Below are 90,662 nucleotides of genomic sequence, written 5' to 3' on the forward strand. Positions count from 1 at the left end.
GCACAACGCTGTTGTCGGCGAAATAGCGCTCCAGCCGCTGCACATGCGGGGTGTAACGCTTATTCCATAGCTGTTCCAGCAGCTCACGCAGTATCTCGTTGCCGCTCATCTCGCCAATCAACAGATGGAAGCGCTTGTCCTGCGCCAGAAAGGCGGCGTCGTTGGTCCGGTAGTGTTGCAGTTCAGCGGTCAGCGCCAGCAGTGCCGCGCGCTGATCGGCGGTGCCGTTGCGTGCCGCGAAACCGGCCAGCATCCCTTCAAACGCCTCCCTGGCCTGTAACAGTTCCAGCAGGCTACAGGTTTCGCCCTCCTGCGGGGCAGCGGACTGCGGCAGCGGCTGCGCCACATAGACGCCGTTGCCGGTGCGAATATCGACCCAGCCGGTCATCTCCAGCGCAATCAGCGCTTCACGCACCGATGAACGGCTGACACCCAGCTGCTTCGCCAGCTCGCGTTCCGGTGGCAGTAACCCGCCTGAGACGAAATCGCCGCGGCTAATGCCCGCCATGATGGCGTTGGCGATCTGGCGGTAGAGGCGTTCAGTTTTTACCACGGGCAGCGTCATGACTCTCTCCTGTTAATCCGCGTCAGCCAGCGCGGCCTCCACGCAGTTTGCCGGGCTGCGATCGGGATCACGGCTCGCTTTTTGTCATTATCATACTCTTGGTCCAGCGGCCTGACCACTGGGCCACATCACAGTTGAGGAGTAAAAATGGAACATACATGGCGATGGTACGGCCCCAGCGATCCGGTCTCACTGGATGATGCGCGACAGGCGGGCGCGACCGGCATCGTGACAGCGTTGCACCATATCCCGAACGGCGAAGTCTGGCCGGTAGAGGAGATCAAAGCGCGTCAGGCGCTGCTGGCGGAAAAAGGGCTGGTCTGGTCGGTGGTGGAGAGTATTCCGGTGCATGAGGCGATCAAGACCCAGCGGGGGGACTACCTGCGCTACATCGCCAGTTATCAGCAGTCGATTCGCAATCTGGCCGCCTGCGGCATCGATACCGTCTGCTACAACTTTATGCCGGTGCTCGACTGGACCCGTACCGATCTCGCCTGGACGCTGCCGGATGGCGCAAAAGCGCTGCGTTTTGACGCCGACGCCTTCGCCGCCTTCGACCTCTTTCTGTTGCAGCGTCCGGGAGCGGAGCAGGATTACAGTGCTGACCAGCAGCAGGTCGCCGCTCAGCGGTTTGCCGCGATGAGCGAGGAAGACAAAGCGACGCTGGTTCGTAATATCATCGCTGGCTTGCCGGGGGCGGAAGAGGGCTACACGCTGGAGCAGTTTCAGGCGCAGCTGGCGCAGTATGACGGCATCGATAAGGCGAAACTGCGCGAGCATATGGCGACGTTTTTGCGCGCTATCGTGCCGGTGGCGGAGGAAGTGGGCGTTAAACTGGCGGTGCACCCGGACGATCCACCGCGCCCGATCCTCGGCCTGCCGCGCATTATCTCCACCCAGCAGGATATGCAGTGGCTGAAGGAAACCGTGGACAGCCTGCATAACGGTTTCTGCTTCTGTACCGGCTCCTATGGCGTGCGCGCCGACAACGCGCTGGTGGCGATGGCGGAAGCCTATGCCGACCGCATTAACTTCGTCCATCTGCGCGCCACTCAGCGCGAAGCGAACCCCGACAGCTTCCACGAGGCGGCGCATCTGGCGGGAGATGTCGATATGGTTGGGGTGATCAAAGTGATTCTGGCTGAAGAGCAGCGCCGTCGTCAGGCGGGTAATCACCGGGCGATCCCGATGCGTCCCGATCACGGCCATCAGATGCTGGATGACCTGCATAAACGCACCAATCCCGGCTATTCGGCGATTGGCCGTCTGAAAGGACTGGCTGAGCTGCGCGGTGTCGAAGTGGCGCTGAAGCAGATCTGTTTCGCTGACTGAGTCGCTCCTCTGCCCTGCGCCCGCCTCCTGACGGGCGCAGGCTGCTGTGACCTCTCCCCCCGCGCCTGCGCAACCGTGCTCCCCCCTGCTGAAGCGTCATGCTGAGCAAAACAGTGTCAATAAACGCAATCTCTGGACGATAATTGACTTTAATCAGTTCGGTTCGTCGTCAAACCGCTAACCTGCTCCGCCCGGAGAAATGCTATGCTACGCGCCTGATTAGCACCTCCTCATTATGCCAATAACACTCAGAGGATTTTGCGGTGCCGCTATTGCAACGAAAACGCGACTACGCCAGGCTGCTGATTATCGTTTCCGGCCTGTTGCCCCTGATCCTTGGCGTATTTTTTACTGCCCTTGATGCCCGTCACACGGTGCATCAGCAGCAGGTGAGCGCCGCAAAGACGCTGCTCTCTCAGGCGGAACGCATGAGCGACAGCGCCTGGGATATGATCACCCAGCTGCGTCAGTTTCAGCATCAGCCCTGTCACCAGATTGAAAGCCAGCTGCAACGCCTCGGCTCCCTGACCCCCTATTTCCGCGCCGTCGGCAAGCTGGAGCAGGATCGCATCGTCTGCTCATCCGCTTATGGCTCCCAGCCCGGTCAGCTCAAAGAGATGATGATGCGCGACGTGCCGGTGACCGGCAAAGCCTGGTGGAGCCTGTCGATTGTCGGCACCTCTGGCGTGCCGGATCGCCCGGCGGTGATTTTCATTCGGGAACTGCCCGATGGCGAAGGGTTCTGGGCGGTGATTGACGGTCAGTATCTGATCGACTTTATGCGCGCCATCAGCAGCTCCCATCGCTACTATTTCACGATGCAGTTCAACGGTGGCGCACCCATTTCGTTCGGCAATGCACAAATCGCCACGTCCCGCTGGCTGGCACCGCCGACCTATCAGGCGGCCTCCAGCCGCTATCCCTTCTCCGTTACCCTGGTGGCTTCACCCGGCGAACTGATCGCCGCCTGGCGTCAGGTGCTGTTTATCATCATGCCGATGGCGGCCATCTTCTCCATTCTGCTGATGATCCTGATGGCCAACTGGTTGCAGCGCCGCATCTCCTGGCGCGACGAGATCCGCCGCGCTATCAGCAGCGGCCAGTTCAGGGCGCACTACCAGCCGGTGTATGACAACCGCCTGCACCGCTGCGTCGGGGTGGAAGCGCTGTTGCGCTGGACCACGCCCGACGGCAACGGCGTCCGGCCCGATATTTTTATCAGCGCGGCGGAAGCCGAAGGGATGATTGTGCCGCTGACCCGCCATCTGCTCGATCTGATTGTGGAGGATGTGCAGAGCTGGCAGGTGCAGCCCGGTTTTCAGCTGGCGATTAACGTGGCGGCTGACCATCTGCAACACCCCGATTTTGTCAGCGATATGCTCTGTTTCGCCGGGCGGGTCAAAGAGAAGCAGCTGCGGATTACCCTGGAGCTGACCGAGCGCAGCCTGATCCAGGATGGCGAAGCGGTGGCGTGCAAGCTGCAACAGCTGCGGGCGGGCGGGATGAAAGTCGCGATTGATGATTTCGGCACCGGCCACTGCTCGCTGAGCTACTTACAGACCTTCACGCTGGATCACCTGAAAATCGACCGCGGCTTTATCAACGCCATCGAGTCGCTGGAGGGGGAGACGCCGGTGCTGGACGCGATCATCAGCCTCAGTCATAAGCTGCAACTTGAGGTGCTGGGCGAAGGGGTGGAGACCGAATTACAGTATCGCTACCTGCAACAGCGCGGCGTGGTATTTATTCAGGGCTTCTACTACGCCCGGCCCATGAGTAACAGCACGCTGCTCGCCTGGCTCGATCGTCAGGAAAAGCGGCCATTCCAGGCTGAAAACAGCGCGATTGCAGCGCCGCAGCGAAACGGCGAGTAAGCCATACCAGGTTTGGCAACGCGGCGGCGAGCGCCCCCCTTTTTTTGCCCCGCCTGCCGCAAAGGGAACACCCGGTTAACCCGGCCGCCCGCCGTTTCCGCTGCCCCCGCCCGAAATCTCTCCTTTACCATCGCCGATCTGCTGAAAAAAACGGCGGTCGTCACGCAGTGTGATAATTTTTTTGCGGTGATAAATAGCCGAAACAGATAGCTCTGTGGGTCAGTTTTAGCTCAAAAATGACAGATCTCACCCAAAAACGGTATACTCTGCCGCCTGGCACAATAATCGCGACAGTAATTGTTGTGTCAGCCGGGCCGTAAAGCGCACCTTTTTACGGCTATGCTTAAATTTCCTCAACGCAGCGGTCTGACTGCTTCACCCGGCTCGCGCCGTTGAGGACTTTCGTGTTCCATTACAGGGTAATTCTATGAAATTGCGTAGGAAGCGTGTAAAACCAATTGGGATCGATGATGTCACTATCATCGATGATGCCCGTTTACGTAAAGCCATCACCGCAGCCTCTCTGGGTAATGCGATGGAGTGGTTCGACTTCGGCGTTTATGGCTTTGTCGCCTATGCGCTGGGTAAAGTGTTCTTCCCGGATGCGTCACCCGGCATTCAGATGATTGCGGCGCTGGCCACCTTCTCCGTTCCCTTCCTGATCCGTCCGCTGGGTGGTCTGTTCTTCGGGATGCTGGGCGACAAATATGGTCGTCAGAAAATCCTCTCCATCACCATTATCATCATGTCGGTCAGTACCTTCTGTATCGGTCTGATACCCTCCTACGCCTCTATCGGCATCTGGGCCCCTATTCTGCTGCTGCTGGCGAAGATGGCTCAGGGCTTCTCGGTGGGCGGGGAATATACCGGTGCCTCGATCTTTGTCGCCGAATATTCGCCTGACCGCAAACGTGGCTTTATGGGCAGCTGGCTCGACTTCGGCTCGATTGCCGGCTTCGTGCTCGGCGCGGGCCTGGTGGTGCTGATCTCCACCATTATTGGCGAAGAGAGCTTCCTTGAGTGGGGCTGGCGTCTGCCGTTCTTTGTCGCCCTGCCGCTGGGCATTATCGGCCTCTACCTGCGTCATGCGCTGGAAGAGACCCCGGCCTTCCAGCAGCATGTGGATAAGCTGGAACAGGGCGACCGCGAAGGTTTGCGGGATGGCCCGAAAGTCTCGTTTAAAGAGATTGCCACCAAACACTGGCGCAGTCTGCTGGCCTGTGTCGGTCTGGTTATCGCCACCAACGTCACCTACTACATGCTGCTGACGTACATGCCGAGCTACCTGTCGCACAACCTGCACTACTCCGAAGATCATGGGGTGCTGATTATTATCGCCATCATGATCGGGATGCTGTTTGTTCAGCCGATGATGGGCATGATGAGTGACCGCTTTGGCCGTCGTCCGTTCGTGATTATCGGCAGTATCGCCCTGATGATCTTTGCTATCCCGGCGTTCATGATGATTAACAGCGGGGTGCTGGGACTGATTTTTGCCGGTCTGCTGCTGCTGGCGGTGATCCTCAACGCCTTTACCGGCGTGATGGCGTCGTCGCTGCCAGCGATGTTCCCGACCCACATCCGCTACAGCGCGCTGGCCAGTGCCTTTAACATTTCGGTACTGATTGCCGGTCTGACGCCGACGCTGGCCGCCTGGCTGGTGGAATCCACCAATAACCTCTACATGCCAGCCTACTATCTGATGGTGGTGGCGGTGATTGGTCTGATTACCGGCCTCTATATGAAAGAGACCGCCAACAAGCCGCTGAAAGGCGCAACGCCAGCCGCGTCGGATATGGAAGAGGCACGCGAAATCCTCCAGGAGCATCACGATAATATCGAGCATAAAATCGAAGATATTGACGCGGAGATCGCCCGCCTGGAAGCGAAACGCAAAAACCTGGTGCAGCAGCACCCGGACATCAACGAGTAACGGTTCCACTCTCCCGCCGCCCGGCGGGAGAGACTTTTCCCCCGCGCGTTACCGCACACAAACCTTCATGCCTGGCAGTCAAAGAGAGTAAACTGTCGTCACTTTTTTCACCTGCGTAAGAATGAAAATGTCTGATTATTCCCTTATCCAGCGCCCAAGAAGATTGCGCGCCAGCGCCTCGATGCGCGAAATGTTCCAGGAGTCCACCCTGAGCCTGAACGACCTGGCTCTGCCCATCTTCGTTGAAGAGGAAGTGGACGATTACAAACCGATTCAGGCGATGCCTGGCGTGATGCGCATCCCGGAAAAGCGTCTTGCCTACGAGATTGAACGCATTGCCAAAGCGGGTATCCGCTCGGTGATGACCTTTGGTATTTCCCACCACACCGACGCCACCGGCAGCGACGCCTGGAATGAGAACGGTCTGGTGGCGCGTATGTCGCGCATCTGCAAAGAGACGGTGCCGGAAATGATCGTGATGTCCGACACCTGCTTCTGCGAATACACCAGCCACGGCCACTGCGGCGTGCTGTGTGACCACGGCGTCGACAACGATGCCACCCTGGCCAACCTCGGCAAACAGGCAGTGGTAGCCGCGGCGGCCGGTGCCGATTTCATCGCCCCGTCGGCGGCGATGGATGGCCAGGTGGCGGCAATCCGCCAGGCGCTGGATGCGGCAGGCTTTACCCAGACCGCCATCATGTCCTACTCCACCAAGTTCGCCTCCTCGTTCTACGGTCCGTTCCGTGAAGCGGCGGGCACCGCGCTGAAAGGCGACCGCAAAACGTATCAGATGAACCCGATGAACCGCCGTGAAGCGATTCGTGAGTCGCTGCTCGACGCGGCCCAGGGCGCGGATTCACTGATGGTGAAACCGGCCGGTGCCTATCTGGATATTCTGCGCGACATCCGCGAACGCACCGAGCTGCCGCTGGCGGCTTACCAGGTCAGCGGTGAATACGCGATGATTAAATTTGCCGCGCAGGCGGGTGCGATTGATGAGCGCAATGTGGTGCTGGAAAGCCTCGGTGCGATTAAACGCGCCGGTGCCGACCTGATTTTCAGCTATTTCGCCCTTGATCTCGCCGAACAAAAAGTGCTCTGATCCCCTCCTCATTAAGAGCGTGATGGCGACGTCACGCTCTTCTCCCTCGCCGTATGGCCAACACCAGAACCTGGCTTAAGCTACGACCATAAAGGGCTCTGTGATGAAAGCACCTGAAATCGCTGCCGACGAGGCACAACGCTTAGCGCAGTTGCGTGCGCTGAACATCATGAACACCCCGGCCGAAGAACGTTTTGATCGTTTAACCCGCCTGGCACGTCGCCTGTTTGACGTTCCCATCGCCCTGGTCAGCCTGCTGGAAGCCGAGCATCAGTGGTTTAAATCGACCCAGGGCTTCGACGCGGTGGGCTCGTCACGCGATATCTCGCTATGCGCGCACACCATCCTTCAGGAGGAGATCATGATTGTTGAAGATGCGGCGCAGGATGCGCGTTTTTATGACAATCCGCTGGTCACTGGCGAACCGCACATCCGCTTCTATGCCGGCTGTCCGCTGCGCGCCCCCGGTGGTGCCAAAGTTGGCACGCTCTGCATTATCGGGCAGACGCCGCGTCAGTTTGATGCAGAGGATCAGGCGACGCTGCGCGACCTGGCGGCGATGGCCGAAGCGGAGCTGGTCGCCTTTCAGGCCGCCACCTGTGACGAGCTGACGCAGATTACCAATCGCCGTGGCTTTATGACGCTGGGCCAGATGGTGCTGAATGAGTGCCGGATGAAAAAGCGCCCCGCCAGCCTGACCTTTCTCGATCTCGACAGGTTTAAGCAGATTAACGACACGCTGGGCCACCGCGAAGGCGACCGGGCGCTGATGGACTTTGCCGATGCGATGAAAGTGGTGTTTAAGCACTCCGATCTCTTTGCCCGGCTGGGCGGCGATGAATTTGTGGTGCTGTTCAATGGCCTGCAACAACAGCAGAGCGAAGCGCTGTTAGCGCAGTTCGCCCGCTACCTGCAACAGCAGGCGATAAGCCTGAATCGTCGCTACCATCTGCAATTCTCCGCCGGTGTGGTGGAGTTTGACGCGGCGCACCCGCAGTCGCTGGAGCAGCTGCTGCACGCCAGCGACCAGCGGATGTACCTCAGTAAAAAGCAGAAACGTGCGGTGGTCTGAGGTCAGGCACCGCCGGTTCAGGGACGCGCCAGATCGTCGAGCAGCGTCTGATTAAATTTCACCGGCGCCTCCATCTGTGGCGCATGCCCCATGCCGGGAAACTCGATTAAGCGCGCGCCCGGAATGCGTTTTGCGGCCTCTTTCCCCAGCACCGCGTAATCACCGAGCCGCGCTTTCACCGCCGCTGAAGCGATGTCGCTGCCGATGGCGGTGGTGTCCGCGGTGCCGATCATCAGCGTGGTGGGCACCCGAAGATCGCCGAACTCATAGAACACCGGCTGGGTGAAGATCATGTCGTAGATTAAGGCGGAGTTCCACGCCACCTTCTGGTGGCCTGGCCCGCGGTTAAGTCCGGCCAGCATATCGACCCACTGGTCATACTCTGGTTTCCAGCGCCCGGCATAGTAGGTCTGTTGCTCATACTTTTTAATGCCTGCCGCGCTGAGTTTGAGCTCACGCTGATACCACTGATCCACCGAACGCCACGGCGCGCCTTTGGCTTTCCAGTCCTCCAGCCCAATCGGGTTAACCAGCACCAGCTTCTGCGTCTGTTGCGGGTACATCAGCGCATAGCGGGTTGCCAGCATACCGCCGGTCGAGTGGCCGATGATCACCGCCTGCTCCACCCCCAGCCGGGCGAGCAGCTGATGGGTATTCTGCGCCAGCTGCTGGAAGCTGTACTGATAACTGGCGGGCTTGGTCGAACTACAGAAGCCAATCTGATCGGGCACAACCACCCGATAGCCCTGCTGGCTCAGCGCCCGGATGGTCGCCTGCCAGGTCGCCCCACAGAAGTTCTTGCCGTGCAGCAGCACCAAGGTTTTCCCGTTGGCCTGCTGTGGCGGTCTGACATCCATATAGCCCATGCTCAGCGACTGCTGCTGGGATTGAAAGTCAAAATGCTGCAAAGGATGGGGATAGTGAAACCCTTCCAGCTGTTCGCCATAAACCGGGGCGGCATGGGCAGCCAGGTTCGCGCCTGAAGCCAGCGCGGCGAGCAAGGCGGCGAGCGCACTTTTCAACACAAATCTCATCCGGGGTTCTCCAGAGTCAGGGTGGAGAGTAAGCCTGGCATCTCATCAGCAAAAGTCTATTGATGCGCGGTGCGAATTTAATACTGTCGGACAGCCGTTTTATCGGTCGGGGAATTAAGCCGGGCGACATTTCTGTCAGAGTGATTATTTCACCCGGCCATTATTATCCGCCGCCCCGATAAACAACAAATAAATCACAACTCCTTCTTTTTAGTAATACACGTTAGTCAAATGACTATGGCGAGGAAATATCGATTCAAAACCTGAAAAATCTTTACGCAAAGGCTCAACACCGCAGGGGAAATTAAATTAGAATATTCTGAAGAAAACAGGGGGAAGGGTTTTATGAATGAAAATAAATATAACGAAAGTGTTATCATTTCTGTCACCGAGTGGATTAATTGCCACCTGGATCAACGGTTAAGCATCGATGACATTGCCTGTAAAGCGGGTTATTCGAAATGGTATTTGCAGAAACTTTTTGCCCGTTATCACGACGAAACGCTGGCACGCTATATTCGTAAGCAGAAACTCATTGCCAGCATCTATGAGCTGAAAAATAGCCGCACACCCATTATCACCCTGGCGCTGAAATACCATTTTGAAAGCCAGCAATCCTTCACCCGCGCCTTTAAGCAGGTGATGGGCTGCACGCCGAGCGCCTGTCGCAAACGCCCGTTTAATGCGGGTGCGCCGCCGCTCTCATCGGGGGCGGATCCCTGCGGACAGTGCAGTTATGCCCGGCCCGCAGCCGAGCCAGAGCGTTGTGACGCCCCCGTCCGGGCTGTTAAGGTTTCCTGCTGCGGCTTTGTGATCCTTGCCCCTGTTCCACAGCGGTTTTAATCAGGACTCATCCGGCTGGTAATATTGCACACCAATCTGAATCCGTTCGCGCCCCTGGGCAACGCGATGACGATTGGTGTCGCGCAGCGAATAGATGCAGCCACAATATTCCTGCTGATAAAAATTCTCGCGCTTGCTGATTTCAATCATGCGCGCCGAGCCGCCGCCTTTACGCCAGTTAAATTCCCAGTAGAGCAGGTCGGGATAACGGGCCGCCGCCCGGACACCGCAGTCATTAATCTGCTTCATATCTTTCCAGCGTGAAATCCCCAGGCAGCTGGTGATAACCGGAAAGCCATTTTCATGGGCATAGAGCGCGGTGCGCTCAAACCGCATATCAAAGCACATGGTGCAGCGTTCACCCCGCTCCGGGGACCACTCCAACCCGCGCGCCCGTTCAAACCAGTTGTCCCGGTCATAGTCGGCATCGACAAAGGGCACGCCAAATTTTTCGGCAAAGCGAATATTCTCCTCTTTACGCAGCTCATACTCTTTGAGCGGATGAATATTCGGGTTGTAGAAATAGATGGTGTATTCAATGCCGGAAGCCAGCATCGCTTCCATCACTTCACCCGAGCAGGGGGCGCAGCAGGAGTGCAGCAGGACTTTATTATGGCCGCCCGGTAAGGGCAGCGGCTGGCGCTGAAAAGGCTGAGACATAAGCACCTTCAATCAATGGCTGAAAAGCGGCAGTGTAATGCCGCAGCCAGGCAGTTGCAAAAATTGAGTCGTGGCGGGCGGTTTTGCCTAATCGTGCGCCGGCGCGGCTCCCCGCCTCTCTGTCACCCCGCTGATCTCTAATGGTTTCTCCGCCCACGACCACAGGGATGGGCAGAAGTGTGACCTGTCCCTCATTGGCATCAGCTATGTTTACATAACATTAACAATATTGACATTGGATCACCACAAGGAGAGCCGCATGGGTGCAGCTTCAAAATCGGGAAATCATCACAACCGCTTTACCTGGTTCGTCTGCTTTATGGCCGCCCTCTCCGGGCTGCTGTTTGGCCTGGATATTGGCGTGATTGCCGGTGCCTTACCCTTCCTGGCGAAAGAGTTGCAGATCACCAGCCATCAGCAGGAGTGGGTGGTCAGCTCGATGATGTTCGGCGCGGCGCTGGGCGCGCTGGCGGCTGGCTGGATGTCATCAAAACTGGGGCGCAAGAAAAGTATGCTGGCGGGTGCGACGCTGTTTGTAATTGGCTCGCTCTGGTCGGCGTTTTCACCCGACGTCGAATCGCTGGTCTGCGCCAGGGTGATGCTCGGTCTGGCGGTGGGGATCGCCTCTTACACCGCGCCGCTCTATCTGGCGGAAATTGCGCCGGAGCGGGTGCGTGGCTCGATGATTTCGATGTATCAGCTGATGCTGACCACCGGCATCGTGGTGGCTTATCTCTCTGACACCGCGTTCAGCTACAGCGGCAACTGGCGCGGCATGCTCGGAGTGATCGCCATTCCGGCGGTGATCCTGTTTGTCGGCGTGCTGTTTCTGCCTAACAGCCCGCGCTGGCTGGCGGCACATGGGCGCTTCAACGAAGCGCAGCGGGTGCTGGACCGGCTGCGCAGCAGCAACGATCAGGCGCGGCAAGAGCTGGAGGAGATCCGCGAAAGCCTCCAGGTGAAGCAGCGCGGCTGGTCACTGTTTCGCCTGAATAGCAACTTCCGCCGCGCGGTCTGGCTGGGGATGCTGTTGCAGATCATGCAGCAGTTCACCGGGATGAACGTGGTGATGTACTACGCGCCTAAAATCTTCAATATTGCCGGTTTCTCCAGCACCAGTGAGCAGATGTGGGGCACGGTGATTGTCGGGCTGGTCAACATGCTGGCGACGCTGATTGCGATCTTCTTCGTGGACCGCTGGGGCCGTAAACCGATGCTGACCACCAGTTTTCTGGTGATGGCGGTGGGGATGGGGGTGCTGGGAACGCTGTTGCACATCGGCGTTGAAACAGATTTCCGCAAATATTTCGCGGTGGCGATGCTGCTGATGTTTATTGTCGGCTTTGCGATGGCGGCCGGACCGGTGATCTGGCTGCTCTGTTCAGAGATTCAGCCGCTGAAAGGGCGTGATTTCGGCATTACCGTCTCCACCACCACCAACTGGGTCGGCAACATGATTGTGGGTGCCACCTTCCTGACGCTGCTCGATCAGCTGGGCAATGCCAACACCTTCTGGCTGTATGGTGCGCTCAACCTGGTGTTTATCGTGCTGACGATGATGCTGGTGCCTGAGACCAAGCATGTCACGCTGGAGCATATCGAAAGCAATCTGATGAAAGGCAAAGCGCTGCGGGACATCGGGGCGTAACCGCCCCGCGTGCGTTTACCAGTGCAGCGACTGACCGGCGTAGTCGACGTAGTGATGACCGCCCCGGCCCTGCCAGCCGGTCAGTTGCCGGACAATCCCGGCAGCGCTCTCTTCCGCCGTTAAGGGCGCGCTCTCGCCGCCCATATCGGTTTTCACCCAGCCGGGATGCAGCGTCAGCAGCGTCCCGTCCTGCGCCTCCACCGCCGCGACCAGCGTCCGGCTCAGCATGTTGAGGGCCGCTTTACTGGCGGCGTAGATCGGCATCGTGGCCTGCGGATTCTCATTCAGGCTGCCGAGCTGCGATGAGGTCAGCGCCAGCACGCCGTTCTGCTTCAGCAGCGGCAGCAGGATCTCTGCGCTGCGTACCGGTGCCACTGCGTTGGTCAGGAACAGCTGCGCCAGCTCCTGGTCACTGCTTTGCGCCAGCTGCTGATGCGCCGGTCCTGAGATACCGGCGTTGATCAGCATCGCGTCAAACTGCGCGCCGCTGAACTGGCGGGCAAACTGCTGCACCGCCGCTGCCTGCGTCATATCCAGCGCATGCCAGTGGATTTCAGGCTGGTTGCCCGCCGCCGGGACGCCGCTGCGGTGCGTCGCGCTGACCTGCCAGCCCTGCCCGGCAAAAGCCTGCGCCACCGCCAGGCCGATACCACGTGAAGCGCCAATAATTAACACCTTACCCTGCTGAGTCATATTCACTCCCGTTGATCTGCTCATCTTAATCTTAACGATAAATTTGCGCGGCAGGCGGCTGGCTGTGCTTTTATCCGCGCGATCGCCTGAGCGACAGAGAGGTGAGAAAAACGGCTCGGCTTAATCCGGTGCGCCGCGGCGTTCATCATCCGGGCTGTCGTCCTCATCGCTGCCCTGACTCTTCTCCACTTCCTGCGGATGCCCCATCGAGAGTGCGGTGGCGCTGGCGGGATCGAACAGCGACAGGCTTTCGATCTGGTCAACCATAATCACTTTACGGAACGACATCGCATCTTTGGGTTTCGAGTCGAGCGTAATGTCATGCTCGGCGTACCATTTGCTGTAGTTATGCTCCACCGCCAGCTTCAGGGTTTTGCTGTCGCGGTAGCCGCTCAGCATCGGGATCAGCACGATGTTTTTAGTGCTCTCATATTCAAAGGTCGAGGCATGAATCATGCCGATATAGATGCGGCGCGACTTCAGGGTAATCCACGCCAGTTCCCCCTCTTCCATGCACTGAAACAGCAACTGTTCCACCCCATTGGAGCGCGACAGTTGCTGATAGAGATCTTTACGACCTGAGACGTTGAGTCGGGCGCTGCCGGCCCAGTTGGAGCGATAGAGGCAGAAGAGGATGGCGAAAATCAGCATCACCACGACCGGAGCCTGAATCCCCAGAAAGCTCCAGTTCATAAACTCCATCTGCCACTTCAGATGGACGCCGGGGATCATCTGCACGCCGTTGGCCAGCGCGGAGATCGCCAGCAGGATTAACCAGATGATGCCGGTAGCAAACACGCCCTGCAAAACGAAAATACAGCCATAGAGCGCCACCAGGAAATAGACGTCCCAGCCGGATGAGCGTCGGATTTTAAAGCGGCTGTTTAAATCGCGGCTGGTATACCAGTAACCACTGACCATCAATACCATGAATATTGCGGTACCCACCTCAGACTCCCTTTAGCGTATTTACATGGCGGGCAAAATCTTCGTGTACTTCTTCGCTTAGCGTATTGACCGAGATATTGCCGTTCTCATCAATAATGATGCGCTCTCCCTCAGCGATAGAGTCGTTAATATCCTCACGGGACATGATTTGCAGGAATTTGTCGGGACTGGCAAAGAGCGACTTGATAAAGGTAAACATGGCGATCCACTTCCTGACCTGAAAAACCAAGTATGTGACCGAATCCACACTCTCGCCTGATTAATTTCGGGTGAAATTTCTTAAAATCAATTAATTAGCGAAGCGGCAGCGGCCTGTTTTCGGCGCTCTGGCGCGGAAATCCTGAGCATAACCATGAGATTGGCCATCGCGCCCGGTGCGGCTTCCATGGCATAGCCGCGAAAGCGATCCCCTTTTTTTCTGCCGGTTAGGGCTAAGCTCAAACTGACTGTCATTCCTGTCTGAAATGAACTGAGGAAAGTGTAGATGAAACAACGCACGTTAGGTCGTACCGGTCAGCGCGTCTCTGAAATCGGCTTCGGCGCATGGGCCATTGGCGGGACCTGGGGCGAAGTGAGCCTGGAAGATGCGAAAGCCGCGCTGAACGCCGCACTGGATGCGGGCGTCACCTTTATTGATACCGCCGATGTCTATGGCGATGGCCGCTCGGAAAAAATTATCGCTGAGGTGCTGAATCAGCGCGGCGGCGAGCGCCCTTTTGTGGCAACCAAGCTGGGGCGGCGTCTTTCTCCGCATGTGGCTGACGGCTACAACGCCAAAAATCTCAATGACTTTATCGATCGCTCCAGGGAAAACCTGCAAACCGGGACGCTGGATCTGGTACAGCTGCACTGCCCGCCGACCGAGGTCTACTACAACCCGGAGGTGTTCGCGGTGATGGATGAGATGGTGGCCGCCGGGAAAATCCGCCATTACGGCGTGTCGGTGGAGAAAGTGGAAGAGGGTCTGAAGGCGCTGGAGTTTCCCAACGTCTCGTCGATTCAGCTGATTTACAACCTCTTCCGTCAGCGTCCGGCTGAGCGGCTACTGCATGAGGCGAAGCAGCGCGATGTGGCGATTATCGCCCGTGTGCCGCTCGCCTCCGGCCTGCTGACCGGCAAAATGCGCGCCGACAGCGTGTTTGCCGCTGACGATCACCGCCACTTTAACCGCAATGGTGAAGAGTTCGACAAGGGTGAAACTTTTTCCGGCGTACCCTATGAGGTGGCGCTGGAGGCGGTGGAAGAGATTCGCCGCTACGTGCCGGGCGACATCACGATGGCGATGTTCGCGCTGCGCTGGATCCTGATGAACGAGGAGGTCAGCGTGGTGATCCCTGGCGCGAAAAACCGCGAACAGGCTGAAGCCAACGCCCGCGCCAGCGACGTCGCGGCGATCTCCGCCGAGACCATGGCGGCATTGAAGCAGATCTATCAGCAGAAGATCGCGCCTCACGTGCATCAGCGTTGGTAGTCTACAACGCCTGGGCGCAGGCCCAGGCGGAACTCCAGGCCCACTGGAAGTTATAGCCACCCAGCCAGCCGGTCACATCCACCACTTCGCCGATAAAATAGAGCCCCGGCACTGCGCGGGCCTCCATGGTTTTCGAGGAGAGCTGAGTGGTATCCACCCCGCCCAGCGTCACTTCCGCCGTGCGATAGCCTTCGGTGCCGTTGGGCTGTACGCGCCAGGCGTGCAGCGTCTGCACCAGCTCCGCCTGCTGCCGACTGTTGAGCTGCTTCAGGGTGATGTCCGGCACCACCTTCAGCGCCTGCAACACCTCAACCAGCCGTTTCGGCACGATTTTCGCCAGGCTGTTTTTCAGGCTGAGATTGGGGTGGGCCTCACGCTGCGCCGTCAGAAAGGCGTCGAGCGGCGTGGCGGGTGAGAGATCGATAGTGACGAACTCGCCGGGCTGCCAGTAGCTGGAGATCTGCAACACCGCCGGACCCGACAGGCCGCGATGGGTAAACAGCATCGCCTCTTTAAAGCGGGTGCCATCCTGAGCGTCGATGGTGGTCTCCAGCGCCACGCCGGAGAGAGTCTGCAACTGCTCCAGCAGCGGCTTGTGCAGGGTAAAGGGCACCAGCGCGGCACGGGTCGGAAAAACGCTTAACCCGAACTGCTCAGCGATTTTATAGCCAAACGGCGACGCGCCGAGGCCCGGCATCGACAGGCCGCCACTGGCAATCACCAGCTTTTCCGCCTGCACCGTGCTGCCGTTGAGTTGCAGGGTGTAGCCGTTCTCATCGCGCGCCACACTGAGCACCTCACTGCGCAGCCGCAGGGTGACGTTGCCCTTGTCACATTCGGCCAGCAGCAGATCGACAATCTGCTGCGCGGAGTCGTCACAGAACAGCTGACCCAGGGTTTTCTCATGCCAGGCGATAGCGTGACGATTGACAAGATCGATAAAATCCCACTGGGTATAACGCGCCAGCGCCGATTTACAGAAGTGGGGATTGTGCGACAGATAGGCCGCCGGTTCGGTATAGAGGTTGGTGAAGTTGCAGCGGCCGCCGCCCGACATCAGAATCTTACGGCCCGCTTTTTTGCCGTTATCCAGCAGCAATACGCGGCGACCGCGCTGTCCGGCCTGGGCGGCACAGAACAGGCCGGCGGCACCGGCACCAATGATGATAACGTCAAACTGTTCCACGGCGGCTCACTCACTTAACGGGAAAGGCGCAGATTGTAGTGATCTGCTTACACAGACGCCAGCGTCAAAAATTTGCCGTAAATGTGTCATATTGTAACCGACTAATATATAGACCTTTTTCACCGGCTTAGTCCCAAACCGGGCGGTGAAAGATAAAATTAGCGCTATATTTTACTTTCCCATACCGCACGTTGTCGCGGATAATGCGCCGCGTTCATGTCCTCCAAAAATGGCGTAACGTTTATGCTACATCTGTTTGCTGGTCTAGACCTCAGTACTGGCCTGTTATTGGTTCTTGCCCTGCTGTTTGTATTGTTTTATGAAGCAATCAACGGCTTCCACGACACGGCCAACGCAGTTGCGACGGTCATCTATACCCGTGCCATGCGTGCCCAGCTTGCTGTGGTTATGGCGGGTGTCTTCAACTTCTTTGGCGTGCTGCTCGGTGGATTGAGTGTCGCCTACGCTATTGTTCATATGCTTCCCACCGATCTGCTGCTGAATGTCGGATCGGCCCACGGTCTCGCCATGGTGTTTTCTATGCTGCTGGCGGCGATCATCTGGAACCTCGGCACCTGGTATCTCGGTCTGCCGGCCTCCAGCTCCCATACCCTGATCGGTGCCATTATCGGTATCGGCCTGACCAACGCCCTGATGAACGGCACCTCGGTGGTGGATGCGCTTAACATCCCCAAAGTGCTGAATATCTTCCTTTCACTGATCCTGTCGCCGATTGTTGGTCTGGTGATCGCGGGCAGCTTAATCTTTATGCTGCGTCGCTACTGGAGCAGCACCAAAAAGCGTGCACGCATCCATATGACGCCCGCTGACCGCGAGAAGATCGACGGCAAGAAAAAGCCGCCGTTCTGGACCCGTATCGCCCTGATTGTCTCCGCCATCGGCGTGAGCTACTCACATGGCGCGAACGACGGCCAGAAAGGGATTGGCCTGATCATGCTGGTGCTGATTGGCGTGGCCCCGGCCGGTTTCGTGGTGAATATGAATGCCTCCGGTTACGACATCACCCGCACCCGCGACGCGGTTAATCATCTGGAGCAGTATTATCAGCAGCACAACGCCTCGCTGACCCACATTATCCAGATGGCACCGCCGAAGCTGCCTACCCCGGAAGAAGTGCCAGCAGCCAGCCCGCAGGAGTTCCACTGTGACAGCGCCCGCGCATTACAGGCGGTACAGCGCGCACAGCTGCTGCTGAATAACCTGCAAAGCTACGATCAGCTGACGGTGGAACAGCGCGGCCAGATGCGTCGTCTGCTGCTCTGTATCTCTGACACCGCCGACAAAGCGGCCAAGCTGCCGGAAACCACCCCGGATGACCAGCGCTTCCTCAATAAGCTGAAGAGCGATCTGCTGGGTACTATCGAGTATGCGCCGGTCTGGATTATTGTGGCGGTTGCCCTGGCGCTGGGCGTGGGCACCATGATTGGCTGGCGTCGTGTCGCTACCACCATCGGTGAGAAGATCGGTAAAAAAGGCATGACCTATGCGCAGGGGATGTCAGCTCAGGTAACGGCTGCGCTGTCGATTGGCGTCGCCAGCTATACCGGGATGCCGGTCTCCACCACCCACATCCTCTCCTCGTCCGTTGCCGGTACCATGCTGGTTGATGGCGGAGGATTGCAGAGCCGGACCATCAAGAACATCGCCATGGCGTGGATCTTCACACTGCCGGTCTGTATCGTGCTGTCAGGCTCGCTCTACTGGATAGCGTTAAAACTGGTGTAACGCCAGCTGAAAAGGGCGACTCCGGTCGCCCTTTTTTAATGCCAGATCGCCATCGCCACCAGGCTTATCACCACCAGTCCACACAGCGCGCTGGTCAGGATAAACTGCCCCCGTACCCGCTCGCAGCGCCGGATAAACTCATCGTCATGGTGGTCCAGATAGCGTTTCGCCCAGATGTAGGTCACCAGCCGCACCTGCTTACTCGGCTGACCGTGCGAGGTGAAAAAGCCCGCGCCATCAACATACTGATAGAGCAGCGGATCGCAGCCCCGTAACACCGCCAGCAGCGCGCGCAGAGAAGAAAAATAGCGCGCCATATTCACGATACACACCACACAAAGAGCCCAAAAAAGCGCAATAGTGCTGATCATATTCTCCCCTCCCGACCGGAACCGCAGCAGCAGACCCAGCGGAAAAGCGCTGAGCAGACCTGCGGAAGTAGCCCGCCACTGAATTATCGGACTGCGATAGTTTTCGACCCCCTGAGCGGCTGTGAACCGGACCGCCTTTTTTCAGTGTAGGAGAAATCTTTACATTTTTTCCAACGATGATTTTCGTTCAGCGCGAGCAAATCTGGCACAGCTTTGATCTTATTCACAAGCCAGGCGGCAACGGCAGCATTTAGCGACGGAGAAGGCTATACTCAGAGTATAAGAAGATAACCACCTGCAACCCAGGTATACATTTTGGTGACGCTCATCGCCCGCTCGCGCAAAGGACTTCGCTAAGCAGTGACGGGCAGGAAGACCGGATGCCATTCTTAATCTCGTGAAAGGAGTTTTATCATGGCTTACAAACATATCCTGATTGCAGTAGACCTTTCCCCTGAAAGTCAGTTACTGGTGGATAAAGCCGTTTCACTGGCCCGCCCGTACGATGCCAGAATTTCCCTGATCCATGTCGATGTGAACTACTCAGATCTCTATACCGGCCTGATTGATGTCAACTTAGGGGATATGCAGAAGCGCATCTCTGAAGAGACGCACGCGGCGCTGAAAGGTCTGTCAGATTCCGCAGGCTATCCGATCAGCGAAACCCTGAGCGGCAGTGGCGATCTGGGCCAGGTGCTGGTGGATGCGATTAAAAAGTATGACGTCGATCTGGTGGTCTGTGGTCACCATCAGGACTTCTGGAGCAAGCTGATGTCCTCGGCGCGTCAGCTGATCAACACCGTGCATATCGACATGCTGATTGTGCCACTGCGCGATGAAGAAGAGGCGTAAGGGAAGCTCCCCGATGATAAAAGCCGGCGCAATGCCGGCTTTTTTTACAGTGGAGAGTCGCCACAACGCGGCTGATAAATCTTTCGCAAAAACCACGCAATCAACCTGTTAAAAAATTAACAAGGCAAAATAAAAATCTCTCTTCCGGAAATAAGCAGCCTTTTAACCGATAACGCTTTACTGCGTTATTTATTTTCCAGGGCAACTTTCGATACTTTTCTATAGACGGCTTTCCGGGCCTTCAATACCTTATCCTGTTCTCCCTGCTGCATCCGCAACAGAGAGGGAAGAGTAATGTAACCGACCATTTAATAAGGATATTGATTATGCGAGAAATTAACCAGACTGAAACCGTAGCAGTCAGCGGCGCTGGCCTGAGCGGATTGACTGGCGGCGTTAACAACGCACTGACGAATGCTTCTGATTTATTCGGTACCACAGTCGCATCCATTGGTGACACCACCGGTGCCGCTCTGCTGTCCGGCAAGAACTTTAAAACATTAGAGCTGGCGCTGGATAAAGAGACGATAAGCGCCTTTTTCCGCTTCCTGTCTGAAGCCGGCACTGATTTTACTTCAATCTCACGCTATTAATGCGGTTGCGTTATCAGTAAGGGCTAAAAAAATGCCTGATAACTATCAGGCATTTTTTATATCTCTATCCAGGCAGAATTAAAACCTCTCTTTCCGCTGATTTCCCGATAGCGTTACCTTCGTCGCCGTCTCAAATAATGATCGCCTGAAACCGATTCAGCGCATACCGGTTACTGAAACCTTCCGTTAGTCTCTATAACGTCGTGACCAGGGGCGGATAAATATCGAAGCGGTGGCTTTTGGTGACAACCGCCGACTGCGTCACTACCCCCGCCAGCGGCGGTGCGTAATCGGGCCGTTTAACCACGATGCGTTTCTTCGCCAGCCGCCGGGCAGGCTCCAGCAGCGCGTCGGCGTCGTCATCCGCGCCAACCAGCGACTGAAATACCCGCATCTCCTTTTTCACCAGCGCGCTTTTCTGCCGGTGGGGATACATCGGGTCGAGATAGACCACATCCGGTGGCGGAGTGATCTCCCCCAGCGCCTGGGCACTGGGCGCATGAATCAGCGTCAGGCGCTCACGCAGCCAGCCGCCAATCTCCGCGTCCTGATACCCGCGCTGTAATCCATCCTCCAGCAGCGCCGCAACCACCGGGTGACGCTCCAGCATCCGCACCCGGCAGCCCAGCGCCGCCAGCACAAACGCATCCCGTCCCAGCCCGGCGGTGGCGTCCACCACATCCGGCAGATAACCGCCCTTAACGCCGACCGCCTTGGCGACCGCTTCCCCGCGTCCGCCGCCAAAGCGACGGCGATGCGCCATCGCCCCGCTGACAAAGTCGACGAAGATGCCGCCCAGCTTCGGCTCATCACGCTTACGCAGTTCAAGATGGGTCGGGGTCTGGACCAGCGCCAGCGGTGCGTTGTCATCGTGCGTCAGCTGCCAGCGCTGCGCTAAAAGTGATAAGGCGCCGTCTCCGGCGCCTGATTCATCAAGTAAACAGATGTTCACGAAACGACTTATCCCTGAATGCCGTAATGTTCCAGCATCGCGTCGAGCTGCGGCTCACGCCCACGGAAGCGTTTGAACAGCTCCATCGGCTCTTCAGAACCGCCGCGCGTCAGGATGTTATCGAGGAACGACTGACCGGTTTCACGGTTGAAGATGCCCTCTTCTTCGAAGCGGGAGTAAGCATCTGCGGCCAGCACATCGGCCCACAGGTAGCTGTAGTAACCGGCGGCATAACCGCCCGCGAAGATGTGGCTGAAGGCGTGCGGGAAACGCCCCCATTCCGGGCTCGGCACCACCGCCACGCGGCTTTTCACTTCGCGCAGTGTTTCCAGGATCTGCGCGCCTTTCTCCGGGTTGAATTCGGTGTGCAGACGGAAATCGAACAGGCCGAACTCCAGCTGACGCAGGATAAACAGCGCCGCCTGATAGTTTTTGGCCGCCAGCATTTTATCCAGCAATTCTTTCGGCAGCGGTTCGCCGGTCTCATAGTGACCGGAGATAAAAGCCAGCGCGTCCGGCTCCCAGCACCAGTTCTCCATAAACTGGCTCGGCAGTTCGACCGCATCCCACGGCACCCCGCTGATGCCGGAGACGCCCGGCGCTTCAATGCGGGTCAGCATATGGTGCAGGCCGTGACCGAACTCATGGAACAGGGTAATCACTTCGTCATGGGTGAACAGCGCAGGTTTGCCTTTCACCGGACGGTTGAAGTTACAGGTCAGGTAAGCGACCGGCTTTTGCAGCGTGCCATCCGCTTTACGCATCTGACCGACGCAGTCATCCATCCAGGCTCCGCCGCGTTTATGTTCGCGGGCGTAGAGGTCGAGGTAGAAGCTGCCGCGCAGTTCGCCGGTTTCGTCGAACAGATCGAAGAACTTCACGTCAGGATGGTAGACCTCCACATCGGTACGCTGTTTCGCGCTGATGCCGTAGATGCGTTTCACTACTTCGAACAGACCGGCGACCGCACGCTCTTCCGGGAAGTAAGGGCGCAGCTGCTCATCGCTGATGGTGTAGAGATGCTGCTTCTGCTTTTCACCGTAATAGGTGAGATCCCACGGATTCAGCTCGGTGACGCCATGCTCTTTTTGCGCGAAGGCGCGCAGCTGCTCCAGCTCTTTTTCACCCTGCGGACGGGCGCGCTCCGCCAGGTCGTTGAGGAAGTCGATCACCTGCGACGGGCTTTGCGCCATTTTGGTCGCCAGTGACTTATCAGCGTAGGAGTCGAAGCCCAGCAGCTGAGCCAGTTCGTGGCGCAGCGCCAGCTCTTCCGCCATGATCGGGCCATTATCCCACTTACCGGCGTTCGGACCCTGATCGGAGGCGCGCGTCGCATAGGCGCGATACATCTCTTCACGCAGCGCCGCGTTGTCGCAGTAGGTCATGACCGGCAGGTAACTTGGAATATCGAGCGTCAGCAGCCAGCCTTCCTGCTCTTTGGCTTCAGCCTGGGCTTTGGCGGCGGCCAGCGCGCTTTCCGGCATACCGGCCAGATCGTTTTCATCGGTGATCAGCTTGCTCCAGCCCATGGTCGCGTCCAGCACGTTGTTGCTGTAGGCCGAACCCAGCTCGGAGAGGCGCGCGGCGATTTCGCCATAGCGCTGCTGCTTCTCTTTTGGCAGACCGATACCGGAGAGTTCAAAGTCACGCAGGGCGTTATCCACCGCCTTCTTCTGCGCCAGATCCAGCGCGGCGTAATGCTCGCCCTCTTTGAGGTTGCGATAAGCCTGATAGAGTCCCTCATGCTGACCGACCCAGGTGCTGTACTCCGAGAGCAGCGGCAGGGTCTGCTCATAGGCTTCGCGCAGCTCCGGGCTGTTTTTCACCGCGTTAAGGTGGCTGACCGGTGAGAAAATCCGGCTCAGGCGATCGTCGGTTTCCGCCAGCGGCTGAACCAGATTATCCCAGGTGTAGGGTGCGCCCTGCGCCACCACCTTTTCGACCTCCGCGCGACACTGGCTGAGCACTTCGGTCACGGCGGGCACCACATGTTCAGGCTGAATGGCGGAGAAAGGGGGAAGCGTAAAAGATGTCAGTAGCGGATTGGTCATAGCGCAGTCCTTTATTGGTGTATGGAGGCGCGGCGGGTCACGCAACGCAATCTAAGTAACATGCGGCTTAGTGTAGCGAAAATCAATGGGGGGCGGGGTCGGCTGGGGAAGAATCGCTCGCGTTCCTGTGCGGGAACGGAAGAAGCGCAGACGTCGATTGTGCCGGGCGCCTTATCAGCAGGGCGCGGCGGGATTTGTTGTCACGCTTTCAGCCCACTGACAGGGCATCCCTGATATAATCGCGAATTCTCATGCTTTTCCTGCGTCGGTTGCTGTGCGTCGTTCTGTGGGTAATACGTGAGGTAATAATTGGTATAAATTGATTTTCCATCAGTTAAAACCTTATACATTCAACAGGATAAACAATGCTGAGTTATCGCCATAGCTTCCATGCTGGCAACCACGCTGACGTGCTGAAGCACACCGTACAGAGCCTGATCATCACGGCGCTGAAAGAGAAAGAGAAACCGTTTTTTTATCTCGACACCCACGCAGGCGCGGGCCGCTACCAGCTGAGCGGCGAGCACGCCGAGCGCACCGGTGAATATCTGGAAGGTATCTCCCGTATCTGGCAGCAGCCCGATGCGCCGGAACTACTGCAACCCTATTTTGACGCCATCAGCGCCCTGAACCGTGGCCCCGCGCTGCGCTACTATCCCGGCTCGCCGCTGATTGCCCGTCATCTGCTGCGTGAAGATGACCGTCTGCAACTCACTGAACTGCACTCCAGCGACTACCCGCTGCTGCGTAACGAATTCAGCAAAGACAACCGCGCGCGCGTCGATCGGGCCGACGGTTATCAGCAGTTGAAATCGAAACTGCCGCCGCCGTCGCGTCGTGGCCTGATTCTGATCGATCCGCCCTATGAGATGAAAAGCGATTATCAGGCCGTGGTCAAAGGGATTCAGGAAGGACATAAACGCTTTAGTACCGGCATCTTCGCCCTGTGGTATCCGGTGGTGTTACGTCAGCAGATCAAACATATGCTGCGTGACCTGGAAGCGACCGGCATCCGCAATATTCTGCAAATCGAGCTGGCGGCCCGTCCTGACAGCGATCAGCGCGGCATGACCGCCTCCGGCATGATCGTCATCAACCCGCCGTGGAAGCTGGCCGATCAGATGAACAGCCTGCTGCCGTGGCTGCATAAAAAACTGGTTCCGGCCGGTACCGGCCATTTTGTGGTTAACCAGATCGTACCTGAATAACTCTCTCTCACTTTTACGCCGCGCACGCCTGGTGTGGCGGCGAAACAGGACAGGGCTGTCACCATGTGGATCTTACTGGCCGGCGCGCTGACCGCGCTGCAACCCGCCCGGCGGCTGGCACTTTTATTACTGGCGCTCGCCACGCTACTCGGTTTTTATCAGGATGTGTTAGCCTGGCCCGCGCTGCTGCTGTTCGGCGGTAGCGCCGCCGTAGTGGCGCTGCGTATTTATGACCGCGCGCATCATCAGCGGCAGATCGTGACCGAAGCGCTGCTGCTGCTGATCGCCATCGGCTTATTACTTCATCTTTTCCCCGGTTTTAACAACCCACTCCAGCGTGATCATGTACAGATCGGGCCGCGCAGCGTGCCGTTCAGCTTCGGGTTTAACTTTGATAAAGCGCTGATTCCGTTTGTGCTGCTGGCCGCTCTGCCGACGCTGTTTCGCGCTCCGGCGGCCCTGACCCGCTACCGGCTGCCTGCCGCGCTGGCGTTGATCGCCGCCGTGCCGCTGCTGCTCTATAGCGCGGTGTTGCTGGGCGGGTTAGCCGTTGAGCGTCACTTTCCGGCGTGGCTGGGGACCTTTATGCTGGCGAATCTGTTCTTTGTGTCGCTGGCGGAAGAGGCGCTGTTCCGGGGCTATCTGCAACAGCGACTCAGGCAGGCGCTGGGCGGGCTGCCCGCGCTGCTGATCAGTTCGCTGCTGTTCGGGCTGGTTCATGCGCCCGGCGGCGTGCTGCTGGTGATCTTCGCGACGCTGGCCGGGCTGATCTACGGGCTGGCGTGGCACTGGAGCGGCCGGTTATGGCTGGCGACCGCCCTGCACTTCGCCCTGAATCTGACGCACCTGCTGTTTTTCACCTACCCCGCGCTACACCATTAAAGGGTAAAGACCGCCAGATCATAGGCCAGCTCGGTGCAGGGGAAAATGGTCTGGCACTCCGCCAGCAGGCGGCTCATATCTTTGGCCAGATAGCGGGAGCTGAAGTGGGTGGCGATAAGCCGTTTTGCTCCGGCACGCCTGGCCACCTCTGCCGCCTGCAAAGTGGTGGAGTGGCCGCGCCCGTTGGCTTTTTCCACCATCGCCGCCTCCAGCGTGGTTTCATGCACCATCAGGTCCACCTCCGCCGCCAGCTGCAACGCCACCTCGGTTGGGGCGGTGTCACCAAAAATCGCCAGCGTTTTACCTCTGGTGGCCGGCCCCAGATAGTCGGCACCGTTGATCACCCGCCCATCCTCCAGCGTGACGCTTTCGCCCTGCTTCAGCTGCTGATACCACGGGCCGCGCGGCACCCCTTCCGCTTTCAGGCGGGGCGCATCCAGCAGGCCCGGTTTATCGTGCTGTTCAATGCGATAGCCCAGACATTCCAGCGTATGATTCAGCGGCCAGGCGCTGATGCGAAACTCGCCATCATCCAGCGTCCAGCCCGCCTCAATCTCTACAATGGTCAGTGGGTAGTCGGTGTAGGAGCCGCTGATCGCCAGCGCGGTCTCGACAAAGGTTTTTAATCCCTTCGGGCCATAGACCGTCATCGGCGTGCTCAGCCCGGCCATGGAGCGGCTGGTGAGCAATCCCGGCAGACCGAAGATATGATCGCCATGCAGATGGGTGATAAAAATTTTATCCAGCTTGCCCGGTTTCAGGCGGGAACGCATAAACTGTAACTGCGTGCCTTCTCCGCAGTCGAACAGCCAGGTTTCGCCACTCAGCGCGCGGGTAAAGGCGATGGCGGTGACGTTACGTTGCAGGCTGGGCGCACCGCCGCCGGTGCCGAGAAAAGTAAGGTGCATGGTATGCTTCCCTGTCAGCAGTAGAAAAAACAGAACCCTATTACAATCATAGGCGCAAACTTTGCGTCATTTCGAGCCACAGCGTTACACTCTACGCCAATTTTTTTATGCAACCGGATGGATACTTCAATGACCCGACATTTCGACTATCTCGCCATCGGCGGCGGCAGTGGCGGCATCGCCTCGATCAACCGTGCGGCCATGTATGGCCAGAAATGCGCCCTGATTGAAGCGAAAGAGCTGGGCGGCACCTGCGTCAACGTGGGCTGCGTACCGAAAAAAATCATGTGGCATGCCGCGCAAATCGCCGAAGCTATCCATCTGTATGGGCCGGACTACGGCTTCGACACCACGGTGAATCGCTTCGACTGGGCGACGCTGGTGAAAAACCGCAGCGCCTATATCGATCGTATCCACAGCTCCTATGACAACGTGCTGGGGAAAAATAAGGTTGAGGTGATCAAAGGCTTCGCCCGTTTTGTCGATGCGCATAGCGTTGAAGTCAACGGCGAGATCATTACCGCCAACCATATTCTGATCGCCACCGGCGGTCGCCCGGTCCATCCTGCGATTCCTGGCGCCGAGTATGGCATTGATTCCGATGGCTTCTTTGAGCTGGACGCGCTGCCAAAACGCACCGCGGTCGTTGGCGCGGGCTATATCGCGGTCGAGCTGGCGGGCGTGGTTAACGCGCTGGGCTCCGAAACCCACCTGTTTGTGCGTAAGCATGCGCCGCTGCGCAGCTTTGATCCGCTGCTGACTGAGACGCTGGTAGAGGTGATGAACAGTGAAGGCCCGGCGCTGCACACCGAAGCGGTGCCGAAAGCGGTGGTGAAGAACGCCGATGGCAGCCTGACGCTGCAACTGGAAAACGGCAGTGAATACACCGTTGATTGCCTGGTCTGGGCGATTGGCCGCGAACCTGAAACTGACAATCTCAACATTCAGGCCGCTGGCGTGGCGCTCGACGAGAAAGGCTATATCAGCGTCGATAAGTTCCAGAATACCAATGTCTCAGGCATCTACGCGGTGGGCGACAACACCGGTGCGGTTGAGCTGACGCCCGTGGCGGTCGCCGCAGGCCGTCGTCTCTCTGAGCGTCTGTTTAACAACAAGCCGGACGAACATCTGGACTACAGCAATGTGCCGACCGTGGTGTTCAGCCATCCGCCGATTGGCACCGTGGGACTGACTGAGCCGCAGGCGCGCGAACAGTATGGCGACGACCAGGTGAAGATTTACAAATCGTCGTTCACCGCCATGTACACCGCCGTCACTCAACATCGCCAGCCGTGCCGCATGAAGCTGGTCTGCGTCGGTGCCGATGAGAAGATTGTCGGGATTCACGGTATCGGATTTGGTATGGATGAGATGCTCCAGGGCTTCGCCGTGGCGCTGAAGATGGGCGCAACCAAAAAGGACTTTGATAACACGGTCGCGATTCACCCGACCGCAGCGGAAGAGTTTGTGACCATGCGCTAAGGTCAGAAAGCGCTTCTCCCCACCAAAAACTGGTCATGATGGCCAGTTTTTTTTATTTGTGCGGTGGCGGAGAGGGCCGGAAGCGATAAACGCCTGAAAACAGCAGGTCCGTATCAGCTTAAAAGGCGGGGTTTTCAGGCGGCAACCTGATCCGCATGGCTGAAAAACGCATCGTTAAGCCGATACGCTCATGTCGGGCCGTTTAATTATTGTCGATTCGGTTCAACGATCCCGTCTCTAACCGGATATGGTTATAACCGGAAAACTTATCACCCGGCTGAGACTTATTACCTGAATGTCCGTTACGGCTAAATAAAATCTCAACGCTGTCATTTTTAAGCAGATAACCTCTCTTTGATACCCGCAGAATAAAATCGTCGCTGATGCCCAGAAAAGATAACTTCGATTTAAAATTGGACATCACCTGCCAGACCCGCTGGGTAGAGGAACTTAGCCCATGTCTGTCCCATACGTGCTCCATTAGCTCAGCATCGGTAACCAGTTCAACCGTGGCGTTTTCAAAAAGATACTCCAGCACCCGCGCCATGGTTTTCCTGAGGATAATATCGCTGCCCGAACCGTTCAGAGAGATTAGCCGCTTTGTCTTGGTTAAATAGATGACTTTACCTTCAATAAGGTATCCGATAAAATTTAATTCATCATATAGCCGCATGATTACCTCTGAAGAGTGATGAAAACAAAATAATAAGTTTTCTTTTATCGTTACGAAAAAAGCATCACGTCATTATATTGACATCGTTTTAAATTAAACAGCATCACTCCTTTTTGTTGATTTGACGTTTCCGGGAAACGTATTCCGGTCAGGATGCAACCCGTCGCCAGCGCATCTGATAATCCAGCACCGTTTCATCCCTGCGCCAACACCAGAATGGCCCGCTATTCTGCCAGGATCTCAGGACATTAACCTGTCAAATATTTTCATCTTTTTCTCGGTGAAAAATATCAGCGGATCTGAAAGGTTCCTTTCGCTTTTTGCTGCTCTCCTTTTCAACAGAAGTTCAGGCAACTCAGCTTTTGCCGCGCGAGGCTGGCGATCTCAGCCGGGCTCAGCGCTGGAGAAGAGGTTTTCGCTTTTTATCGCCTCATTTTTTCGGTTTAAAGCCGCCCTGGCCTGCCAGCTGACCCGCACCATCTATCCTTACTGTGGTCGCCGGGCTGGAAGCGCTCCACTATAGTGAAAATGTCGCGGTTTCGCATACGTAAATAATCTGGCTATTTATTTATAAGTAAAATAATTACTTATTAAAATTATATAAGCCGGGCTTCTGGTTTCTCTCCTGAACGCTTTAAAAAAGCGCCTGAATTAAAAAAGGCGACGCCGTTGTGCTGCGAAGCGCCCCGCCTGAGGGTAAACAGGCGCGGTTAAGCGGGCAATCTCATTTAATAAGGGGCCGTTATCGGCCGGTTTTTTTCTGGCGGCTATCAGATAACGGCGATCAGATAATCAGGATAGAATCCGGTCCGGCCTGATTTATCTTATGCATGGCTCTTATGAAATCACCTAAACTTAACTAAAACAATGAGGTTAGATTTTTATTTTTACGTCAAAACTTCTCACCTGCACAACGCGACCTTGCAGTATATATCACCATAAAAGCATCTAAAAATATGCTCTGCTTTGGTTTTATGGATTATCTGGTCATTATCGCCGCGGCGAATAAACGCTTTTGTTGTTTTTTTATAATCCACAAATGCTAATCTTTCAGCCTGGATTTTGATCTGTATCAACTGGAAATATCCCGGTAAAAAAAGAAATGCCACCTTTAAAAATAATCTAAAAGTAAGAGATTAACTCAGCACCTTTCTCTTTCGCCAATTAGCTACATCCATAATAATATAGATATGGTTGTTAAAGAAACGGTTTCAGAATGTTTTTACTTATCGCAGTGGCGGCCGCTTTTCTGCGCCATGCTGGCAGTGTAAAAAGCGGCTGCCGCTATAATTCCGTAAGAAATCCGGCAACAGATAAAATAAAACCCGGCGCTTAGCTTTAAATCAGGCTGTTCGGGTGAGGCGCTATTTAGCGCGAGGTGTTATCCCGGCCAGCAGTGCCACCGATCCCGTGCCAGACGCTGGCTGTCGGGAGCGGTTTTATCGTCACGGTTATCGGCTTTAGCGACGGTTGCGGCTTCAGAAGGGAGAGGCAATCCCGCGCGCCCTGTTGCGCCGAGGGTGCAACGGCGCACCCTGGCTGAGCATCTCAGCTGACGCGGTCAAGCCAGCGCACATAAGCCTGATCCCACAAGGCGGCGGGGGTGCCCGCTTTGCCCAGACCAAAGCCATGTCCGCCCTTGCTGATCTGAATCAGCTCAACCGGCACCCGATTACGACGACAGGTGTCGCGCATCAGCTCGGTATTGAACGGATTGGAGGTGTGGTCGTCCTCGGCCTGGGCCAGAAACGTCGGCGGATAGTGCCGGGTGACGTAGTTCTGCACCGACCAGTTCGCTTCATCCTGCGGGGTGGCATTTTTGCCGACCATCATCAGATGGGTGTTGGTGTGCTGATAAGGCGCTTCCAGGGTGATGACCGGATAGATGAGCCCAACGCTGTCGACTTTTGGCACCACCTCATCCAGCGGATCGATAGCCGGATAAGATGCAAAGTCCGGGCGCGCCGCCGCCAGGCCGAGCAGATGTCCACCCGCCGAGAAGCCGAGCACATGCACTTTGCGCTCGAAGGAGCGCACCAGGCGAATAGCGCGCTGGGCATCCTGAAGCGGGGCGAGCCGGCCCGCCTGCCACTTCTCATGCGGCAGCCGGTAGCTGAGCACATAGGCGGTATAGCCACTGGCATTGAGCCAGCGCGCCACCGGCCAGGCTTCGCGCCCCATGCCGATCCAGCGATAGCCTCCACCTGCGGCGATCAGCACCGCTTCGCCATTGGGATTTTCCGGTTTAAAACGCTGAATCGCCGGGCTGACGATATTGGACCAGGAGCCGCTGCTGTTAATCCGCAGCTCCCCGGATGGGCCACCGCCGCCGGGCGGATCGTCCGGCCAGAGGGGAATAATGTCATTACGGGCAAATAATTTGCCGGTGGTCATGGAGAGCCCAAGCGCTCCCGTGCCGAGAATAAAGCGTCGACGCGTAATCATAATGCCTGTTAAGTGATGCCCGAAAAGTCAGCCAACCGTTGCGGCACGCTGAAGCAGAAGTAACTGATGCAAGTCTGGTGCCATGGCTGGCGATTATGTACGCAATCGTTCCAAAAAAGCCATAAAAAAACGCGCCCGAAAGGCGCGTTTTTAAACCGATTGGCGCGGTTAATCTTCCTGCTGGAACTGCGCCATAACTGACTGCTCACACTGCTGTTCATTGGCACGCAGTTTGGCGCGCTCATCGTCGCCCAGTTGCAGCCAGGCGCTGGCGACTTCACGGGCAGACTCTTCATCAAATTCGGGCTGATTCATCGCTGAGGGCGACTGACTGCGCGCCACGGTGGATTTCATCTGCTCAACATATTGATCCGCACTCGCGACCTTTTTTTCGCCGCTGACAATGTGGCACAACTGACTGGCATAGACATTCTGCTCAGTATCACTATCATCGGCCGCCAGCGCGCTGCCGGAGGCGAGCACGCTCAGCAGCGCTAGCTGAATCACTTTCATTGTTAACTCCTGTTGGTTCGGGTTAAACCTTGCGCTGAAGGGCTTCAAGGCGCTTCTGACGCCAGTTCAGCAGCGGCGATACGGTGGTGCCGTGGATAACCACACTACAGACCACCAGCGTTAACGCCATATTAGTCATTATTTCCATCTGCGGACCTTCCATGCCGTGCGTCCAGGCATAGGCGATATAGTTCAGACTGCCAATACCGCGAATGCCGAGCCAGCCAATCAGCAGACGTTGTCCCAGCGGCAGCCCGGCGCGCAGCGTCACCAGCCAGACCGCCAGCGGGCGCACCACCACAAACAGCACCAGACCGAGCAGCACGCCGTAGATATTCCAGTGCTGCGCCAGCGTCACGCCCAGCACCACCATCATGCCAGCCGCCAGTAAACGTTCAATAGTATCGCCAAAAGAGAGGGCGTCGCCTACTACAAACCCAATCGACTTCACCATGTTGTTGTTGCCCTGATGCGCCAGCCGCTTGTTGGGGTTGACCAGCGCCTCGGAGGGCAACACGCGCTCATCGTCAGAGAGATCGTCCGGCTGATGGCGACGGAACACCCCCAGCTCGGCGCGGCGTAATCCCAGCCCGGCGGCAAACGCTGCCAGGAAGCCAGACGCTCCCAGCCACTGCACCAGCGAATAACTGAGTGCGATCAGCGCCAGCGCCAGAAAATCGTTGGGGGCGACATCGCCGTTGGCGTTACGCAGCCGGGTCGCCAGCAGGCCAATCAGCCGTCCCAGCGCAAAACCGATGGTCAGCCCGCCGCCAATCGCCCAGAGCACTTCCACCGCCCCCCAGTGCGCCAGCATCCCGCCGCTCAGGCTTTCGCCATTAAACAGCAGCAGCGCCAGTATCAGCAGCGGCAGCGCGGAGCCATCATTCATCCCCGCTTCGCTGGAGATCGCCACGCGCAGTGAGTCATCATCCTGGGCATCGTTTACCGAGATTAAGCTCGCCAGCACCGGATCGGTCGGCGCGACTATCGCTCCAAACGCCAGCGCGATCGGCCAGTCGAGTCCCACCAGGTAGTGGGTCAGCAGGGTCATCGCCGCCACGGTCAGCAGCATCGCGGGGAACGCCAGTTTCAGCCCGGTACGCCAGCAGTTGTTCTGCAAGGGCATACGCAGCTTGAGGCCGGTAATAAACAGGGAGGCCGCCATGGTGATTTCGGTAATGTGGGCCACGGCTTCGGAATGGGTGACGATGTCGATGTGGATCACATCGAATCCCCACGGGCCGCACAATATGCCCGCGATAAGGAACAGACCAAATGAGGTGACCGGCCCCCGGTGGATCCAACCGGAAGCCAGCGACATCAGCAGCAGAAGGCCGCCCGTCGCTGCTGTCCAGGCTAAAAAGTTCATAACGCTCCAGAATATTTCGGGTTTATGAATAAGCCTGGCACATTTTTTGACGGGCGGGACGATCAGTTTTTCAGGTGACGACTGGCGAGGCGCACCGCCAGAGCGGCGCCACCGGCGAGGGTCGAGAGCGCCACCACGCCATTCCAGCCCCAGTGTGCCAGCGCCAGACTCCCCAGCGCCGCACCGCTGGCCATGCCGATAAACACCACGGTAAACAGCAGCGCGTTCAGGCGACTGCGTGCTTCCGGTGCCAGACCGTAGACCAGCGTCTGATGCGCCACCAGCGTCGCCTGTACCCCTAAATCGAAACCGATGGTACAGAGCACAATCAGCGCCAGCTGCGCTGGCATGGGCAGCCACGGCAGCAGAAACATCAGCGCAAAGGAAATCGTGACCAGCGCCGCCCCCGCCTGGGTGACTCGCGCCGGGCCGATACGGTCAGCGAAACTGCCGGCCAGCGGCGCGGCCATCGCGCCTGCGGCCCCGGCCAGACCAAACGCGCCCGCCACCGCGCTGTCCAGCTGGAAGCGGTCGCTGAGCATCAGCGCCAGCGTCGACCAGAAGGCGCTGAAGCCTACCGACAGCAGACCCTGCGCCAGTGCGGCCCGGCGCAGCGTCTGATGATGACGCCACAGGTGCGCCAGCGACAGCAGCAGGCGCGGATAGCTCACCGAGGTGCCAGGCGTGAAGCGCGGCAATACCCGCCACAGCGTCAGGGTAATCAGCAGCACCGCCAGCGCGGCGATCATATACATGGTGCGCCAGCCGAAATATTCCGCCACCACCCCGCTGACCACCCGCGACAGCAGGATGCCGACCAGCAGCCCGGTCATCACCGTGCCGACCGTTTTTCCCCGGCTGCGCTCCGGGGCCAGCGCCGCCGACGCGGGCACAATGTCCTGCGCCACCGTGGCGGTGAGTCCGGTGATAAAACTGGCGACCAGCAGCGCGCTGAGTCCGCCAGAGAAGCCACACAGCAGCAGCGCCGCGACCAGCATTAATCCTTTGATAAAGATAATGGTGCGGCGGTCATGGCGATCGCCCAGCGGAGCCAGCAGCAGAATGCCCAGCGCATAGCCCGCCTGAGTCAGCATCGGCACCATGCCCACCGCGCCGATACCGGCGTTAAACTGCTTACTGATAATATCCAGCATCGGCTGGCTGTAATAAATCGACGCCACGCTGAGTCCGGCCCCGGCGGCCAGGGTAAACACCAGCGGCGTGGGGAGCGTTTCGGTCTGGGTAGGGGTCTGTATCGCTGACATGCTGTGATCCTCATTAATTCGAGTGGCTATTAGAGCGCATCGCAGTCATACGCGGTAGACTGATTTCAGGCAAAACCATTATGCGTGGTACGTATGAATCACTCCGGCTCCGGCGATCGCATCGAACTGATGCAGACTTTTATCCGTATTGTGGAGAGCGGCAGCCTGTCGGCGGCGGCGGCGCAGCTCGGCACCACCCAGCCCACCGTCAGCCGTCGGCTGCAAACCCTGGAGCAGCGGCTCGGCCTGAAGCTGATCCTGCGCACCACCCATGCGCTGAAGCTCACCGACGACGGCGAGCGCTGCTACGCCCAGGCGCGGCAGCTGCTGGCGACCTGGCACGCGCTGGAAGATGAGCTGACCGGGGCCAGCGCCGATCCGGTCGGTACGCTGCGGGTGCGTGCGCCGCACGCCTTTGGTCAGGATCAGCTGATCGCCCCACTGGTGGACTATCTGCAACGCTATCCCCGGCTCAATATTGAGTGGATGCTCAATGACCGCACCCCCGATTTTGTCGCGGAGAATGTCGACTGCGCCATTCAGGTCGGAGCACCGACCGACCCCTCGGTGGTGGCGATTCTGCTGGCGGAAGTGCCGCGTATCGTGGTCGCCGCCCCCGCCCTGCTGGCGCAACAGCCGCCGATTGAACAGGTGGAGCAGCTGCGCGATCTGCCGTGGCTGGCGCTGACCAGTTTTTACCGTAACGAAGTGGCGTTGCAGAAGATTGACGACGGCCAGCCGGTGAACCTGGCGATTGCGCCGCGGCTGAGCAGCGACAGTTTATACGCGGTGCGCAAAGCGGCACTGGCGGGGATGGGGGCGGCGATTGTCTCGTCGTGGGTGGTACAGGAGGATTTGGCCGATGGCCGGTTGATTCAGCTGATGCCCGCGTGGCAGGCCCCGCCGCTGCCGGTCTGGCTGACCTATCCCTGGGCCAGTTACTACCCGGCCCGGCTGCAACATTTTTTTGCCATGATCAAAGCGGTGCTGCCGCAGCTGGCGGGCGCCCGGCCCGCCTCGCCGTCAGGCAACGCGGCGGAGAGCACGCAGGGGCGTTAATGCCCCTTTTTCTCGTTACGCGACATCTGATCCAGCCAGCCCATCACAAAAGCGGAGAGCACAAAGGTCAGGTGGATAATCACGTACCACATCAGTTTGTCGTTGGCGACGTTGCGCGCTTCCATAAACACCCGCAGCAGGTGAATCGAGGAGATCGCCACGATGGAGGCCGCCACTTTGTTCTTCAGCGAACCGGAGTCCATCTTGCCCAGCCAGCTGAGTTTCTCTTTGCTTTCGTCAATATCGAGCTTAGAGACAAAGTTTTCATAGCCCGACAGCATCACCATCACCAGCAGGCCACCCACCAGCGTCATGTCCACCAGCGACAGCAGCAGCAGGATCAGGTCGTTTTCCGCAATGCTGAAGATGTTGGGCAGCAGATGGAAAATTTCCTGGAAAAATTTAATCGTCAGCGCCAGCAAACCCAGCGAAAGTCCAATGTAAACCGGGGCCAGCAACCAGCGCGATGCATACATCAGGTTTTCGGTAAAACGTTCCATAGAATCCCACAAGTCATTAAAAAGGTGCAGGAGTATAACCGATCCACTGTGAAGTTATTTCAGCCCTTCGTCAGAAATTTCAGGAACCGGCGGCAGCGGCAGCGAGAGACGAAACTCCGCTCCGCCCGCAGCCCGGTTCTCCGCCCAGATCTGGCCGCCATGGCTCTCGATAATGGTTTTACAGATCGCCAGACCCAGCCCGACACCCGGCACCGCCGACTCCTTATCGCCGCGCGAGAACTTATCGAATATCCGGCTGAGATCTCCCCCGGCGATGCCTGGCCCGCCATCCCAGACCGCGATCTCCAGCCGTGACGCCGCCCGCCAGGCGCGGATGCCGCGCGGCGCGTCGTGACCGGCATACTTCAGGCTGTTCTCGATGAGGTTCGTGAAAACCCGCTCCAGCAGCGTGCTGTCACCTTTGATCAGCACAATGTCATCCGGCAGGTCGAGCTGGACCTGATGCCCTTTCAGCGACGGCGCCATGCTGCTCAGCGCCCCGCCGATCACCTCCTCCAGCGCCAGCCACTCTTCGCGCAGGTTCAGGCCGCCCGACTGAATGCGGGCCATATCGAGCATATTGCTCACCAGCCGGATAGTGCTCAGCGTCTGCTCGCGGATCTGGCTGGCCTGCGGCACATATTTTGAGTTGTCGCTGGCGAGGTCGAGCATCAGCATCTCCGCCTGACCAAACAACACGGTCAGCGGGGTGCGCAGGTCGTGGGACAGCGCCGACAGCAGCGCGTTGCGCAGCTGCTCGCGCTCGGCCGAGAGCCGGGACGCGGCTTCACTCTGCGACAGCGCCATCCGCTCCAGCGCGTTGGCTATCAGCACGGTAAAGGTCTCCACCAGCCGCTGCTGCTCGGGGATCATCAGCTGACGCAGGTTTTGCGGCTCCACCACCAGCAGGCCACGGCAGTGCGCGCCGCTTTTCAGCGGCAGGATCTGGTACGGCACCGCGGGCAGGGTATCGGTGCCCGCCCCGGCTGGCTGGCCTTTGCTGTAACTCCATTTCGCAATCGCGCGGTCCGGTTCATTGCCGGGCAAGGCATCGCCCACCGGGTGCAGCTCGCCCTGCTCATCCGGCAACAGCAGCAGGCAGCGCGCCTGCAAGGTGGCGTCCACCACCCGCTGGCTGGTGGTGGCAATATCCTGCGGCGTCAGGGCGCTGCCCAGCGACTTCGCCATCTCATAGAGCTGACGCGCCCGCTGCTCGCGGTAGCGCGCCACCCGCGCCTGATAGCGTACGCCCGCCGTGAGATTGCCGACAATCACCCCCACCGCCAGCATCACGCCAAAGGTCACCAGATATTGCAGATCCGAGACCGCCACCGTGCCGGTCGGCGCGACAAAGAAGAGGTCGAAAGCGAGGATATTCATCACCGTGGCGATCACCGACGGCCAGCGACCATAGCGCAGCGCCACGATCACCACCGCCAGCAGGTAGATCATCACGCAGTTGGCGGGATCGAAGCCGATCAGCAGCGACTGCCCGGCAGCGGTGACAACGATGCAGAGCACCAGCGCCATCAGCACGCCGCGCAGCTGGATGCGCCACTTGTCGCTGCTGACGCGGCCATCGGGCAGCGGGTGCGGCGCATCCTTCAGCGGCTCATCCAGCGCCACCACCAGCAGATCGAGATCCGGCCCCAGCTGGCCGAGCCGTTCGGCAAAGCTGTCGCGCCGCCAGCGCCGCTGCGGGCGACGGCCGGTGACGATCTTGCCCAGATTGTGTTCGCGCGCGTAGCGCAGCACCGCTTCCGCCTCATCGGGATCGGAGAGGGTGGCGGTCTCCGCGCCCAGCTCCTGTGCCAGTTGCAGGGTACGCAGCACCGCCCGCCGCCGCGCTTCCGGCAGCCGGTTGAGCCGGGGCGTTTCGACATAGACCGCGTGCCATTCACTGCCGAGCCGGGCCGCCAGCCGCGCCGCGGTGCGCACCAGTTTTTCACTGCCGCTGTCGTCGCCGATGCAGAGCAGAATGGCGTCGCGGGTGTGCCAGACGCGATCCCGCCCCTGCTGATCGCGCCAGGCGCGCATCTGGTCATCGACCCGGTCGGCGGTGCGGCGCAGCGCCAGCTCCCGCAGGGCGAACAGGTTGCCTTTGCGGAAAAAGTTTTCGATGGCGCGCTCCGCGCGGTCGCCGATATAGACCTTGCCCTCTTTCAGCCGCTGCCGCAGATCGTCAGGCGGCAGATCGACCAGCACCACCTCATCGGCGCTGTCGAAAAAGGGATCGGGCACGGTTTCGCGCACCTGAATGCCGGTGACGCCGCCCACCACGTCGTTGAGGCTCTCCAGATGCTGCACGTTGACGGTGGTCAGCACGTCGATGCCCGCCTCCAGCAGCTCCTCAATATCCTGCCAGCGTTTGGGGTGGCGTGAGCCCTGCACGTTGGTGTGCGCCAGCTCATCCATCAGGATCACCGCCGGATGGCGGGCCAGCGCCGCATCGAGGTCAAACTCGGCATGACGTGAGCGGCCGGTCGCCCGGCGCGGCAGCAGCGCTAAGCCGGTCAGCAGCTGCGCGGTTTCCGGTCGCTCATGGGTTTCCACCACGCCGATCAACACGTCCAGCCCCTGGGCACGCAGCCGCTGTGCCTCCTGCAACATGGCGTAGGTTTTCCCCACCCCGGCACAGGCACCAAAGTAGATTTTCAGGCGGCCGCGATGGCTGTCGCGGTTCGCCTGCAACAGGGCATCGGGATCGGGCCGGGTCGGTTCGTGGTTCATCGCGTCCTTAACACCATTACAGATCGTTGAGCGCCATATTCAGTTGCAACACGTTGACGGTCGGCGTGCCGAGGAACGGCATCAGCGGCCGGTGCGTCAGTTTATCAATCAGCGTCTCTACCTGCGATAACGGCAGCTGACGGCTGGCGGCGACGCGCGGCGCCTGCCACAGGGCAGCCTGGGGTGAAATATCCGGGTCGAGTCCGCTGGCGGAGGCGGTCACCAGTTCAACCGGCACCGCGGCCGCGGCCTGCGGGTTGGCGGCCCGCAGCGCGGCGACCCGTTCCGCCACCGCTTTGTCCAGCGCCGGGTTGCTGGCGGCCAGATTGCTGCCGCCGGAGGAGAGCGGGTTATAGGGTTTATCACTGGTGGCGGAAGGACGACCCCAGAAATAGTCGGGCCGGGTAAAGTTCTGGCCAATCAGCGCCGACCCGCGCGCCACGCCATCCTCCTCCAGCAGCGAGCCGCTCGCCTGGTCAGGAAACAGCGTCCGGGCCAGGCCGGTGGTGAGCAAAGGATAAACCACGCCGCAGACCAGGGTAAGCAGCAACAACAGTAAAATTGCCGGACGTAACTGACTCATCTTTTTCTCCTCAGGCCATGCCTGACAGCACTAATAACAGATCGATGGCTTTGATGCCGACAAAGGGCACCAGCAGGCCGCCCAGACCGTAGATCAGCAGATTGCGGCGCAGCAGCGCGGCGGCGCTCAGCGGCCGGTAGCTGACGCCTTTCAGGGCCAGCGGGATCAGAAAGATAATCACCAGCGCATTGAAGATCACCGCCGACAGGATCGCCGTGGCAGGCGAGTGCAGCTGCATGACGTTGAGCATGTTGAGCTGCGGATAGGTCGCCGCAAACGCCGCCGGAATAATGGCGAAATATTTCGCCACGTCGTTGGCGATACTGAAGGTGGTCAGCGAGCCGCGCGTCATCAGCATCTGTTTGCCGATGTGCACCACCTCCAGCAGCTTGGTCGGGTTGGAGTCGAGATCGACCATGTTGCCCGCCTCTTTCGCCGCCTGGGTGCCGGAGTTCATCGCCACCGCTACATCCGCCTGGGCCAGCGCCGGCGCGTCGTTGGTGCCGTCGCCGGTCATCGCCACCAGCCGTCCCTCCGCCTGATACTGGCGGATCAGCGCCAGTTTCGCTTCCGGTGTCGCCTCGGAGAGAAAATCATCCACGCCCGCTTCCGCCGCAATCGCCGCGGCGGTCAGCGGGTTATCGCCGGTGATCATCACGGTTTTGATGCCCATTTTGCGCAGCTCGGCAAAGCGCTCTTTGATACCGCCTTTGACAATATCCTTCAGCGCCACCACCCCCAGCACCTTCGCGCCCTCCGCCACCACCAGCGGCGTGCCGCCGGTGCGCGCCACCTCTTCCACTTGGGCGTTGACCTCGGCGGGAAAACGGCCATGATTCGCTTCGATATGGCGACGCACCGCATCCACCGCCCCTTTGCGAATTAATCGATCCTGCACGTTGACGCCGCTCATCCGGGTCTGGGCGGAGAACGGAATAAAGCTGGCCCCCATGCTGCTGAGATCGCGTTCACGCAGGTTGAACCGCTGCTTGGCCAGCACCACGATGCTGCGCCCTTCCGGCGTCTCATCGGCCAGCGAGGCGAGCTGCGCCGCATCCGCCAGCTGCTCTTCGCTGACGCCCGGCGCAGGCAGAAACTGGGTCGCCTGACGGTTGCCGAGGGTGATGGTGCCGGTTTTATCCAGCATCAGCACATCGACATCGCCCGCCGCCTCCACCGCGCGACCGCTGGTGGCGATGACGTTGGCACCCAGCATCCGGCTCATCCCGGCGACGCCAATCGCCGACAGCAGGCCGCCGATGGTGGTCGGGATCAGACAGACCAGCAGCGCCACCAGCACCGTGACGCTGACCGGGGTGCCGCCCCAGGCCGAGAACGGCCAGAGGGTGACGGTCGCCAGCAGAAACACAATGGTCAGTGAGACCAGCAGAATGGTCAGGGCGATCTCATTCGGGGTTTTGCGGCGCTTCGCGCCCTCCACCATGGCGATCATCCGGTCGAGAAAGGTTTCGCCGGGGTTGGCGCTACAGCTGATCACCAGCCAGTCAGAGAGAATGCGCGTCCCGCCGGTGACAGAGGCGAAGTCCCCGCCCGACTCACGGATCACCGGCGCGGATTCGCCGGTAATCGCGCTCTCATCCACCGAGGCACCGCCCTCCAGCACTTCGCCGTCGCAGGGGATGATGTCGCCCGCTTCCACCAGCACCGCGTCGCCTTTGCGCAGCGCGTCGGCGGCCACCTGCTGCCATTCCGCGCCGTAGCGCGCCGCAGACAGCTTTTTGGCAAAGCTGGTCTTTTTCACCCCTTTCAGGCTGCTGGCCTGCGCTTTGCTGCGCCCCTCGGCCAGCGCTTCCGCCAGGTTGGCGAACAGCACGGTGAACCAGAGCCAGAGCGCAATCGCCCCGGTAAAGCTGGCGCTGCCGCTGATGCGGCCAGCCAGCATCGCCAGCGCCAGCAGCGTGGTCAGTACGCTGCCGAGCCAGACCACAAACATCACCGGGTTGCGGAACTGCACCCGGGGATCGAGCTTTTTCAGCGCGTCCCAGGCCGAGGTGCGCAGCAGCGCCGCGTCAAATAACGCCTGTTGTTGACGACTCATGAGGATTGTCCCTGAACAAGTTGCAGATGCTCAGCCACCGGGCCCAGCGCCAGAGCAGGAATAAAGGTCAGTGCGCCCACCAGCAGCACCGTGCCGATCAGCAGCGCAATAAACAGCGGACCGTGGGTAGGCAGCGTGCCGTTGCCCACCGGCTGCACTTTTTTCAGCGCCATCGCACCGGCAATCGCCAGCACCGGAATGATGATGCCAAAGCGGCCCAGCAGCATGCAGATGGCCAGCAGCAGGTTCCAGAACGGGGTGTTGGCACTGAGTCCGGCAAAGGCGCTGCCGTTGTTGTTGGCCGCCGAGGAGACGGCGTAGAGCACTTCGCTGAAGCCGTGGATGCCGGGGTTGGCCATCGCGCCGCGTCCGGCGTCGGTCATCATCGCCAGCGCGGTGCCGATCAGCACCAGCGCCGGAGTCACCAGAATCGCCAGCGCGGTCATTTTCATCTCCCACACATCGATTTTTTTGCCGAGGAACTCCGGGGTGCGACCAATCATCAGTCCGGCGATAAACACCGCCAGCAGTACAAACAGCAGCATGCCGTAGAGACCGGCTCCGACGCCGCCAAACACCACTTCACCCAGCTGCATCAGCCACATCGGCACCATGCCGCCCAGCGCGGTAAAGGAGTCGTGCATCGCGTTGACCGCGCCGCAGGAGGCGGCAGTGGTGATCACCGCGAACAGGCTGCTGTTGAGAATGCCAAAGCGGGTCTCTTTGCCCTCCATGTTGATGGCGCTGTCGGCCCCCAGCTGAAGGAAGTGCGGATTGCCGCGCAGTTCGGCCCACATCACCACCGCCACCGCCGCGACAAACATCAGCGTCATCGCCCAGAGCAGCATGTGCCCCTGACGCCGGTCACGCACGCTTTCGCCAAAGGCGAAGCAGAGCGCCGCCGGGATCAGAAAGATGGCGAGCATCTGCACCAGGTTAGTCAGCACCGTCGGGTTTTCAAACGGATGAGAGGAGTTGGCGTTAAAGAAGCCGCCACCGTTGGTGCCGAGCATTTTGATCGCCTCCTGCGACGCCACCGGCCCCATCGCCAGCGTCTGCTGCGTCCCTTCCAGCGTGGTGAGACTGTGATAAGGCGCGAAGTTCTGAATGCTGCCCTGGCTGACAAAGAACAGTGCCATCAGCAGGCTGATCGGCAGCAGGACGTAGAGCGTGATGCGCGTCAGGTCGCGCCAGGCGTTGCCCAGCGTGCCGGTGCCGCGCTGCGCGAAGCCACGGATTAGTGCAAAGGCCACCGCTATCCCGGTCGCCGCCGAGAGGAAATTCTGCACCGTCAGTCCCACCATCTGGCTGAAATAGCTCAGCGTGCTTTCGCCGCTGTAGGCCTGCCAGTTGGTGTTGGTGACGAAGCTGACCGCGGTATTCAGCGCCAGATGCCAGCTCAGACCAGGCAGCTGCTGCGGATTGAGCGGCAGCGCCCCCTGTAACAGCAGAATCGCCAGCAGCACGCCGAAACCCAGCGCGTTGAACAGCAGAATCGCCAGCAGATAGTGCGGCCAGCGCATGTCGGCGCGATCCGCGCCCATCAGCCGCCACAGCGGCGCTTCCAGCCGGGCAAATACTGGCTTGTCAGCCACTAACGAGGCCAGACCCCGGCCAAGCGGCTGCGCCAGTACCATCAGCAGCACCAGATAAAATGCGATGAGTAAAAAAGCATTGGCCGCCATCAGAAGGCCTCCGCGTTTAACAGGGCATAGATCAGATAGCCCAGTAACACCACCACCAGCACCATGCCGGTTATTACGCCCACGCTCACAGGAACCTCCAGAGGTTTGGATTTATGGCTTAGCTTGCGCGGAGGCGTATAAAGAAGGGGTTAAAATGCGGCGGGCGGGCGTAAAAATAGTGTAAAAATGGTGAAATATCAGGCGATTTCCAGCGCCCAGATGCGGTTGAGATCCACATTGCTCCACAGCGTGCTGTCTTCCGCGCCCACAATGCTGTCGGTACAGAAGCTGTCGCCGAGGTCCAGCTCTTCCGGTTTGATCTCGCGCTGCGCGTGCAGCGACCAGAAGACATGCACACAGGGGCGCATCAGCGATTTTTCGCCCGCTTTGACCACCAGCGCCACCCGGCCTGACGCGAGACGCACCAGCGATCCCACCGGGTAAATGCCGATAGTCCGTACGAAAGAGTGCAGCAGGCCGAGATCGAAATGGCCGCGCCAGCTCAGCATATGGTGCATCGCCTCCGCCGGGGTCCAGCCGGTGCGGTAGGAGCGGGTCGACGTGACCGCATCATAGACATCGCACACCGCCGCCATCCGGGCGTAGAGGGTAATATCCTCCCCTTTCAGGCGGTGCGGATAGCCGCTGCCATCAAATTTTTCATGGTGATGCAGGGCAATATCGATCAGATCGGCCCCCGCCCTGGCCTCGATCAGCATCTGCGCGCCGACAATCGGATGCTCACGCATCACCCTGAACTCCTCGTCGGTGAGTTTGTCCGCCTTGTTCAGGATCGTCAGCGGCACCGCCGCCTTGCCCACATCGTGCAGTAAACCGCCCATGCCGACCCGGCGCAGCTGCATCTCATCCAGCCCGAGCTTTTTACCCAGCGCGATCATCAGCCCGCAGACCGCCATCGAGTGCAGATAGGTGTAGTCATCGTGGCTTTTCAGCCGGGCCACGCTCAGCAGGGCGGAGGGTTCACGCTTAATCGACCCGGAGATCTCATCCACCAGGTTCATCATATAATCCAGGTTAAGGCTGTTACCCAGCCGTGCCTCATTGAACATCGCCAGCACTTTCGGCTTGCCCTGCTGAAAGATCAGCTCGGCCTGATCCAGCTCCTGAAAAAAGGGCGTCCGGCTGATGGCGGGTTTCGCCACCGCTGGCGCGAGAGGCGCCTGGATCGAACGACTTAGATCGATCCAGAGTTGCCGGATCCCTTCCTGGCGTAGCAGCTCGATTTGTCGTGGATCGGTGATCAGCATCTGGTTGTGAATGCGCTGATCCTTTATCCACCAGACCTCCAGTTTGTGGATAAACATGCCGGGGCGCAATTCATCAACGGTAATCAGCTTTATCACGATATCACTCCTTAATATCCGTGGGGGGTACTCTGTAATATCGGCCGCTGAACAAATTTTCTTCAGGCTCTTTTGTGCGGAGTGGTGGGGGTCGGAAAAGGCGGGAGAGTGGCGCTGACCGCGGCCTGCTCTGCCGCGGTCAGCCTGAGGGAGTGTGTCAGAGCACCCGGGTCAGCACCGCGTTGCCCTGCGCAAAGGCCAGCATATTTTCAAATACCAGATCGGCCATCGCCGCCATAGTCTCATGGGTGCTGCTGGCGATGTGCGGGGTGATCACCACATTGTCGCGCTGCCGCAGGGCCGCGGGCACCTGCGGCTCATGTTCAAACACATCCAGCCCGGCTCCGGCGATAATCCCACCCTCCAGCGCCGCTATCAGCGCCTGCTGATCCACCACGCTGCCGCGCGCGATGTTGATCAGATAGCCCTGCGGCCCCAGCGCCGCCAGTACCTCAGCGTTGATGATCTGACGGGTTGCGGGGCCGCCGGGCAGGGTCAGCACCAGAAAATCCGCCTGCTGCGCCAGCGACAGCAGCGTGTCGTGGCGGATATAGGGCACATCCGGGCGAGAACGCGGGTTGTAGTAGTGAATCGCCATATCAAACGCCTGCGCCCGCCGTGCCACCGCCTGGCCGATGCTGCCCAGCCCGACGATGCCACACACCTTGCCGCCGATTTTACTGCTCAGCGGAAAGCGGCCCTGCTGCCAGTGACCGGCGCGGGTAAAGCGATCGGCCTCACTGAGACGGCGCGCCACATCCAGCAGCAGCGCCATTCCCAGATCGGCCACACATGCGTTGAGCACCTCTGGCGTGTTAGTGACCACAATCTGGCGCGCCCGCGCGGCTTCCATATCGATGCTGTCATAGCCCACGCCGTTGCTGCATATCGCTTTCAGGTTGGGCAGCGCGGCGATCAGCGCCGCCGATGCGCCCATCACCGCGTTGCCGCTGGTGACCAGTATCTCGATCTTTGCGCCGTTTTCAGCCAGAAACGCCGCCTCATCTTCCGCCTCCCACAGCCGGAAAGCGGTGAAGGTGTTTTCGATGTTAGCGATCAGCTGCGGTGGCAGAAATTTCCCTCTGATCAGCACATTACACTGCTTTAATGCCATTCTGCGCCTCCTGGTTTTCATAAGATGCCGGACGTTCGCCCGGTTCACCGACCCGTTCAATCGGCCCCATTACCAGCAGGAACAGCAGCGCCGCGACCACGCAGTGCGCCGCCACAAAGGCCAGCCCGATGCTGTAGCTGCCGGTCAGCCCGACGATGATGCCGAACAGCAGCGGCGTAGTGAAACCGGCGATGTTGCCGATGCCGTTGAAGATGGAACCGGCCAGCCCCACTGCTTCTTTTGGCGCGGTATCGCTGATCACCGTCCAGGTGCCCGCGCCCGCCGCCACGCCTTTGCCGAAAAAGGCAAACGACATAATGGCGATGATGCCGGTATTACCGGGAATGATCGCCGCCAGCACCAGGCTGGAGGCCATCAGCATCCCGACGATGTAGGGGGTTTTGCGCGCCCAGGAGACGCTCCAGCCACGGGCGATCAGCTTATCTGACAGGTAGCCGCCACTGATCCCGCCCAGAAAACCAAACAGCGCCGGCGCCACGGTAGCGAAGCCCGCTTCCATGATGTTCATGCCGCGCGCCTGCACCAGATAGATGGGAAACCAGGTAATAAAGAAGTAGCTGAGCGCGATAATGCAGTACTGGCCAAGGTAGGCGCACCACAGCATGCGGTTGGTGAGCAGCTTTCTGAACATCGCTTTGCTGACCGGTGGCCGCGCTTTCAGCGTCTGGGCCGCGTCAATATCGACCAGTCCGCCGCCCTCGACGATATGACGCAGTTCCGTTTCAGAGACGCCGGGATGGTTGCGCGGCTCCCGCATGTAAGCGGCCCAGACAAACACCGCCAGCACGCCGATGCCGCCCAGCACAAAGAAGGGCCACTCCCAGCCGAAGCGTGATACCAGCCAGCCCGAAAGCGGCGAGAAGATCGCCACGGCGAAATATTGCGCCGAGCTGAACAGTGACGACGCCCGCCCCCGCTCCGCTCCGGGGAACCACATGATCACCACCCGCGCGTTGGCGGGAAAACTGGGTGCTTCAATCAATCCCAGCAGGAAGCGCAGGCCAAACATCAGCATCAGCGCGCCGGTCATACCGCTGGAGAACTCGCCGACAAATCCCATCGCCAGCGTCGAGAGCGACCAGAGCGCCAGCGTGACGCCATAGACTTTTTTCGCCCCGAAACGGTCGAGAAACAACCCGCCGGGGATCTGACCGATCACATAGGCCCAGCTGAACGCCGAGAGGATCAATCCCAGCTGGATCGCCGACAGGCCGAACTCCTCTTTGATCGCCGACCCGGAGATCGAGAGGATCGAGCGATCGGCGTAGGCGACCACCGAGAGAAACAGGATCAGGCAGAGGATCCAGATACGGACATGGGTGGTCCGGGGAGTCATCGGGTCTTTAGGCATAAGCGGAATTCCTTAAAAAAGCGGTGGGCTGAGCCACGAGGTGTTTTCAGGAACAGTGCTGAGATTTCCCTGTTGAGAAAATATAGGTAGGAGGCTAACGATGGGTCATTGTGCGGATGTTGAGATCGTAGCGGCCGATTGCGCGCTTTTCTGGCAACCGCCACAAACGCCAGTGCGGTGCTGCACAAAAGCGCTAAAAGCCGCCGCGCTTCGCGGCAGAGTGTGCGCCAGATCGAGGATTTCAGCGGCGCGGGCGACTATGCACGGGGGGTTTGTGCGGCAAAGTGTGGCGGCGCCAGCAAGTGTGACAAGGCCGGGTTGTCAAACCCGCGGGCAGTTCATAAGCTGCAAATGGCCAAATTCATTCATTTCCAATAAGAATGAAAAATAAATTCCATCCAGTTAACTCCGGGAGTCCGCAATGAAAATACGTGCATGGGCAATGCTCTGTCTGCTCTCTCTTTCTGCCTCTGCGCTGGCAGAGAAGATCGGCGTTTCTATGGCCTACTTTGACCAGAATTTCCTGACCATTATTCGCCAGGCGATCGACAAAGAGGCCAAAGCGCGTCAGCTGGATGCGCAGTTTGAAGATGCTCGCGGAGATGTGGGGCGGCAGACCGACCAGGTGCAGAGCTTTATCAGCGCCGGGGTCGACGCGATTATTGTCGATCCGGTCGACTCCGCCAGTACCCCCGCACTAACAAAGCTGGCACAGCAGGCGCATATTCCGCTGGTCTACGTTAACCGCACACCGGGCGATAAAACCCTGCCGCCGGGCGTAGTGTTTGTCGGCTCAGATGAACGCGAATCGGGCACGTTACAGATGGAGGCGCTGGCGAAGCAGGCGGACTATCGCGGTAATGTCGCCATTATGATTGGCAACCTGAGCGACGCCGGTGCCCTGCAACGCACCAAAGATGTGGAGCAGGTGGTGGCAAAATATCCCAACATGAAAGTGGTGCTGAAGCAGACCGCCAATTACGCCCGTAACGAGGGGATGGATCTGATGCTTAACTGGCTGTCGAACGGTGAGGATATTGATATTGTCGCCGCCAACAACGACGAAATGGCGATTGGCGCGACGATGGCCATTGCCCAGACAAAGCCAAAAAAACGCATTCTGGTGGGCGGCATTGATGCCACCCCGGATGGCCTGAAGGCGCTGGCGAGTGGCAGACTGGCGGTAACGGTGTTCCAGGACGCGATTGGTCAGGGTAAAAAATCGATGGAGGTGGCGCAACGGATGATCAAAGGCGAAAAGGTCGACAGCCACCAGTGGATCCCGTTTGAGCTGGTGACGCAGCAGAACATGGCACGCTACAGCAGTAAAAATCCGTAAAAATTATCGGAGCGGCAGCGCTGCCGCTCCCGCGATCACGCCTCGCGCAGCAGTTTTGCCATCATCACCACATCGCGCAGCTGGCCGTCACGCAGCGCCGCCTGACGCTTGACGCCTTCCCGTTCAAAGCCGAGCCGCTGATAGAGCCGCAGCGCCCGCTCATTGTCGTGAAACACCTCCAGCTCCATACGCGTGATCCCCAGCCAGTTGCGGGCGTAGTCGAGCGCGGTGCGGATCAGCCGTTCACCGACGCCGCGCCCGGCTGAATCGGGATGCACCCCCAGCCCAAAGCTGACGCAGTGCCGGGTGCGCGGTTTATTATCCACAAACAGCGTCAGCTCACCGACCAGCACGCCATCCATTTCCGCGACAAAAGCGATAAACCCTTCGGCATCCATTCTGGCAAATTTCTTCTCCCAGGTGGCGACGCTGGGAAAGGGCAGCTGTAGCGTCCAGGGATAGACATCAGGATGACTGTAGAGTCGCTGATAGGCGGCGGCATCCTGCGGTTCGCGTGCCCGGATAGTGATTTCCATATTTTCTCCTGTTAGCCGATTAGGGTAGATGCACTAAGCTGTAGCTCTTCACCGGATGGAAAGAGTATCGCTATGTTGTATCGCCGTTTTGAACGCTTTATCAATATTTTTCACGACGCGCCCACGGATTCGCCCCCTTCGACGGTCTGGTCCTTTTACCTCTACTACCTGCGCCAGGTCTGGCCAAGTTTTGCGGCGCTGCTGGTGGTGGGACTGGCGTCGGCCCTGATTGAGGTGTCGCTGTTCAGCTATCTGAGCCGCATTATCGATATGGTCAACCACTCCACCCCCGCCACCCTGTTCCGGGATAACTGGCCGCTGCTGCTGTGGATGGGCGCGGTAGCGCTGATTCTGCGGCCGGTTTTTATCGCCCTGCACGACATGCTGGTTCATCAGAGCATCAGCCCGAGCATGACCAGCATGATCCGCTGGCAGAATCACAACTACGTGCTGCGCCAGAGCCTCAACTTCTTTCAGAATGATTTCGCCGGACGTATCGCCCAGCGCATCATGCTGACCGGCAGTTCACTGCGTGATTCCGCGGTGCAGCTGGTGGACGCCATCTGGCATGTGCTGATCTACGCCGTGACCTCGCTGGTGCTGTTTGCCGGTGCCGACTGGCGGCTGATGATCCCGCTGATTCTGTGGATGGTGGCCTACAGCGCCTCGCTGCGTTTCTTTGTGCCGCGCGTCAAAGCCCGTTCGGTGGTCTCCTCGGAATCGCGCTCAAAGCTGATGGGCACTATTGTTGACGGCTACACCAACATCGCCACCATCAAGCTGTTCGCTCACAGCGATCTGGAACGTCAGTATGCGCGCGAGGCGATTCAGGAGCAGACTGAAAAAACCCAGCGCGCTGGCCGCATGGTCACCAGCATGGATCTGACGCTGTCGGCGCTGAACGGTCTGCTGATTGTCTCGACCTCCGGGCTGGCGCTGTGGTTATGGAGCCAGTCGCTGATTAGCGTCGGGGCAATTGCGCTGTCGACCGGGCTGGTGATCCGGCTGGTGAACATGTCTGGCTGGATCATGTGGGTGGTTAACGGCATCTTCGAAAATATTGGCACGGTGCAGGATGGCCTGAAAACCATTGCGCAGCCGCTGAGCGTGCAGGATGCGCCTGACGCGAAGCAGCTGAAGGTGACGCGCGGTAGCATCCGCTATGAAGATGTGCGCTTCGACTATGGCGGCGGGCGTCAGGTGATCAACCAGCTTAACCTCGACATCAAACCGGGCGAGAAGATTGGGCTGATTGGCCCCTCCGGCGCGGGTAAATCGACGCTGGTGAACCTGCTGCTGCGCCTCTATGACCTGAACGGGGGCCGGATTGTGATCGACGATCAGGATATTGCCAGCGTGACCCAGGAGAGCCTGCGCAGTCAGATTGGCATGATTACCCAGGACACCTCGCTGCTGCACCGCTCCATCCGCGAGAACCTGCTGTATGGCCGTCCCGGTGCCAGCGAAGAGGAGCTCCAGAAGGCGATTCGCCGCGCCCGCGCCGATGAGTTTATTCCGCTGCTCTCCGACTCGCTGGGCCGCACCGGGCTGGATGCGCACGTGGGCGAGCGCGGCGTGAAGCTCTCCGGCGGTCAGCGTCAGCGGGTGGCGATTGCCCGCGTGCTGCTGAAGGATGCGCCGATTCTGATCATGGATGAGGCCACCTCCGCGCTCGACTCGGAAGTGGAAGCGGCGATTCAGGAGAGCCTGGAGTCGCTGATGCAGGGAAAAACCGTGATTGCCATCGCCCACCGCCTGTCGACCATCGCGAAGATGGATCGGCTGGTGGTGCTGGATAACGGCGGCATTGCCGAGATGGGCAATCACCAGCAGCTGCTGGCGCAGAATGGTCTCTATGCCCGGCTGTGGCAGCATCAGACCGGCGGTTTTGTCGGCGTCGATTAATCGCCGCGCCGGTAAGGTAAGGCGTCGCGCGCCTCTTCTGCCCAGCCGCGCACGCCCTCCCGCTCCTGCACCAGAAAATCAGCCACGGCGTCACGCAGGCCGGGATGCAGCAGATAGTGCCAGGAGTGGGTGATCTGCGGCTCAAAGCCGCGCACCAGCTTGTGCTCACCCTGCGCACCGGCGTCGAAGCGCGTCAGCCCCTCCTCAATGGCGACATCCATCCCCTGATAGAAACAGGTTTCGAAGTGCAGCCGGTCAAACTCCGCCAGACAGCCCCAGTAGCGGCCATAGAGCGTGTTGCTGTCGCGCAGATAAAAGGCCATCGCCGCCGGCTGCTGCTGTAAGCGGGCGATCACCACCAGAATATTCTGCGGCATGCGCTCCGCCAGCAGGCTGAAGAAGCTGCGCGTCAGATAGGGGCGCTGACCGCGCACCGCATAGGTGTTGGCGTAGCAGGTGTAGACGAAATCCCACTGATCTTCGCGCAGCTGACAGCCCAGATAGCGGTCAAATTCAAAACCGCTCTGCGCCACCTGTTCCCGCTCTTTGCGCAGCTGTTTGCGCTTGCGTGACATCAGCGTATCGAGGAAATCCTGAAAATCGCGGTAGCCCCGGTTATGCCAGTGATACTGACAACCGAGCCGGGAAAGCCAGTCGGGCTGTTCGGCCAGCAGCTGGTTAGCCTGCGCGTCGGTAAAATTGATGTGCGCGCCGCTTAAGCCGTGCTGTAACAGGCTGTCGGGCAGCGCCGCCAGCAGCTGAGCGGCGGCAGTGGGCTCGCCCAGCAGGCGCGCGCCGGTGACCGGGCTGAAGGGTATCGCCCCCAGCCATTTCGGGTAGTAGCGGATCCCGGCGCGCTGGCTGGCATCCGCCCAGGCGTGGTCAAAGACATATTCGCCCTGAGAGTGACGCTTGCGATAGCCTGGCAGCGCGGCGCGGGTCACGCCCTGCTCCTGCCACAGCAGGTGGTCCGGCTGCCAGCCCGATTCGGGGCACACGCTGCCGCTCTGTTCTAACGTGAGCAGAAAGGCGTGGCGTAAAAAGGGCTGGTCATCCGGTAACAGGGCGTCCCACTCAGCGGCGGCGATCTCCGCCAGAGAGGTCAGGTGAAGCAGCGACATGAAAAACTCCAGACAGCAACGGGCGAAGGTTCAGTCAAGCAGGTTTTACGCACCAGCGAAAGGGTAACGGCACGCAAAGTGAAGGCTGCGCCCGCCCTGCGCGAAAGCGCCACTCCACACCCTGCCTCATCGGATCGCTAGCCCGGCGCGGGAAATCGCCGCTTTTTCTGCGGCGGAGGCGCGACTATCCGTGGCGGAGTCGCTATCTTAACCGCATGTTGCCGGTCGCGGGCTGGCGTAAGACGGTCATAAAGAATCAGGTTTAAAGGAGTAATGATGGCAAAAGCACTGGTGGTTTTTCTGCATGGCGTTGGCAGCAACGGCGACGACCTGGCACCGATTGGCCGTCACTGGGCGACGCTGTTGCCGGATGTGGTTTTTGCCTCTCCCGACGCGCCCGAACGTTTTGAGGCGGGTTTTGGCTGGCAGTGGTTCAGCCTGACGGGCGTGACGCCGGAGAATCGTCCGGGTCGGGTGCGGGCGGCGCGTGACGCTTTTGACGCCACCCTGCGCGCCGTGATGGCGCAGCACGGCTTTGCCGATCGCTGGCAGGATCTGGTGCTGGTCGGCTTCTCTCAGGGGTCGATTATGGCGCTGGATGCGCTGGCATCCGGTCGTTATCCGCTGGCGGGGGTGGTGGCGTTTTCCGGCCGTCTGGCGTTTGACGGTCCGCTGACGCCACAGCCTCATCTGCCCGCGCTGCTGATTCATGGCCAGGCGGATGAGGTGATCCCGTGGCAGGAGAGTGACAGCGCCGCGGTCCGGCTGAAAGCGGCGGCGCTGCCGGTGGAAGCGGTGTTTGAACCCGCCACCGGCCACACCATCTCAGCCCAGGGGGCGATGCACGCCGCCGCGTTTATCGCGCAGTGCCTACAGGATTAATCCCAGCAGCGGTTTAACGCCTGCCACGCCTGACGGGCTGCGACCTCAGGCGGCAGGCGTTTCAGCGTATCGTTAAACACCTCGATGCCCACCGGCCCCTGATAGCCCGCGCGTTTCAGCTTATCGACAAAGGACTGAACATCGATAATCCCATCGCCGGGCAGCAGACGCTGGTGCTTCGCCATCGCCATCAGGCTCTGCTTATCCTGCGCGGGAACCGCGGCCATATCACACAGCTGCACTTCATAGATGCGATCGGCGGGAATGTTGTCCAGCTGCGAGGCGTCGCCACCCCGCGCACAGATATGGAAGAGATCGACCACCAGCCCGATATTGGGCTGATCGAGCCGCTGCAACCGCTCCCACGCCAGCGGCAGGGTGTTGTCGACGCTGCACCAGGCCATCGGTTCATACATGATGCGCATATTGTGGCGCGCGGCTTCCGACGCCATCCAGCGCAGGTCGGCATCAATCTGGTCGGCGCAGCAATCTTCCCGGGTAGTGGCCGGTGCCTGAATGGTGTCACAGCCCAGCGCCTGAGCCATCTGGATAAACTGGCGCAGCTCCTCGCGCTTCTCTGTACGCAGCGCGCTGGGTGCGCCGGTAAAATCACGCAGCACCTGAAGATTGGTAAAGCCTGGCCCCTGGCGGGCCGCCATCCGGGCCAGCGCCGTCGCGCCGCCGTCGCACGCTTCAACGTCCTCGCGCCAGATCTCTACCTGATCGAAACCGGCGTCCCGTGCCGCCTGTAACTTCTGCCCGGGTTCACCGTTTAACAGCACCAGGTTAAGGAATGTGGGGTTACGGCGCATCGCTCTGCTCCTTAATTGTCTGGAATAATCGGTGCGGTTCCGCACCCGCCCGGCGCGCCCTGCGGCGTGGAGGCGGGTGCGGAAACCCTCTTCACCTCTCAGGGCCGTTCTCAGCCCAGCAGCGTCACCAGCGCGAAACCGGCAAACGCCATCAGCAGCGAGCCGATAACATGCACCAGCGCACTGGCCATTGCCCAGAGGTACTTACCTGATTGTAGCAACCCCATTAATTCCGCCGTAAAGGAGGAGAAAGTGGTCAGCCCGCCGCACAGTCCGGTGACAATCAGCAGCTTCCACGCCGGGTCGACCTCCGGGTGGCGGACAAACCAGGCGACTGCGCCGCCAATCACCAGGCCACCGATCAGATTCACCAGCAGCGTGCCGGGCGGCAGATTGGGAAAGAGCGCGTTAAAGCGCAGCGCGAACAGCCAGCGCAGTACACAGCCCGCCGAGCCGCCGATCATCACAGCCAACAATGGTTTCAACATATCTTGCTCCTGATTGCAGATTGACGCCGGGCGGAGGGGAAAGAGGCAGAGAAAAACTGCGCCTGACACCTCAGCTCCCGCGAAAGGATAGAAAGAGTGTCAGGCGTCATCAGCCGGTGTTAAGCCCACCGGCGGTTGGGAAAGGTGGCACGCCATCACCTTGAGCCGGAAATAATACGTTGCCGGTTTCAGGCTGGCAACTCTCTGTGCGCTCTGTGCGGCTGACGGCTGAAAGCCTTGACGCCGTCGCCGCTGGCGGAGTAATGCTGATGATTTGCAGCCGGTTAAGGAGAGGATATGCGGACCCTGATTTTAGATACTGATATTGGCGTGGATGATGCCTTTGCGCTGGCCTATGCGGCGCGCACCCAGCGTCTGCTGGGCATCACCACGGTGTTTGGTAACGTGGCGGTCGGTCAGGCGGTGAAGAACGCCCGGCTGTTCTGCGAAAAAATGGCGATAGAGGCGGAGGTCTATCGCGGCTGTTCACGGCCGCTGGCGCAGGCCCCCAGCGCACCCGCTACGCTGCACGGTGAAGATGGGCTGGGTGATGCGTTTGACAACGATTTCAGCGAGCAGGCACCTGGCGCGGTGCAGTTCATTATTGACAGCGTGCGGGCGCAGCCGCATCAGATCACCCTGGTGGCGATTGGCCCGCTGACCAACATCGCCACGGCCATTAATCAGGCCCCGGATATTATTCCGCTGGTGAAAGAGCTAGTGATCATGGGCGGGGCGTTTGGCACTCATGGCCACAGCGGCAATGTGACGCCGTTCAGCGAGTTCAATATCTGGAAAGATCCGCACGCCGCCGATCAGGTGCTCTCTTCGGCGCTGAAGGTGGTGGTGATCCCGCTGGATGTCACCCATCAGGTGCTGATCCGCGGCGAGGAGGTTCAGCAGCTCAATCAGCCGGTGCTGAGCGCCATCTGTCGTCCTTATCTGGCTTACAGTCTGGCTAAAGAGGGCTTTGACGGCATGGCGCTGCACGACACGCTGGCCATTGCGTGGCTCGCGCTGCCCGAAGCCTTTACCCTGACTGAAAGTCCGCTGCGGGTGATCACCGAAGGCATCGCCTGCGGTCAGACGGTGCGTAAGCTGAACGCGCTCGCCTCGCGCCACGACCCGTTTGCCGGATTGCCACCACAGCGGGTGGCGCTGGCGGTAGAGGCTGACGTGGTGCGGGCGCACTTCTTTCAGACCCTCACCGCCCCCTGAGCGGCGCGGTGCGAGGCGCGAAACGACGGCGCTAGCGGTCGAAGTGAATGACGCCTTTAATCAGTTCGCGGTTGTTAATCACCTGCGATTCAAAGGTGTCAGCCAGGGTGGAAAAGGCCAGATGGTGGTTCAGCATCATGTCGGCGCGCAGATCGCCGCTGGCCATCAGCGCACGCACCCGGTCGAAATCTTCACGGGTGGCGTTACGGCTGCCCAGCAGCGTCGCCTCTTTTTTGTGGAACTCGCTGTCCGGGATCACCAGATCGCCTTTGTGCAGCCCGACATAGACGATGGTGCCGCCGTGGCGCATCAGGTTGACCGCGTTGTTCATCGCCGACGGATTGCCGGTGGCGTCGATCACCTTCAGCGCCAGCCGGCCGCCAAACTGCCCGCGCAGCGCGCTGTGAAACACCTCATCTGCCGGATTGAGCGCCGCCAGACCGAGCTTATCCGCCACGTGCTGGCGGCGAAATTCGCTGGTATCGGCCACCACCACCTGCGCACCGCTGGCGGCGGCAATCGCTGCCACGCCCAGCCCGATCGGGCCTGCCCCGACCACTAGCAGCTGCTCATCGGCGCAGATGGCCGCCCGGCGCACCGCATGGGCGCTGATGGCAAAGGGCTCAATCAGCGCCGCCGCTTCCGCGGCCACCTCATCCACCGCCAGCAGGGTGCTGACCGGCACGCTCAGGTAGTCGCAGAATCCGCCATCCTGATGCACGCCAATCACCGAGATCTGCTCACAGCAGTTGGTTTTGCCACTCTGACAGGCGTCACAGCGCAGACAGGAGACGTAAGGCATTAACGCCACCCGCTGCCCCGGCTCAACGCCCTCAGCGCCAGCGCCCAGCGCCACCACCTCGGCGCAGATTTCATGGCCCAGCACCCGCGGATAGCTGAAGAACGGCTGGTTGCCGGACCAGGCGTGGATGTCAGTGCCGCAGATTCCGGCGGTGAGGATTTTAATCAGTGCCTCGCCAGCGGCAGGCACGGGGATGTCGCGGGTGGCCCATACCATGCTGCGTGGCTCAGCGATGACCAGTGCTTTCATTGTTGTCATGGTGATTCTCCGGTTGTCCTGCACGCAGTTATGGCGAATCCTGCCTGCGCTGCGCCGTTTGTTAACAGGAAGTGTGAAGCACGACGATTTTTTTGGGCTTTGAATGGTTTTTAATGCATAAAAAACCGGAGAGTGAGATGAGCCGCAGCCAGAATTTGCGTCAGAACGTGATCAACCAGATGCTGGAGAGCATTGCTCAGCGCCATATCCGTTCACCGCTGCCGCCGCAGGCGGCGCTGGCTGAGATGTTCAATATCAGCCGGACCACGGTGCGTCATACCCTGCACTATCTGCATCAGTGTGGCGTGCTGGATAAAGTGGATCAGACTTACGTTATCGTGCGCGAGCCGCGCGAAGAGGACAGCTTCACCGCCCTGACGCCGCCAATCGAGCGGCAGGCGAGCCAGGTTGAGCAGCTGTTTTTTAATATGATCAACCAGCGCCAGCTGGTGCCCGGTGACACCTTCAGCGAACTGCAACTGGCGCAGCAGCTCAGGGTCAGCCCGGTGGTGGTGCGGGAATTTCTGCTGCGCTTTATGCGCTATGACCTGCTGGAACAGATAAAGCGCGGCCAGTGGCGGATGAAAAAATTTACCCAGGATTACGCCGAGAAGCTGTTTGAGCTGCGCGAGATGCTGGAAACCCATGCCCTGAGCCGCTTCCTGAATCTGCCCGCCGGGGATGAGCGCTGGGTGCAGGCGCGTGATCTGCTGGATCGTCACCGATCGATGCGCGACACCATCGCCAGCAACTACCGCCACTTTGCCGCGCTGGACCGGCAGATGCATTCGCTGATTTTATCCGCCGCCAACAATCCGTTTTTCAATCAGTCGCTGGAGATTATCTCGGTAATTTTTCACTCGCATTATCAATGGGATGAGAGTGACCTGAAACAGCGCAATATCGTGGCGCTGGAGGAGCATATGGCGATTCTGACCGCGCTGATTGGCCGGCAGGATGTTGACGCGCTCTGCGCCCTGCATAACCATCTGGCGACCGCCAAAACCTCAATGGTGCGTTCGATCGGCCAGTACAATTAAAAACCGATTAAAAACCACAAAGCATTAGCTCCCGCACGATTCAGAAACATCTTTGCAACATTCACCCTTCTTTGCTCTTAGTCTCGACAGCAACGTCATGGCGGCCTGTTGCCGCTGCGCGCAGACCCCTTTTCACCATAACGATAAGTACCCTGTTTCGGGAGAGTGCAATGGAAAAGACATCAGTGACCGGGCGCAGCAACCTGCCCGGCGACGCGACGCCAGACCAGGATTACGTGCCGATGCGCAGCGACGTGGTGCGTTCACCGCGCATCCGCAAGATTCAGGTGACGGCCATGCTGCTGTTGCTGTTCGCCGCGGTGATTAACTATCTTGACCGCAGTTCGCTGTCGGTGGCGAACATGACTATCCGGGGAGAGATGGGGCTGAGCGCCACCGAAATCGGCGTTCTGCTCTCCGCTTTTTCGCTGGCCTATGGTCTGGCGCAGCTGCCGTGTGGCGCGCTGCTGGATCGGAAAGGTCCGCGCATTATGCTCGGCATCGGAATGTTTATCTGGTCACTGTTCCAGGCCGCCTCCGGTCTGGTGCACAGCTTCACCCAGTTTGTACTGGTGCGTATCGGCCTCGGCATTGGCGAAGCGCCGATGAACCCGTGCGGCGTCAAGGTGATCAACGACTGGTTCAATATTAAAGACCGCGGTATGCCGATGGGGATGTTTAATGCCGCCTCGATGATTGGCCTGTCGGTCGCCCCGCCGATTCTGGCGGCGATGATGCTGGTGCTGGGCTGGCGTGGCATGTTTGTCACCATCGGTATCCTCGGCATCTTCCTCGCCATCGGCTGGTATATGATCTACCGCGACCGCGACAACAGCACCCTGAGCGCCGAAGAGATCCACTATCTTCAGGCGGGCAGCGTGGCGTCGCGTAAAGAGCCGATCAGCTTCAGAGAGTGGCGCGGCCTGTTTAAGCAGCGCACCATGTGGGGCATGATGATTGGCTTCAGCGGTATCAACTACACCGCCTGGCTCTATATCGCCTGGCTGCCTGGCTATCTGCAATCAACCTATCATCTCGACCTGAAAAGCACCGGTCTGCTGGCGGCGATTCCGTTCCTGTTTGGCGCGGCGGGCATGCTGCTGAATGGCTATGTGGTCGATGCGCTGGTGCGTCGTGGCTTCAACGCGGTGAAAACCCGTAAGGTCTGCATTGTCAGCGGCATGCTGCTGTCAGCCGGTTTTACCGCGATAGTCACCCGCGCCACCGATACCACCAGCGCCGTGACGCTGATTGGGATGGCGCTGTTCTGCATCCACTTTGCCGGAACCTCGTGCTGGGGGCTGATCCACGCCAATGTCACCGCCCGCATGACCGCCTCGGTCGGCAGTATCCAGAACTTCGCCAGCTTTATCTTCGCCTCGTTCGCCCCGGTGATCACCGGCTGGGTGCTCGATACCACCCAATCGTTCAGCCTGGCGCTGATGATTTGCGCCTGCGTGACGCTGGTCGGCGCCCTCGCCTACCTGCTGCTGGTGCGCCAGCCGATCACCGACGGCGAGTAATCCCCGCTGACGGCGCAGGCGCTAGGTCAGCGCCGTCAGGGTGACGCCATGTTTCGCGCCATAACGCTTAATGCCCGACACCACCTTCTCCACGCTGAGCGGGGGTGGCGGTGGCAACAGCGGTGCCCGTTCCCGCAGCGCCGAGTCGAAGCGCGAGAAGGTGGCGAAATCACGCGGAAAGAGCGCTTCATCCACGCCAATCAGTACCCCCTCATCACGCGCATGAGTGAGCAGCGCCCGCCAGCGATCAATCTCCGCCAGCCCGATGCTGTCAGTACCGTGGGAAAACAGCATCATGTCGATGTTGCGGAACGGCGGCTGCTTCTCCAGGAAACGTTGCAGCGCCGCCGCTGAGGATTCGTTACAGAAGCTCAGCCAGAACGGAATGGCGTGCTGCTGCATACTGCACCACGGGTCCATCAGCAGAAAGCTGTCCACCGTCAGGCGGGTCGGTAAAATGCCGGCCGCCAGATACCAGTCGCGGTAGATCTCCGCCACCACATAGCTCATCGCTTCCGGGTCTTCGTAGCGGATCTCCATCAGCTTCCAGTTCTGCGCCGCCGCCAGCTTTTTCAGCGGCGAGATCAGATAGCCATCCAGCCCCCATTCCGCCTCCGGCACCTGGTCGGTAATCGCAGGCGGCGTCCAGCGTTCACGATCGACGCCGTAGCGCGCCAGATGTTCGGCCACCCGCGGACCGCCCTGTAAATACTCTTTTTCGGTTGCGCCACCGAGCGCGCCAAACTGAAAGAACGAGCGATCGCTGGTGCGCGTCACCGGCCACTGCCGGGTGCAGTGATTGATAAACAGGGTTGATCCGGCGGGCAGGCCGCCCATCAGAAACTCATTAAAGGCCAGCGGCATTTCGCGCAGCTTCAGCCGGAAGTAGCGCATCTGATCGAGCATCAGCCGATCCTGATTCGGGTCATGCATATGGTGCACGGCGAGACGCGGCCAGGCAGCCAGCAGAGCCGCCGCTACCTCTTTACCCTGCTCAAAGCTGGCCTGCGCGTCATCGGGATCGCTGTCGGCTGCCCGCACCGGACAGAGAAAAGTCTGCGGCAGCCAGGGCACGCCCATCGCCGCCGCCAGATGCACCAGCGCCCCGTTCGATGAGCCGATAAACGCCGCCGGATACTCCTGTTGCGGGTATTCACCCACCATCCATTCCGCGATGCCTTCCAGATCCAGCTCGCCCGCCTGACGCAGGCTAATCCCCTCGGCCATGCCGCCCAGCGCGTAGCCCCACTCCCGCAGCCCGGTAGGCAGTCGATTCAGCGAGGGCAGAAGGCGGTCCAGCGTCGGTGACTGGCTGGGGCTGGCAAAGGGGCGATCGTGCAGTGCATTCGCCAGCGCCAGCAGCATGGCGGCGGCAGAGTCAAAACGGGCAATACCTTTTGGCGGTTTACTCATGCTGATTCTCCTGCTGAATACGTGCCAGGAAGGGGCGGATGGCGTTACAGAAACTCCACGGATAGACGTAGTAAAGCCGGTGCGTGCCGTCGCGCAGTGTCAGTCGCTCACTGCGCGGCATCAGGGCCGCCAGCTCATCCAGCCAGCGAGCCGGACAGATGGGATCGCGCGAGCCGCGCAGCAGCAGGGTCGGGGCGGTGATGTAGGTCAGCCGGTGCTCAATGTGGTCGCGCATCATCACCCGCAGCGTGCCGAAAGCCCGTCGCAGCCCGGCTTTGGCATAGTCGATGCGGGCCAGCGATCCCGGCGAACGATGCGCCTCCAGCCCGGCATTGCGCCAGTCGCGCCATAGCTGGCGGGTCAGGCTGCGCGCATGGCGATCGACCGTCGGTCCCTGCAACACCAGCCCCGCCACTGCCTGCGGATACTTCACCGCCAGCGCCGCCAGGATCTGACAGCCAAAGGCGGTGCCGACCCAGATAGCGCGCTCAAAACCGTTATGTTGCAGCCACTGCCAGAGCGCATCAGCCTGCTGATCCACTGTCATCAGCGGCGCGGAAGCCGGCAACGCGCTGGCACCAAAACCGGGCAGATCCGGCACCAGCACGTGATAATCGCGTCCCAGCGCCAGCGCCAGCGGCTCCATCGCCCGACCTGACATCACCAGACCGTGGACCAGCACCACCGGCAGTCCGCGGTCGGCATTCGGTGTCACGCGGGTAAACATCCGCCAGTCACCCACCTGCTGAAAATAACCGGCCATGCCGGCATGATGACTGCGTGGCGACACCGGCGGCGTCTGCTTCAGTTGCTGCCAGCGTTTTACGCCCCACAGGGTGGCCGCCACACCCAGCCCCACACCTGCCACAATTGCTGCCTGTTTTCGTCGCTGCTTCTGGATCATCCGCTGCTCCTGGTTTGGGGAGAATAATTCAGTGTAGGACGGGATCAGACGGGAGGCGGGTTATCGGTGTTATGAGGGAGGGAAAGTTGAGGCAGGTTTATTGCAGTGCCGTTGGCTTAGCGGGCTCTTTTTTTCGTTAGCGCAAACATGATGCGCAGAAGTCAGTAGTGAGAGTTACCGGGATAGCGATAACGGAATCCTTCATCAGATCACTGAAACAGGGGGTTATGACAAAACGCGATTGCCACATTCAGGGAGTTCAACAGGCGTTAGAAAAAGAAAATTAAAAATGAGAGAAGTAAACAGAGATAAATTTAAATACTATTTAAAAATAGTAAAGACAATTTAAAGCCCCTGCTATAAGCAGAGTACTAAATCCCTTCTTATCGCCTCCTTATCAGGATTGTCAAACACAGACAATTACCAGGAGACTTCTGGAGCCAGCCTTATATAATCGACGGCATCAACTATTTATCCGGGAAACGGCAATGTTCTTATTATTAATTATCTCCCTGGTTATATTAATTTTTATAGCCCTGAAAAAACACATCGCATTCAAAAAAAGCAGAATGTTACCATCGAGAAAAAACAACCGATAATCTCACCTCTGTTTCATGTCACCTTTTCATATATCAAAAAAAATATGACACCCTTCATAAAGCAGGTTTACCAAAGTCGAGCAGCATCAGGATTCAGCCAGGGTAATTAAAAATATATTATAGCTACGCGATTAATGGCTGTAAGATTAAAATATAATAGTAAAGATAAATAAATAAAAATTAAGCGCTGTTTTATTTACAGTGCGACGGGATGATTATATCCTGGCGACTTAAAACAAGGAGTGCTTGCTTCAATCACTTCAGAAACATGGCATGGAGTCTCCTATGACCATTAACGCTTACCCTGCTAAAAATATTTTCCTGGAGAAGGGTGTTAAGTCATGCCTGAACACGCTCCCAGTGAAAACCAATAAATTAAACGACTATTTATTCCTGCTGCTTAACAAAAAAACCATTAGTGAGATTATTGCCGGAAGGATTATAGAAAACACCCCTCATTACCGGGTTTTCATACTGACTCAGGAACAGTTTATGCCCTTAGCATTGTACTATTTAAATGCCCACCCAGGAAAAGTATCGATTTTAAGCAGTGAGCATAAAAGCGCAGATAAGTCTGCGTCTGTCTGTTTTACTACGTCAATAAATCATTTAAAAGAGATCTCTCCAATCACGCCAGGGGAGTACCGGGCCCTGGAATTATCACTCAACAACATGAAAATTTACGCACAGTATGAGAGGGCAAGAAGAAAAACCTTCTACTACCAGAGGTTGAGCGCGCTGAAAAAGATAGGATTAAGAAAGATAAACTCTCTTTTTGTTTAAACAGGAGAGGAGTGTATGAAACTGAGTAATGTTATTGCATAAGTCAGGAGCTTCAGCGAATGACTATCTGTGGTCAATTGAACTTTCCACTACCCAATCATTATTATCCCGTATGAAAATGAAACAGCCCTGATCTTCAGATTGATGGATAGAAACCACTAAAAAATCCGCTGGAAAAATGACATCTGAACAAATGAGAGGTTTCAAATAGCAAAATAACCTCTCTCTCACCTTGTCGGATGCCAATAACCTCTGATGATTAAATTTAATAGAAGTTAATAAAAACGAACTCGACCTGATTAATGCACTGTTTTACTTTTTCTTTGCGCCAATCACGGCGCTATAAGGAGAAACATATGAAGAACGTCAATCCATTAAAAAAAGATTGTGCTGGTTAGTGATGACCACTATTTTATCTCTGGATTTATCGAATTAGCAAAACTGCAAGGCATCGAGTGTGAGCATGTGACAACGCGCGATTATCCTGCCATCCTGCATTTCAGAGGAACGGTATTGATTGACCTTGTTTCCTGGTATAAATCCAGCAGCCTGGACTATTCACCTCTGGTCTGGCCGCATGAGAAAAATCCAGGTGCCGGATTGATCACCTCTTGCAAGAGGCAGGAAAAGATCATTGATTTAATCTGCAATGACTGTTTTAAACTAGACAGGAAAAGCACTCCCGGTGAGATTAAAAAGCTCTTTTGCAGTGATGCATTACCTCACTACAACAACGAATATGACAAACTCACCCCTCGCGAAAGTGAAATCCTTACGATGAGGTTATCCGGTATGGGGGCAAAGAAAATCGCCTTACTGCTCCAGATAGAAGTCAAAACGGTTTATGCCCATCTTTACGCTATTCTGGTGAAGTCAGGATGCAGAAGCCTGATTGGTTTTTATGCGCTCGCCCTTCCGCTTACCGAGCTTATTTTCAGGATGGATTCAGCTCAAAATAATAGGCAGAATTAAAAGATAATCACATCACGCAGGTAAATTAAGCCAATTTCCCTTGCCTTGTGTAATATCACTATTATGCGTCCTGTGCAGTGCCGGCAGGGCGCATTTTGTTCAGTTGCTAAGACGGTGCTATTGCGATGCAGGCCCGGATTCCCGCTTCTTAAAGAGACGCTCAGCTTAATGCTGTTTGAGGATTCATCTCAGAGCAGCAATGAACAAGGAGTTAGCGAGTTGCCCGTACCGCCCTGCTTACACCTGCTAAACATCACAACAGGCGTATAACGCACGTATGCAACACAGGCGCGATTTTAACACCGACCCATAACGGCGAAACCTGAATAGCAGTAACAAAAAGGAGGCAGCGGAAGCGCAAAAACGCGGTGTTGAATCAGCGAGAGTAAAAGCAGAAAAGTGATAATCACCGGTCGATCCCTGACCGCGATTATCGAGGGTTTCCTGCGGGGTGCTTAGTACATGGCACCCGGCGGTACGTGTTTGAAGGTCTCGACGTAGGCGCGGAACACGTGTTTGAAAATGCGTTTCATGTGATACCTGTTTCAAATTTAGTTGAAGAAATACCGAAAAAGTATAACTTCTGTGCGTTTTCACAGCAATAAAATTTGAAGCAGATCACATTTTTTTGCTTTTTACAGGCAACTGCCCTAGGCGGTATAGCCGAGATGCTGCAACAGAATGGTGGAACCTACCGCGATTAACACCACGCCGCCCAGGATCTCTGCCCATTTGCCCAGTACCGGGCCGATAAAGCGTCCCACCAGTACGCCGGTGGTCGCCATCACGGTGGTGGCCGCACCGATGGTCAGTGCCGTGGTAATAATATTCACCTGCAAAAAGGCCAGACCGACGCCCACTGCCAGCGCATCAAGGCTGGTTGCTACCGCCGTGGTAGCCAGCACGACGAAGCCGTGGCTTTGCGGTGCTTCACAGGGTTCTGTCGCCGCGGTTTTGCGGAAGCCTTCCATCATCATGCGGCCGCCAAGGAATGCCAGCAGAATAAAGGCGATCCAGTGGTCCCACGCCATAATGTAGCGACTGGCAGCCAGGCCAAGCGCCCAGCCAATCAGCGGCGTCAGCGCTTCGATAGAGCCGAAAATCAGACCGGTGCGTAGCGCTTCTTTAAAGCCAGGACGATGCAGCGTCGCGCCTTTGCCCAGAGCGGCAGCGAACGCATCCATCGACATACCCAGCGCAAGAATTAAAGTGGCAATAAAGGTCATGATTTATTCACCTGGGGCGAAAAAGCGGCAATCCACGCTGTATTCACCACACAAAGTGTTCAGTTATGAAAAAGTGCGCGCAGTCTACCATGCAACCCGCGAGATAAAAAGACAGTAAAATCATGGATTTAAGTATAGCAAAGGCTATAACTCTTATCTTCCGCTATGAATTGCGCTAAGTCGATGGCGACAAAGCCTTTTCTTCCCGCTGGGCAGGCGTGGGAACCGCCAGTTTTAGCGGTTGCGCTGCAATCGTTGATTGAACCCTGTCGCCGATTACCGGAAAATGCCCGGCTGATAAATATGGGATGCCGGTGATGACTAACCCTTTCGAATCGTTAATTGTGCCTGGCGGCATTCTGCTGCTGGCCTTTCTGTCCGCCCTGCTGCTGCCCGCGCCCGCCTTTAGCGTTGCGGTAGCGCAGCAGCTGTTGCAGATGTTCCACTTGCAGGATCTGAATCAGCTCTACACGGTGGTGTTTTGCGTCTGGTTTTTGCTGCTGGGTACGCTGGAGTTTTTTGTGATCCGCTTTGTCTGGCGGCGCTGGTTCAGAACCTGAGGCTGCGCGTTTAATCGCCGATGCCGCCGGGGCTGAAAGTCCCCGGACGAACAGCTTTTGAGCAGTGCGCAGGCCGGATGGAGGCCGCCCGTTCGGTAGTAATAAATCTGAAAAAGGTGGCCAGGCCGGGTCAGTCAGCCATAAGTGAAAGCGATGCGAACAGGCTGTCTCGCGCATTTTACCACTTACAAAAATGTAACATTATTTTTACACAGACCGGCATCTGGCCCGGCTGATTACTCTTTGCACTATTCCTCACCCACAGATAAACCCTTAAAATTCATCCAATTAAATAATTCCTCTGCTTTACCATTCCTCCGTCCGTTGCACCAGCATGGCGCGTTCCTGCAACATTATTTATCGGTTAACTCCCTGACTTCACGGCAAAAAGTTGCTTATACCCGTCCCGCCGCCATGATTAATTCTTATGCTGAATCATTTCTGCATTTAAAAAATAAACAAATGTTTAATTCAGATGCGAGAATGTTATATTCGGATGACAAAGCATAACGTGCAGTTAACCCGTTATTACCGCTTTAACCTATACCTGAGACTTAACCTTTGAGAAATAGCGCGACGCGCTCGTAAGAAGCGTGACTATTTCGCCTGCAAAACTGTTGGGCTTCAGGTCAACAGAAGAGGAGATGTCGCCTCATGTGCAATTCAGCTGTAAACCTTGCGCTCGCGATGAGTGCCATGGCAAAGGACACCACTACTACCGCGCAGGAGCGCAAAGACGTTGACGTGTTGCTGATCGGCGCAGGTGTGATGAGCGCTACTCTCGGTACGTGGTTACAGGAATTAGAGCCGGACTGGTCCATCGAAATGGTGGAGCGGCTGGATAGCGTGGCCAAAGAGTCCTCCAACGGCTGGAACAACGCGGGCACGGGCCATGCGGCGCTGGCCGAGCTGAACTATACCCCTCAGCAGGCCGATGGGCGCATCGACATCTCTAAAGCCGTGACGATTAACGAATCGTTCCAGATTTCCCGCCAGTTCTGGGCTTATCAGGTTCAGAAAGGCAATCTGCGTAATCCCAAAAGTTTTATCCACAGCACGCCGCACATGAGCTTTGTCTGGGGCGACGAGAATGTCACCTTCCTGCGTAAGCGCTTCCAGGCGTTGCAGAAAAGCACCCTGTTCCGGGGCATGGCTTACTCTGAAGATCCGCAGCAGATTGCCCGCTGGATCCCGCTGGTGATGAATGGCCGTGACCGCAACCAGAAAGTGGCCGCCACCTGGACCGAAATGGGCACCGATGTGAACTTCGGTGAAGTGACGCGCCAGCTGATCGCCTCATTAGAGCAGAAAGCGAATTTCCAGCTGCGTCTGCGTCAGGAAGTGCGTGAGCTGAAGCGGCTGAGCGATGGCCGCTGGCAGGTTACCCTGCACTGTCTGGCGAGCGGCAACCGTCGCACGCTGACGGCTGGCAAAATCTTTATCGGCGCGGGCGGCGCGGCGTTACCGCTGCTGCAAAAAGCCGGTATCCCGGAAGCCAACGGCTACGCCGGTTTCCCGGTGGGCGGCTCTTTCCTGGTGACTGAGAATCCGCAGGTGGTGGCGCAGCATATGGCCAAGGTCTATGGCAAAGCGAGCGTGGGCGCACCACCGATGTCAGTGCCGCACGTCGATACCCGCGTGCTGGATGGCAAGCAGGTGCTGCTGTTTGGTCCGTTTGCCACCTTCTCAACCAAGTTCCTGAAGCAGGGTTCGCTGATGGATATGTTCAGCTCGCTGAACAGCAGCAATATGCTGCCGATGGTCAAAGTAGGGCTGAAAAGTTTTGATCTGGTGAAATACCTGATGGATCAGGTGCTGCAAAGCGACCGTGACCGGATGGACGCGCTGCGTGCCTATGTGCCGCAGGCGAAACAAGAAGACTGGCGCTTAGTCACGGCGGGTCAGCGGGTGCAAATCATCAAAAAAGATGAGAAAGAGGGCGCGGTGCTGCGCCTGGGCACTGAAGTGGTCGCTTCTGAAGATGGATCGATTTCCGCGCTGTTGGGCGCTTCACCAGGCGCGTCCACCGCTGCGCCAATCATGCTGGAGCTGCTGCACAAGGTCTGTCCTGAGCAGATGGCCTCACCGGAGTGGCAAAATAAAATCCGGGCGGTTATCCCCTCCTGGGGTCGTAAGCTGAATGGCGACGTGGCGCTGACTGAGAAAGTGTTAGCCGAAACCAGCCGGATCCTGCAACTCGACTACACGCCGGTCACACCGATGGCGGCTAACGATGAAGGTCGCGAAACCGCGTTCGTCGTCGGCAAGTAAAGGGCACGCTATGCTAAACAGGCTCCGCACCGCGGGGCCTTTTTATTGACCTCTTTGATGGTTGACCTGGAGATTTTCAATTAGGGTTAAAGCATCGTTTAGCTGAAATCTTAAGGGGAAAAGGCATGTCTCAGGTTACGGGTTCACCGGAATTTACGCTGATCGACCGCTACTGGCGCGCGGCTAACTATCTCTCTGTCGGGCAGATTTACCTGATGGACAACCCGCTGCTGCGCGAACCGCTTAAGCCGGAGCATATCAAACCGCGCCTGCTCGGCCACTGGGGCACCACGCCGGGCCTCAATTTTATTTATGCCCACCTCAACCGGATTATTCGTCAGCGCGACCTCAACCTGATCTATATCTGCGGACCCGGACATGGCGGCCCTGGCATGGTGGCCAATACCTGGCTGGAGGGCAGCTACAGCGAAATCTATCCGCAGATCAGCCAGGATGCTGCCGGGATGCAGCGGCTGTTTAAGCAGTTCTCCTTTCCGGGTGGCATTCCCAGCCACGCCGCCCCGGAAACTCCCGGCTCGATAAATGAAGGCGGAGAACTGGGCTACTCGCTGTCACATGCGTTCGGCGCAGCCTTTGATAACCCTGACCTGATCGTGCCCTGCGTGATCGGCGACGGCGAAGCGGAGACCGGACCGCTGGCCTCCAGCTGGCACGGCATCAAATTCCTCAATCCTGAACGCGACGGCGCGGTGCTGCCGATTCTGCATCTCAACGGCTATAAAATCGCTAATCCGACCCTGCTGGGGCGCAGCAGCGATGAAGATCTGCATCAGCTGTTCAGCGGCTATGGCTATGAGCCGCTGTTTGTCTGTGGCGACGAGCCGGAGAAGATGCATCCGCTGATGGCGGAGGCGCTGGACACCGCCTTCAGTAAGATCGCGGCGTATCAGCAGGCGGCACGGTCAGGTAAAGCCAGCAGTGGCGTACCGCGCTGGCCAATGATTGTGCTGCGCAGCCCCAAAGGCTGGACCGGCCCTGAGACCGTCGACGGTAAAAAAGTGGAAGGTTTCTGGCGGGCGCATCAGGTGCCGGTTGCCGCCTGTCGCGAAGATGAAGGCCATCGCCAGATCCTTGAAAACTGGATGCGCAGCTATCAGCCTGACGATCTGTTTGATGAGCAGGGGCGGCTTAAACCGGAGCTTCAGGCGCTGGCGCCGCAGGGTGATAAACGGATGGGCGCTTCACCTTATGCCAACGGCGGCCTGCTGCGCCGCGAACTCAACGCGCCCGAGATTAGCGAGTTCGCTTTCGATACCGGAGAGCCAGGTTCGCAGATGGCGCAGGCCACCGAGCATCTGGGTCGCTATCTGAGCGCGCTGTTCCAGCGTAACCGCGATAATTTCCGGCTGTTTGGCCCGGATGAGACCGCCTCTAACCGCCTGACGCCGGTGTTTGATGTCACCAGCCGCAGCTGGATGGAGGAGATAGAGCCTTACGATGAGCAGCTGGCGCGTGACGGCCGGGTGATGGAGATCCTGAGCGAGCATCAGTGTCAGGGCTGGCTGGAGGGCTATCTGTTAACCGGCCGTCATGGGCTGTTTAACTGCTATGAAGCCTTTATTCACATCGTCGACTCAATGTTTAACCAGCACGCCAAATGGCTGAAAGTGACGCGCAAACTGGCGTGGCGTAAACCGATCTCGTCGCTCAACTATCTGCTCTCCTCCCACGTCTGGCGGCAGGACCATAATGGCTACAGCCATCAGGACCCTGGCTTTATCGATCATGTCGCCAATAAGAAATCGGATATTGTGCGCATCTATCTGCCGCCTGACGCCAATACGCTGCTGTGGGTTGGCGATCACTGCCTGCACACCTGGGACCGTATCAACGTGATCGTGGCAGGCAAACAGCCCGCTCCGCAGTGGCTCGATATGGAGAGCGCCATCGCTCACTGTAAAGCGGGCATGGGCGAGTGGCGCTGGGCGGGCACGACCCCGGAAGGTGCCGAGCCGGATGTGGTGATGGCCTGTGCCGGTGATGTGCCGACCATGGAGACGCTGGCGGCGGTGGATCTGCTGCGCGACCTGCTCCCGGCGCTGCGCATCCGGGTGGTGAACGTGGTGGATCTGCTGGCCCTGGAGCCGCAGGATCAGCACCCCCACGGCAAATCGGATGAGGAGTTTGACGCGCTGTTTACCCGCGACAAACCGGTGATCTTCGCCTTCCACGGCTATCCGTCGCTGGTGCATCGCCTGACCTATGCGCGCAACAATCACCCCAACTTCCATGTCCGTGGCTTTATTGAAGAGGGAACCACCACCACGCCATTCGATATGACGGTGCTGAATGAGCTTGACCGTTATCATCTGGCGCAGGAGGCGATTCAGCGCGTGCCGGGGCTGGCAGAGGCGCGACCTGAGCTGCTGGAGGATTTACAGCAGCGTCTGGCGGAACATCATCGCTATGTGCGTGAACATGGCGAGGATTTACCGGAAGTGCAGAACTGGAAATGGCCGTCGGCCACCGCACCCGGTGCACCCGACTAGGCGGTCAGCGCATCGGTCAGCATCCAGGCGGTGGTCGCCACCAGCGACAGCGCCATCAGGCTGTTAAACAGCTGCCGTTTCCAGCCGGTTTGCAGATGGCTGCGCAGGCGATCGCCCAGCGCAGCCCAGATAAGAATGCAGGGCAGGTTGAGCAGCATAAAACCGATCATCACCGTCAAAACGCCGCTGCTGCCGCTGTAGAGCAGCGCCACATTGGTGGCCATCAGCCAGGCTTTGGGGTTGATCGCCTGAAAACAGGCACCACCCAGCACGGTCATCGGCTGCGGGCGGGTGCGCTCTTCCGGTGCGGCGGCGCGAAAAATCTTCCAGGATAACCACAGCAGATACCCACAGCCTGCCAGCGTCAGCGGCAGGCGAATGGCCGCCATCCAGTGCAGTAACAGCTCCAGCGTCAGACCCGCCAGCACCGTTTGTACCGCACAGCCCAGCAGAATGCCGAACACCATGGGCAGAGTACGCCGCATACCAAAATTGACCCCGGAGGTCGCCAGCAACAGATTGTTCGGACCTGGGGTGATCGACATCACCGTGACGTAACTGAAGAAAGAGGGATCGAGCATAGCGGCACTCCTGATAGGGGACAGACAGCTATGCTACGGGCAGAAAAGAGATGGTAACAGTGACACAAAATCACTATTGTTATGGTTACAGTCCCTGTTAATTGCAATTGTACCCATCCGGCCCGGAGGCTACTGTGTCCCTTGCTCCTTCCCCCACTCAGCGGCTCTATCAGCAACTGGCCGACAGTTTCGCCGATGCGATACATCAGGGCACGCTGAAGCCTGGCAAACGGCTGCCGGCGATCCGGCGCGTCGCCCAGTCACATCAGGTCAGCGTGAATACCGTGCTGAATGCCTGGCAGCTGCTGGAAGATCGCGGTCTGATTGAGGCGCGTCCGCAGTCAGGATACTACGTGCGTGGCGTTTTGCCGGCCGTTATCCGCCACGGTCAGCACAAAGCCAGAGTGCGCGACCCCGCCAGTGGCAAACTTGACCTGATTGATAAGGTGTTTGCCGCGCAGAATCATCCCGACTACATCAATATTTCGCTGGCCTGCCCGCAGGACAGCGAACTGTTTCCGGCGGCGCGGGTCGCCCGGATCACCGCCGCGCTGCTGCGCCGTGATCCCAATGTGATTGGGCGCTATGCGCTTCCGCCCGGTAGTGAGCGCTTACGGGAGGAGATTGCGCGGCGGGCACTGCACGCCGGACAGACGCTGACGGCTGATGAGATCACCCTGACGCACGGCTGCATGGAGGCGTTGCAGCTGGCGCTGCGGGCAGTGACGCAGCCCGGTGACTGCGTCGGGCTGGAGTCACCGACCTACTTCTTCCTGTTTCCGCTGCTGGCTTCGCTGGGGCTGAAAGCGCTGGAAATCCCCACCGATCCGCAGCAGGGTCTGTCACTCGACGCGCTGGAGATGCTGCTTCAGGAGCAGCGCATCAAGGCGCTGATCACCATGCCAAGCGCGCAGAACCCGCTGGGCTACTGCATGTCGCTGGAGAATAAGAAGCGGCTGGCCAAGTTAGTAAATGCTTACCAGGTTCCGCTGATCGAAGATGGACTCTATGACGAGTTGCAGTTCGACTGGCCGCTCTCGCCTGCCGTGAAAGCCTTTGATCGCGACGGGTGGGTGATCTACTGCACCAGCTTCACCAAAACCGTGGCCCCCGATTTTCGCATTGGCTGGACCGCCGCCGGCCGTTTTCATGATGCGATCGCCCGCCTGAAGGCGGTGTCGTCGATGGCGGAATCGGTGCTGCTGTCCGAAACCCTGGCTGAGTTTCTCGCCACTGGCGGTTACGATCACCATCTGCGCACCCTGCGCCGCCGCTATGCGGCCAATCTGGATGAGGCGCGCGGACTGATTGCGCGTTACTTCCCGCAGGGCACCCGGGCGACGCTGCCGCGTGGTGGCTTCGTCTTCTGGGTGGAGTTACCGGGCGGGGTAAATACCACCGAGATGTTTGACCGACTGTTGCAGGAGCAGATTTGCGTGACGCCCGGCGCGCTTTACTCGCTGAGCGAGCGCTACAATCATGCTTTGCGTCTCTCCTGCTGTTATCCGTTTGACGCGCGCTACAGCTGGGCGATTAAACGGGCGGGCGAGATCGCCTGTGAACTGTCGGGGCTGCCGCGCGGCGAAGATCAGGGCGTGCCGTTGCGGCCCCAGACCGTGTAGCCGTGGCGCTCGGTGAGTCGCTCGTAGTAGGTGCGCACCGCCGGGTAGTCGGGATGATCGAGCGGCGTTTCAAACCAGCGGTTCACCGCCAGACCAATCGGGATGTCCGCCAGGGTGAAGTTACGACCGGCCACGTAACGCCCGGTTTTTTCCAGCTGCTGATTGAGGATAGCCATGGTATGCGACCAGCCTTTGCAGGCGGCGGCCAGCAGACGCGGATCCTGATGAGCTGGCGAGTTGCGCACCAGCGACATAAACGCATAGCGCCACGAGGTGTTGAGTTCGGTGGATTGCCAGTCCATCCACTGATCGACCGGCGCCCGCGCCAGGGGATCAGTGGCATAGAGCCACTCGCCGCCATAGGCGTTCGCCAGGTAGCGCAGGATGGCGTTGGATTCCCACATGACAAAGTCATCATCTTTCAGCACCGGCACCATCGCATTCGGGTTGAGCGCCATGAATTCGGGCAGATGGGTGGAGCGGAAACCATCGCCCCACTCTTCCCGCTGGTAGTCGAGGTCAAGCTCATCACACAGCCATAATACTTTGCGCACGTTGATTGAGGAGGCGCGTCCCAGGATTGTTAACATTCACACTCTCCGGTGAAATATTTAACTTATTCATAACCCTGTTACCTGTTATAAGCAATCTTCCGGCAGAGAAAAGGCTACACCCAGCCCAATAAACAAGGAGTCAGAATGCAGGTCGCGTTTAAGCAAGTCGATGTGTTTACCTCATCCGCTTTTAATGGCAATCCGCTGGCGGTGATTATGGATGCGCAGGGGTTAAGCGACAGTCAGCTGGCGGCAATTGCCCGCTGGACCAATCTGTCGGAAACCACCTTTGTGCTGCCGCCAGAGCACGCTGACGCCGATTATCGGGTGCGCATTTTTACCGTGGAAGGTGAGCTGCCGTTCGCCGGTCATCCGACGCTCGGCACCGCGCATGCGCTGCTGGAAGCGGGCTGGCCGACCCGCACGCCAGGCGAAATCGTTCAGCAGTGTGGCGTCGGTAATGTGACGGTGAAGATTGGCGCGGCGGGCGAGCTGGCCTTTGCCGCGCCCGCGGCCACGCTGGCTCCCTGGCAGGATGCCCTGCTGAGTAACGCCCTGAACAGTGACGCTTTCGACCTGACTCAAAGCCCGACCGTGGTCGATATGGGGATTCGCTGGCTGCTGGTGCCGATGGTCAGCGCCGGAGCGGTGCTGGCAGTGCAACCCAGCGTCAGTGATTTAGCACGGCTGATTAATCATGCGGGCGTGACCGGCGTAATGCTGTTTGGCCGTTTACCCCAGGGCGAGAGCGAGCAGTATGAAGTGCGCGGCCTGCTGGTGGAACACGGCAGTCTGACGGAAGATCCGGTCACCGGCAGCGCCAACGCCTGCCTGGCGCGTTACTTTGCCACGGCAGGAGAGACCACCGACTACCGGGTGCGTCAGGGCACCGCGCTGCAACGTGCTGGCCGGGTGACGGTGACGTTTGCGGGTGACACCATCTGGATTGGCGGCCATACCGTCACGGTGATTGACGGCACCATTTCGCTGTAAAACGCGGCGGCGTCGGTGACGGTTAAAGCCGTGACGCCGCCAGCGGTCAAATCCCCTGTCCGCCCGAGGCTTCAATGCGCTGGGCGGTGATCCAGCCGGTTTCATCGCTGAGAATGGCGCTGATGGCGTCACCAATATCGTCCGGCAGCCCTACCCGGCCCAGCGCGGTCAGACCGGCGATCTGCTGGTTAATCTCCGGGGTATCCCGCACCCGGCCGCCGCCGAAGTCGGTCTCTATCGCCCCTGGCGCCAGAATGTTAACCCGGATGCGGCGCGCGCCCAGCTCTTTCGCCTGGTAGCGCGTCAGCACCTCCATCGCCCCTTTCATCGAGGCGTAGGTGGCGGAGCCGGGGTAGACCAGCCGGGTCAGGCCGCTGGAGATATTCAGGATGCGACCACCGTCATGGATCAGCGGTAACAGTTTCTGCGTCAGGAAGTAGGGCCCTTTGAAATGTACGTTCACCAGGGCGTCGAACTCCGCTTCGCTGGTCTCGGTAAACGGCCTGTAATGCCCATGCCCGGCATTGTTCACTAAATAGTCAAAGCGCTCGCACTGCCACCGCTGTTGCAGCGTGGTTCTGACCTGCGCCACAAACGCATCGAACTGACCGGTGTCGCCAACATCCAGCGCCAGCGCCACGGCGCGCCTGCCCAGCGCTTCAATCTCTTTAACCACCGCCTGCGCTTCGTCAGCGTGACTGCGGTAGGTCAGGATAATATCTGTGCCTCTGGCGGCCAGTTTTAACGCGCCATTGCGGCCTAAACCGCGGTTTGCACCGGTAATTAACGCAACTTTCTGATTCATCTCTCACACCTGTTGAAAAATTGAACACGAAGTAAGGATATTCGTGAAGGGTTGATCTATAAACAGTGTTAAAAGCGCATCACTGTTTCAATAACAACAACAATCGGTGAACAACATGGACAAAATTCACGCAATGCAGGTGTTTGTGCGGGTGGCCGAAATGGGCAGTTTTACCCGCGCGGCGGAGAGTTTAGGGGTGCCGAAAGGCAGCGTATCGCGGCTGATACAGGCGCTGGAGAACCAGATGGCGACCCGACTGCTGCATCGCACCACGCGCCAGGTGCAGCTGACCCAGGATGGGCTGGTCTATTACGATCGCTGTCTCGATTTGTTATCGATGATTGATGATATGGATAGTCTGTTTCAGCACGATCCCGCCACACTTAGCGGTAAACTGCGGGTCGATATGTCGGTGGCGATGGCGACCGGTTTTGTGCTGCCGCGTTTACCGGAATTTTTGCAGCACTATCCCGGCGTGGAGATTGAGCTGAGCAGCAGCGACCGTCAGGTGGATGTGATCCGCGAAGGGTTTGACTGCGTGATTCGGGTAGGCGAGCTGAAAGATTCAGGTCTGATTGCGCGAAAAATTGGCACCCACACCTTGATTAACTGCGCCAGCCCTGGCTACCTTTCGCGCTTTGGTATGCCGGTGCGGCTGGAGGAGCTGTCGCAGCATGCGATGGTGCACTACAGCCAGCAGCCGGGTCAGGCGTCGCTGGGTTTTGAATATTTTGATGGCCGCCAGTGTCACTATGTGCAGACCGGTGGCGTGGTGACGGTGAACAGCACGGAAACCTATCGCGCCGCCTGTCTGGCGGGGTTAGGCATTATTCAGGTGCCGGCCAGCGGTATTCAGACCTTGCTGGAAAAGGGCGATCTGGTTGAGGTGCTGCATCGCTTTCCCGCCAGGCCGATGCCGATCCATCTGCTTTATCCCCATCGGCGCAATGTGGCCCGCCGCGTGCGGGTATTTATGGAGTGGCTGAGTCAGGTGTTACAGGAGTACGTCACCTGAGCGGCTATACTTTGATTTTAATGATAAACAGGACAGTGAAGGTCTATGACAGACAAGCAGGAAAATCCGCAGGATACGCAGCCGCATAAGCCGCTTATCGACATTAAAACCGGCAACGAGACCGTGGATAAATCGATTGTCCGCGTGTCGCGTTTTGCCACCTGGTTTCAGGCTATTCCGGCGGTGGCGCATTTTATCCGCGCCCTGGACCGCTTTAACGATCGGCTCGGCAGCCAGTTTGGCGCGGCCATCACCTATTTCTCTTTTCTGTCGCTGATCCCGATTCTGATGGTGTCGTTTGCCGCCGTGGGTTTTGTGCTGGCATCGAATCAGGATTTGCTGACCGATATCATCAACAAAATCGTCAGCAGCATCAGCGATCCGACGCTGGCCACCACCCTGAAGAATACGGTGAATACCGCGATTCAGCAGCGTGCCACCGTGGGGATCACCGGTCTGCTGCTGGCGCTCTATTCCGGTCTTAACTGGATGGGTAATCTGCGGGAAGCGATTCGCGCCCAGTCGCGCGACGTGTGGGAACGCCAGCCTGATGACAAAGAGAAGATCTGGAAACGCTATATCCGCGATTTACTGTCGCTGGCTGGCCTGATGCTGGCGCTGGTGATCACCCTTTCGCTGACCTCGGTGGCCGGTTCGGCGCAGGCGACTATTGTCAGCGCGCTGGGGCTGGATGGCATCGACTGGTTGCGCCCGGCTATGACCATTATCGCCACCTCGATTTCTGTGCTGGCTAACTACTTGCTGTTCCTGTGGATTTTCTGGATCCTGCCGCGTCATAAGCCACGTAAGAAAGCGCTGTTTCGCGGCACCCTGCTGGCGGCCATCGGCTTTGAGGTGATTAAGTTTGTGATGACCCTGACGCTGCCGAAGCTGGCGACATCCCCTTCCGGTGCCGCGTTTGGTTCCGTGCTCGGCCTGATGGCGTTTTTCTACTTCTTCGCCCGTCTGACGCTGTTCTGCGCCGCCTGGATCGCTACCGCGAAATACAAAGACGATCCGCAGATGCCGGAAGCGGGCAGCGCCGCGCGGCGGAAATCGTAGCGCCTCGTTAACAACAGCGGAAAATGTCACCCTTCGGCTATTTTTTACCCAGATAACAGGATGAATAGCTGAGGGGTCACTTTTATTTAGCCCTTTCTTAGAGTATCCCGCCAGATATGCTCCGGTTTTCCCCGCTATCACCCGGTATTCACCGCACCACAAAAATTATCCTCTTTTTGCCCGCCAAAGCCAGACGCGGCGCGGGTTTTCATCATTGAATGAGGCCAGGCAGGTGCGTAAGATTCTTTGTCTGTATTTACAAATAAGAAACAGTTATGCAAGCCTCCCTCACAGACAGACTCGACCACCAGCAGGACCCCACGCCGGTTAACTCACGCAGCAAAGTGGTGATTGCCTCACTGGTCGGCACGGCCATTGAGTTTTTCGACTTTTATATTTATGCCACTGCCGCGGTGATTGTTTTTCCGCACATCTTTTTCCCGCAGGGTGACGCCACGGTCGCCACGCTCCAGTCGCTGGCGACCTTCGCTATCGCTTTTATTGCCCGTCCGATTGGCTCCGCGCTGTTTGGTCACTTTGGCGACCGCGTCGGGCGTAAAGCCACGCTGGTTGCCTCGCTGCTGACCATGGGGATCTCTACCGTGGTAATCGGTCTGCTGCCCGGCTATGAAACCATTGGCGTGATGGCCCCGCTGCTGCTGGCGCTGGCGCGTTTTGGTCAGGGACTGGGACTGGGCGGTGAATGGGGCGGCGCGGCGCTGCTGGCCACCGAAAATGCGCCAGCGAAGAAGCGTGCGCTCTATGGCTCCTTCCCGCAGCTGGGTGCGCCGATTGGCTTTTTCTTCGCCAATGGCACCTTCCTGCTGCTCTCCTGGCTGCTGACCGACGAGCAGTTTATGCAGTGGGGCTGGCGCGTGCCGTTTATCCTCTCCGCCGTGCTGGTGCTGATTGGTCTCTATGTGCGCGTCTCACTGCATGAGAGCCCGGTGTTTGCTAAAGTGCAGAAAGAGAAGAAGCAGGTTCGGGTGCCAATTGCGGCGCTGCTGAGTCAGCATCTGACCGCCACTATTCTCGGCACCTTTATCATGCTGGCGACCTACACGCTGTTCTATATTATGACCGTCTACTCGATGAGTTACGGCACCACGCCTGCGCCTGCCGGACTGGGTATTCCCCGTAACAGTATGCTGTGGATGCTGATGGTGGCGGTGATTGGTTTTGGTGTGATGGTGCCGATTGCCGGCCTGCTGGCTGACCGCTTTGGTCGTCGCAAAACCATGATTACCATTACGCTGATGATTATCGCCTTCTCATTCCTGTTTCCGGCGATGCTCGGTTCCGGTTCGCAGGCACTGGTGATGATTTTCCTGCTGCTGGGTCTGAGCATTATGGGCCTGACGTTTGGCCCGATGGGTGCCCTGCTGCCGGAGCTGTTTCCGACCGAAGTGCGTTATACCGGTGCCTCGTTCTCCTATAATTTGTCCTCGATTCTCGGTGCTTCTGTCGCGCCCTATATCGCCACCTGGCTGAATGCCAATTATGGTTTGCAGGCGGTAGGGCTTTATCTGGCGTCGATGGCGGTGCTGACGCTGATCGCGCTGATCGCCTGTAAAGAGACGCGCCATCAGACGCTGTATGATGTCTAATCTTCTTAGATAACGCTTAGTGAAACCCGGCAGCCGCCGGGTTTTTTTATGGGCTGGGTTCAGATTAACGAGCAGGCTCAGGGTGGATATCTTTTGAACTCTCCGGGCTAAGGTGAATATGACCGCGATAGATAAGCTAAACGCGCAGGGAACACGGTCAGAAGAGGAAAGCGTCCCGCGCCAGGGACAAAAACGCCGGGAGCGTTTTTGAACAACGCAAAGCGTTGGCCCGTTTACGGGCGCACCTCAGGGATGAGGGGCATAATCGCGCGAGCCGAGCGGCCAGGGATTGGCATTAGCGCCTTTCCGATCTGACCGTGTTGCCTGTGCAGGCATGGTCTTACAGCAATGCAGGCAGTATTCTCAAATAAAAAACCCCGGCAAGCCGGGGTTTTTCTGCTGAAAATCGTGAAGCCGGTGATTAGCCCGCGACAGCGATACGCTTCATGTCGGTCATGTAGCCACGCAGTTTGCGGCCAACGGTTTCAATCGGATGCTGGCGAACCGCTTCGTTGACATCACGCAGCTGCGCGTTATCAACCTGGGTGCCCTCAACCGCTTTGCCCAGATCGCCTGGTTGCAGCGTGGTCATGAACTCTTTCAGCAACGGCACCGCCGCGAAGGAGAACAGATAGTTACCATACTCAGCAGTATCGGAGATCACCACGTTCATCTCATACAGACGCTTACGGGCGATAGTGTTCGCGATCAGCGGCAGCTCATGCAGAGACTCATAGTAAGCCGACTCTTCGATGATACCGGCGTCAACCATGGTCTCAAACGCCAGCTCAACGCCCGCTTTAACCATCGCAACCATCACCACGCCTTTGTCGTAGTACTCCTGCTCTTCGATTTTACCTTCATACTGAGAGGCGGTTTCGAACGCGGTTTTGCCGGTCTCTTCACGCCAGGTCAGCAGTTTTTTATCATCGTTGGCCCAGTCAGCCATCATGCCGGAGGAGAATTCACCAGAGATGATGTCATCCATATGTTTCTGGAACAGCGGTGCCATGATGGTTTTCAGCTGCTCAGACAGCGCATAAGCGCGCAGTTTCGCCGGGTTAGAGAGGCGATCCATCATCAGGGTGATGCCACCAAACTTCAGCGATTCGGTGATGGTTTCCCAGCCGAACTGGATCAGTTTTTCTGCGTAAGCCGGGTCGGTCCCTTCCGCCACCAGCTTGTCGAAGCAGAGCAGTGAACCGGCCTGCAACATGCCGCACAGAATGGTCTGCTCACCCATCAGGTCAGATTTCACTTCGGCAACGAAGGAGGATTCCAGCACACCAGCACGATCGCCACCGGTCGCGGCGGCCCAGGCTTTGGCAATCGCCATGCCTTCGCCTTTTGGATCGTTTTCCGGGTGAACCGCGATCAGCGTCGGGACACCAAAGCCACGCTTGTACTCTTCGCGCACTTCTGTACCCGGACACTTCGGCGCCACCATCACGACGGTAATGTCTTTACGGATGCTCTCGCCCACTTCAACGATGTTGAAACCGTGTGAGTAGCCCAGCGCAGCGCCATCTTTCATCAGCGGCTGAACAGCCTGAACCACAGCAGAGTGCTGCTTGTCTGGCGTCAGGTTCACCACCAGATCCGCCTGCGGGATCAGCTCTTCGTAAGTACCCACTTTGAAACCGTTATCGGTCGCTTTGCGCCATGAAGGGCGTTTCTCCGCAATCGCTTCGGCACGCAGTGCATAGGCGACATCCAGACCGGAATCACGCATGTTCAGACCCTGATTCAGGCCCTGCGCACCACAGCCAACGATAACGACTTTTTTGCCTTTCAGGAAACTGGCGCCATCGGCGAATTCATCGCGCGCCATGAAACGACATTTGCCTAATTGCGCCAACTGGTTGCGCAGGTTCAATGTGTTGAAATAGTTAGCCATGGGTACTCCGGTAAGTTGTGTTTGCTTTTTTTGTTCAGGAACGGCGTGTGATGCAACGCCGCGAATGACCCCATCATATGACAGGAATTCTGTTGCTTAAATTGATATATTAACAACGTCACATTGCAATAAATGCAATACCAAGCCGAGGCGATGCATTCATGGATTTACGGGATCTGAAACTGTTTCTTCATCTGGCAGAAAGCTGCCATTTCGGGCGCACCGCGCGTGCCATGCATGTCAGCCCCTCGACGCTGTCACGCCAGATCCAGCGGCTGGAAGAGGATGTCGGCCATGCGCTGTTTCTGCGCGATAACCGCACCGTCACCTTAACCGAGGCGGGCGAACGGCTGCGCCAGTTTGCCCAGCAGACGCTGTTGCAGTATCAGCAACTGCGTCATGTGATGGATCTGAATGGCCCGTCACTGAGCGGCGAGCTGCGCCTGTTCTGCTCGGTCACCGCGGCTTACAGCCATCTGCCACCGATCCTCGACCGCTTTCGTGCTGAACATCCGCAGGTAGAAATCAAACTCAATACCGGTGACGCGGCGGATGCGGTGGAAAAAGTGCACTCCGGCGATGCCGACCTGGCGATTGCCGGACGCCCTGAAACCCTGCCCGCCAGCATCGATTTTATGCCACTGGGACTGATCCCGCTGGTGCTGATTGCGCCCGCCTTGCCCTGTGCGGTTCGCGCTCAGGCCACTCAGCCACAGCCCGACTGGTCGCAGATCCCGTTTATTCTGCCGGAGCAGGGACCGGCGCGGCGGCGTATCGATCTCTGGTTCCGCCGTCAGCGCATCCCTAACCCGCTGATTTACGCCACGGTGTCGGGCCATGAGGCGATTGTCTCGATGGTGGCGCTGGGTTGCGGCATCGCCCTGCTGCCGGATGTGGTGCTGGAGAACAGCCCGGAGCCGGTGCGCAACCGCGTGCTGCTGCTGGAGAATATTGAATCGGTCGCGCCGTTTGAACTTGGCGTCTGCGTGCAGAAAAAGCGGCTCAGCGAGCCGCTCATCAGTGCCTTCTGGAGTCAGCTCTAATCAGCTGCCTGACAGAAAGAAGCGGAACGCCGGGTTCTGGCTTTCATCATGAAAGTCGTAGCCCAGATCGGCCAGATGCTCTTCGAAACGCGGCTCATCGCTGCCCAGCTCAAACGCCGTCAGCACCCGACCGTAATCAGTGCCGTGGCTGCGATAGTGGAACAGCGAGATATTCCAGTGGGTGCCGAGCGTTTGCAGGAACTTCAGCAACGCGCCTGGCGCCTCCGGGAATTCAAAGCTGAACAACCGTTCGCGCAGCGGTTTGGAAGGACGTCCGCCCACCATGTAACGGACGTGCAGCTTCGCCATCTCATCGTCAGAGAGATCGACCACCTGATAACCGCTGTCGGTGAGCTGGCTGATGATCTCACTGCGCTCTTCCCGTCCGCGGGTCAGCCGCACGCCGACAAAAATGCAGGCTTTATCCGCATCGGCGTAGCGATAGTTAAACTCGGTAATCGAACGTCCGCCCAGCGTCTGGCAGAAACGCAGGAAGCTGCCCTGCTGCTCCGGGATGGTGACGGCCAGCAGTGCTTCGCGCTGTTCGCCCAGCTCGCAACGCTCCGAAACGTAACGCAGACCGTGGAAATTGACGTTGGCCCCGGAGAGCACGTGCGCCAGTCGCTCGCCCTTGATGTCGTGCTGCTGGATATACTTCTTCATGCCCGCCAGTGCCAGCGCTCCCGACGGCTCAGCCACGGCGCGCACATCTTCAAACAGATCTTTCATCGCGGCGCAGATGGCGTCACTGTCGACGGTGATGATGTCATCAATGTAGGCCTGACAGAGCCGGAAGGTTTCGCTGCCGATCCGTTTCACCGCCACCCCTTCGGCAAACAGCCCGACACGCGGCAGATCGACCGGATGACCCGCTTCCAGCGCGGCTTTCAGACAGGCCGAATCTTCAGACTCCACCGCAATCACTTTGATTTGCGGCATCAGCTGCTTGATCAGCACCGCCACGCCCGCAGCCAGACCGCCACCGCCCACCGGCACAAATATCCGGTCGAGATGGGCGTCCTGTTGCAGCAGCTCCATCGCCAGCGTGCCCTGCCCGGCGATCACCGCCGGATGGTCAAACGGCGGCACAAAGGTGTAGCCGCGCTGCTCAGAGAGTTCGATCGCTTTGGCTTTGGCCTCATCAAAGTTGGCCCCAAACAGGTAAGCCTCACCGCCAAATGCACGCACCGCATCAACCTTGATGTCTGCCGTCGCCAGCGGCATCACAATCAGGGACTTAATGCCCAGCTTGCTGGCCGACAGCGCCACGCCCTGCGCGTGATTACCGGCGGAGGCCGTCACCACGCCGCGCGCTTTCTGCTCTTCGTTCAGACCGGCGATCATCGCGTAGGCCCCGCGCAGCTTGAAACTGTGCACCGGCTGACGATCTTCCCGCTTCACCAGAATAGTGTTGCCAAGACGCGACGAAATTTTTTCCATAATTTGCAGCGGCGTCACCTGTGCCACTTCATACACCGGTGAACGCAGCACTGCGCGCAAATACTCGGCGCCGCAGGGCGCCTCAGGTAGCGGTTGAGACTCGGCCATCTTAGCCTCCCAGCTTGCTCTTATCGCGGACCGCGCCTTTATCCGCGCTGGTCGCCAGTGATGCGTAAGCACGCAGTGCGAACGAGACTTCGCGCTGGCGATTAACCGGCGTATAGGCCGCATCGCCACGCGCTTCCTGCTCTTCGCGGCGCGCATGTAGTTCGTTATCCGGGACGGCCAGCTTAATGCCGCGGTTAGGAATATCGATCTCAATGGTGTCGCCATCTTTGACCAGCGCGATAGTGCCGCCGTTCGCCGCTTCCGGGGAGGCGTGACCGATAGAGAGACCTGAGGTGCCGCCCGAGAAGCGGCCATCGGTGATCAGCGCACAGCTTTTACCCAGCCCCATCGATTTCAGATAGGTGGTCGGATAGAGCATCTCCTGCATCCCCGGTCCGCCTTTTGGTCCTTCGTAGCGAATGACCACCACGTCACCCGCCACCACTTTGCCGCCCAGAATCGCTTCTACCGCGTCATCCTGGCTTTCGTAGACTTTGGCCGGGCCGGTGAAGGTAAGGATCTCTTTGTCTACGCCCGCGGTTTTGACGATACAGCCATCTTCCGCGATGTTGCCGTACAGCACGGCCAGACCGCCATCCTGCGAGTAGGCGTTTTCACGGGTACGGATACAGCCTTCGGCACGGTCATCATCCAGCGTGTCCCAGCGGCAGTTCTGTGAGAATGCCTGAGTGGTACGGATCCCCGCCGGACCCGCGCGGAACATATCTTTTACGGCCTGGTCTTTGGTCAGCATGATGTCGTACTGATCCAGGGTTTCACGCATGGTCTGCTGGAGAATGTTGCGGGCGCTGGTGTCGATCAGACCGGCACGATCCAGCTCACCGAGGATGCCGATGACGCCACCGGCGCGATGCACATCTTCCATATGATATTTCGGGGTACTGGGTGCCACTTTGCAGAGCTGAGGCACTTTACGGGACAGGCGATCGATGTCAGAGATATTAAAGTCGATCTCACCTTCCTGCGCGGCAGCAAGCAGGTGCAGCACGGTGTTGGTGGAACCGCCCATGGCAATATCCAGCGTCATGGCGTTTTCAAAGGCGGCCTTGGTCGCGATGTTGCGCGGCAGCATGTTGACATCATCCTGCTCGTAGTAGCGCTTGGTAAGGCTGACGATGCGCTTACCGGCGTTGATAAACAGCTCTTTACGGTCGGCGTGGGTCGCCAGCAGAGAACCGTTGCCCGGCTGCGAGAGACCCAGCGCTTCGGTCAGACAGTTCATCGAGTTGGCGGTGAACATGCCGGAGCAGGAGCCGCAGGTCGGACAGGCAGAACGTTCGATCTGCTCGCTGTCGGCATCGCTGACGTTCGGGTTGGCACCCTGAATCATCGCATCCACCAGATCCAGCTTGATGATCTGATCGGAAAGTTTGGTTTTACCCGCTTCCATCGGTCCGCCTGAGACGAAGATCACCGGAATATTGAGGCGCAGAGACGCCATCAGCATGCCGGGGGTGATTTTATCGCAGTTAGAGATACAGACCATGGCGTCAGCGCAGTGCGCGTTAACCATGTACTCGACCGAGTCGGCAATCAGCTCACGCGAAGGCAGTGAATAGAGCATGCCGCCATGCCCCATGGCAATACCGTCATCCACCGCAATGGTGTTGAACTCTTTAGCCACACCGCCTGCCGCTTCGATCTGCTCAGCGACCAGTTTACCCAGGTCGCGCAGGTGAACGTGGCCCGGTACAAATTGGGTGAATGAGTTAACTACCGCGATAATCGGCTTGCCGAAATCGTCGTCGGTCATTCCTGTCGCGCGCCATAAGGCACGGGCACCCGCCATGTTGCGGCCGTGGGTGGTGGTGGCGGAACGGTACTTAGGCATGCTCTATTTACTCCAGTAAGAATAAGCTCGCGGACGTCAGATGACGCCCGCGCGGTATCTGATTATGGGTTAACCGGATCTAACCAGCCCCACTTGTCTTCGGTCTCGCCGGTGAACAGACCAAAGAAGGCCTGCTGAACACGTTTGGTTACCGGGCCGCATTTGCCTTCGCCCACCTGGATACGGTCAACGCTGCGCACCGGAGTGATTTCCGCTGCGGTGCCGGACATAAAGATTTCGTCGGCCAGGTAGAGTGACTCACGGGAGAGCGCCTGTTCACGCACTTCGATTCCCATATCACGCGCCAGCTTGATGATGGCATCGCGGGTGATGCCCGGCAGTGCAGAGGAGGTGAACGGCGGAGTAAACAGCACGCCATCTTTCACTTCAAACAGGTTTTCGCCCGCGCCTTCTGAGATCAGGCCGTTAGTATCCAGCGCGATCCCTTCCTGATAGCCGTGGCGGCGCGCTTCGCTGCCCACCAGCAGTGAGGAGAGGTAGTTGCCGCCCGCTTTCGCCGCGGTAGGCAGGGTGTTTGGCGCAACGCGGTTCCACGAAGAGACCATGGCATCGATGCCGTTCTCCAGCGCTTCAGCACCCAGATAAGCGCCCCACGGGAAAGCGGCAATAATCACGTCAGTGGTGAAGCCATCTGGCGGGTTCACGCCCAGGCCCACATCACCCACAAAAGCCAGCGGACGGATATAAGCACTTTTCAGTTTATTCACGCGGATGACTTCGCGGCAGGCTTCCATCAGCTCATCAACGCTGCTTTTAATCGGGAAGCGATAGATTTTGGCGGAGTCGTGCAGACGTTGCATGTGTTCGCGATGACGGAACACAACCGGTCCTTTGTGAGAGTCGTAGCAGCGCACGCCTTCGAATACCGACGTACCGTAGTGCAACGCATGGGACATGACGCTGACCTTCGCCTCTTCCCACTTAACCATCTCGCCATTGAACCAAATAAAGTCTGCTTTCTTCGTGCTCATTGTTATTCCCTCTCGCGGCTAGGCGCGGATTTGTTGTGTTGTCTGTTGTTGAATCTGAACGCATGCGACGTCGATCAGTTTACTTAACTGCGACGACAGTAAATCGACGGAGCGCTGGCTGGCAACGGTCATTTCAATATTAATATTTTCGGCGTTAGCCACCGAGGCCATGTTCATAGAGCAGACCTGGAAACCGCGGTGACGTACCACACGCAAAATGCGCTCTAATATTTCAGGGCGGAAACGGGCTTCGATAGACAATTGATGCTGGTTCATACGGTTTTCTCCATCATGTTTGCATTGCTGGCACCCGGCGGTACCAGTGGCCAGACGTTTTCATGCTCATCAATTGCAACATGCAGGAAGTAAGGACCTTCGCTGTTCAGCAGAGCATCAAGTGCGGCGTCGACCTGATCTTTACGGGTAATGCGCTGGCCGGGAATATTGAAGGCGCTGGCCAGCGTCAGGAAATCGGGATTGTCAGAGAGGTTAGTTTCGCTATAGCGACCGTCGAAAAAGAGCTGCTGCCACTGACGCACCATGCCCAGGCGCTGATTATCCAGCAGGACGATTTTGACCGGCAGCTTGCCACGCTTGATGGTGCCCAGCTCCTGGATGTTCATCATGATGGAGCCATCGCCTGAGACACAGATAACGGTGTCGTCCGGTCGGGCTACCTGCGCACCGATGGCGGCCGGCAGACCAAAGCCCATCGTGCCCAATCCGCTGGAGGTGATGAAATTCTCCGGGGCGCTGAAGGCCATATGCTGTGCCGCCCACATCTGGTGCTGTCCGACGTCGGTAGTGACCACAGCATTGGCGGGTTTGCGATCCGACAGCTGCTTCAGCAACAGCGGCGCATAGATTGCTTCGCCCGGATGATCATAGCGCCACGGGTAACTGGCTTTCAGCGCTTTTACCTCGTCGCGCCAGGCGTCGACAGACAGCGGCTGGCTCAACGCAGGCAGCAGATGGTTGAGATCCCCCTGCAAAGAGACATGGGCGCGACGCAGTTTGTTTAACTCGGCGGGATCGATGTCGAGATGAATGACGCTGGCGTGCGGGGCAAAGGTGTCCAGCTTGCCGGTCACGCGGTCATCGAAACGGGCACCGACCGCGATCAGCAGGTCACACGCCTGTACGGCCAGGTTCGCGGCTTTGGTGCCGTGCATGCCCAGCATGCCGAGATAGAGGTCGCTCTCTGCGTCTACGCTGCCCAGACCTTTCAGGGTTGCCACTGCGGGGATGCCGCTCTCTTCTGCCAGCGCCCGCAGCGCCGGGACCGCTTGTGCCAGAGCCACTCCGCCACCGACATAGAGCATCGGTTTCTTTGCTTTCGCCATCAGGTTACGCGCTTCGAGGATCGCCTGATGCGGCAGCGCCATGCCCTCTTCAACCTGAACCAGATGGGGGGCGGGCTCACCCTGGGCAATCTGAATATCTTTTGGAATATCAACCAGCACCGGACCTGGCCGACCCGACTGCGCCATGGCAAAGGCTTGCGCCATGATCGCGGGCAGTTCATCCAGCGACTCCACCAGGAAACTGTGTTTGGTACAGGCCAGTGAAAGGCCGAGTACGTCGATCTCCTGAAACGCATCGGTGCCGATGAACGCGGAGGAGACCTGGCCCGTGACTGCGACTACCGGCACTGAGTCCATCATCGCATCCGCCAGGCCGGTGATCAGGTTAGTCGCACCCGGACCGGAGGTGGCAATACAGACGCCGGTTTTACCGGTTGAACGTGCATAACCGATCGCGGCCATTACCGCGCCCTGCTCGTGACGACACAGTAGGTGTTCCACGCCGCCATCATAGAGCGCGTCATAAACCGGCATGATGGCACCGCCAGGGTAACCGAATACGGTATCAACCCCCTGCGCGCGTAAAGCCTGAACTACCCACTGTGCACCTGTCATCGCTATTCTCCTGTGTCCTGACCGGAACAACAGAATTTTATGCTACTGTTCATTGTTTGTTCCTTGTGGATTTACTGATATTTCGCCTGGTCGAAAAAAAACCCCCGGACCTTTCGGTGCGGGGGTTTTTTCGGATTCGAGGCTTGATTTTTAAGCCTTTCTTTCTCCAAGCGTTGCCCCGCACGGTAGGTTAATAATCACCACCACGCTAATCACGACCAGGCTAATCACTTGTAGAAGGGCTTTCATGTGTTGTTCAATTCTTTTACGTGTTCGAAGTAATGCCTACAGAGTTATCATAGTCAGGGGTCATGACACAACTTTTTTTGCAGCTTTTTTTTAAAGCCCGGCGTCAGCAGTCAGGCTATCAATCTGTAATTAAAGGAATAATGCGCTCATGATAATTATTCATCACTTTACTGACGTAATAATCTTTTGCTGAATTTGCGTGCAACCGCGCAGCGTTGTGGAACTTCATGTAACAGATGGAGATCTGCTGCGCGATGACGCGAACACTGCTGATGACCCGCTCGCTTTTCTTTAACGCCACTACCAGACTGGCGGGCATAAGGAGCGAGTATGTCATTGTCTAAAGTTCTGACCCGGGCGGCATTAGGCGTAGAAGCACCGTTGGTGACCATTGAGGCGCATATCAGTAATGGCCTGCCGGCGCTGACGCTGGTTGGCCTGCCAGAAACCACGGTGAAGGAGGCCCGGGAACGGGTGCGCAGCGCCATTATTAACAGTGGATTCACCTTCCCGGCCAAGCGGGTCACCATTAATCTCGCCCCGGCAGATCTACCCAAGGAGGGAGGTCGTTATGACTTACCTATGGCGATCGCTATCCTGGTCGCTTCTGAGCAGCTTCCTGCCGACAAGCTGACGCACTATGAGTTTCTGGGTGAACTGGCGCTTGACGGCGCGCTCTGCGCGGTACAGGGCGCGATTCCTGCGGCCATGGTTACTATCCAGGCTGGACGGCAGCTGGTTCTTTCAGAGGAAAATCAATGCGACGCCGGGCTGATCCGTCAGGGTACGTCGCTGGTTGCGACAAACCTCAGAGAGGTCTGCGCCTTTCTGCGCGATGAACTCACGCTGCCGGTTGCCCGCTATCCCGATTTTCAGCATGAAGAGTCCGCTGACGATCTCTCCGATATTATCGGCCAGCAACAGGGGCGCAGAGCATTAGAAATCACTGCCGCGGGCGGACACAATCTGCTACTGATTGGGCCCCCCGGTACCGGAAAAACGATGCTGGCAACCCGCTTGCCTGGCATCATGCCACCCCTGAGCGATCAGGAGGCGCTGGAGTGTGCGGCGATCGCCAGTCTGGTGAACGGCAACACTCTGCATCGGCAGTGGCGCACCCGTCCTTTCCGATCGCCTCACCACAGCGCTTCCCTTTACGCTCTGATTGGCGGCGGCTCATTACCCCGTCCCGGTGAGATCTCACTGGCGCATAACGGTGTGCTCTTTTTAGATGAATTGCCGGAGTTTGATCGTAAAGTGCTCGACTCGCTGCGCGAGCCGATTGAGTCGGGAACCATCGCTATCTCCCGCGCGCGGGCAAAAGTCACCTATCCGGCACGCTTTCAGCTGATTGCCGCGATGAATCCCAGCCCGACCGGACACTATCAGGGGCAGCATAACCGCTGCTCACCGCAGCAGGTGCTGCGCTATCTCAGTAAGTTATCCGGCCCCTTTCTCGACCGTTTTGATCTTTCGCTGGAGATCCCGCTGCTTCCTGGTGGAACACTCAGCGGACAGCGTCCCACCGCGGAAACGTCTGCCACAGTCCGCCATCGGGTGGTCGCAGCACGGGATATTCAGCTGACCCGCTCAGGTAAAATTAATGCGCATTTAAACAACGCAGAGATCCTGCGCTGGTGTCAGATAACTAAAGCAGATGCGGAGTGGCTGGAGTCAGTGCTGGGAAAGCTGGGTTTATCCGTGCGGGCCTGGCAACGTATTCTGAAAGTGGCCCGAACGGTGGCCGATCTGGCTGGCGAAGCTGAGATAACCCGGCAGCATCTACAGGAGGCTGTCAGTTACCGGACGATTGATCGATTAATGATCCATCTGCATAACAGCCTGCAATAAAAAAGGGGCTTTCGCCCCTTCTCTGTTAATCGTCGCTGTCAGTGTAGTCTTCGACGGTATCCATCTGCGGCTTACCGCCAGAGAGCGTATGGAAACGCTTAGGACGCTTAATGCGGGTCATATATTTGGACCACACACGTTCAGCTTCCGTTTGCGGCTCACGCACGCCACGACACACTTCTACAAACAAACGTTCTTCTTCGGTTACTGGCTCACGCTTTGATAAATCAAGCTCATTAAAGGCGAAACCGTGGCGTTCAAGAAGCTGAGCTTCTTTAATAGTAAAGTCACCGTGGCGTGAGAAACCACGCGGGTAATGCTTGTTATCAAAGAAACGATTCTCGGTTGAGAAGCTTTCCGCCATGTTACACGCTCCTGATTCTCTAATGCCGTGCTATTAATGGCGCGGAGTATTAGATAGGCTTGACAGAGTGTAAAACAAAACATTTAAATCTATACGACAAACATTTTTTGGGAGAACGCTGTGGATACGGAATTACTGAAAACTTTCCTGGAAGTGAGCAGAACTCGCCATTTCGGGCGTGCTGCAGAAGCCCTTTACCTTACGCAATCTGCTGTCAGTTTTCGCATCCGTCAGTTAGAGAATCAGCTGGGTGTTAATCTTTTTACCCGTCATCGCAACAACATACGACTGACCGCCGCGGGTGAGCGCCTGCTTCCTTATGCTGAAAGTCTGATGAATACCTGGCTGATGGCGAAGAAGGAAGTCTCCCACACGCAGCAGCATCATGAGCTGTCAATAGGGGCCAGTGCATCGCTATGGGAGGCCTATCTGACACCATGGCTACAGACGCTTTATGAGAACCGCGAGAGCCTGCACCTGGAAGCACGTGTGGCACAACGGCATCTGCTGGTTAAGCAGCTGCATGAGCGCCAGCTGGATCTGTTGATCACCACCGAAGCGCCAAAAATGGATGAGTTAACCAGCCAGCAGATTGGCCATATCTCGCTGGCGCTGTTCTGTGCCCGGCAGAGTGATAAACGAGAGAAGTATGATTACATCAAACTGGAGTGGGGAGCGGATTTTCATCAGCATGAGAGCTATCTCTCCGGGGCCGATGATGTGCCGGTGCTGACGACGACCTCGGCGCATGTGACCCGCGAGCTGCTGCATACCACCGGCGCATGTGCCTTTCTGCCCGACTTCTGGCAAAGCGTATACAGTGAATTGATGGTGATCCCGGATACACCTGTCGCGGTGCGTCCACTTTATGCGGTCTGGTTGCAGAATAGCGATCAGCAGGCGCATATCCGTCAGCTGCTTAAGTTTCCGATTCTGGTCAGACAAAACAGCTGAAGTTGCAGGCAGGAAAGTAAGAAGAAAAGGTCAGAAGCCAGTTAGATTTAGCTGGTTTTCTTTTTTGCTGTTTTAAACGCAAAAAAAATCCTTTGCCGAAGCAAAGGATCGTTTTCTGGCAGGGGCGGAGGGACTCGAACCCCCAACACCCGGTTTTGGAGACCGGTGCTCTACCAATTGAACTACGCCCCTAAATAGGGTGGCGGAACGGACGGGGCTCGAACCCGCGACCCCCTGCGTGACAGGCAGGTATTCTAACCAACTGAACTACCGCTCCACCGATTCTGTACTGAGGTCCGCTTGTCGCTGACTTCAGGTGTTTCGCCCGCTCCGCGTCACCGGAGTGGTCACGACCAGCGTACTGGTCTTAAATTGATGCCTGGCAGTTCCCTACTCTCGCATGGGGAGACCCCACACTACCATCGGCGCTACGGCGTTTCACTTCTGAGTTC

General features: G+C 58.3%; 79 protein-coding genes, 2 tRNA genes, 1 rRNA gene and 1 riboswitch (1 of these 83 running past the window's edge). Of the genes, 34 read left to right on the forward strand and 48 right to left on the reverse strand.

Annotation, left to right across the window (positions count from 1 at the left end; translation table 11 throughout):
• A protein-coding gene (locus ACCW71_RS09485) for a FadR/GntR family transcriptional regulator (RefSeq protein ID WP_436370940.1) crosses the window boundary here: on the reverse strand, positions 1-565 show its 5' portion. 119 nt of this gene lie to the left of the window's left edge; the window shows 565 of its 684 coding nt (coding positions 1-565); it begins with the start codon at positions 563-565; its stop codon lies beyond the left edge, outside the window.
• A 147-nt stretch (positions 566-712) separates the two neighbouring features.
• Here ACCW71_RS09485 and uxuA point away from each other — a divergent pair, with 147 nt between their 5' ends.
• The 5 genes from uxuA (at position 713) to ACCW71_RS09510 (ending at position 7,881) form a co-directional block, all read left to right on the forward strand.
• Positions 713-1,897 carry a mannonate dehydratase gene (gene uxuA, locus ACCW71_RS09490; protein ID WP_436370941.1) on the forward strand — a complete coding sequence of 395 codons (1,185 nt, stop codon included), beginning with the start codon at positions 713-715 and terminating at the stop codon, positions 1,895-1,897.
• 263 nt (positions 1,898-2,160) lie between these two features.
• Positions 2,161-3,771 carry an EAL domain-containing protein gene (locus tag ACCW71_RS09495; RefSeq protein ID WP_436370942.1) on the forward strand — a complete coding sequence of 537 codons (1,611 nt, stop codon included), beginning with the start codon at positions 2,161-2,163 and terminating at the stop codon, positions 3,769-3,771.
• Between the two features lie 427 nt (positions 3,772-4,198).
• Positions 4,199-5,704 (forward strand): glycine betaine/L-proline transporter ProP, encoded by a 1,506-nt coding sequence (proP, locus tag ACCW71_RS09500; RefSeq protein WP_436370943.1) that lies wholly within the window; start codon positions 4,199-4,201, stop codon positions 5,702-5,704.
• A gap of 127 nt (positions 5,705-5,831) precedes the next feature.
• Complete coding sequence (hemB, locus tag ACCW71_RS09505) at positions 5,832-6,809, forward strand: porphobilinogen synthase (protein ID WP_436370944.1); 978 nt, start codon at positions 5,832-5,834, stop codon at positions 6,807-6,809.
• A gap of 103 nt (positions 6,810-6,912) precedes the next feature.
• Positions 6,913-7,881: a diguanylate cyclase domain-containing protein gene (locus tag ACCW71_RS09510; protein ID WP_436370945.1), complete on the forward strand. Its 969-nt coding sequence runs from the start codon at positions 6,913-6,915 to the stop codon at positions 7,879-7,881.
• Between the two features lie 17 nt (positions 7,882-7,898).
• On the opposite strand, the gene ACCW71_RS09515 is transcribed toward ACCW71_RS09510, so the two are convergent.
• Entirely contained in the window at positions 7,899-8,915 is a 1,017-nt protein-coding gene (locus ACCW71_RS09515) for an alpha/beta fold hydrolase (RefSeq protein ID WP_436370946.1), read from the reverse strand.
• 345 nt (positions 8,916-9,260) lie between these two features.
• Here ACCW71_RS09515 and ACCW71_RS09520 point away from each other — a divergent pair, with 345 nt between their 5' ends.
• Positions 9,261-9,758: a helix-turn-helix domain-containing protein gene (locus ACCW71_RS09520; RefSeq protein WP_436370947.1), complete on the forward strand. Its 498-nt coding sequence runs from the start codon at positions 9,261-9,263 to the stop codon at positions 9,756-9,758.
• Here ACCW71_RS09520 and ACCW71_RS09525 read toward each other — a convergent pair whose 3' ends face one another.
• Positions 9,759-10,418 carry an epoxyqueuosine reductase QueH gene (locus ACCW71_RS09525; protein WP_436370948.1) on the reverse strand — a complete coding sequence of 220 codons (660 nt, stop codon included), beginning with the start codon at positions 10,416-10,418 and terminating at the stop codon, positions 9,759-9,761.
• A gap of 259 nt (positions 10,419-10,677) precedes the next feature.
• On the opposite strand from ACCW71_RS09525, the gene ACCW71_RS09530 reads away from it, so the two are divergent.
• Positions 10,678-12,066, forward strand: a complete 1,389-nt coding sequence (locus ACCW71_RS09530) for a sugar porter family MFS transporter (RefSeq protein WP_436370949.1) — start codon at positions 10,678-10,680, stop codon at positions 12,064-12,066.
• Positions 12,067-12,081: 15 nt separating this feature from the next.
• Here ACCW71_RS09530 and ACCW71_RS09535 read toward each other — a convergent pair whose 3' ends face one another.
• The 3 genes from ACCW71_RS09535 to ACCW71_RS09545 form a co-directional block, all read right to left on the reverse strand.
• A complete protein-coding gene (locus ACCW71_RS09535; RefSeq protein WP_436370950.1) occupies positions 12,082-12,759 on the reverse strand; it encodes an SDR family oxidoreductase in 678 nt (225 codons plus the stop codon).
• A 120-nt stretch (positions 12,760-12,879) separates the two neighbouring features.
• The gene (locus tag ACCW71_RS09540; protein ID WP_436370951.1) at positions 12,880-13,707 is read right to left on the reverse strand and encodes a hypothetical protein; all 828 of its coding nucleotides are present in this window, start codon (positions 13,705-13,707) and stop codon (positions 12,880-12,882) included.
• Position 13,708: 1 nt separating this feature from the next.
• The gene (locus ACCW71_RS09545) at positions 13,709-13,906 is read right to left on the reverse strand and encodes a hypothetical protein (RefSeq protein WP_436370952.1); all 198 of its coding nucleotides are present in this window, start codon (positions 13,904-13,906) and stop codon (positions 13,709-13,711) included.
• 285 nt (positions 13,907-14,191) lie between these two features.
• Between ACCW71_RS09545 and ACCW71_RS09550 the strand changes: the two genes are divergently transcribed.
• Positions 14,192-15,178, forward strand: a complete 987-nt coding sequence (locus tag ACCW71_RS09550; protein ID WP_436370953.1) for an aldo/keto reductase — start codon at positions 14,192-14,194, stop codon at positions 15,176-15,178.
• Position 15,179: 1 nt separating this feature from the next.
• Here ACCW71_RS09550 and ACCW71_RS09555 read toward each other — a convergent pair whose 3' ends face one another.
• On the reverse strand, positions 15,180-16,364 hold the full coding sequence (locus ACCW71_RS09555; protein ID WP_436370954.1) for an NAD(P)/FAD-dependent oxidoreductase: 1,185 nt from the start codon (positions 16,362-16,364) through the stop codon (positions 15,180-15,182).
• Between the two features lie 243 nt (positions 16,365-16,607).
• Between ACCW71_RS09555 and pitA the strand changes: the two genes are divergently transcribed.
• Positions 16,608-18,110: an inorganic phosphate transporter PitA gene (pitA, locus tag ACCW71_RS09560; protein ID WP_436371015.1), complete on the forward strand. Its 1,503-nt coding sequence runs from the start codon at positions 16,608-16,610 to the stop codon at positions 18,108-18,110.
• Positions 18,111-18,145: 35 nt separating this feature from the next.
• Here the strand turns inward: pitA and uspB are convergent, their stop codons facing one another.
• Positions 18,146-18,481 (reverse strand): universal stress protein UspB, encoded by a 336-nt coding sequence (gene uspB / locus ACCW71_RS09565; RefSeq protein ID WP_436370955.1) that lies wholly within the window; start codon positions 18,479-18,481, stop codon positions 18,146-18,148.
• A 414-nt stretch (positions 18,482-18,895) separates the two neighbouring features.
• On the opposite strand from uspB, the gene uspA reads away from it, so the two are divergent.
• Positions 18,896-19,333, forward strand: coding sequence for a universal stress protein UspA (uspA, locus tag ACCW71_RS09570; RefSeq protein ID WP_436370956.1), 438 nt, complete (start codon positions 18,896-18,898; stop codon positions 19,331-19,333).
• A 326-nt stretch (positions 19,334-19,659) separates the two neighbouring features.
• Entirely contained in the window at positions 19,660-19,926 is a 267-nt protein-coding gene (locus ACCW71_RS09575) for a hypothetical protein (protein ID WP_436370957.1), read from the forward strand.
• Between the two features lie 193 nt (positions 19,927-20,119).
• Here the strand turns inward: ACCW71_RS09575 and rsmJ are convergent, their stop codons facing one another.
• Together rsmJ and prlC are read right to left on the reverse strand one after the other, a co-directional pair.
• Positions 20,120-20,878 (reverse strand): 16S rRNA (guanine(1516)-N(2))-methyltransferase RsmJ, encoded by a 759-nt coding sequence (gene rsmJ, locus ACCW71_RS09580; RefSeq protein WP_436370958.1) that lies wholly within the window; start codon positions 20,876-20,878, stop codon positions 20,120-20,122.
• A gap of 8 nt (positions 20,879-20,886) precedes the next feature.
• Positions 20,887-22,929, reverse strand: a complete 2,043-nt coding sequence (gene prlC, locus ACCW71_RS09585; RefSeq protein ID WP_436370959.1) for an oligopeptidase A — start codon at positions 22,927-22,929, stop codon at positions 20,887-20,889.
• 365 nt (positions 22,930-23,294) lie between these two features.
• Between prlC and ACCW71_RS09590 the strand changes: the two genes are divergently transcribed.
• Together ACCW71_RS09590 and ACCW71_RS09595 are read left to right on the forward strand one after the other, a co-directional pair.
• A complete protein-coding gene (locus tag ACCW71_RS09590) occupies positions 23,295-24,137 on the forward strand; it encodes a 23S rRNA (adenine(2030)-N(6))-methyltransferase RlmJ (RefSeq protein ID WP_436370960.1) in 843 nt (280 codons plus the stop codon).
• 63 nt (positions 24,138-24,200) lie between these two features.
• Positions 24,201-25,019 (forward strand): CPBP family intramembrane glutamic endopeptidase, encoded by an 819-nt coding sequence (locus tag ACCW71_RS09595; RefSeq protein WP_436370961.1) that lies wholly within the window; start codon positions 24,201-24,203, stop codon positions 25,017-25,019.
• On the opposite strand, the gene rnz is transcribed toward ACCW71_RS09595, so the two are convergent.
• Complete coding sequence (gene rnz, locus ACCW71_RS09600; protein ID WP_436370962.1) at positions 25,016-25,927, reverse strand: ribonuclease Z; 912 nt, start codon at positions 25,925-25,927, stop codon at positions 25,016-25,018. The genes ACCW71_RS09595 and rnz overlap by 4 nt on opposite strands.
• 129 nt (positions 25,928-26,056) lie before the next feature.
• On the opposite strand from rnz, the gene gorA reads away from it, so the two are divergent.
• Positions 26,057-27,409, forward strand: coding sequence for a glutathione-disulfide reductase (gene gorA, locus ACCW71_RS09605; protein ID WP_436370963.1), 1,353 nt, complete (start codon positions 26,057-26,059; stop codon positions 27,407-27,409).
• Positions 27,410-27,611: 202 nt separating this feature from the next.
• Here gorA and ACCW71_RS09610 read toward each other — a convergent pair whose 3' ends face one another.
• The 5 genes from ACCW71_RS09610 to ACCW71_RS09630 all read right to left on the reverse strand — a co-directional run bounded on the left by ACCW71_RS09610 (position 27,612) and on the right by ACCW71_RS09630 (position 33,674).
• Complete coding sequence (locus tag ACCW71_RS09610; protein WP_436370964.1) at positions 27,612-28,082, reverse strand: winged helix-turn-helix domain-containing protein; 471 nt, start codon at positions 28,080-28,082, stop codon at positions 27,612-27,614.
• A gap of 1,548 nt (positions 28,083-29,630) precedes the next feature.
• Positions 29,631-30,527: an alpha/beta hydrolase gene (locus ACCW71_RS09615; protein WP_436370965.1), complete on the reverse strand. Its 897-nt coding sequence runs from the start codon at positions 30,525-30,527 to the stop codon at positions 29,631-29,633.
• A gap of 168 nt (positions 30,528-30,695) precedes the next feature.
• Positions 30,696-31,040, reverse strand: a complete 345-nt coding sequence (locus tag ACCW71_RS09620; protein WP_436370966.1) for a hypothetical protein — start codon at positions 31,038-31,040, stop codon at positions 30,696-30,698.
• 22 nt (positions 31,041-31,062) lie between these two features.
• Entirely contained in the window at positions 31,063-32,409 is a 1,347-nt protein-coding gene (locus ACCW71_RS09625) for a cation:proton antiporter (protein WP_436370967.1), read from the reverse strand.
• A gap of 62 nt (positions 32,410-32,471) precedes the next feature.
• Entirely contained in the window at positions 32,472-33,674 is a 1,203-nt protein-coding gene (locus ACCW71_RS09630) for an MFS transporter (RefSeq protein ID WP_436370968.1), read from the reverse strand.
• Positions 33,675-33,767: 93 nt separating this feature from the next.
• Here ACCW71_RS09630 and ACCW71_RS09635 point away from each other — a divergent pair, with 93 nt between their 5' ends.
• The gene (locus ACCW71_RS09635; RefSeq protein ID WP_436371016.1) at positions 33,768-34,733 is read left to right on the forward strand and encodes a LysR family transcriptional regulator; all 966 of its coding nucleotides are present in this window, start codon (positions 33,768-33,770) and stop codon (positions 34,731-34,733) included.
• On the opposite strand, the gene ACCW71_RS09640 is transcribed toward ACCW71_RS09635, so the two are convergent.
• The 9 genes from ACCW71_RS09640 to ACCW71_RS09680 all read right to left on the reverse strand — a co-directional run bounded on the left by ACCW71_RS09640 (position 34,730) and on the right by ACCW71_RS09680 (position 46,140).
• On the reverse strand, positions 34,730-35,233 hold the full coding sequence (locus ACCW71_RS09640; protein WP_436370969.1) for a TIGR00645 family protein: 504 nt from the start codon (positions 35,231-35,233) through the stop codon (positions 34,730-34,732). The genes ACCW71_RS09635 and ACCW71_RS09640 overlap by 4 nt on opposite strands.
• A gap of 54 nt (positions 35,234-35,287) precedes the next feature.
• Positions 35,288-37,963, reverse strand: a complete 2,676-nt coding sequence (kdpD, locus tag ACCW71_RS09645; protein ID WP_436370970.1) for a two-component system sensor histidine kinase KdpD — start codon at positions 37,961-37,963, stop codon at positions 35,288-35,290.
• A 16-nt stretch (positions 37,964-37,979) separates the two neighbouring features.
• Positions 37,980-38,546, reverse strand: a complete 567-nt coding sequence (kdpC, locus tag ACCW71_RS09650; protein WP_436370971.1) for a potassium-transporting ATPase subunit KdpC — start codon at positions 38,544-38,546, stop codon at positions 37,980-37,982.
• Between the two features lie 10 nt (positions 38,547-38,556).
• Positions 38,557-40,605 carry a potassium-transporting ATPase subunit KdpB gene (kdpB, locus tag ACCW71_RS09655; protein WP_436370972.1) on the reverse strand — a complete coding sequence of 683 codons (2,049 nt, stop codon included), beginning with the start codon at positions 40,603-40,605 and terminating at the stop codon, positions 38,557-38,559.
• Positions 40,602-42,290, reverse strand: coding sequence for a potassium-transporting ATPase subunit KdpA (gene kdpA, locus ACCW71_RS09660; protein WP_436370973.1), 1,689 nt, complete (start codon positions 42,288-42,290; stop codon positions 40,602-40,604). Before kdpA ends, kdpB begins: the two co-directional genes overlap by 4 nt.
• Positions 42,290-42,379, reverse strand: a complete 90-nt coding sequence (gene kdpF / locus ACCW71_RS09665) for a K(+)-transporting ATPase subunit F (RefSeq protein WP_436370974.1) — start codon at positions 42,377-42,379, stop codon at positions 42,290-42,292. The genes kdpA and kdpF overlap by 1 nt, the downstream gene beginning before the upstream one ends.
• 108 nt (positions 42,380-42,487) lie before the next feature.
• The gene (locus ACCW71_RS09670) at positions 42,488-43,654 is read right to left on the reverse strand and encodes an HD-GYP domain-containing protein (RefSeq protein WP_436370975.1); all 1,167 of its coding nucleotides are present in this window, start codon (positions 43,652-43,654) and stop codon (positions 42,488-42,490) included.
• 157 nt (positions 43,655-43,811) lie between these two features.
• Positions 43,812-44,768: a 2-hydroxyacid dehydrogenase gene (locus ACCW71_RS09675; protein WP_436370976.1), complete on the reverse strand. Its 957-nt coding sequence runs from the start codon at positions 44,766-44,768 to the stop codon at positions 43,812-43,814.
• Positions 44,749-46,140, reverse strand: a complete 1,392-nt coding sequence (locus ACCW71_RS09680) for an MFS transporter (protein ID WP_436370977.1) — start codon at positions 46,138-46,140, stop codon at positions 44,749-44,751. The genes ACCW71_RS09675 and ACCW71_RS09680 overlap by 20 nt, the downstream gene beginning before the upstream one ends.
• Positions 46,141-46,561: 421 nt before the next feature.
• On the opposite strand from ACCW71_RS09680, the gene ACCW71_RS09685 reads away from it, so the two are divergent.
• Positions 46,562-47,479 (forward strand): sugar ABC transporter substrate-binding protein, encoded by a 918-nt coding sequence (locus ACCW71_RS09685; RefSeq protein ID WP_436370978.1) that lies wholly within the window; start codon positions 46,562-46,564, stop codon positions 47,477-47,479.
• 35 nt (positions 47,480-47,514) lie between these two features.
• Here the strand turns inward: ACCW71_RS09685 and ACCW71_RS09690 are convergent, their stop codons facing one another.
• Positions 47,515-48,015, reverse strand: coding sequence for a GNAT family N-acetyltransferase (locus ACCW71_RS09690; protein WP_436370979.1), 501 nt, complete (start codon positions 48,013-48,015; stop codon positions 47,515-47,517).
• Positions 48,016-48,087: 72 nt separating this feature from the next.
• Here ACCW71_RS09690 and ACCW71_RS09695 point away from each other — a divergent pair, with 72 nt between their 5' ends.
• Positions 48,088-49,920, forward strand: a complete 1,833-nt coding sequence (locus tag ACCW71_RS09695; protein ID WP_436370980.1) for an ABC transporter ATP-binding protein — start codon at positions 48,088-48,090, stop codon at positions 49,918-49,920.
• Here ACCW71_RS09695 and ACCW71_RS09700 read toward each other — a convergent pair.
• Positions 49,917-51,041, reverse strand: coding sequence for a GNAT family N-acetyltransferase (locus ACCW71_RS09700; RefSeq protein ID WP_436370981.1), 1,125 nt, complete (start codon positions 51,039-51,041; stop codon positions 49,917-49,919). The genes ACCW71_RS09695 and ACCW71_RS09700 overlap by 4 nt on opposite strands.
• 276 nt (positions 51,042-51,317) lie before the next feature.
• Here ACCW71_RS09700 and ACCW71_RS09705 point away from each other — a divergent pair, with 276 nt between their 5' ends.
• Entirely contained in the window at positions 51,318-51,923 is a 606-nt protein-coding gene (locus ACCW71_RS09705) for an alpha/beta hydrolase (RefSeq protein ID WP_436370982.1), read from the forward strand.
• Here ACCW71_RS09705 and ACCW71_RS09710 read toward each other — a convergent pair.
• Together ACCW71_RS09710 and crcB are read right to left on the reverse strand one after the other, a co-directional pair.
• On the reverse strand, positions 51,920-52,735 hold the full coding sequence (locus ACCW71_RS09710) for a sugar phosphate isomerase/epimerase family protein (protein WP_436370983.1): 816 nt from the start codon (positions 52,733-52,735) through the stop codon (positions 51,920-51,922). The genes ACCW71_RS09705 and ACCW71_RS09710 overlap by 4 nt on opposite strands.
• Before the next feature lie 110 nt (positions 52,736-52,845).
• Positions 52,846-53,223, reverse strand: coding sequence for a fluoride efflux transporter CrcB (gene crcB, locus ACCW71_RS09715; protein WP_436370984.1), 378 nt, complete (start codon positions 53,221-53,223; stop codon positions 52,846-52,848).
• Positions 53,224-53,316: 93 nt separating this feature from the next.
• A riboswitch (Fluoride riboswitch) is annotated at positions 53,317-53,392 on the reverse strand.
• Positions 53,393-53,520: 128 nt separating this feature from the next.
• Between crcB and ACCW71_RS09720 the strand changes: the two genes are divergently transcribed.
• The gene (locus ACCW71_RS09720; RefSeq protein ID WP_436370985.1) at positions 53,521-54,441 is read left to right on the forward strand and encodes a nucleoside hydrolase; all 921 of its coding nucleotides are present in this window, start codon (positions 53,521-53,523) and stop codon (positions 54,439-54,441) included.
• Positions 54,442-54,472: 31 nt separating this feature from the next.
• Here ACCW71_RS09720 and ACCW71_RS09725 read toward each other — a convergent pair whose 3' ends face one another.
• Entirely contained in the window at positions 54,473-55,501 is a 1,029-nt protein-coding gene (locus ACCW71_RS09725; RefSeq protein WP_436370986.1) for a zinc-binding alcohol dehydrogenase family protein, read from the reverse strand.
• Positions 55,502-55,638: 137 nt separating this feature from the next.
• Between ACCW71_RS09725 and ACCW71_RS09730 the strand changes: the two genes are divergently transcribed.
• Together ACCW71_RS09730 and ACCW71_RS09735 are read left to right on the forward strand one after the other, a co-directional pair.
• Entirely contained in the window at positions 55,639-56,541 is a 903-nt protein-coding gene (locus ACCW71_RS09730; RefSeq protein WP_436371017.1) for an FCD domain-containing protein, read from the forward strand.
• Positions 56,542-56,711: 170 nt separating this feature from the next.
• Positions 56,712-58,064 carry an MFS transporter gene (locus tag ACCW71_RS09735; RefSeq protein ID WP_436370987.1) on the forward strand — a complete coding sequence of 451 codons (1,353 nt, stop codon included), beginning with the start codon at positions 56,712-56,714 and terminating at the stop codon, positions 58,062-58,064.
• 21 nt (positions 58,065-58,085) lie between these two features.
• On the opposite strand, the gene ACCW71_RS09740 is transcribed toward ACCW71_RS09735, so the two are convergent.
• Positions 58,086-59,477: a hypothetical protein gene (locus ACCW71_RS09740; RefSeq protein WP_436370988.1), complete on the reverse strand. Its 1,392-nt coding sequence runs from the start codon at positions 59,475-59,477 to the stop codon at positions 58,086-58,088.
• On the reverse strand, positions 59,470-60,381 hold the full coding sequence (locus tag ACCW71_RS09745) for an alpha/beta fold hydrolase (protein WP_436370989.1): 912 nt from the start codon (positions 60,379-60,381) through the stop codon (positions 59,470-59,472). The genes ACCW71_RS09740 and ACCW71_RS09745 overlap by 8 nt, the downstream gene beginning before the upstream one ends.
• Before the next feature lie 884 nt (positions 60,382-61,265).
• Between ACCW71_RS09745 and ACCW71_RS09750 the strand changes: the two genes are divergently transcribed.
• Complete coding sequence (locus tag ACCW71_RS09750; RefSeq protein ID WP_436370990.1) at positions 61,266-61,763, forward strand: hypothetical protein; 498 nt, start codon at positions 61,266-61,268, stop codon at positions 61,761-61,763.
• Positions 61,764-62,150: 387 nt separating this feature from the next.
• On the forward strand, positions 62,151-62,735 hold the full coding sequence (locus ACCW71_RS09755; protein ID WP_436370991.1) for a helix-turn-helix domain-containing protein: 585 nt from the start codon (positions 62,151-62,153) through the stop codon (positions 62,733-62,735).
• A gap of 455 nt (positions 62,736-63,190) precedes the next feature.
• Here ACCW71_RS09755 and azuC read toward each other — a convergent pair whose 3' ends face one another.
• Together azuC and mntP are read right to left on the reverse strand one after the other, a co-directional pair.
• Entirely contained in the window at positions 63,191-63,268 is a 78-nt protein-coding gene (gene azuC, locus ACCW71_RS09760) for a stress response protein AzuC (RefSeq protein ID WP_111534772.1), read from the reverse strand.
• Between the two features lie 117 nt (positions 63,269-63,385).
• A complete protein-coding gene (gene mntP, locus ACCW71_RS09765; protein ID WP_436370992.1) occupies positions 63,386-63,961 on the reverse strand; it encodes a manganese efflux pump MntP in 576 nt (191 codons plus the stop codon).
• A gap of 317 nt (positions 63,962-64,278) precedes the next feature.
• On the opposite strand from mntP, the gene ACCW71_RS09770 reads away from it, so the two are divergent.
• From ACCW71_RS09770 to ACCW71_RS09780, 3 genes are all read left to right on the forward strand, one after another.
• Positions 64,279-64,521, forward strand: coding sequence for a DUF1158 domain-containing protein (locus ACCW71_RS09770; RefSeq protein WP_436370993.1), 243 nt, complete (start codon positions 64,279-64,281; stop codon positions 64,519-64,521).
• A gap of 654 nt (positions 64,522-65,175) precedes the next feature.
• A complete protein-coding gene (gene mqo, locus ACCW71_RS09775; RefSeq protein ID WP_436370994.1) occupies positions 65,176-66,792 on the forward strand; it encodes a malate dehydrogenase (quinone) in 1,617 nt (538 codons plus the stop codon).
• A gap of 125 nt (positions 66,793-66,917) precedes the next feature.
• Positions 66,918-69,302 carry a phosphoketolase family protein gene (locus tag ACCW71_RS09780; protein WP_436370995.1) on the forward strand — a complete coding sequence of 795 codons (2,385 nt, stop codon included), beginning with the start codon at positions 66,918-66,920 and terminating at the stop codon, positions 69,300-69,302.
• Here the strand turns inward: ACCW71_RS09780 and ACCW71_RS09785 are convergent.
• Positions 69,299-69,883, reverse strand: coding sequence for a LysE family translocator (locus ACCW71_RS09785; protein WP_436370996.1), 585 nt, complete (start codon positions 69,881-69,883; stop codon positions 69,299-69,301). The genes ACCW71_RS09780 and ACCW71_RS09785 overlap by 4 nt on opposite strands.
• Positions 69,884-70,017: 134 nt before the next feature.
• Between ACCW71_RS09785 and ACCW71_RS09790 the strand changes: the two genes are divergently transcribed.
• A complete protein-coding gene (locus ACCW71_RS09790) occupies positions 70,018-71,505 on the forward strand; it encodes a PLP-dependent aminotransferase family protein (RefSeq protein ID WP_436370997.1) in 1,488 nt (495 codons plus the stop codon).
• On the opposite strand, the gene ACCW71_RS09795 is transcribed toward ACCW71_RS09790, so the two are convergent.
• A complete protein-coding gene (locus tag ACCW71_RS09795) occupies positions 71,472-72,095 on the reverse strand; it encodes a glutathione S-transferase family protein (protein ID WP_436370998.1) in 624 nt (207 codons plus the stop codon). The two genes, ACCW71_RS09790 and ACCW71_RS09795, sit on opposite strands and share 34 nt — an antisense overlap.
• 108 nt (positions 72,096-72,203) lie before the next feature.
• Between ACCW71_RS09795 and ACCW71_RS09800 the strand changes: the two genes are divergently transcribed.
• Positions 72,204-73,052, forward strand: coding sequence for a PhzF family phenazine biosynthesis protein (locus ACCW71_RS09800; RefSeq protein ID WP_436370999.1), 849 nt, complete (start codon positions 72,204-72,206; stop codon positions 73,050-73,052).
• 46 nt (positions 73,053-73,098) lie between these two features.
• On the opposite strand, the gene ACCW71_RS09805 is transcribed toward ACCW71_RS09800, so the two are convergent.
• Positions 73,099-73,857 (reverse strand): SDR family NAD(P)-dependent oxidoreductase, encoded by a 759-nt coding sequence (locus ACCW71_RS09805; RefSeq protein WP_436371000.1) that lies wholly within the window; start codon positions 73,855-73,857, stop codon positions 73,099-73,101.
• 115 nt (positions 73,858-73,972) lie between these two features.
• On the opposite strand from ACCW71_RS09805, the gene ACCW71_RS09810 reads away from it, so the two are divergent.
• The 3 genes from ACCW71_RS09810 (at position 73,973) to ACCW71_RS09820 (ending at position 77,541) form a co-directional block, all read left to right on the forward strand.
• Positions 73,973-74,872 (forward strand): LysR family transcriptional regulator, encoded by a 900-nt coding sequence (locus ACCW71_RS09810; protein ID WP_436371001.1) that lies wholly within the window; start codon positions 73,973-73,975, stop codon positions 74,870-74,872.
• A 45-nt stretch (positions 74,873-74,917) separates the two neighbouring features.
• Complete coding sequence (gene yhjD, locus ACCW71_RS09815; protein ID WP_436371002.1) at positions 74,918-75,934, forward strand: inner membrane protein YhjD; 1,017 nt, start codon at positions 74,918-74,920, stop codon at positions 75,932-75,934.
• A gap of 275 nt (positions 75,935-76,209) precedes the next feature.
• A complete protein-coding gene (locus tag ACCW71_RS09820) occupies positions 76,210-77,541 on the forward strand; it encodes an MFS transporter (RefSeq protein WP_436371003.1) in 1,332 nt (443 codons plus the stop codon).
• A gap of 421 nt (positions 77,542-77,962) precedes the next feature.
• Here the strand turns inward: ACCW71_RS09820 and ilvC are convergent, their stop codons facing one another.
• The gene (gene ilvC / locus ACCW71_RS09825) at positions 77,963-79,438 is read right to left on the reverse strand and encodes a ketol-acid reductoisomerase (RefSeq protein ID WP_436371004.1); all 1,476 of its coding nucleotides are present in this window, start codon (positions 79,436-79,438) and stop codon (positions 77,963-77,965) included.
• Between the two features lie 161 nt (positions 79,439-79,599).
• Here ilvC and ilvY point away from each other — a divergent pair, with 161 nt between their 5' ends.
• Positions 79,600-80,481, forward strand: coding sequence for an HTH-type transcriptional activator IlvY (gene ilvY / locus ACCW71_RS09830; protein ID WP_436371005.1), 882 nt, complete (start codon positions 79,600-79,602; stop codon positions 80,479-80,481).
• Here ilvY and ilvA read toward each other — a convergent pair whose 3' ends face one another.
• The 6 genes from ilvA to ilvL form a co-directional block, all read right to left on the reverse strand.
• Positions 80,482-82,029, reverse strand: a complete 1,548-nt coding sequence (gene ilvA / locus ACCW71_RS09835) for a threonine ammonia-lyase, biosynthetic (protein WP_436371006.1) — start codon at positions 82,027-82,029, stop codon at positions 80,482-80,484.
• Between the two features lies 1 nt (position 82,030).
• A complete protein-coding gene (gene ilvD / locus ACCW71_RS09840; RefSeq protein ID WP_436371007.1) occupies positions 82,031-83,881 on the reverse strand; it encodes a dihydroxy-acid dehydratase in 1,851 nt (616 codons plus the stop codon).
• A 62-nt stretch (positions 83,882-83,943) separates the two neighbouring features.
• Positions 83,944-84,873 carry a branched-chain amino acid transaminase gene (locus ACCW71_RS09845; protein WP_436371008.1) on the reverse strand — a complete coding sequence of 310 codons (930 nt, stop codon included), beginning with the start codon at positions 84,871-84,873 and terminating at the stop codon, positions 83,944-83,946.
• Positions 84,874-84,891: 18 nt separating this feature from the next.
• On the reverse strand, positions 84,892-85,149 hold the full coding sequence (gene ilvM / locus ACCW71_RS09850; protein WP_008926359.1) for an acetolactate synthase 2 small subunit: 258 nt from the start codon (positions 85,147-85,149) through the stop codon (positions 84,892-84,894).
• Positions 85,146-86,792, reverse strand: a complete 1,647-nt coding sequence (gene ilvG, locus ACCW71_RS09855) for an acetolactate synthase 2 catalytic subunit (RefSeq protein ID WP_436371009.1) — start codon at positions 86,790-86,792, stop codon at positions 85,146-85,148. The genes ilvM and ilvG overlap by 4 nt, the downstream gene beginning before the upstream one ends.
• A 150-nt stretch (positions 86,793-86,942) precedes the next feature.
• Positions 86,943-87,041 (reverse strand): ilv operon leader peptide, encoded by a 99-nt coding sequence (gene ilvL, locus ACCW71_RS09860; protein ID WP_082097622.1) that lies wholly within the window; start codon positions 87,039-87,041, stop codon positions 86,943-86,945.
• A 330-nt stretch (positions 87,042-87,371) separates the two neighbouring features.
• Here ilvL and ACCW71_RS09865 point away from each other — a divergent pair, with 330 nt between their 5' ends.
• Positions 87,372-88,892 carry a YifB family Mg chelatase-like AAA ATPase gene (locus ACCW71_RS09865; protein WP_436371010.1) on the forward strand — a complete coding sequence of 507 codons (1,521 nt, stop codon included), beginning with the start codon at positions 87,372-87,374 and terminating at the stop codon, positions 88,890-88,892.
• Positions 88,893-88,917: 25 nt separating this feature from the next.
• Here the strand turns inward: ACCW71_RS09865 and ACCW71_RS09870 are convergent, their stop codons facing one another.
• A complete protein-coding gene (locus ACCW71_RS09870) occupies positions 88,918-89,256 on the reverse strand; it encodes a DUF413 domain-containing protein (protein ID WP_436371011.1) in 339 nt (112 codons plus the stop codon).
• Between the two features lie 120 nt (positions 89,257-89,376).
• Here ACCW71_RS09870 and hdfR point away from each other — a divergent pair, with 120 nt between their 5' ends.
• Entirely contained in the window at positions 89,377-90,210 is an 834-nt protein-coding gene (gene hdfR, locus ACCW71_RS09875; protein ID WP_436371012.1) for an HTH-type transcriptional regulator HdfR, read from the forward strand.
• 116 nt (positions 90,211-90,326) lie between these two features.
• Here the strand turns inward: hdfR and ACCW71_RS09880 are convergent.
• The 3 genes from ACCW71_RS09880 to rrf form a co-directional block, all read right to left on the reverse strand.
• Positions 90,327-90,402: transfer RNA gene (locus ACCW71_RS09880), tRNA-Trp, on the reverse strand.
• Positions 90,403-90,410: 8 nt separating this feature from the next.
• Positions 90,411-90,487, reverse strand: a tRNA-Asp gene (locus tag ACCW71_RS09885).
• 100 nt (positions 90,488-90,587) lie between these two features.
• Positions 90,588-90,662 (reverse strand): 5S ribosomal RNA (gene rrf, locus ACCW71_RS09890); the annotation flags it as partial.

Origin of the sequence: Pantoea sp. C2G6 (genome assembly GCF_051336815.1) — a bacterium.
In the GTDB taxonomy this organism is placed as follows: Bacteria; Pseudomonadota; Gammaproteobacteria; order Enterobacterales; family Enterobacteriaceae; genus Pantoea.

What these genes read in the sequence shown, in the direction of transcription:
- uxuA (WP_436370941.1), top strand. Translation starts at nt 713, where the DNA reads ATGGAACATACATGGCGATGGTACGGCCCCAGCGATCCGGTCTCACTG.
- proP (WP_436370943.1), top strand. Translation starts at nt 4,199, where the DNA reads ATGAAATTGCGTAGGAAGCGTGTAAAACCAATTGGGATCGATGATGTC.
- hemB (WP_436370944.1), top strand. Translation starts at nt 5,832, where the DNA reads ATGTCTGATTATTCCCTTATCCAGCGCCCAAGAAGATTGCGCGCCAGC.
- ACCW71_RS09510 (WP_436370945.1), top strand. Translation starts at nt 6,913, where the DNA reads ATGAAAGCACCTGAAATCGCTGCCGACGAGGCACAACGCTTAGCGCAG.
- ACCW71_RS09515 (WP_436370946.1), bottom strand. Translation starts at nt 8,915, where the DNA reads ATGAGATTTGTGTTGAAAAGTGCGCTCGCCGCCTTGCTCGCCGCGCTG.
- ACCW71_RS09520 (WP_436370947.1), top strand. Translation starts at nt 9,261, where the DNA reads ATGAATGAAAATAAATATAACGAAAGTGTTATCATTTCTGTCACCGAG.
- ACCW71_RS09525 (WP_436370948.1), bottom strand. Translation starts at nt 10,418, where the DNA reads ATGTCTCAGCCTTTTCAGCGCCAGCCGCTGCCCTTACCGGGCGGCCAT.
- ACCW71_RS09530 (WP_436370949.1), top strand. Translation starts at nt 10,678, where the DNA reads ATGGGTGCAGCTTCAAAATCGGGAAATCATCACAACCGCTTTACCTGG.
- ACCW71_RS09535 (WP_436370950.1), bottom strand. Translation starts at nt 12,759, where the DNA reads ATGACTCAGCAGGGTAAGGTGTTAATTATTGGCGCTTCACGTGGTATC.
- ACCW71_RS09545 (WP_436370952.1), bottom strand. Translation starts at nt 13,906, where the DNA reads ATGTTTACCTTTATCAAGTCGCTCTTTGCCAGTCCCGACAAATTCCTG.
- ACCW71_RS09550 (WP_436370953.1), top strand. Translation starts at nt 14,192, where the DNA reads ATGAAACAACGCACGTTAGGTCGTACCGGTCAGCGCGTCTCTGAAATC.
- pitA (WP_436371015.1), top strand. Translation starts at nt 16,608, where the DNA reads ATGCTACATCTGTTTGCTGGTCTAGACCTCAGTACTGGCCTGTTATTG.
- uspB (WP_436370955.1), bottom strand. Translation starts at nt 18,481, where the DNA reads ATGATCAGCACTATTGCGCTTTTTTGGGCTCTTTGTGTGGTGTGTATC.
- uspA (WP_436370956.1), top strand. Translation starts at nt 18,896, where the DNA reads ATGGCTTACAAACATATCCTGATTGCAGTAGACCTTTCCCCTGAAAGT.
- ACCW71_RS09575 (WP_436370957.1), top strand. Translation starts at nt 19,660, where the DNA reads ATGCGAGAAATTAACCAGACTGAAACCGTAGCAGTCAGCGGCGCTGGC.
- prlC (WP_436370959.1), bottom strand. Translation starts at nt 22,929, where the DNA reads ATGACCAATCCGCTACTGACATCTTTTACGCTTCCCCCTTTCTCCGCC.
- ACCW71_RS09590 (WP_436370960.1), top strand. Translation starts at nt 23,295, where the DNA reads ATGCTGAGTTATCGCCATAGCTTCCATGCTGGCAACCACGCTGACGTG.
- ACCW71_RS09595 (WP_436370961.1), top strand. Translation starts at nt 24,201, where the DNA reads ATGTGGATCTTACTGGCCGGCGCGCTGACCGCGCTGCAACCCGCCCGG.
- rnz (WP_436370962.1), bottom strand. Translation starts at nt 25,927, where the DNA reads ATGCACCTTACTTTTCTCGGCACCGGCGGCGGTGCGCCCAGCCTGCAA.
- gorA (WP_436370963.1), top strand. Translation starts at nt 26,057, where the DNA reads ATGACCCGACATTTCGACTATCTCGCCATCGGCGGCGGCAGTGGCGGC.
- ACCW71_RS09610 (WP_436370964.1), bottom strand. Translation starts at nt 28,082, where the DNA reads ATGCGGCTATATGATGAATTAAATTTTATCGGATACCTTATTGAAGGT.
- ACCW71_RS09615 (WP_436370965.1), bottom strand. Translation starts at nt 30,527, where the DNA reads ATGATTACGCGTCGACGCTTTATTCTCGGCACGGGAGCGCTTGGGCTC.
- ACCW71_RS09620 (WP_436370966.1), bottom strand. Translation starts at nt 31,040, where the DNA reads ATGAAAGTGATTCAGCTAGCGCTGCTGAGCGTGCTCGCCTCCGGCAGC.
- ACCW71_RS09625 (WP_436370967.1), bottom strand. Translation starts at nt 32,409, where the DNA reads ATGAACTTTTTAGCCTGGACAGCAGCGACGGGCGGCCTTCTGCTGCTG.
- ACCW71_RS09630 (WP_436370968.1), bottom strand. Translation starts at nt 33,674, where the DNA reads ATGTCAGCGATACAGACCCCTACCCAGACCGAAACGCTCCCCACGCCG.
- ACCW71_RS09635 (WP_436371016.1), top strand. Translation starts at nt 33,768, where the DNA reads ATGAATCACTCCGGCTCCGGCGATCGCATCGAACTGATGCAGACTTTT.
- ACCW71_RS09640 (WP_436370969.1), bottom strand. Translation starts at nt 35,233, where the DNA reads ATGGAACGTTTTACCGAAAACCTGATGTATGCATCGCGCTGGTTGCTG.
- kdpD (WP_436370970.1), bottom strand. Translation starts at nt 37,963, where the DNA reads ATGAACCACGAACCGACCCGGCCCGATCCCGATGCCCTGTTGCAGGCG.
- kdpC (WP_436370971.1), bottom strand. Translation starts at nt 38,546, where the DNA reads ATGAGTCAGTTACGTCCGGCAATTTTACTGTTGTTGCTGCTTACCCTG.
- kdpB (WP_436370972.1), bottom strand. Translation starts at nt 40,605, where the DNA reads ATGAGTCGTCAACAACAGGCGTTATTTGACGCGGCGCTGCTGCGCACC.
- kdpA (WP_436370973.1), bottom strand. Translation starts at nt 42,290, where the DNA reads ATGGCGGCCAATGCTTTTTTACTCATCGCATTTTATCTGGTGCTGCTG.
- ACCW71_RS09675 (WP_436370976.1), bottom strand. Translation starts at nt 44,768, where the DNA reads ATGGCATTAAAGCAGTGTAATGTGCTGATCAGAGGGAAATTTCTGCCA.
- ACCW71_RS09680 (WP_436370977.1), bottom strand. Translation starts at nt 46,140, where the DNA reads ATGCCTAAAGACCCGATGACTCCCCGGACCACCCATGTCCGTATCTGG.
- ACCW71_RS09685 (WP_436370978.1), top strand. Translation starts at nt 46,562, where the DNA reads ATGAAAATACGTGCATGGGCAATGCTCTGTCTGCTCTCTCTTTCTGCC.
- ACCW71_RS09690 (WP_436370979.1), bottom strand. Translation starts at nt 48,015, where the DNA reads ATGGAAATCACTATCCGGGCACGCGAACCGCAGGATGCCGCCGCCTAT.
- ACCW71_RS09695 (WP_436370980.1), top strand. Translation starts at nt 48,088, where the DNA reads ATGTTGTATCGCCGTTTTGAACGCTTTATCAATATTTTTCACGACGCG.
- ACCW71_RS09700 (WP_436370981.1), bottom strand. Translation starts at nt 51,041, where the DNA reads ATGTCGCTGCTTCACCTGACCTCTCTGGCGGAGATCGCCGCCGCTGAG.
- ACCW71_RS09705 (WP_436370982.1), top strand. Translation starts at nt 51,318, where the DNA reads ATGGCAAAAGCACTGGTGGTTTTTCTGCATGGCGTTGGCAGCAACGGC.
- ACCW71_RS09710 (WP_436370983.1), bottom strand. Translation starts at nt 52,735, where the DNA reads ATGCGCCGTAACCCCACATTCCTTAACCTGGTGCTGTTAAACGGTGAA.
- crcB (WP_436370984.1), bottom strand. Translation starts at nt 53,223, where the DNA reads ATGTTGAAACCATTGTTGGCTGTGATGATCGGCGGCTCGGCGGGCTGT.
- ACCW71_RS09720 (WP_436370985.1), top strand. Translation starts at nt 53,521, where the DNA reads ATGCGGACCCTGATTTTAGATACTGATATTGGCGTGGATGATGCCTTT.
- ACCW71_RS09725 (WP_436370986.1), bottom strand. Translation starts at nt 55,501, where the DNA reads ATGACAACAATGAAAGCACTGGTCATCGCTGAGCCACGCAGCATGGTA.
- ACCW71_RS09730 (WP_436371017.1), top strand. Translation starts at nt 55,639, where the DNA reads ATGAGCCGCAGCCAGAATTTGCGTCAGAACGTGATCAACCAGATGCTG.
- ACCW71_RS09735 (WP_436370987.1), top strand. Translation starts at nt 56,712, where the DNA reads ATGGAAAAGACATCAGTGACCGGGCGCAGCAACCTGCCCGGCGACGCG.
- ACCW71_RS09740 (WP_436370988.1), bottom strand. Translation starts at nt 59,477, where the DNA reads ATGAGTAAACCGCCAAAAGGTATTGCCCGTTTTGACTCTGCCGCCGCC.
- ACCW71_RS09745 (WP_436370989.1), bottom strand. Translation starts at nt 60,381, where the DNA reads ATGATCCAGAAGCAGCGACGAAAACAGGCAGCAATTGTGGCAGGTGTG.
- ACCW71_RS09750 (WP_436370990.1), top strand. Translation starts at nt 61,266, where the DNA reads ATGACCATTAACGCTTACCCTGCTAAAAATATTTTCCTGGAGAAGGGT.
- azuC (WP_111534772.1), bottom strand. Translation starts at nt 63,268, where the DNA reads ATGAAACGCATTTTCAAACACGTGTTCCGCGCCTACGTCGAGACCTTC.
- mntP (WP_436370992.1), bottom strand. Translation starts at nt 63,961, where the DNA reads ATGACCTTTATTGCCACTTTAATTCTTGCGCTGGGTATGTCGATGGAT.
- ACCW71_RS09770 (WP_436370993.1), top strand. Translation starts at nt 64,279, where the DNA reads ATGACTAACCCTTTCGAATCGTTAATTGTGCCTGGCGGCATTCTGCTG.
- mqo (WP_436370994.1), top strand. Translation starts at nt 65,176, where the DNA reads ATGTGCAATTCAGCTGTAAACCTTGCGCTCGCGATGAGTGCCATGGCA.
- ACCW71_RS09780 (WP_436370995.1), top strand. Translation starts at nt 66,918, where the DNA reads ATGTCTCAGGTTACGGGTTCACCGGAATTTACGCTGATCGACCGCTAC.
- ACCW71_RS09785 (WP_436370996.1), bottom strand. Translation starts at nt 69,883, where the DNA reads ATGCTCGATCCCTCTTTCTTCAGTTACGTCACGGTGATGTCGATCACC.
- ACCW71_RS09795 (WP_436370998.1), bottom strand. Translation starts at nt 72,095, where the DNA reads ATGTTAACAATCCTGGGACGCGCCTCCTCAATCAACGTGCGCAAAGTA.
- ACCW71_RS09800 (WP_436370999.1), top strand. Translation starts at nt 72,204, where the DNA reads ATGCAGGTCGCGTTTAAGCAAGTCGATGTGTTTACCTCATCCGCTTTT.
- ACCW71_RS09805 (WP_436371000.1), bottom strand. Translation starts at nt 73,857, where the DNA reads ATGAATCAGAAAGTTGCGTTAATTACCGGTGCAAACCGCGGTTTAGGC.
- ACCW71_RS09810 (WP_436371001.1), top strand. Translation starts at nt 73,973, where the DNA reads ATGGACAAAATTCACGCAATGCAGGTGTTTGTGCGGGTGGCCGAAATG.
- yhjD (WP_436371002.1), top strand. Translation starts at nt 74,918, where the DNA reads ATGACAGACAAGCAGGAAAATCCGCAGGATACGCAGCCGCATAAGCCG.
- ACCW71_RS09820 (WP_436371003.1), top strand. Translation starts at nt 76,210, where the DNA reads ATGCAAGCCTCCCTCACAGACAGACTCGACCACCAGCAGGACCCCACG.
- ilvC (WP_436371004.1), bottom strand. Translation starts at nt 79,438, where the DNA reads ATGGCTAACTATTTCAACACATTGAACCTGCGCAACCAGTTGGCGCAA.
- ilvY (WP_436371005.1), top strand. Translation starts at nt 79,600, where the DNA reads ATGGATTTACGGGATCTGAAACTGTTTCTTCATCTGGCAGAAAGCTGC.
- ilvA (WP_436371006.1), bottom strand. Translation starts at nt 82,029, where the DNA reads ATGGCCGAGTCTCAACCGCTACCTGAGGCGCCCTGCGGCGCCGAGTAT.
- ilvD (WP_436371007.1), bottom strand. Translation starts at nt 83,881, where the DNA reads ATGCCTAAGTACCGTTCCGCCACCACCACCCACGGCCGCAACATGGCG.
- ACCW71_RS09845 (WP_436371008.1), bottom strand. Translation starts at nt 84,873, where the DNA reads ATGAGCACGAAGAAAGCAGACTTTATTTGGTTCAATGGCGAGATGGTT.
- ilvM (WP_008926359.1), bottom strand. Translation starts at nt 85,149, where the DNA reads ATGAACCAGCATCAATTGTCTATCGAAGCCCGTTTCCGCCCTGAAATA.
- ilvG (WP_436371009.1), bottom strand. Translation starts at nt 86,792, where the DNA reads ATGACAGGTGCACAGTGGGTAGTTCAGGCTTTACGCGCGCAGGGGGTT.
- ilvL (WP_082097622.1), bottom strand. Translation starts at nt 87,041, where the DNA reads ATGAAAGCCCTTCTACAAGTGATTAGCCTGGTCGTGATTAGCGTGGTG.
- ACCW71_RS09865 (WP_436371010.1), top strand. Translation starts at nt 87,372, where the DNA reads ATGTCATTGTCTAAAGTTCTGACCCGGGCGGCATTAGGCGTAGAAGCA.
- ACCW71_RS09870 (WP_436371011.1), bottom strand. Translation starts at nt 89,256, where the DNA reads ATGGCGGAAAGCTTCTCAACCGAGAATCGTTTCTTTGATAACAAGCAT.